General features: G+C 44.8%; 100 protein-coding genes, 1 tRNA gene, 1 pseudogene and 1 riboswitch (1 of these 103 cut by a window edge). Of the genes and pseudogenes, 34 read left to right on the forward strand and 68 right to left on the reverse strand.

Annotated features, from left to right (window positions below; genetic code table 11):
• The 3 genes in view from C2747_RS10030 to C2747_RS10040 are tightly spaced (at most 23 nt apart) and all read right to left on the reverse strand, a layout consistent with a single transcriptional unit that may run on beyond the window.
• Nucleotides 1-527 carry the beginning of a tRNA nucleotidyltransferase/poly(A) polymerase-related protein gene (locus C2747_RS10030; RefSeq protein ID WP_215331656.1) on the reverse strand. It extends 613 nt beyond the left edge of the window, so the window shows 527 of its 1,140 coding nt (coding positions 1-527); its start codon is at nucleotides 525-527; the stop codon falls past the left edge of the window.
• Between the two features lie 4 nt (nucleotides 528-531).
• On the reverse strand, nucleotides 532-1,440 hold the full coding sequence (locus tag C2747_RS10035) for a complex I NDUFA9 subunit family protein (protein WP_215331657.1): 909 nt from the start codon (nucleotides 1,438-1,440) through the stop codon (nucleotides 532-534).
• A 23-nt stretch (nucleotides 1,441-1,463) separates the two neighbouring features.
• Nucleotides 1,464-3,383 carry a lytic transglycosylase domain-containing protein gene (locus tag C2747_RS10040; RefSeq protein ID WP_433915521.1) on the reverse strand — a complete coding sequence of 640 codons (1,920 nt, stop codon included), beginning with the start codon at nucleotides 3,381-3,383 and terminating at the stop codon, nucleotides 1,464-1,466.
• A 94-nt stretch (nucleotides 3,384-3,477) separates the two neighbouring features.
• Here C2747_RS10040 and C2747_RS10045 point away from each other — a divergent pair, with 94 nt between their 5' ends.
• Complete coding sequence (locus tag C2747_RS10045; RefSeq protein ID WP_251374759.1) at nucleotides 3,478-4,101, forward strand: 5-formyltetrahydrofolate cyclo-ligase; 624 nt, start codon at nucleotides 3,478-3,480, stop codon at nucleotides 4,099-4,101.
• Here the strand turns inward: C2747_RS10045 and metF are convergent.
• The 3 genes from metF to metK all read right to left on the reverse strand — a co-directional run bounded on the left by metF (nucleotide 4,091) and on the right by metK (nucleotide 7,840).
• Nucleotides 4,091-4,921 (reverse strand): methylenetetrahydrofolate reductase [NAD(P)H], encoded by an 831-nt coding sequence (gene metF, locus C2747_RS10050; protein ID WP_215331660.1) that lies wholly within the window; start codon nucleotides 4,919-4,921, stop codon nucleotides 4,091-4,093. The genes C2747_RS10045 and metF overlap by 11 nt on opposite strands.
• 55 nt (nucleotides 4,922-4,976) lie before the next feature.
• Nucleotides 4,977-6,422, reverse strand: coding sequence for an adenosylhomocysteinase (gene ahcY, locus C2747_RS10055; protein WP_215331661.1), 1,446 nt, complete (start codon nucleotides 6,420-6,422; stop codon nucleotides 4,977-4,979).
• 61 nt (nucleotides 6,423-6,483) lie between these two features.
• Nucleotides 6,484-6,595: riboswitch (S-adenosyl-L-homocysteine riboswitch) on the reverse strand.
• A 78-nt stretch (nucleotides 6,596-6,673) separates the two neighbouring features.
• Nucleotides 6,674-7,840: a methionine adenosyltransferase gene (gene metK, locus C2747_RS10060; protein WP_215331662.1), complete on the reverse strand. Its 1,167-nt coding sequence runs from the start codon at nucleotides 7,838-7,840 to the stop codon at nucleotides 6,674-6,676.
• A 203-nt stretch (nucleotides 7,841-8,043) separates the two neighbouring features.
• On the opposite strand from metK, the gene C2747_RS10065 reads away from it, so the two are divergent.
• Genes C2747_RS10065 through dapF form a run of 3 tightly spaced genes read left to right on the forward strand, consistent with a single transcriptional unit; the run spans nucleotide 8,044 to nucleotide 10,743 of the window.
• Nucleotides 8,044-8,904, forward strand: a complete 861-nt coding sequence (locus tag C2747_RS10065; protein ID WP_215331663.1) for an LpxL/LpxP family acyltransferase — start codon at nucleotides 8,044-8,046, stop codon at nucleotides 8,902-8,904.
• 24 nt (nucleotides 8,905-8,928) lie between these two features.
• Nucleotides 8,929-9,828: an LpxL/LpxP family acyltransferase gene (locus C2747_RS10070; RefSeq protein WP_215331664.1), complete on the forward strand. Its 900-nt coding sequence runs from the start codon at nucleotides 8,929-8,931 to the stop codon at nucleotides 9,826-9,828.
• A 30-nt stretch (nucleotides 9,829-9,858) separates the two neighbouring features.
• The gene (gene dapF, locus C2747_RS10075) at nucleotides 9,859-10,743 is read left to right on the forward strand and encodes a diaminopimelate epimerase (RefSeq protein WP_251374760.1); all 885 of its coding nucleotides are present in this window, start codon (nucleotides 9,859-9,861) and stop codon (nucleotides 10,741-10,743) included.
• A gap of 21 nt (nucleotides 10,744-10,764) precedes the next feature.
• Here dapF and pyrE read toward each other — a convergent pair whose 3' ends face one another.
• Nucleotides 10,765-11,433 carry an orotate phosphoribosyltransferase gene (gene pyrE, locus C2747_RS10080; RefSeq protein WP_215331665.1) on the reverse strand — a complete coding sequence of 223 codons (669 nt, stop codon included), beginning with the start codon at nucleotides 11,431-11,433 and terminating at the stop codon, nucleotides 10,765-10,767.
• A gap of 8 nt (nucleotides 11,434-11,441) precedes the next feature.
• Here pyrE and C2747_RS10085 point away from each other — a divergent pair, with 8 nt between their 5' ends.
• The gene (locus tag C2747_RS10085) at nucleotides 11,442-12,227 is read left to right on the forward strand and encodes an exodeoxyribonuclease III (protein WP_215331666.1); all 786 of its coding nucleotides are present in this window, start codon (nucleotides 11,442-11,444) and stop codon (nucleotides 12,225-12,227) included.
• Here the strand turns inward: C2747_RS10085 and C2747_RS10090 are convergent.
• The 12 genes from C2747_RS10090 to gatC all read right to left on the reverse strand — a co-directional run bounded on the left by C2747_RS10090 (nucleotide 12,217) and on the right by gatC (nucleotide 23,544).
• Nucleotides 12,217-13,551, reverse strand: a complete 1,335-nt coding sequence (locus C2747_RS10090) for an AmpG family muropeptide MFS transporter (protein ID WP_285896672.1) — start codon at nucleotides 13,549-13,551, stop codon at nucleotides 12,217-12,219. The genes C2747_RS10085 and C2747_RS10090 overlap by 11 nt on opposite strands.
• Entirely contained in the window at nucleotides 13,544-14,125 is a 582-nt protein-coding gene (gene metW, locus C2747_RS10095; RefSeq protein ID WP_215331667.1) for a methionine biosynthesis protein MetW, read from the reverse strand. Before metW ends, C2747_RS10090 begins: the two co-directional genes overlap by 8 nt.
• The gene (gene metX / locus C2747_RS10100) at nucleotides 14,122-15,261 is read right to left on the reverse strand and encodes a homoserine O-succinyltransferase MetX (RefSeq protein WP_215331668.1); all 1,140 of its coding nucleotides are present in this window, start codon (nucleotides 15,259-15,261) and stop codon (nucleotides 14,122-14,124) included. Before metX ends, metW begins: the two co-directional genes overlap by 4 nt.
• Entirely contained in the window at nucleotides 15,258-15,914 is a 657-nt protein-coding gene (gene slmA / locus C2747_RS10105; protein WP_215331669.1) for a nucleoid occlusion factor SlmA, read from the reverse strand. Before slmA ends, metX begins: the two co-directional genes overlap by 4 nt.
• A 22-nt stretch (nucleotides 15,915-15,936) precedes the next feature.
• Nucleotides 15,937-16,839, reverse strand: a complete 903-nt coding sequence (gene argB / locus C2747_RS10110; RefSeq protein ID WP_215331670.1) for an acetylglutamate kinase — start codon at nucleotides 16,837-16,839, stop codon at nucleotides 15,937-15,939.
• Nucleotides 16,840-16,866: 27 nt separating this feature from the next.
• Nucleotides 16,867-17,244, reverse strand: coding sequence for an RNA polymerase-binding protein DksA (gene dksA / locus C2747_RS10115; RefSeq protein ID WP_215310404.1), 378 nt, complete (start codon nucleotides 17,242-17,244; stop codon nucleotides 16,867-16,869).
• Nucleotides 17,245-17,468: 224 nt separating this feature from the next.
• Nucleotides 17,469-18,509 (reverse strand): CobW family GTP-binding protein, encoded by a 1,041-nt coding sequence (locus tag C2747_RS10120; RefSeq protein WP_215331671.1) that lies wholly within the window; start codon nucleotides 18,507-18,509, stop codon nucleotides 17,469-17,471.
• Nucleotides 18,510-18,575: 66 nt separating this feature from the next.
• On the reverse strand, nucleotides 18,576-19,577 hold the full coding sequence (locus tag C2747_RS10125; protein WP_215331672.1) for a tyrosine recombinase XerC: 1,002 nt from the start codon (nucleotides 19,575-19,577) through the stop codon (nucleotides 18,576-18,578).
• Nucleotides 19,558-20,232 (reverse strand): DUF484 family protein, encoded by a 675-nt coding sequence (locus C2747_RS10130; RefSeq protein ID WP_215331673.1) that lies wholly within the window; start codon nucleotides 20,230-20,232, stop codon nucleotides 19,558-19,560. Before C2747_RS10130 ends, C2747_RS10125 begins: the two co-directional genes overlap by 20 nt.
• A gap of 35 nt (nucleotides 20,233-20,267) precedes the next feature.
• Complete coding sequence (gene gatB / locus C2747_RS10135) at nucleotides 20,268-21,740, reverse strand: Asp-tRNA(Asn)/Glu-tRNA(Gln) amidotransferase subunit GatB (protein WP_349814581.1); 1,473 nt, start codon at nucleotides 21,738-21,740, stop codon at nucleotides 20,268-20,270.
• On the reverse strand, nucleotides 21,737-23,254 hold the full coding sequence (gene gatA, locus C2747_RS10140; protein WP_215331674.1) for an Asp-tRNA(Asn)/Glu-tRNA(Gln) amidotransferase subunit GatA: 1,518 nt from the start codon (nucleotides 23,252-23,254) through the stop codon (nucleotides 21,737-21,739). The genes gatB and gatA overlap by 4 nt, the downstream gene beginning before the upstream one ends.
• Nucleotides 23,251-23,544, reverse strand: coding sequence for an Asp-tRNA(Asn)/Glu-tRNA(Gln) amidotransferase subunit GatC (gatC, locus tag C2747_RS10145; RefSeq protein WP_215331675.1), 294 nt, complete (start codon nucleotides 23,542-23,544; stop codon nucleotides 23,251-23,253). The genes gatA and gatC overlap by 4 nt, the downstream gene beginning before the upstream one ends.
• 62 nt (nucleotides 23,545-23,606) lie before the next feature.
• Here gatC and C2747_RS10150 point away from each other — a divergent pair, with 62 nt between their 5' ends.
• From C2747_RS10150 to rodA, 5 genes are read left to right on the forward strand one after another with little or no spacing between them, the layout of a single operon-like run.
• Nucleotides 23,607-24,650: a rod shape-determining protein gene (locus tag C2747_RS10150; protein WP_215331676.1), complete on the forward strand. Its 1,044-nt coding sequence runs from the start codon at nucleotides 23,607-23,609 to the stop codon at nucleotides 24,648-24,650.
• 24 nt (nucleotides 24,651-24,674) lie between these two features.
• The gene (gene mreC, locus C2747_RS10155; RefSeq protein ID WP_215331677.1) at nucleotides 24,675-25,604 is read left to right on the forward strand and encodes a rod shape-determining protein MreC; all 930 of its coding nucleotides are present in this window, start codon (nucleotides 24,675-24,677) and stop codon (nucleotides 25,602-25,604) included.
• Nucleotides 25,601-26,125 carry a rod shape-determining protein MreD gene (gene mreD, locus C2747_RS10160; RefSeq protein ID WP_215331678.1) on the forward strand — a complete coding sequence of 175 codons (525 nt, stop codon included), beginning with the start codon at nucleotides 25,601-25,603 and terminating at the stop codon, nucleotides 26,123-26,125. Before mreC ends, mreD begins: the two co-directional genes overlap by 4 nt.
• Before the next feature lie 8 nt (nucleotides 26,126-26,133).
• Entirely contained in the window at nucleotides 26,134-28,041 is a 1,908-nt protein-coding gene (mrdA, locus tag C2747_RS10165) for a penicillin-binding protein 2 (protein WP_215331679.1), read from the forward strand.
• Nucleotides 28,023-29,174, forward strand: coding sequence for a rod shape-determining protein RodA (gene rodA, locus C2747_RS10170; protein WP_215331680.1), 1,152 nt, complete (start codon nucleotides 28,023-28,025; stop codon nucleotides 29,172-29,174). The genes mrdA and rodA overlap by 19 nt, the downstream gene beginning before the upstream one ends.
• A 62-nt stretch (nucleotides 29,175-29,236) precedes the next feature.
• On the opposite strand, the gene C2747_RS10175 is transcribed toward rodA, so the two are convergent.
• A complete protein-coding gene (locus tag C2747_RS10175; protein WP_046330979.1) occupies nucleotides 29,237-29,521 on the reverse strand; it encodes an HU family DNA-binding protein in 285 nt (94 codons plus the stop codon).
• Between the two features lie 112 nt (nucleotides 29,522-29,633).
• A complete protein-coding gene (locus tag C2747_RS10180; protein ID WP_215331681.1) occupies nucleotides 29,634-29,999 on the reverse strand; it encodes a DUF8785 domain-containing protein in 366 nt (121 codons plus the stop codon).
• A gap of 163 nt (nucleotides 30,000-30,162) precedes the next feature.
• On the opposite strand from C2747_RS10180, the gene C2747_RS10185 reads away from it, so the two are divergent.
• Entirely contained in the window at nucleotides 30,163-31,065 is a 903-nt protein-coding gene (locus tag C2747_RS10185; protein ID WP_215331682.1) for an aspartyl/asparaginyl beta-hydroxylase domain-containing protein, read from the forward strand.
• Nucleotides 31,066-31,068: 3 nt separating this feature from the next.
• Here the strand turns inward: C2747_RS10185 and C2747_RS10190 are convergent, their stop codons facing one another.
• Nucleotides 31,069-31,365 (reverse strand): DUF167 domain-containing protein, encoded by a 297-nt coding sequence (locus C2747_RS10190; RefSeq protein WP_215331683.1) that lies wholly within the window; start codon nucleotides 31,363-31,365, stop codon nucleotides 31,069-31,071.
• A 22-nt stretch (nucleotides 31,366-31,387) separates the two neighbouring features.
• Between C2747_RS10190 and can the strand changes: the two genes are divergently transcribed.
• On the forward strand, nucleotides 31,388-32,053 hold the full coding sequence (can, locus tag C2747_RS10195; RefSeq protein ID WP_215331684.1) for a carbonate dehydratase: 666 nt from the start codon (nucleotides 31,388-31,390) through the stop codon (nucleotides 32,051-32,053).
• An 8-nt stretch (nucleotides 32,054-32,061) separates the two neighbouring features.
• Complete coding sequence (locus tag C2747_RS10200; protein ID WP_215331685.1) at nucleotides 32,062-32,949, forward strand: LpxL/LpxP family acyltransferase; 888 nt, start codon at nucleotides 32,062-32,064, stop codon at nucleotides 32,947-32,949.
• Between the two features lie 15 nt (nucleotides 32,950-32,964).
• Here C2747_RS10200 and C2747_RS10205 read toward each other — a convergent pair whose 3' ends face one another.
• Entirely contained in the window at nucleotides 32,965-34,062 is a 1,098-nt protein-coding gene (locus C2747_RS10205) for an amidohydrolase family protein (RefSeq protein WP_215331686.1), read from the reverse strand.
• 143 nt (nucleotides 34,063-34,205) lie between these two features.
• Between C2747_RS10205 and C2747_RS10210 the strand changes: the two genes are divergently transcribed.
• Entirely contained in the window at nucleotides 34,206-34,943 is a 738-nt protein-coding gene (locus C2747_RS10210; RefSeq protein ID WP_215331687.1) for a pseudouridine synthase, read from the forward strand.
• A gap of 51 nt (nucleotides 34,944-34,994) precedes the next feature.
• Nucleotides 34,995-36,623 carry a peptide chain release factor 3 gene (locus C2747_RS10215; protein ID WP_215333169.1) on the forward strand — a complete coding sequence of 543 codons (1,629 nt, stop codon included), beginning with the start codon at nucleotides 34,995-34,997 and terminating at the stop codon, nucleotides 36,621-36,623.
• A gap of 2 nt (nucleotides 36,624-36,625) precedes the next feature.
• On the opposite strand, the gene C2747_RS10220 is transcribed toward C2747_RS10215, so the two are convergent.
• Nucleotides 36,626-36,874 (reverse strand): hypothetical protein, encoded by a 249-nt coding sequence (locus tag C2747_RS10220; protein WP_215331688.1) that lies wholly within the window; start codon nucleotides 36,872-36,874, stop codon nucleotides 36,626-36,628.
• Nucleotides 36,871-37,095, reverse strand: a complete 225-nt coding sequence (locus C2747_RS10225; protein ID WP_251374761.1) for a DUF2798 domain-containing protein — start codon at nucleotides 37,093-37,095, stop codon at nucleotides 36,871-36,873. The genes C2747_RS10220 and C2747_RS10225 overlap by 4 nt, the downstream gene beginning before the upstream one ends.
• Before the next feature lie 129 nt (nucleotides 37,096-37,224).
• Between C2747_RS10225 and C2747_RS10230 the strand changes: the two genes are divergently transcribed.
• The 4 genes from C2747_RS10230 to C2747_RS10245 are packed head-to-tail and all read left to right on the forward strand — an operon-like array spanning nucleotide 37,225 to nucleotide 39,056.
• A complete protein-coding gene (locus tag C2747_RS10230) occupies nucleotides 37,225-37,431 on the forward strand; it encodes a hypothetical protein (protein ID WP_215331689.1) in 207 nt (68 codons plus the stop codon).
• Nucleotides 37,432-37,490: 59 nt separating this feature from the next.
• The gene (locus tag C2747_RS10235; RefSeq protein ID WP_251374762.1) at nucleotides 37,491-37,997 is read left to right on the forward strand and encodes an MOSC domain-containing protein; all 507 of its coding nucleotides are present in this window, start codon (nucleotides 37,491-37,493) and stop codon (nucleotides 37,995-37,997) included.
• Nucleotides 37,994-38,389: a GNAT family N-acetyltransferase gene (locus C2747_RS10240; protein WP_215331690.1), complete on the forward strand. Its 396-nt coding sequence runs from the start codon at nucleotides 37,994-37,996 to the stop codon at nucleotides 38,387-38,389. Before C2747_RS10235 ends, C2747_RS10240 begins: the two co-directional genes overlap by 4 nt.
• Nucleotides 38,390-38,408: 19 nt before the next feature.
• Nucleotides 38,409-39,056 carry a histidine phosphatase family protein gene (locus C2747_RS10245; RefSeq protein WP_215331691.1) on the forward strand — a complete coding sequence of 216 codons (648 nt, stop codon included), beginning with the start codon at nucleotides 38,409-38,411 and terminating at the stop codon, nucleotides 39,054-39,056.
• 45 nt (nucleotides 39,057-39,101) lie between these two features.
• On the opposite strand, the gene C2747_RS10250 is transcribed toward C2747_RS10245, so the two are convergent.
• From C2747_RS10250 to C2747_RS10330, 17 genes are all read right to left on the reverse strand, one after another.
• The gene (locus C2747_RS10250; protein WP_215308617.1) at nucleotides 39,102-39,341 is read right to left on the reverse strand and encodes a hypothetical protein; all 240 of its coding nucleotides are present in this window, start codon (nucleotides 39,339-39,341) and stop codon (nucleotides 39,102-39,104) included.
• 73 nt (nucleotides 39,342-39,414) lie between these two features.
• On the reverse strand, nucleotides 39,415-40,167 hold the full coding sequence (locus tag C2747_RS10255; protein WP_215331692.1) for a transporter substrate-binding domain-containing protein: 753 nt from the start codon (nucleotides 40,165-40,167) through the stop codon (nucleotides 39,415-39,417).
• A 168-nt stretch (nucleotides 40,168-40,335) separates the two neighbouring features.
• On the reverse strand, nucleotides 40,336-40,893 hold the full coding sequence (locus C2747_RS10260) for a phasin family protein (RefSeq protein ID WP_215331693.1): 558 nt from the start codon (nucleotides 40,891-40,893) through the stop codon (nucleotides 40,336-40,338).
• Nucleotides 40,894-41,089: 196 nt separating this feature from the next.
• Nucleotides 41,090-41,650 (reverse strand): peroxiredoxin, encoded by a 561-nt coding sequence (locus tag C2747_RS10265; RefSeq protein WP_215331694.1) that lies wholly within the window; start codon nucleotides 41,648-41,650, stop codon nucleotides 41,090-41,092.
• Between the two features lie 30 nt (nucleotides 41,651-41,680).
• Nucleotides 41,681-42,247: an SRPBCC family protein gene (locus C2747_RS10270; RefSeq protein WP_215331695.1), complete on the reverse strand. Its 567-nt coding sequence runs from the start codon at nucleotides 42,245-42,247 to the stop codon at nucleotides 41,681-41,683.
• Between the two features lie 28 nt (nucleotides 42,248-42,275).
• The gene (locus C2747_RS10275; protein WP_215331696.1) at nucleotides 42,276-42,794 is read right to left on the reverse strand and encodes a DUF1003 domain-containing protein; all 519 of its coding nucleotides are present in this window, start codon (nucleotides 42,792-42,794) and stop codon (nucleotides 42,276-42,278) included.
• 104 nt (nucleotides 42,795-42,898) lie between these two features.
• A complete protein-coding gene (locus tag C2747_RS10280) occupies nucleotides 42,899-43,582 on the reverse strand; it encodes a haloacid dehalogenase type II (RefSeq protein ID WP_215331697.1) in 684 nt (227 codons plus the stop codon).
• A gap of 138 nt (nucleotides 43,583-43,720) precedes the next feature.
• Nucleotides 43,721-44,245 carry a superoxide dismutase family protein gene (locus C2747_RS10285; protein ID WP_215331698.1) on the reverse strand — a complete coding sequence of 175 codons (525 nt, stop codon included), beginning with the start codon at nucleotides 44,243-44,245 and terminating at the stop codon, nucleotides 43,721-43,723.
• A gap of 111 nt (nucleotides 44,246-44,356) precedes the next feature.
• Complete coding sequence (locus C2747_RS10290; RefSeq protein WP_215331699.1) at nucleotides 44,357-44,752, reverse strand: COG4315 family predicted lipoprotein; 396 nt, start codon at nucleotides 44,750-44,752, stop codon at nucleotides 44,357-44,359.
• 109 nt (nucleotides 44,753-44,861) lie between these two features.
• Entirely contained in the window at nucleotides 44,862-45,464 is a 603-nt protein-coding gene (locus C2747_RS10295; protein ID WP_215331700.1) for a nitroreductase family protein, read from the reverse strand.
• Between the two features lie 580 nt (nucleotides 45,465-46,044).
• Nucleotides 46,045-46,608: a Crp/Fnr family transcriptional regulator gene (locus C2747_RS10300; protein WP_215331701.1), complete on the reverse strand. Its 564-nt coding sequence runs from the start codon at nucleotides 46,606-46,608 to the stop codon at nucleotides 46,045-46,047.
• Between the two features lie 67 nt (nucleotides 46,609-46,675).
• Entirely contained in the window at nucleotides 46,676-48,313 is a 1,638-nt protein-coding gene (locus C2747_RS10305; RefSeq protein WP_215331702.1) for an OFA family MFS transporter, read from the reverse strand.
• Nucleotides 48,314-48,746: 433 nt separating this feature from the next.
• The gene (locus C2747_RS10645; RefSeq protein WP_215331703.1) at nucleotides 48,747-48,920 is read right to left on the reverse strand and encodes a C1orf53 family protein; all 174 of its coding nucleotides are present in this window, start codon (nucleotides 48,918-48,920) and stop codon (nucleotides 48,747-48,749) included.
• A gap of 225 nt (nucleotides 48,921-49,145) precedes the next feature.
• Complete coding sequence (locus tag C2747_RS10315; RefSeq protein ID WP_215331704.1) at nucleotides 49,146-49,583, reverse strand: CBS domain-containing protein; 438 nt, start codon at nucleotides 49,581-49,583, stop codon at nucleotides 49,146-49,148.
• A gap of 306 nt (nucleotides 49,584-49,889) precedes the next feature.
• Nucleotides 49,890-50,033 (reverse strand): MAPEG family protein, encoded by a 144-nt coding sequence (locus tag C2747_RS10650; protein ID WP_215331705.1) that lies wholly within the window; start codon nucleotides 50,031-50,033, stop codon nucleotides 49,890-49,892.
• A 200-nt stretch (nucleotides 50,034-50,233) separates the two neighbouring features.
• Nucleotides 50,234-51,337: a patatin-like phospholipase family protein gene (locus C2747_RS10325; RefSeq protein ID WP_215333172.1), complete on the reverse strand. Its 1,104-nt coding sequence runs from the start codon at nucleotides 51,335-51,337 to the stop codon at nucleotides 50,234-50,236.
• Nucleotides 51,338-51,462: 125 nt separating this feature from the next.
• Entirely contained in the window at nucleotides 51,463-52,029 is a 567-nt protein-coding gene (locus C2747_RS10330; RefSeq protein WP_215331706.1) for an SRPBCC family protein, read from the reverse strand.
• 190 nt (nucleotides 52,030-52,219) lie between these two features.
• On the opposite strand from C2747_RS10330, the gene C2747_RS10335 reads away from it, so the two are divergent.
• The 3 genes from C2747_RS10335 to C2747_RS10345 all read left to right on the forward strand — a co-directional run bounded on the left by C2747_RS10335 (nucleotide 52,220) and on the right by C2747_RS10345 (nucleotide 55,989).
• Nucleotides 52,220-53,343, forward strand: a protein-coding gene (locus C2747_RS10335) for an IS3 family transposase (RefSeq protein WP_215331707.1) whose coding sequence is annotated in 2 segments (ribosomal slippage) — nucleotides 52,220-52,481 and nucleotides 52,481-53,343 — 1,125 coding nt in all. Because the reading frame shifts where the segments join, the coding sequence is not laid out codon by codon here.
• 502 nt (nucleotides 53,344-53,845) lie between these two features.
• Nucleotides 53,846-55,210, forward strand: a complete 1,365-nt coding sequence (locus C2747_RS10340) for a carbohydrate porin (RefSeq protein ID WP_251374763.1) — start codon at nucleotides 53,846-53,848, stop codon at nucleotides 55,208-55,210.
• Nucleotides 55,211-55,293: 83 nt separating this feature from the next.
• Nucleotides 55,294-55,989, forward strand: coding sequence for a hypothetical protein (locus C2747_RS10345; RefSeq protein ID WP_215331708.1), 696 nt, complete (start codon nucleotides 55,294-55,296; stop codon nucleotides 55,987-55,989).
• Between the two features lie 256 nt (nucleotides 55,990-56,245).
• Here the strand turns inward: C2747_RS10345 and C2747_RS10350 are convergent, their stop codons facing one another.
• From C2747_RS10350 to C2747_RS10360, 3 genes are all read right to left on the reverse strand, one after another.
• Nucleotides 56,246-56,647, reverse strand: coding sequence for a CVNH domain-containing protein (locus tag C2747_RS10350; protein ID WP_215331709.1), 402 nt, complete (start codon nucleotides 56,645-56,647; stop codon nucleotides 56,246-56,248).
• A 119-nt stretch (nucleotides 56,648-56,766) separates the two neighbouring features.
• On the reverse strand, nucleotides 56,767-58,008 hold the full coding sequence (locus tag C2747_RS10355; RefSeq protein WP_215331710.1) for a hypothetical protein: 1,242 nt from the start codon (nucleotides 58,006-58,008) through the stop codon (nucleotides 56,767-56,769).
• 626 nt (nucleotides 58,009-58,634) lie between these two features.
• Nucleotides 58,635-59,648, reverse strand: a complete 1,014-nt coding sequence (locus C2747_RS10360) for an HD domain-containing phosphohydrolase (RefSeq protein ID WP_215331711.1) — start codon at nucleotides 59,646-59,648, stop codon at nucleotides 58,635-58,637.
• Between the two features lie 289 nt (nucleotides 59,649-59,937).
• On the opposite strand from C2747_RS10360, the gene C2747_RS10365 reads away from it, so the two are divergent.
• The gene (locus C2747_RS10365; RefSeq protein ID WP_215331712.1) at nucleotides 59,938-60,624 is read left to right on the forward strand and encodes a GGDEF domain-containing protein; all 687 of its coding nucleotides are present in this window, start codon (nucleotides 59,938-59,940) and stop codon (nucleotides 60,622-60,624) included.
• Between the two features lie 12 nt (nucleotides 60,625-60,636).
• Here the strand turns inward: C2747_RS10365 and C2747_RS10370 are convergent, their stop codons facing one another.
• The 3 genes from C2747_RS10370 to C2747_RS10380 all read right to left on the reverse strand — a co-directional run bounded on the left by C2747_RS10370 (nucleotide 60,637) and on the right by C2747_RS10380 (nucleotide 63,228).
• The gene (locus tag C2747_RS10370) at nucleotides 60,637-61,581 is read right to left on the reverse strand and encodes a hypothetical protein (RefSeq protein ID WP_215331713.1); all 945 of its coding nucleotides are present in this window, start codon (nucleotides 61,579-61,581) and stop codon (nucleotides 60,637-60,639) included.
• Nucleotides 61,578-62,822 carry a glycosyltransferase family 2 protein gene (locus C2747_RS10375; protein ID WP_215331714.1) on the reverse strand — a complete coding sequence of 415 codons (1,245 nt, stop codon included), beginning with the start codon at nucleotides 62,820-62,822 and terminating at the stop codon, nucleotides 61,578-61,580. The genes C2747_RS10370 and C2747_RS10375 overlap by 4 nt, the downstream gene beginning before the upstream one ends.
• A gap of 330 nt (nucleotides 62,823-63,152) precedes the next feature.
• Nucleotides 63,153-63,228: transfer RNA gene (locus C2747_RS10380), tRNA-Phe, on the reverse strand.
• A gap of 267 nt (nucleotides 63,229-63,495) precedes the next feature.
• Here C2747_RS10380 and C2747_RS10385 point away from each other — a divergent pair.
• Entirely contained in the window at nucleotides 63,496-64,749 is a 1,254-nt protein-coding gene (locus tag C2747_RS10385) for a tyrosine-type recombinase/integrase (RefSeq protein WP_215331715.1), read from the forward strand.
• Nucleotides 64,750-64,779: 30 nt separating this feature from the next.
• Here the strand turns inward: C2747_RS10385 and C2747_RS10390 are convergent, their stop codons facing one another.
• Genes C2747_RS10390 through C2747_RS10400 form a run of 3 tightly spaced genes read right to left on the reverse strand, consistent with a single transcriptional unit; the run spans nucleotide 64,780 to nucleotide 67,686 of the window.
• Entirely contained in the window at nucleotides 64,780-65,808 is a 1,029-nt protein-coding gene (locus C2747_RS10390; RefSeq protein ID WP_215331716.1) for an HpaII family restriction endonuclease, read from the reverse strand.
• 47 nt (nucleotides 65,809-65,855) lie between these two features.
• A complete protein-coding gene (locus C2747_RS10395) occupies nucleotides 65,856-66,788 on the reverse strand; it encodes a DNA cytosine methyltransferase (protein ID WP_215331717.1) in 933 nt (310 codons plus the stop codon).
• A 58-nt stretch (nucleotides 66,789-66,846) separates the two neighbouring features.
• A complete protein-coding gene (locus C2747_RS10400; protein ID WP_215331718.1) occupies nucleotides 66,847-67,686 on the reverse strand; it encodes a hypothetical protein in 840 nt (279 codons plus the stop codon).
• A gap of 232 nt (nucleotides 67,687-67,918) precedes the next feature.
• Here C2747_RS10400 and C2747_RS10405 point away from each other — a divergent pair, with 232 nt between their 5' ends.
• On the forward strand, nucleotides 67,919-68,731 hold the full coding sequence (locus C2747_RS10405; protein ID WP_215331719.1) for a hypothetical protein: 813 nt from the start codon (nucleotides 67,919-67,921) through the stop codon (nucleotides 68,729-68,731).
• Between the two features lie 69 nt (nucleotides 68,732-68,800).
• A complete protein-coding gene (locus C2747_RS10410) occupies nucleotides 68,801-69,457 on the forward strand; it encodes an AAA family ATPase (protein WP_215331720.1) in 657 nt (218 codons plus the stop codon).
• 63 nt (nucleotides 69,458-69,520) lie between these two features.
• Here the strand turns inward: C2747_RS10410 and C2747_RS10415 are convergent, their stop codons facing one another.
• Nucleotides 69,521-70,087, reverse strand: coding sequence for a tyrosine-type recombinase/integrase (locus C2747_RS10415; RefSeq protein WP_215331721.1), 567 nt, complete (start codon nucleotides 70,085-70,087; stop codon nucleotides 69,521-69,523).
• Between the two features lie 304 nt (nucleotides 70,088-70,391).
• On the opposite strand from C2747_RS10415, the gene C2747_RS10420 reads away from it, so the two are divergent.
• On the forward strand, nucleotides 70,392-70,880 hold the full coding sequence (locus tag C2747_RS10420) for a hypothetical protein (RefSeq protein ID WP_215331722.1): 489 nt from the start codon (nucleotides 70,392-70,394) through the stop codon (nucleotides 70,878-70,880).
• A gap of 106 nt (nucleotides 70,881-70,986) precedes the next feature.
• On the opposite strand, the gene C2747_RS10425 is transcribed toward C2747_RS10420, so the two are convergent.
• The gene (locus C2747_RS10425; protein ID WP_215331723.1) at nucleotides 70,987-71,301 is read right to left on the reverse strand and encodes a hypothetical protein; all 315 of its coding nucleotides are present in this window, start codon (nucleotides 71,299-71,301) and stop codon (nucleotides 70,987-70,989) included.
• Nucleotides 71,302-72,045: 744 nt separating this feature from the next.
• On the opposite strand from C2747_RS10425, the gene C2747_RS10430 reads away from it, so the two are divergent.
• Genes C2747_RS10430 through C2747_RS10440 form a run of 3 tightly spaced genes read left to right on the forward strand, consistent with a single transcriptional unit; the run spans nucleotide 72,046 to nucleotide 72,844 of the window.
• Nucleotides 72,046-72,486: a DUF6641 family protein gene (locus C2747_RS10430; RefSeq protein ID WP_215331724.1), complete on the forward strand. Its 441-nt coding sequence runs from the start codon at nucleotides 72,046-72,048 to the stop codon at nucleotides 72,484-72,486.
• Nucleotides 72,483-72,626, forward strand: coding sequence for a hypothetical protein (locus tag C2747_RS10435; RefSeq protein ID WP_215331725.1), 144 nt, complete (start codon nucleotides 72,483-72,485; stop codon nucleotides 72,624-72,626). The genes C2747_RS10430 and C2747_RS10435 overlap by 4 nt, the downstream gene beginning before the upstream one ends.
• Nucleotides 72,623-72,844, forward strand: coding sequence for a hypothetical protein (locus tag C2747_RS10440; RefSeq protein WP_215331726.1), 222 nt, complete (start codon nucleotides 72,623-72,625; stop codon nucleotides 72,842-72,844). The genes C2747_RS10435 and C2747_RS10440 overlap by 4 nt, the downstream gene beginning before the upstream one ends.
• Before the next feature lie 565 nt (nucleotides 72,845-73,409).
• Here the strand turns inward: C2747_RS10440 and C2747_RS10445 are convergent.
• The gene (locus C2747_RS10445; RefSeq protein WP_215331727.1) at nucleotides 73,410-74,297 is read right to left on the reverse strand and encodes a fumarylacetoacetate hydrolase family protein; all 888 of its coding nucleotides are present in this window, start codon (nucleotides 74,295-74,297) and stop codon (nucleotides 73,410-73,412) included.
• Nucleotides 74,298-74,399: 102 nt separating this feature from the next.
• Between C2747_RS10445 and C2747_RS10450 the strand changes: the two genes are divergently transcribed.
• Both C2747_RS10450 and C2747_RS10455 read left to right on the forward strand, forming a co-directional pair.
• Entirely contained in the window at nucleotides 74,400-75,374 is a 975-nt protein-coding gene (locus C2747_RS10450; protein WP_215331728.1) for a Bug family tripartite tricarboxylate transporter substrate binding protein, read from the forward strand.
• Nucleotides 75,375-75,418: 44 nt separating this feature from the next.
• Nucleotides 75,419-76,183: a class II aldolase/adducin family protein gene (locus C2747_RS10455; protein ID WP_215331729.1), complete on the forward strand. Its 765-nt coding sequence runs from the start codon at nucleotides 75,419-75,421 to the stop codon at nucleotides 76,181-76,183.
• Here the strand turns inward: C2747_RS10455 and C2747_RS10460 are convergent.
• The 7 genes from C2747_RS10460 to def form a co-directional block, all read right to left on the reverse strand.
• Entirely contained in the window at nucleotides 76,180-78,384 is a 2,205-nt protein-coding gene (locus C2747_RS10460) for an OsmC domain/YcaO domain-containing protein (RefSeq protein ID WP_215331730.1), read from the reverse strand. The genes C2747_RS10455 and C2747_RS10460 overlap by 4 nt on opposite strands.
• Before the next feature lie 104 nt (nucleotides 78,385-78,488).
• Nucleotides 78,489-79,169: a response regulator gene (locus tag C2747_RS10465; RefSeq protein ID WP_215331731.1), complete on the reverse strand. Its 681-nt coding sequence runs from the start codon at nucleotides 79,167-79,169 to the stop codon at nucleotides 78,489-78,491.
• Nucleotides 79,170-79,171: 2 nt separating this feature from the next.
• Entirely contained in the window at nucleotides 79,172-81,466 is a 2,295-nt protein-coding gene (locus C2747_RS10470) for a sensor histidine kinase (RefSeq protein ID WP_215331732.1), read from the reverse strand.
• The gene (locus C2747_RS10475; RefSeq protein ID WP_251374764.1) at nucleotides 81,463-82,044 is read right to left on the reverse strand and encodes a DUF4390 domain-containing protein; all 582 of its coding nucleotides are present in this window, start codon (nucleotides 82,042-82,044) and stop codon (nucleotides 81,463-81,465) included. The genes C2747_RS10470 and C2747_RS10475 overlap by 4 nt, the downstream gene beginning before the upstream one ends.
• A complete protein-coding gene (rsmB, locus tag C2747_RS10480; protein ID WP_215331733.1) occupies nucleotides 82,041-83,354 on the reverse strand; it encodes a 16S rRNA (cytosine(967)-C(5))-methyltransferase RsmB in 1,314 nt (437 codons plus the stop codon). Before rsmB ends, C2747_RS10475 begins: the two co-directional genes overlap by 4 nt.
• A 1-nt stretch (nucleotide 83,355) precedes the next feature.
• A complete protein-coding gene (gene fmt, locus C2747_RS10485; protein ID WP_215331734.1) occupies nucleotides 83,356-84,351 on the reverse strand; it encodes a methionyl-tRNA formyltransferase in 996 nt (331 codons plus the stop codon).
• A 7-nt stretch (nucleotides 84,352-84,358) separates the two neighbouring features.
• Complete coding sequence (gene def / locus C2747_RS10490; RefSeq protein WP_215331735.1) at nucleotides 84,359-84,874, reverse strand: peptide deformylase; 516 nt, start codon at nucleotides 84,872-84,874, stop codon at nucleotides 84,359-84,361.
• A 71-nt stretch (nucleotides 84,875-84,945) separates the two neighbouring features.
• On the opposite strand from def, the gene dprA reads away from it, so the two are divergent.
• Both dprA and C2747_RS10500 read left to right on the forward strand, forming a co-directional pair.
• The gene (gene dprA / locus C2747_RS10495; RefSeq protein WP_215331736.1) at nucleotides 84,946-85,644 is read left to right on the forward strand and encodes a DNA-processing protein DprA; all 699 of its coding nucleotides are present in this window, start codon (nucleotides 84,946-84,948) and stop codon (nucleotides 85,642-85,644) included.
• Nucleotides 85,645-85,841: 197 nt separating this feature from the next.
• Nucleotides 85,842-88,520: a DNA topoisomerase III gene (locus C2747_RS10500; RefSeq protein WP_433915497.1), complete on the forward strand. Its 2,679-nt coding sequence runs from the start codon at nucleotides 85,842-85,844 to the stop codon at nucleotides 88,518-88,520.
• Nucleotides 88,521-88,579: 59 nt separating this feature from the next.
• Here C2747_RS10500 and mnmC1 read toward each other — a convergent pair.
• The 7 genes and pseudogenes from mnmC1 to rpmH form a co-directional block, all read right to left on the reverse strand.
• Nucleotides 88,580-89,581, reverse strand: a pseudogene (gene mnmC1, locus C2747_RS10585) (FAD-dependent 5-carboxymethylaminomethyl-2-thiouridine(34) oxidoreductase MnmC1); the annotation flags it as partial.
• A gap of 44 nt (nucleotides 89,582-89,625) precedes the next feature.
• The gene (locus C2747_RS10505; protein WP_215331737.1) at nucleotides 89,626-91,473 is read right to left on the reverse strand and encodes a phosphoenolpyruvate carboxykinase (GTP); all 1,848 of its coding nucleotides are present in this window, start codon (nucleotides 91,471-91,473) and stop codon (nucleotides 89,626-89,628) included.
• A gap of 90 nt (nucleotides 91,474-91,563) precedes the next feature.
• Nucleotides 91,564-92,943, reverse strand: a complete 1,380-nt coding sequence (gene mnmE, locus C2747_RS10510; RefSeq protein ID WP_215333175.1) for a tRNA uridine-5-carboxymethylaminomethyl(34) synthesis GTPase MnmE — start codon at nucleotides 92,941-92,943, stop codon at nucleotides 91,564-91,566.
• Between the two features lie 40 nt (nucleotides 92,944-92,983).
• A complete protein-coding gene (yidC, locus tag C2747_RS10515) occupies nucleotides 92,984-94,660 on the reverse strand; it encodes a membrane protein insertase YidC (protein WP_215331738.1) in 1,677 nt (558 codons plus the stop codon).
• A 10-nt stretch (nucleotides 94,661-94,670) separates the two neighbouring features.
• The gene (yidD, locus tag C2747_RS10520; protein ID WP_215331739.1) at nucleotides 94,671-94,910 is read right to left on the reverse strand and encodes a membrane protein insertion efficiency factor YidD; all 240 of its coding nucleotides are present in this window, start codon (nucleotides 94,908-94,910) and stop codon (nucleotides 94,671-94,673) included.
• Nucleotide 94,911: 1 nt separating this feature from the next.
• Nucleotides 94,912-95,160, reverse strand: a complete 249-nt coding sequence (gene rnpA / locus C2747_RS10525) for a ribonuclease P protein component (protein ID WP_251374765.1) — start codon at nucleotides 95,158-95,160, stop codon at nucleotides 94,912-94,914.
• A 77-nt stretch (nucleotides 95,161-95,237) separates the two neighbouring features.
• A complete protein-coding gene (gene rpmH, locus C2747_RS10530; protein WP_011903922.1) occupies nucleotides 95,238-95,372 on the reverse strand; it encodes a 50S ribosomal protein L34 in 135 nt (44 codons plus the stop codon).
• Nucleotides 95,373-95,594: the final 222 nt, after the last annotated feature.

Consider the following 95,594-nt stretch of genomic DNA (forward strand, 5'->3'; position numbering starts at 1 on the left):
AGTGCTGACAGTTCATTTGATTGAACAATGGCCTGCAAGGCATCCATGGTTTCTGGCGCGACCATGAATTCCGGAAAGCGGGCTGCAAAACGAGCGATACGCAATAGGCGCAAAGGATCTTCTGCAAACGCATCAGATACATGGCGGAAAATTTTTGACGCCAAATCATCCTGACCGTTATAAGGATCCAAAATGGGTCCCGCCCATTTGCCATCAGCCCCCACTTCTTGGGCCATTGCATTAATCGTTAGATCACGACGCTCTAAGTCTTGTTCTAGGGTGACAGTCGGGTCGGCATAAAACAGAAAGCCCTTGTAGCCCTTACCCGTTTTACGCTCTGTACGCGCCAAGGCGTATTCAGCTTGAGTTTCTGGATGCAGGAAAACGGGGAAATCTTTACCCACCGGACGATATCCCTGCGCAATCATCTCTTCTACGCTAGAGCCCACCACCACATAATCAATGTCATGCACTGGCAAACCCATGAGGGTGTCCCGAATGGCGCCACCGACTGCATAGATCTTCATCGACTTATTTCATGCCTTTTAGTGTGCGTCGGCTGATACCAAACACTTTACTCAGGGCATCTACTCTATTGAGAGGCAAGATATTTGGCACTTTCATAGAGGCAATATTGTCGCGCGACATTAAGGTTGGGACAGGCAGAAACTCAAAGGCCAGAGCCTGAAGGTAACCAACAAAATCCGGGACGGAAATGATCGCGCATTTTGTGTCGACTTTACGCGCAGCAAATTCCACAATCTCTTTCATGGTGTAGACCGTAGGCCCCACCAAATCATAAGACTCACGAATCGTCGATGACATTTTTAAGGACTTTGTAAATGCAGTGGCTACATCATCCACACTCACTGGTTGGAACTTTGCGCCTGAATTTGCCAAAGGCATCACCGGAAACAATTTCGTTAACTTGGCAAATAAATTAATAAATTGATCTTGTGCACCAAAAATGACTGAAGGTCTAAAAATAGTCCAGTCGAGATTGCTAGCATTTACTGCGGCCTCTCCATCACCTTTACTGCGCTGATACATCGATGGGCCATGAGAATCCGCGCCCAATGCACTCATATGCAAGTAACGCTTGAGACCATTCATCTGCATGGCGGTGATGATGCTTTTTGGGAGATCAACATGTGCCGCTTGGAATACTTTTCCATAAGGCTCTGCTGGCTTGTCATGCAATACACCCACCAGATTAATGACGGCACCGCTAGGCTGGATTCGTGAGCAAAGCTCTTGCAGAGAATCAAACTCATGTACATCAGCATCTTCTAAATGTATCTTTGGCAACAGGCGTAATTCACGTGCGGATGCTAAGTGCTTAGTGGGCAGTAATACAGAGTAGCCCTCTGCTTGTAATTGGGCAGCCAAGACTCTGCCTACAAAACCGTTACCACCAATTAGCAGAATGTCGTATTTCATAAAAATCCCATCTTATTAAATTACTAAGGCAGCTCAGAGGCGTTTGCTACTTTAGGAGTGATCACCCCTAAACGCTGCTTTAAAGATTGCGTTTGTCCATGTATTACCGATGAATAGTACGTTGAATTAGCCAAAACGTTTTTTACGTAAGTGCGTGTTTCATTGAACGGAATCGTTTCCGCAAAAATGGCACCCTCTGTTGGGCTGGTGAGTTTTTCTCGCCAAGTTTTCGAGCGTGAAGGACCGGCGTTATAGGCCGCTGAGGCTAAAACCCAAGAGCCATCTAAGTCTACTAAGACCATATTCAAGTAATTGCTACCCAAGGTGAGGTTAGTATTGGTATCGGTGAGTTTGTCATTGGTATAAGAGGTCATACCAATCTTCTTTGCTACATACTTTGCTGTATTTGGCATCACCTGCATCAACCCGGAAGCGCCTACCGAAGAGGAGGCATTCATGATGAAGCGTGACTCTTGACGAATCAACCCATAAGTCCAAGCTAAATTCAAATCAATTTGTTTTGCAATCGGCGACAGCTCGTCACGATAGGGTGTTGGATAGCGCAAACTGAAATCATGCTCTTGCTTTGTACGGTCTGCAGTGTTGACAACGCGGTCATATAGACCAATACGCTTGGCGTACTCAGCAGATGCTAGTAGTTGCTTGTCAGTCATATTGCGCAACTCCCAGTTCCACTCGCGATTGCCTTCAAAACGCAAATTCATGGCATAGAAACGCTCGCCCCTGATAAAGCCTTTGCGCTGAGACATCGCTTCTATTTCTGCATCACTCACTTTGGTGCGAGTTGGTGCATGATTGGATTTACCTAAATCTTCGCGCGCAAGCTGCCCATAAAAGCTGTACTGATCAGAAACGAGCTCGAGGTTCTCGCGTGCTTTTTCATTTTGACCATCCACCTTCAATGCACGCGCATACCAGTAGGTCCAGGCAGGATCTTTACTACGTACAGCAGGATTCATACCTTCAATTGCATTCTTTACCAGCATCCAATCCTTAGCGCGCAAGCCTGCACGTACCTTCCACTCCTGGCCTTCAGCAGAGAGTAGCTCGTTATAACCTAGCTCTTGTTGAAAACGATAGGCATCATCTGCATTGGGATCTAATTTCTTTGCAAGGAACTGGCCAATGACACCCCAAGCCACAGCCTGGTTCTCTTTGCTATAGCGTGATGCATTTTGTGAAAAATCTTTAAACGCTTTTGCAGGATCTGCTTTGGCAGCTTTCACAATCTCGGCAATAGGATCTTCGCCACCCAAGCGACGTGACATCGTATCAAAACCCATCTCACTAGCAGCGCGGCCGATTGCCTTTGCTTCGCTCGGTGTCATGCCACTAGTACCAACCAACACAGGCACCAGCTCTTGGCAAGCCTGACCGAAATAACGTGGATCTAATAATATTGCGCGTGCATCAATCGCTACTTTGGTTGGGTTCTCACCTTGGGCTAATTTCGACTGTAATGAATAGCACTTCACCTGCGTGTCATCATCTAAAGCAAACTTGGGATATTCAACATCAAAACGCGACCAGTCTTTACGCTTACCTAAAACGAGTAACCAATCATTACGCATCCGATCGGCCAACGCCGTACCTTGATATTGATTTAGAAAAGCCTGCACCTGCGCATCTGCATTAGTGTCTGACCGAGCGCTGCCAGCACTATCAAATAACTGGGGCTTAATACGAAAATAGGCTACGTAGTCGTCATAGGGGTAATTGGAGAGACTGGCAGCCAGGGTTTGTGTGCGCGCCACATCATTTCGTTTGGCAGCCTCACGCAATTCAATAAAGGTGCGATCGCCTTCAGTAATTTCAAAGGCTGAAATTCTGCTTTCTTTAGTGGAAGTACTTTTCTTGGCTTTTTCCGCAAAAATACTCGGGGAAGAAACTGCAAGGGCTAGAAATAGAATCCCGCCTACAATTTTTTGCCAGCCACCAAAAAGATCAAAACTCTTTTTCACCGTCATACCTTATCGATTTACTATATCTCTCAATTTTCGCCTGATAATGGTCGATATGCACGGCAATTCTCCAAAATCGCTTCGGCAGGACTTGCTAGCCCAAAGGAAACAGTTTGCGGCTAGCGTAAGCTATTCCATCGCTCAAGAAGCCATTTTTGCTGGCCTAGCTAGTTTTTTGGCTGACCATGACACCCAAGTTCAATCCACTGCCTTGTATTGCCCTATACAAGATGAGCTTGACCTAAGGCCTGCTCTATTGGCATGGGCTGACAGCAGGCCAGGCAAAACGCTCGCCCTCCCATTTGCGCGCTCCGATAAACATTTGGATTTTTATATCTGGCAAGAGGGCGATCTGCTCATTCCAAGTCGCCACGGCGTACCAGAGCCCGACCCCAATAACCCCCGCAGACCTCAAATCACTCCAGACTGTATTTTGATTCCCTGTGTAGGCTGGTCACAATCCAAGGTAGGCGATCAAACCCATTATTGGCGACTAGGGTATGGAGGTGGCTACTTTGACCGCACCTTGGCTCAGCTGCGTAAAGCCAAGCCAAACCTACTTTGCGTAGGGATTGGCTTTAATTGGCAAAAGTTAGATGATGCGCAGTGGCAAGCTCAAACACATGATGAGCCCTTAGATGCCATGCTGACTGAGTCAGGCTTAGTAATTACTTATTGAGACTTAAGTTATCTGCAATAGCTAAAACGGCGTCAGCCTGATTCAGCGAATAGAAATGCAGTCCAGGTGCGCCTGCGACTAAAAGCTGGTCGCAAAGATCGGTAACCACCTCTTCACCAAACGCACGAATCGAGGCAGTGTCATCACCATAAGACTGCAAACGCAAACGAATCCAACGGGGGATTTCTGCACCGCAGGCATCTGAGAAGCGTAGCAACTGAGTGCTATTGGTAATCGGCATGATTCCAGCAATCACCGGCTGAGTAACACCCAATTTATATGCCTCATCGACAAAACGGAAATAGGCATCGCTGTTATAGAAATACTGAGTCACTGCGGAGTTTGCTCCAGCCTTCATCTTCTGCACAAAGAAATCCACATCCGTTGCTGGTGACTTGGCCTGAGGATGGCATTCCGGATAGGCAGCGACATCAATGTGAAACCAGTCGCCAGTTTCGGTACGAATAAATTCAACTAATTCATTTGCGTGATGGAACTCACCATACTGACCCATGCCAGATGGTAAGTCGCCACGTAAAGCTACGATACGCTTAATACCTAAAGCTTGATATTGCTTCAACATCTCGCGCACGCTCTCACGTGAGCTACCAACACAAGATAAGTGGGGAGCAACCGCTGCACCAGCAGCGTGAATATCGCTCACCACTTTTAATGTGCCAGATTGAGTAGAGCCACCAGCACCAAAAGTCACAGAATAAAAGGCGGGCTTGAGTGCTTCACTAAAACGCTCACGCACGAGATGTAACTTATTCTCACCTTCAGGTGTTTTTGGAGGGAAGAATTCAACGCTTAATTCCATGATCTTAGGCCTGTGTCTCTATTTCTCTATTGAACAATATCTAGCAAGAGGTGAATTAATAACGGTAGTGAACGGTCTTATAAGGACCTTCCTTCGTCACGCCAATGTAAGAAGCTTGCTGGTCTGACAATACAGTTAACTGTGCATTCAGTGTCTTAAGCTGCAAACGCGCAACCTTCTCATCCAAATGCTTAGGTAGGGTGTAAACACCCACTGGGTATTTATCTGTACCAACTGCATTCCACAGTTCAATCTGCGCAATCACTTGGTTCGCAAATGAAGAGCTCATTACGTATGAAGGATGTCCAGTACCGCAACCGAGGTTAACCAAACGGCCTTTAGCCAAGATGATGATGCGCTTCTCAGGGTTGCCATTGCTTGCTGGGAAAATCACGTGATCAACTTGTGGCTTGATTTCTTCCCACTTGTATTTCTCGATACCAGCAACATCAATCTCATTATCGAAGTGGCCAATGTTACAAACGATGGCTTGGTTCTTCATCTTGATCATATGGTCATGTGTAATCACATGGTAGTTACCAGTTGCTGAAACAAAGATATCCGCTTTATCTGCAGCGTAATCCATTGTCACAACGCGGTAACCTTCCATCGCAGCTTGCAATGCGCAAATTGGATCGACTTCAGTAACCCAAACTTGAGCAGATAAAGCACGTAATGCTTGAGCTGAACCTTTGCCTACGTCGCCATATCCACAAACCACTGCAACCTTACCGGCAACCATCACATCAGTAGCGCGCTTGATCGCATCAACCAAAGACTCGCGGCAACCATAAAGGTTGTCGAACTTACTCTTGGTAACGGAGTCATTGACGTTAATAGCCGGGAACTTTAATTCACCCTTAGCAAACATCTGATAAAGGCGATGTACACCCGTAGTAGTTTCTTCTGTAACGCCTTTAACTTTTTCCAAACGAGTGGAATACCAAGTTGGATCTTGCGCCAATTTCTTTTTAATGGCCGCAAACAAAATCGTTTCTTCTTCGCTCGTTGGATTATTCAAGCAAGCTTGATCTTTTTCAGCGCGTGCGCCGAGGTGCAATAACAAAGTTGCATCACCGCCATCATCCAAAATCATATTGGTGAAACCGCCATCAGCCCACTCAAAAATACGATGGGTGTAGTCCCAGTATTGCTCAAGAGTTTCACCCTTGATCGCAAATACTGGTGTGCCGTTAGCAGCAATCGCTGCAGCAGCATGGTCTTGTGTAGAGAAAATATTGCATGATGCCCATTGCACTTCAGCACCGAGAGCTTCAAGCGTCTCGATCAAGACTGCAGTTTGAATGGTCATGTGCAATGAACCAGTAATGCGCGCACCGCGCAATGGCTGCTGCGCTGCGAACTCATCGCGAATGGCAATCAGACCTGGCATTTCAGTTTCAGCAATGGCGATTTCTTTACGGCCAAAGTCAGCCAAAGAAATATCGGCAATAGCGCAACGGGTTGCTACAAAGTTATTTAAATCGGAAACGGTACTCATGAATGCTCCAGCTAAATACGATCCAATGCTGGAGTAGAAACTCGCTAGCCATTGAATCATGGGTTAGCGAGCGCAGTTGCAATTAGCAAACTCTGGGGTTACCTAGGAGTTCACTCCCTTCAAGCCTGGGGAAACACTGGTTCTCAGTATTCCTTGCAACGCTCCTTGAAGGTATGGCGAAATTGTAATCAATTTCGCCATATTTCGCCTCAATACAAAACAAACTACCAATTTACTGCCTAGAAAGCAGATTACAAGCCAGCAGCCGCACGTAACGCAGGCGCCTTATCGCACTGTTCCCAAGTAAATTCTGGCTCCTCACGACCAAAGTGGCCATAAGCAGCAGTCTTGCGATAAATCGGACGCAAGAGGTTCAACATCTTGACGATGCCTTTTGGACGCAAGTCAAAGTGCTCAGATACCAATTGCGCAATCTTCTCGTCAGAGATCTTGCCAGTACCAAAGGTACTCACCATCACTGAAGTTGGTTTAGCTACACCAATCGCGTAAGAGATCTGAATCAAGCACTTGCTTGCCAAACCAGCAGCAACTACGTTCTTAGCTACATAACGACCAGCATAAGCAGCGGAACGGTCAACCTTGGATGGATCCTTACCAGAGAACGCGCCACCACCATGAGGGGCTGCACCGCCGTAGGTGTCCACAATGATCTTGCGACCTGTCAGACCGCAATCGCCTTGAGGGCCGCCAATAACAAATCGACCTGTTGGGTTTACCAAGAAGTTAATCGCACCTTTGATCAAATGCTTTGGCAACACTGGTTTGATGATTTCTTCGATCACCGCTTCACGCAACTTCTCGAGAGAAATTTCTTCATCATGCTGTGTCGAGAGAACTACGGTATCAATTGAGTCAGGCTTACCATCGACGTAACGCAAGGTCACCTGAGACTTTGCATCTGGACGTAACCAGTTCAAACGGCCATCACGGCGCAATTGAGATTGACGCTCTACCAAGCGGTGTGACAAATGAATCGGCAAAGGCATGAGCTCTGTAGTTTCATCACAAGCGTAACCAAACATCAAGCCTTGGTCGCCAGCACCTTGATCTAAGCCGTCGTCATGCGCCTTATCAACGCCTTGAGCAATATCTGGGCTCTGCTTGTCATAGGCAACCAAAACCGCGCAACCTTTGTAGTCAATGCCGTAGTCAGTGTTGTCGTAACCAATTTCACGCAAAGTGTTGCGAGCCACTTGGATATAGTCCACATTGGCGTTCGTTGTGATCTCACCAGCCAACACTACGAGGCCGGTGTTACACAAAGTTTCTGCAGCAACGCGCGCAGTTGGGTCCTGAGCCAGGATCGAATCCAAGATGGCATCAGAGATTTGGTCTGCTACTTTATCGGGGTGGCCTTCAGAAACCGATTCTGAGGTAAAAAAGTAATCATTTGCCATTGCATATTCCTTTAAAAATTAACACGATCTATGGGACAACTCGACGTGCCAGGAATTTCAACGGCGACGCTTTAGCAGAATTTATGAATCGCCCTGCAAGTTGCCTTAACTCAGCGATGTGTGAATTCTATCCGAAAAACGCCTTATTCATCAAGCATTAACGGAAATTTGGCCCTAGTGCCAGCATTGAATATCATTAGAGGGTGCGCAAACTCCTTCTCAAGCTAATCCTCGCTGCAATAGCAGTATTGCCCTTATTCCTAGTTCAGGTCATTGGAGCTGCCTTAGGGATATTGGCCTATGTAGGATCCAAGCAATATCGCTCTCTTTTTCGCCCTCAATATGAGGCGGTTGTTAAAAGCCATCATCTCCCATTTCAAATTTGGAGTGCAGCAGCGGCTTCAGGACAACTCTTCTCAGACAGCCTGTGGATTTGGTCCAACCCTTTAGCAGCACTAGCTAAGGCTGAGATACAAAATTGGGACGTCGTTGAAGCTGCAATGGCAGAAGGCCATGGAATGATTCTCTTGTGTCCTCATTTAGGGGGCTTTGAAATCATTCCCCGTATTCTTGCAGAGCATTTTCCAGCAACAATCATGTATCGCCCTTCTCGCCAAAGTTGGCTCAATGAGATTGTAGAGAAGGGACGCGCATACCCCAATATGCACTTCGTACCAACAAATATTCATGGGGTTCGCCACATGACCCGCGCCCTTTCAAAAGGGGAGGCAATCGCAATTCTTCCAGATCAAGTCCCAAGCGGCGGTGATGGAATTTGGTCTAATTTTTTTGGTCGTATGGCTTATACGACCACCCTTCCTATTCGCCTTTCAAAACGCCACTCCACTCCAGCGGTGATGTTTACTGCAAAACGTAAATCGATCGGATCTGGCTGGGTAGTTAATGCTAAACGTTTAGAGCCATTTTCAGAAGATCCCAATGTTGCTGCGCAAGAATTAAATGTTGCGATTGAAAATGCAGTACTTACTGCTCCTGAACAATTCATCTGGGCCTATAACCGCTACAAACATCCGAGCGGAGCAGAATTACCACCAAGCAATTAGTTAATAAATTGATGATTTTTTGACATGATCTCATTACAAAACCTTTTCAATTTTCTAGCGCTAAGCCTGCTGCGCCTGTTTGCATTTTTACCCTATGGCCTCACCATTCAGACCGGCTATGGTCTTGGCTGGTTAGCAGCGCACATACCCAATGAGCGTGCCAAGGTTGTTAAAACGAATTTACGCCTGTGCTTTCCCAATCTGAGTGAAGATGCAATTGATTCACTTGCGCTAGAGCACTGGAAATTATTTGGTCGTAGCGTGATTGAGAGAAGTCGCATCTGGCTTGGCAGTGGAAAGCAGATTACCGATATCGTCACCATCAACTCTGCCATTACTTTGGGTGATCGTAAGCCACGCCTCCTAATCAACCCTCACTTTGTTGGACTTGAAGGTGGCTTCATGGCCCTCTCTGTTTTAGCAAGTGAGCATGACTGGCCACGTGGTGCTGGCCTCTACCAAAACATGAAGAACCCATTCTTTAATCAAAAGATGATTGAATGGAGAAATCGATTCGGGGGGAAATCGATTGAGAGGCAAAGTCGCTTGCGTGATTTGATTCGAGAAATTCAAACGGGTAACTTTATTTTTATTGCGCCCGATATTGACCTCGGTCCACGCGACTCTGTTTTTGTACCCTTCTTTGGCATTCAGACAAATACGATCACCTCGGTATCGCGTTTAGCCAGGCTTAGCGGTGCAGAAGTCTGCCTCATGACCACCACTTTGAATCCCAATCGCAAAGCCTACACCTGCAATATCAGCGCACCACTTCCCAACTTCCCAACAGATAATGTGGAAGCAGATACTGCACGCCTGAACCAATATATTGAAGACCTTGTTCGCGAAAGGCCGGCAGAGTACTATTGGGTACATAAACGCTTTAAACATCGGCCGCCCGGCGAGCCAAACCTTTACAACTAATTAGAATTTTTTTTGAGCACGAATTTAAATATGTCCGCACGCACATTACGCTTCACCAAAATGCATGGTGCTGGCAATGATTTCATTGTGCTCAATGGGATTGATCAAGATTTCAGCAATGTCACGCGCGAGCAATGGCAAAAATTAGCCCACCGTCAATTTGGTATTGGTGCCGATCAAATTCTGCTGGTTGAAAAAGCCACGCGCCCTGATGCTGACTTTCGTTATCGTATTTTTAATTCGGATGGTGGTGAAGTTGAGCAATGTGGCAATGGCTCACGTTGCTTTGTACGCTATGTGCTCGACCAAGGCCTATCCACAAAGAATCCTTTGCGCGTAGAAGTAGCGCATGCCGTTCTCACCTTGAGAGCTCATGATGATGGCCAGGTGGAGGTGGACATGGGTGCGCCGATTTTTGAGCACAGCCAAATTCCTTTCAATGCGAGCGGCTTAGCAAGCAAGCAAGAGTTTCATGAAATGCTCTACGCGCTACCTATTAAAACCCCTGCCGCACATGACAGTTGGATCGGCGTAGTCTCGATGGGCAATCCTCATGCAGTGCAAGTGGTGGGCGATGTCGATAGCGCACCCGTTCTTGAAGAAGGCCCATCAATCGAAAAGGATGCGGCATTCCCGAAAAGAGTCAATGCAGGCTATATGCAAATTCTGAATCGTAAAGAAATCAAGCTGCGTGTTTTTGAGCGTGGTGCCGGCGAGACTCTTGCTTGTGGCACTGGCGCATGTGCTGCAGTCGTCTCCGGTATTCGTCGTGGCTTGCTCGACTCACCCGTCAAAGTACATACCCGTGGTGGCGATTTACAAATTGCCTGGGGTGGCATGATCAATGAAGTGGCTCAGCCTGTCATCATGACTGGCCCAGCGATTACCGTGTTCGAGGGTGAAACTACAATCTAAAGAGCGGAGCTGCTCTTGAGATTAAATACCGTATTTCTCGCGATAGGCTTTCACTGCTGGCAGATAGTTTGTTAATTCGGTATTGCTAGAGCTTGCCAGGAAAGTCATCAAGTCTGCCAAGTTCGCAATTGTAACAACTGGCAAGCCAAACTCTTGTTCAACAGCTTGCACTGCTGACTTGTCACCAACCTCTGTAGCGGTCCCTGACTTTTCCATACGGTCCAAGGCAATTAATACCGCTACAGGCTCAGCACCCGCATCACGAATGAGTTTCACAGACTCTCTGACAGACGTCCCAGCAGAAATTACATCATCAATGATGACTACCTTACCTTTGACTAGGGCGCCCACCAATGAACCGCCCTCGCCATGATCTTTGGCTTCTTTACGGTTATAGGCATAGGGCACATTACGACCAGCATCAGCCAATGCGATTGCTGTTGCTGCAGCCAATGTAATACCTTTATAAGCCGGTCCATAGAGCATGTCGTACTGGAGGCCAGACTCTTGTAAAGCATTGGCGTAATAGTTGCCCAGCGCCCTTAAACGGGTGCCGTCATTAAAATCACCCACATTAAAGAAATAAGGGGAAAGGCGTCCAGCTTTAGTTTTAAACTCCCCAAACGACAAAACATTTGCCTCTAGGGCAAATTGAATAAAGTTATCTTGATTAGAATTTTTTGAGCTCATAGGCCTATATGTTACGCATCATTTCTGCCAACCTCAACGGTATCCGCTCGGCGGTCAAAAAAGGCTTCTTGCCTTGGGTTGTAAAGCAAAAAGCGGACTTTGTCTGCATGCAGGAGCTCAAGGCTCAGCAGGGTGATCTGGAGGATGCCATCCTCAATCCAAATGGCCTGCATGGCTTCTTCCATCATGCTGAGAAAAAGGGCTACAGCGGTTGCGGCATCTATACCCCACACAAGCCCGATGAGGTGCTCTATGGCTATGGCAATGAGGAGTTTGATGCTGAGGGGCGTTATGTCGAAGCTCGGTTCAAAAAGCTTTCAGTGATCTCGGTATACATGCCCTCAGGCTCCAGCTCGCCAGAAAGACAGGAGGCTAAGTATCGGTATCTGGAGTCTTTCTTGCCACACCTAGTTGAGCTCAAAAAGTCAGGGCGCGAGATTGTGCTGTGTGGAGATGTGAATATTGCCCACAATGAGATTGACCTCAAGAACTGGAAAGGCAATCTCAAGAACTCAGGATTTTTGCCTGAAGAGCGCGCTTGGCTAACAAACCTGTTTGGCAAAGTCGGCTATGTAGATGTCTATAGAAAGCTAGAGCCCGAAGCGACTGAGGCCTGCTACACCTGGTGGAGCAATCGTGGTCAAGCGTATGCAAAGAACGTAGGTTGGCGTATCGACTATCACATCACCACCCCAGGGATTGCAGCAAGCGCCAAGAATACTGCTGTGTATAAAGATGAGCGCTTCTCAGATCACGCACCACTGACAGTTGATTACGACTGGTCTATTTGGTGACCTGAGAGTCATGCTTTTTAAATTCAACCACCTTGAAATGAATAGTGAGCCAAATCAGAATTAAAACTGGCGCACCAATAATCGCAGTACTGATAAAAAAGCTTGAGTAACCAAAATTATCTACAAAGACGCCAGAGAAACCAGCCAACCACTTTGGCAATAAGAGCATCATTGAACTAAACAAGGCGTACTGCGTTGCGGAGTACTGAATATTCGTCAATGCCGATAAGAATGCAATGAATGCAGCCGTTGCAATACCAGAACTCAAGTTATCGGCAGAAATTACCCAGATCAAGCCATGTAAGTCATGGCCCTGCGTTGCAAGCCAAGCAAATAACAAATTGCTGACGGCCGATAAAATCGCACCCAGAAACAAAATCCGCATCACTCCAAAACGCAAGGTGAGAACACCCCCAACGAAGGCGCCAACTAGTGTCATCACTACACCAAAGACCTTGCTCACTGCTGCCACCTCATCTTTGGTATAGCCCATGTCAACATAAAACGGGTTGGCCATAATGCCCATCACCACATCACTAATCCGGTAGATGGCAATTAAAGACAAAATCAAAATAGCGTGCCAACCGTAGCGCTTAATAAAGTCGGCAAATGGCTCAATCAAAGTTTGATGTAGCCATGCTTTTGCATTGCGTGCTTTTGCAAGTTCAATGCGAACGGGCTCTTTACTAAACAAGGTAGTGACTACACCCACACCGATAGAGAGTGCCATGCAAAGATAGGCAAATTGCCAGGCAGCTGGATCATAAGCAGCGACACCAGATTCTACGCGAGCAGCTAACCAGAGAACACCGGCACCAGACCAAATTAACGCAAGTCGATACCCTGTTTGATAAGTAGCTGCCAAGGCGGCCTGATGGTCACTATCAGCTGACTCAATTCGAAAGGCATCTAAAGCAATATCTTGAGTGGCGGAACCAAAGGCAACCAGGAGTGCACACCACACAATCGGCGTCAGTTGAACTTTGGGATCAATGCTAGCCATACCGACTAGGCCAACAATAATGAGCAGTTGAGCAAAAAGTAGCCAGCTACGCCTTCTGCCAAATAATCTTGACAACAAGGGGATAGGCAATCGATCAACCAAAGGCGCCCACACCCACTTAAAGGCATAGATTAAGCCAACCCAAGTCAGGTAACCAATCGTGCTGCGATCAATGCCGGCCTCTCTTAACCAAAAGCTCAGCGTTCCCAAAATAAGCAGTAGGGGTAAACCGGCGGAGAACCCCAAGAAGAGCATTCGAAGGCAAGGCCATTCGAGATAAACCCGAAAATCTTTTAGCCAGGACTGAGCGCTACTAAGCACGTCGAACGCGGAACAGCGCTAGGCTTCCAAAAAGATTGGGCATCAAGGTCACTTGCCGCCCCTCATGCAAGATGCATTGATCCAAAATCTGCAAGCCTAAGCTCGAGGCTAATTTTTCAAAATCAGCAACGGTAAGAACACGCACATTGGGTGTGTTGTACCACTGGTGAGGCAAGCTTTTAGAAACTGGCATACGGCCAAAGCCAACAGCGAGGCGGTGAGACCAGTGACCAAAGTTCGGGAAAGAAACAACCGACTCTTTGCCAACCCGAACTACTTCACGCAAGATCTTTTCAGTTTCGTGAATGGTTTGTAAGGTCTGGGAAAGCACAACCGTATCAAAACTATTGTTCTCAAAGAGTGCTAAGCCCCCTTCAAGATTTTGCTGAATCACGTTCAAACCTTTTTGCACACAAGACAGCACGCGCGCATCATCAATTTCAACCCCATATGCATGCACGGGTTTTTGTTTTTGCAAATACTCTAAGAAGCTGCCATCACCGCAACCGAGATCAAGTACCTCGCTATTCGGTGCAATCCAATTCGCTATTGCAGCAAAGTCTGCGCGCTTCATGCCTTCACCTCGAGCATTTGTTCAAAATAAGCACGAATCAGATTGTGATAACGCGGGTCATCCAACAAGAAAGCATCGTGCCCATGTGGCGCATCAATCTCCGCATAACTGACTTCACTCTTATTGCTGAGCAAAGATTCCACAATCTCGCGACTGCGATTAGGTGGGAAGCGCCAATCTGTAGAGAAGCTCACCACTAAGAACTTAGCTTGTACTTCCGCTAGAGCACGATTCAAACTGCCTTCATAACGACGAGAAGGATCAAAGTAATCTAGCGCTCTAGTAATCAACAAATAAGTATTGGCATCAAAGTAAGTGGAGAACTTGTCGCCTTGATGGCGTAAATAGCTTTCAACCTCAAACTCCACATCAAAGCTAAAGCGATAGTCTTGAGATTCGCCACTAGGCCTTTGTAGCTCGCGCCCAAATTTTTCTGCCATGTCATCATCAGATAAATAGGTGATATGTCCGACCATGCGAGCCAACTTGAGGCCGCGCTTTGGTACTACGCCATGCTCGTAGTAATTGCCACCATGAAAATCTGGGTCAGACAAAATCGCATTACGAGCCACTTCATTAAATGCAATATTCTGCGCACTGAGTTTCGGTGTTGATGCAATGACTAAGCAGTGTGCAAGGCGTTTTGGAAACTGGATTGACCAGGCCAATGCCTGCATGCCACCTAAGCTCCCCCCCATTACTGCCGCAAAACGACGGATGCCCAACTTATCGGCCAAGCGCGCCTGGGTATTTACCCAATCTTCCACTGTAATTACCGGAAAATCAGCGCCATAAGGCTTGCTAGTAGCAGGATTGATGCTCATGGGTCCTGTGGACCCAAAGCAAGAGCCTAAATTATTAACGCCAATCACAAAGAAGTGATTTGTATCTACTGGCTTGCCTGGCCCAATCATGTTGTCCCACCAGCCGATATCTTTTGCATCATCCGGATTGGGTCCGGCCACATGGTGTGATGCATTTAATGCGTGACAAACCAGCACAGCATTACTTTTATCAGCATTCAGCTTGCCGTAAGTTTCAATTACTAAATCGTAGCCAGATAAGATGGCGCCACTTTGCAAAGGCAAGGGCTCGGCAAAGTGAATAGTATTTCTAGAGAGGTGTAGCTCGCTCATTCGGACAGAAGAATGCGAAGGCTAATATCAGATGCTTCGGTTGGAAGCTTCTTAAAGCCACTGCGGGCAAAACGGTGCCAGCGACCCAAAACATAACTCATCAACATTGTCGCGCGAATACTAACTTCATCTTGAGGGACATTTGCCCAAGGGCCATCCTGAGTTAAGGCGATGCGCAGTGCCTGCTTTAAAGACGCCTCAACACGATCAAGCACTTGTGTAATGCGCTCTTGTAGGCGATCATCTTCTTGCAATAGGGCATCGCCCAAGAGCACACGAGTCATGCCAGGATTCTTTTCTGCAAAGAATAAAAGCATCTGCAAAATACCACGGGCTTGGGCAAGCCCAGACTCTTCTTTTTGATTGATCTGATTAATCAGACCAAAAACCGTTTGCTCAATAAATGCAATCAGGCCCTCAAACATCTGCGCCTTACTAGCGAAATGTCGATAAAGCGCTGCTTCTGAAACTTGAATTTTTGCAGCCAATGCCGCAGTCGTGACACGCTCACCTTTGGGGTTTTGCAACATCTCTGCCAACACTTGCAAAATCTGGAGGCGGCGCTCCCCCGGGCGTGGGCGCTTGCGTGTCTTGCCCTCTTCGGCAGCCGTCACTTCGATCTCTGATGCAGTAGGGTCAAAAGAATCACGCATATTTATATCTCTTGTTCAGCTATTAGCGGGAGCGAATCATCGTTCCGAATGCTTGCTCTGTCAGAATCTCCAACAATAAGGAGTGCTCAATTCGTCCATCAATGATGTGCACTGAATTGACGCCACTCTTTGCTGCATCTAATGCAGAGGAAATCTTTGGCAACATGCCGCCAGAAATAGTACCGTCAGCAAATAGGCCATCAATTTCACGTGCAGTCAGGTCGGTCAAAAGATTGCCGCTTTTATCCATTACCCCAGGAATGTTAGTCATCATGACTAATTTCTCTGCATGTAAAATTTCTGCCATCTTGCCAGCTACTAAGTCAGCATTAATATTGTAGGCCTGACCCTCTTCACTAAATCCAATGGGAGAGATCACTGGAATAAAGGCATCGTCCTGCAGTGCTTTTACAACTGCAGGATTAATCGCCTCAATCTCACCAACAAAACCTAAATCAATAGTTCCGCCAGGCTTCTTTTCGTCGGCAACCAGCATCTTTTTTGCACGAATCAAGCCACCGTCTTTGCCAGTCAAACCAACTGCTTGACCGCCAAAGTGATTAATCAACATCACAATATCTTGCTGCACTTCGCCACCAAGAACCCACTCAACCACTTCCATGGTCTCTTCATCGGTCACGCGCATACCTTGAATAAAGGTGCCGGTCTTACCAATTTTCTTCAGGGCTTCGTCAATTTGTGGGCCGCCGCCATGCACCACCACAGGGTTCATGCCAACTAGCTTAAGCAAAATGACATCGCGTGCAAAGCTTTCCTTCAGACGCTCTTCAACCATTGCATTTCCACCGTACTTAATCACAATAGTCTTACCGTGATAAGCACGAATGTAAGGCAAGGCCTCGGCCAGAATCTCCGCCTTTAGTAAAGGGGAGATGTCGCTAATAGATGGGGATTGCGTTGTCATTGCTGCTTTTATATTCGGTCTAGTCAATTAATCGCCAAACAACTTTTGACGTAGTTCGCGGCGCTCTTGCGCCTCTAAAGAGAGATTAGCCGTTGGACGTGCAATTAGACGGTTCAAGCCAATCGGCTCCCCGGTCTCTTCACACCAACCGTAATCACCAGACTCAATACGGGCTAAAGCCTGCTCTACTTTTTTCAATAGCTTGCGCTCACGATCGCGCGTACGCAACTCAAGAGCATGCTCTTCTTCAATCGTTGCACGGTCCGCAGGATCAGGAACCAAAATGTTTTCACGCAAATGCTCTGTTGTTTCCGAAGCATTTTTCAGAATGTCGCTCTTTAAGGTCAATAACTTCTGACGGAAAAAATCTAACTGGCCGGCATTCATATAGTCCTTTTCGGACATCTTGAGTAATTCAGCTTCTGTTAAAGGGGCACCTTTAGCAACTTTTGCGCTTGCTGCTTTACTAGGGGCTTTTGCTGCAGCCGTAGATTTTGTTGGTGTTTTTACCGTCATTTCATTCTTTCCATGGATCTAAATCATTATTGCTTCATTCTGCCAAAGTTTTATTACCCTTTAGCCAATATTTATCAATATTGGCCGTGGCGGCGGATTGTACTTTAAATTTCCTAGACCAAACAGCCCTCAAGCCCAGCCAGCAGGGTGTCTTTGGGCAAATCTATCCCAATAAAGACCATGCGGGTTTGCTTGGGTTCTGCACCCCATAAACCAGCCATATCACTGCCCATCATCTGATGGACGCCCTGGAACACGACTTTTCGGTTACTCCCCTTCACGTAGAGGACGCCTTTGTAGCGCAACATCTTCTCCCCGAAGACCTCCAAAATACCCCCTAGGAAGTCCTCTAATTTTTTATGATCAAAGGGTTTATCACTACGAAAAACGAAGGATTGGATGCGGTCTGTATGGCCCGCATGATCATGGTGATCGTGACTATGGTCGTGATGGTCATGGCTGTGGTCATGGCCACAAGTAGCGTGATCATGATCGTCTTGCCCTAAAAAGTGAGGATCAATATCGAGCTTCGCATTCAAGTTAAAGCCCTTGAGATCCAAAACGGCATCCAAAGGAACAACCCCTTTTGAAATACCCTGAATTGGGGCACGGGGGTTCATATGCATTAAACGATTGCGCAAGGCATCTACTTGAGCAGGCGTTACTAAATCCGTCTTAGTAATAAAGATTTGATCAGCAAAGCCCACTTGGCGCTGCGCCTCTTCATGTTCGGTCAGTTGTTGGGGGCCATGCTTGGCATCCACCAAAGTAACTACGGCATCCAGAACATAGTGGTCCGCTACGTCATCATCCATAAAGAAGGTTTGAGCTACTGGGCCTGGATTAGCAACTCCAGTGGTTTCAATCACCACGCGCTCAAAGCTAATTTTCTTATCGCGACGTTGCTCCCAAAGCGCATTCAGGGCTTCAACCAGATCTCCACGAATGGTGCAGCAAATACAGCCATTACTCATTTGCACAATGTTCTCTTGATTGTCTTGAACCAAGATGTCGTTGTCGATGTTCTCTTCGCCAAACTCGTTCTCAATCACGGCAATTTTTTTGCCGTGCTGCTCAGTCAGGATGTGTTTGAGCAAAGTGGTTTTGCCGCTACCTAAAAAGCCCGTGAGAATTGTTACCGGAATTAACGCCATCTGTGATCCTATCAAAATCTATAAATACATTCCCCAAGTGGGAAACCTTCTATCTTACCGAGTTCTTCAAGCTTTGCCAGCTTTCGCACGGGGGTGCGCTTTGTCATATGCCCGTGCTAAGTGCTGGAAGTCTAAAGAGGTGTAAATCTGGGTGCTGGCGATGCTGGCGTGCCCCAACATCTCCTGCACCGCCCTCAAATCCTGAGAAGACTGCAATACATGGCTAGCAAAGCTATGGCGCATCATATGCGGGTGCACGTGGGTGGGAAGGCCTGCCCGCATGGCTAAGGTGCGTAAGCGCGCCTGAACAGTGCGGGGAGATAAACGCACGCCCGTAGCGGAGATAAATAAAGCCATCGATATATCTGCCTGCTCAAGCAGATCTCGAGCAGCACGCCAGACTTTGAGTGATTGCATTGCTGGTCCACCTATAGGGACTGAACGACGTTTGCCGCCCTTACCCAAAACTGTCACCTCTGCAGCATCCCAATCTAGCCAGCCAGCAGACTCATGCTGACGATCCTTGCTTTGCATCACATCAATGCCTAACAGCTCTGATAAACGTAGACCTGAGGAATACAACAAATCAATGATCGCGGCATCACGCACCGTCTCTAGATCCTTTTTTTCTGCAGCTTCTTTGACGGCCTGATTTACCAAAGAGAGTGCCTGCTCGACTGAAAGGGCTTTTGGTAAAGACTTCAAACGCTTAGGCGCTTTTACATCATCAACTGGATTGGCAACTAGATTTGCAGTAATCCTACCTGCCTGCGCATCACGTCGTGCATCTTTCTCAGTTAGCCAGTCATACCAGCCACGCCAAGCAGAAAGGGCTCTTGCAATCGTGCGAGATGACTTTCCTTTTGAATGTAAGCGACCGGCCCAGCGTCGTACGTGAGCATTGGTAACCTTTAACAACTCGACGGCATCATCTGTTGCCAATGCCTGTAACTCACCAAGATCCATGCGGTACGCTTTAAGCGTATGCGGTGAGAGCTGCCTTAATATATGCAGCTCGTGCAAGTACTCCTGCACTAAGGGGTGCAGATCAGCTAGTGCTTGGCTCATAAGCCTGGATACGATCCAAAGCTGCAGCAGTAAGTTCAGCAATCTGACGCAAATAGAACGCGCCCATATCAGCAGTAAAACGGGACTCGTCTTTGCTTGCTAATAAAAGTACTGCTGGCGATTGCGCTACGCCAATGCTTTTACCTAATGGCAGACCAATAGCCACCATGCTTTGCCACTCAGAATCGATAGTCACTTGAGTTGCCAACAAATCTACACTCGCTGCAGCTAGCTCTTTGGCAGAGCCGCATAGTGGCGTATCAATCCATGGGCCAAATGCTGCATTGGGTGACAAGAGTTGTGCCGACTCGACCTCAAACACTTCCGCCAAACCTGCAGTCACTGCAGACTCCACATCTGCCTTGGTGTTAGCGCGCATTAAACGTAATAACCAAGCCACTAAGCTTTGCTGGGTTTTGTCATTACGACTACCAAAGTGCAGCATCTCACTTAGGCGACGATTGAGCTCTTGATTCTGTGTACGCAGCAACGTCATCTGGCGCTCCTGTAAGGAGATCGCACGATCCTCGTGGGGATGCTTTAAACGAATTTCATTTAAAAGATTGGCGTAACGCTCAAAGAAACCCGGGGTGGCACGCAACCACTCTGCTACCAATTCTTCTTGTTCGGCCTGCTTAGGATCGATTGCGCTCATCTATCTTTTTCTCACTTATTTTCTGATTTATTTTTTTAGCTCAGCTTTTTACGCAGAAGCTCATTTATTTGACCTGGATTCGCTTTACCTTGCGAAGCTTTCATGATCTGGCCTACCAAAGCATTAAATGCTTTTTCTTTACCGGAGCGGAACTCTTCAACCGACTTCTCATTGGCCGCTAACACTGTATCGATCATGGCCTCAAGTTCACCACTATCGCTAATCTGCCTCAAACCTTTAGCATCAATGACTTGATCAACAGTACTAATGGCCTTGCCTGCGATAGCCTCTTCCCACAAAATTGCGAAGATATCTTTTGCAATCTTGTTGGAGATCGTACCGTCTGCTACGCGAGTTAATAGTGGCGCCAAATGTTCAGCTTTTAATGGCGCATCTGCAGCAGCAATTCCAGCGCGATTAAGTGATGAAGCAAACTCACCTGCAATCAGGTTCGCTGCAGCTTTTGCCAAAGACTGACCAACAATCGCAAGCAGCCCTTCAAATATCTTGGCAGTGTCGCGATCTTGCGTGAGTAGTTGTGTATCGTAGGCGCTTAAGCCAAATTCACTTTGCCACTGTTCACGAAGCTGTGCCGGTAAAGCTGGCATCTTGCTGCGCACATCGGCAATCCAGGCGTCATCAATCACTACTGGCAATAAATCTGGATCCGGGAAATAGCGATAGTCATTGGCATCTTCTTTACTGCGCATACTGCGAGTCTCTTGACGATCGGGATCGTATAGGCGGGTTTCTTGCACAACTTTGCCACCATCTTCAATCAATTCAATTTGGCGACGTACCTCGTATTGAATTGCCTCTTCCAAAAAGCGGAAGGAATTTAAGTTCTTAATTTCGCAACGGGTACCAAATTCTTTTTGGCCTACAGGTCGAACAGATACGTTGGCATCGCAACGGAAAGAGCCTTCTTGCATATTGCCGTCACATACCCCAAGCCAAACAACCAGCGTATGAAGTGCTTTTGCATAGGCAACTGCTTCCGCAGCACTGCGCATCACTGGTTCAGTCACAATTTCTAGCAATGGTGTGCCAGCACGATTTAAGTCAATACCACTAGATGCTTCACCGTGCGGACCTAAGAAGCCCTCTTCATGAACCGACTTACCGGCATCTTCTTCCATATGGGCGCGCGTGAGCTCCACTACTTTGACTTGATCGCCAACCAATATTTCCAGATGGCCGCCAACTACTACAGGAAGATCCATCTGGCTAATCTGATAACCCTTTGGCAAGTCCGGATAGAAATAATTCTTGCGCGCGAAAATACTTGCTGGTGAAATCTTGGCATTGACAGCTAAACCAAAACGAATGGCATGTTCAACGGCTTGACGATTTAATACTGGCAATACCCCAGGTAAAGCTAGGTCAACAGCACAGGCTTGAGTATTCGGGCTTGCACCAAAACGTGTACTCGCCCCGCTGAAAATTTTAGATTGTGTTTGTAGCTGCGCATGGGTCTCTAGACCAATCACGATTTCCCATTGCATCATGCCACCTCGCTTGCTTGACGCAAATGCCAATCACTATTTTGCTGATATTGATGCGCCACTTGAAGTAAGCGCGCCTCAGAAAAATAGTTTCCAATTAACTGCATGCCAATCGGCAAATTACTTGTATTGAAGCCGCAAGGCACGCTCATCGCCGGCAGCCCTGCTAAGTTGGTTGAGAGCGTGTAAATATCCTCTAGATACATTTGCACGGGATCTTTTGATTTTTCACCTAAGCGCCATGCAACATCAGGGGCTACAGGTCCCAAAATGACATCGCATTTCTCAAACGCCGCCTGAAAGTCAGCTGCAATAATGCGGCGAATTTTTTGTGCCTGTAAATAATAAGCATCGTAATAACCATGACAAAGTACATAAGTACCTACCAAGATGCGACGCTTTACTTCCGCACCAAAACCTTCGGTGCGTGATTTCTTATACATATCAGATAAGTCGCGATATTCATTTGCGCGGTGTCCGTAACGCACGCCATCAAATCGACTCAAATTACTGGAGGCTTCAGCTGGAGCTAAAACGTAATAGACCGGAATAGATAACTTAGTTTTAGGCAGGCTAACCTCTAACAGCTTCGCACCTAAGTCTTGCAAAGCTTTTGCTGCAGCATTGACTGCATTGGCTACTTCTGGAGCAAGACCATCTGCAAAGAATTCTTTTGGCAGGCCAACTCGTAATCCCTCAAGTGGTTTTGCTGGATTAGAGCTGCCTTCTTTCCAAGACTGGGTGAGGTAGCGACCGTAGTCCTCTCCAGAATCCGCCAGTGAAGTGGAGTCACGTGAATCATGTGACGACATGGCCGTGAGCAATAAAGCACAGTCTTCTGCAGTCTTGCCCATTGGGCCAGCCTGATCCAGTGATGAGGCGTAGGCAATCATCCCGTAACGAGACACGCGCCCATAACTCGGCTTGATACCGGTTAATCCGCAAAATGCCGCTGGTTGACGAATGGAGCCGCCAGTATCTGTGCCTGTCGCAATTGGAGCCAATCCAGCCGCCACCGCTGCTGCAGAGCCGCCAGAGGATCCACCGGCGACATATTCTGAATTCCAGGGATTAAGGACTGGTCCATAGGCTGAATTTTCATTGGAGGAACCCATGGCGAACTCGTCCATATTCGTTTTGCCTAGGCAAACCATGCCAGCGCCATTGGGATTCAGTTCGTCTGGAATTCCGAGATTAGAAACTACGGTGGCATCAAATGGGCTCAGGTAGCCCTCGAGCATTTTGGATGCGGCGGTGGACTTCCAGCCACGCGTCACAAAGACATCTTTGTGGGCAACCGGGATACCGGTCAGCTTTCCGGCCTTTCCTGAAGAAATGATTTGATCTGCTTTGGATGCTTGCTCTAAACTTAAGTGAGCACTTACATCAAGATAAGCATTCCAATGCTTTCCGGCTTCGATTCGATCCAGAAAGTACTTTGTCAGCTCGGTGCTGGAGACCTCTTTAGCAGCCAATGCTTTGGCCATTAAGGCGATGGGGGTTTGATGCCAACTCATTCGATCACCCGTGGGACTAAGAAGTAGCCATCCTGCATAGCAGGGGCAGATTGCATATTTTCAGCGCGATGGTCAGTCTCTGTAACCGCATCATTACGCAGAGGTTGCGCCAGATCACGCAGAAAGAGGATGGGGTGAGCTAAGGGGGCAAGACCGCTCGTATCGACAGCTTGCATCTCCTCAACCAGGGCAAAAACTGCCTGTAATTGGGGCAATACTGCCTCGGCTTCTGCCTGACTTAACTCAAGGCTGGAAAGGTGCGCAATGCGCTGGACATCATCAAGTTTCATGGGGCGCTAGAGTATCATTCCTATATATATTTTTTAACACTTACTTATTTTCCCACTACATCATGTTTGGTTTTTTTCGCAGCTACTTTTCTAATGACCTGGCCATCGACCTAGGTACCGCCAACACCTTAATTTACATGCGTGAACGGGGTATTGTGCTTGATGAACCGTCAGTTGTGGCAATTCGCACTGAAGGTGGCCCAAATGGCAAAAAAACCATTTTGGCGGTTGGAAAAGAAGCAAAAGCCATGCTGGGGCGTGTTCCTGGAAATATTGAGGCCATTCGCCCGATGAAAGACGGCGTTATTGCCGATTTCACAATTACCGAGCAGATGCTCAAGCAATTCATCAAACTGGTGCATGAGAGCAAGCTATTAAAGCCAAGCCCGCGCATCATTATTTGCGTTCCTTGCGGCTCCACCCAAGTTGAGCGTCGCGCTATTCGCGAATCCGCACTAGGTGCAGGCGCATCACAAGTATTTTTAATTGAAGAACCAATGGCAGCAGCAATTGGCTCAGGACTGCCAGTTTCAGAAGCAGCCGGCTCTATGGTTGTTGATATCGGTGGCGGCACAACTGAAGTTGGAGTGATGTCATTGGGTGGCATGGTTTACAAAGGCTCCGTACGCGTTGGTGGCGACAAGTTTGATGAAGCCATCACAAACTATATTCGTCGTAACTACGGCATGTTAATTGGTGAACAGACTGCTGAGTTGATTAAGAAAACTATTGGATCTGCATTCCCAGGACAAGAAGTGCGCGAGATGGAAGTAAAAGGTCGCAATCTTTCTGAAGGTATTCCACGCAGCTTTACTGTGACCAGTAATGAAGTGCTTGAAGCATTGACGGATCCACTAAATCAAATCGTGACAGCAGTGAAAGCTGCTTTAGAACAAATTCCTCCTGAGCTTGCATCTGACATCGCTGAACGCGGCATGATGCTCACCGGTGGTGGCGCGCTATTGCGCGACCTCGATCGCTTGCTGCTCGAAGAAACTGGCCTTCCTATTCATGTTGCAGAAGACCCACTCACTTGCGTTGCTCGTGGTTGCGGTATAGCTTTAGAGCGCATGGATAAGTTGGGTGGCGTGTTCTCTCAAGAGTAATTGACCTAAGCGTCGATTAGGGACTTGCAACATAGCGCTCCTCCTCTTTTCAGACAAGGCGTTCCGGCTTTAGTCAAACTGATTGTCTGTCTATCGATCAGCATCGCCTTGATGTTGATCGACTTTCGCTTTAAAGCACTTGATCCGATTCGCAATAACGTCAATTGGTTATTGCGCCCACTTGAGTATGTGATGATGATGCCGCGCAATGCGTATGACGCGAGCTCAGAATATTTCATAACACGCGGAACGCTCGACAAAGAAAATCAAGCAATGAAAGCGCGTCAAGCAGCGCTCTCTTTGCTGGCCAATCAGTCAGAATTTCTACTTGTAGAAAATCAAAATCTACGTCAGTTGATGGATTTGCAAAAACAAGTTCCATTCAAAACACTGCCAGTGGAAATATTATTTAATCCACCCAATCCTATTTCTCAGCGCATTGTGATTAATCGTGGAAGTGAAGATGGTCTGAAGTTGGGCAACCCCATTGCAAACGACTCCGGCATCTTAGGGCAAGTAGTGCGCATTTATGATCGCTCTGCAGAAGTGTCATTGTTAGAAGATCGTGACTTCGCAGTTCCAGTACAAATTGCACGTAATGGCTTAAGAGCAGCTGTATTTGGTGCTGGGCGCGGCAACCCGCTTGAGCTTCGTTACCTTCCTGTAGCCAGCGATCTTGAAGTGGGTGATGTACTCATTACCTCTGGTATCGATGGCATTTATCCGCCCGGCTTTGCTGTAGCCGTGATTAGTCGCATTGAACGCAATGCAGATAAGAACTCTTCCAATGTATTTTGCGTGCCAGTTGCACCAGTTAACCGCTATCGCCAGGCCCTTGCCCTGCTGTACGACCCGCAATGGGATGCAAAGGCGTCTACTACTATTGGTAAACCTGGTACGTCGCCGACCAATACCCCTGGTCGCCGTCAAACTCGTACGCGAGGCATGCAATGATCGATCTTCAAAGCGGCTATATTCTGCGTCCGGTAAATCCGGTCTTTATTTATTTCAGCCTGTTTTGTGCACTACTACTCAATCTATTGCCGATTGGTAATTACGGATGGGTTCCGGACTGGCTCATTATTTGTATCGTGTTCTGGAATATCCATCAGCATCGCTATGTCGGTGTCATCATTGCCTTCATTCTGGGCCTCTTGATGGATGTCCATAACTCTGACTTGCTAGGCCTTCATGCATTTAGCTACTCATTGGTGGCTTACCTTGCTATCTCTTGGCATCGTCGCATCATTGCTTTAACAGTTTTAACGCAAGCTCTGCATCTAATACCAATCTTCTTATTAGTCTCTTTATTTCCAGTGCTGGCTCATTGGTTATTGAGTGGCGAGATTTATTGGTGGGCTTTAACTGGTGCCGCTCAGGCTCTCATCGAGGCACTGCTGTGGCCTTTGGCAACACGTATCTTGTTGTCACCTCAACGTCGTCCCATTGACGTTGATCACAATCGCCCAATTTAAAGAGCGGTATGGTTTCATTTAAAAAACCAGATCTCGATTCGTTTCAAGAGCGCATTCATATTGCGACCTTGTTTGTCACCTTCTGCTTCTTATTGCTGATTACGCGATTGGTATGGCTGCAACTGGTAAGTCATGGCAAATATGCCTTATTGGCAGAAAACAACCGGATCGCTCTCGTACCTGCTCCAGCCAATCGGGGCCTGCTCATAGACCGAAATGGCATCGTGATTGGCAGAAACTATTCGGCATTGACCCTAGATGTGAATGCAGCAGAGCTTAAGGGAAACGTAGATGAGCTCATCGATGAACTCTCTCAAATTGTGCTGATTTCCCCAAGAGATCGTCGAAATTTCAAGCGCTCCTTTGAGGATTCCCGAAAAATGGGCACTTTTCCACTTAGATCGATGCTTACCGAGGCTGAAACAGCGCGATTTATGGCCAATCGCTACCGATTTCCGGGGGTTGAGATTCGTGCTCGCAGTTTCCGAGAGTACCCCTACAACGAGTTGGCCTCTCATTTAATTGGCTATATCGGACGCGTTTCTCAAAGAGACAAAGAGAAAATGCAGGCAGAAATTGAGAACTCTAAAGCGGATGATCCTGATGCACTTCAGACTTCTTTTTTGCCGGGCATTCAGTACGTCGGCAAGATTGGCTTAGAGCAAAGTTATGAAAACGTTTTACGTGGAGTGCCAGGATACGATCAAGTAGAAATTACCGCGGGCGGCAAGCCAGTGCGCACACTCTCTAGCTCGCCATCTGTGCCCGGAAAAAATGTGGTGCTGTCCGTTGATATCAAACTGCAGTACTTGGTAGAGCAACTCTACGGAAATTTCCGCGGTGCATTTGTAGCGATTGAGCCTGAGACTGGAGACATCCTAGCCTTTGTCTCTAAGCCAAACTTCAATCCCAATGACTTTGTTGAGGGCATTGATTCAGTAACTTGGAAAGAGTTAAACGACTCGCCACAGAAGCCACTCTATAACCGCCCGCTTAAAGGAATTTATCCACCGGGGTCAACCTATAAACCATTTATGGCACTCGCAGCTTTAGAAACCAAAAAGCGTACACCATCACAAACCATTTCAGATCCGGGTTATTTTGATTTTGGTAATCACACTTTCCGCGACGATAAAAAGGGTGGGCACGGTATTGTTGATATGCAGAAGTCGATTGTGGAATCTTGCGATACCTACTACTACTTGTTAGCACGTGACATGGGTGTCAACATGATGCATGACTTCATGAAGCCTTTTGGCTTTGGTCAAATTACTGGCATCGACTTACAGGGCGAATCCAAAGGCATACTTCCATCCACTGAGTGGAAGAAAAATACTTTTAAAAAGCCAGAGCAGCAAAAATGGTATGAAGGCGAAACAATTTCCCTTGGCATTGGTCAGGGCTATAACGCATTTACTATTTTGCAGTTAGCGCATGGCATGGCCAATTTAGCTAATAACGGTATTGTGATGAAGCCGCATTTAGTAAAGGCAATCGAAGATCCCTTTACAAGAAATCGTACTCTAACTACACCTAAAGAAAGTTATCGAATCGATCTCGTACCCGAGAATATTGAGGTGATTAAAAAAGCGATGGTTGAGGTAAATAATTCCGGAACCTCTGCATCTGTTTTTAAAGGTACCGGATACCAAGTTGGCGGCAAGACTGGAACAGCGCAGGTATTTAGCTTGAATTCGAAAGAATACAAGCACGGGTCTACTGCAGAATTTTTACGTGACCATGCTTTGTATATTGCTTTTGCCCCCGCAGAAAAACCGACAATCGTCATTGCGATGGTTGTAGAGAATGCAGGATTTGGCGCGCAATACGCTGCGCCGATTGCACGTAAAGCACTTGATTTTTATCTTGAAGGTAAATGGCCAAAGGAGATTCCTGAATGGAAAAGAGCGCCATAAACAAAGCAAAGAAAATATTTCTCAGTATTTTTAGTGGGCTCGATCGCCAGCTAGGCCTTATTCTACTTGGCTTAGCAGGCATTGGATTTATTACTTTCTTATCCGCAAGTCAAAATACGCCCGTTCGTTTTGAGGATGAGCTGCGTAACTTGGCACTTTCTTTTGCGGTCATGTGGATTGTTTCTCGCGTTCCACCAAAGTGGTTGGAGACGACTGCAGTATGGATTTATGGAGTCGGACTTGCGCTGCTGATCGCAGTCGCTATATTTGGATTGATTAAAAAAGGTGCAAGACGCTGGCTCAATATTGGTTTTGTGATTCAACCATCTGAGCTCATGAAAATTGCCATGCCACTCATGCTGGCTTGGTACTTCCAAAAACGGGAGGGCATTCAAAAGTCTTGGGACTATGGCGTCGCAGCAATCATTCTTGGTATTCCAGTGCTACTCATTGCGCGTCAACCTGACTTGGGTACCGCGCTCTTAGTGTTTGCTGCAGGCATGTATGTAATTATTCTTGCTGGATTGCCGTGGAAGTGGATCTTGCCGTTTGTTGGCCTTGGCGCTTTTGGAATCATTCTCATCATTATTTTTGGCAGCACCATTTGTGCCCAGGATGTTGTATGGCCGCTAGTTCATAACTACCAAAAACATCGGGTGTGCACCTTGCTCGACCCGAGCAGCGACCCACTTGGAAAAGGCTTTCACACCATTCAGTCGATGATTGCAATCGGCTCAGGTGGATTTTTTGGTAAAGGCTGGTTCCAGGGCACGCAAGCCCATCTCGAATTTATTCCCGAAAAACATACCGACTTTGTCTTTGCTGTTTTCTCGGAAGAGTTTGGCCTACTGGGTAATTTAGTGATGTTGGCACTTTTCTTCGCCTTGATTAAACGAGGCTTAGCCATCTCAGCTAGCGCACCCAATCTATTCACTCGTCTACTAGGCGCATCTGTCACGCTGATTTTCTTTACCTACGCCTTTGTCAACATCGGCATGGTGAGTGGTTTATTACCCGTGGTTGGAGTTCCACTACCGTTCATCAGTTATGGAGGAACTGCCTTAGTGACTCTGGGGTTTGGAGCCGGAATTTTGATGAGTATTCATCGGCATCGACGCTTAGTGCAAAGCTGAGATTTGAGCTTGGGCATGTGTACTAATTTTTTGCATTTCCCCTAGAAACAAAAAAGCAAGAATTACTTCTTACGCTTGTTAACTGAATCTTTAAATGCTTTACCAGCAGAAAACTTAACAGTTTTAGCAGCAGCAATTTTGAGTGGCTCACCAGTTTTTGGATTACGGCCCATACGTGCAGCACGCTTACCAGAAGAAAAAGTACCGAAACCGATCAGTTGTACTGAGTCGCCTTTAGTAACAGCTTTAATGATTTGCTCAATAGCAGAATTCAATGCAAATTCAGCTTTGGCTTTTGAGATCTCAGCGTCGTCAGCAATCGCTGCGATTAGTTCTGCTTTGTTCAAGTGAAGCTCCTTATAGATATTGATGTCAGCGCACCTTGCGCTTACATGATTTTAACCACAAAAAATTACAAAAATAAAGCTGCGTCACAGCAATTTTTTTCTTACCCATTTTTTACTCTTCTATAACTGTCACATCAGATACAAAATACTCAGTATCGCCAAAACAGCTTGTAGGCAATCCGATATGCTGATCATATTTAAGGGCAACTTTTTTACCTAGATTAGCGTTAATTTTTTGTGCCACAGCATCATCACGCACTGTAAAGAGGAATTTTTCTGACATGGTTCCCGGCATGGACACCATAGCTAGCTCACCTTCCCAGGTTTTACATACATAGCCTCGGTTGGAAAACTTTTGCACATAGCCAGCACGCTCACCGCTGCCATAGCTCCAATTGAACATAATCCAGGTATAAGCCGCCAAACCAGCCAGGCCAATCAATATGAGGCTTAAAAGCCATTTTACGAATCTATTCATGTGGATTTCCTTAACGAATCATCATTGCAGCGCTGATTAGGCGCATTCTTGGTGGCCTACTATGGCCCCAATTAACATTGGAGCATATTCATTATGAAAATAGGGGTGAAATGGTGCTCCATACAAATTAAAATGTTGGTATTAACGCTAATTGGTACATTCAATGGAACTTCGTCACGTCATTTTTCTAATTTTTGTTGTATCGGCTATCTATGTTTACTTTAGAGGGAAGGTGCGATTTGGCTTAGTTCGCTCTCTAACAGACTACCAAGTACTTTTAGCGCCAATCAACAGTCTGCTCTACTTGTTTTCAAAAACCAAGGCTGGGGCATTTATTCCAGTTGCAGACTTTCCCGAAATGAAGCCCCTGCAAGATCATTGGCAGACCATCCGTGATGAGGCACTAGCTTTGAATGCGGATGGCGCCATAGCAGCCGCTACGGGATACAACGATATTGGATTTAATTCCTTTTTTCGGACAGGCTGGAAGCGCTTTCACCTCTATTGGTATGGCAAAGAAATGCCATCAGCGCAGCTCCAATGCCCTAAAACTGTTGCCATCCTCAAATCAATCCCCTCGATCAAGGCGGCGATGTTTGCCTCATTGCCACCCGGGGCAACGCTAGTAAGGCACCGAGACCCCTATGCGGGCTCGCTACGCTATCACATTGGCCTAGTCACCCCAAATGATCCCAAGTGCTTTATTAATGTGGATGGAGAGCAGTATTACTGGAAAGATGGTGAGCCAGTGATGTTTGATGAGACTTACATCCACTATGCGGCCAACGAAACAGATCACCAACGCATTGTCTTATTTTGTGATGTAGAGCGGCCGGTTCACACTAAATTGGTGCAATTATTAAATCGCTGGTTTGGGCGTTACGTCATGAGCGCAGCCTCTTCCCAAAATGTTGAAGGGGAGAAGGTCGGCTTTGTAAATGTTCTCTTTAAGTATTTTTATCACCTTAGGGCGCAGGCCAAAAAGCTCAAAGCAAAACATCGCAGCGTGTATTACATCGGGAAATGGGTTTTAATTTTAGGAATTCTGTACGCCATATTTTGGTAAACCTTAGGGGCTTAAGGCCTCTGTAATCTGCTCTGGGGTGATTGAGCCCCAGATTTCCACTCTCTTGACGCGGCTACTTTGTCCCGACAAAAGCTGAATTTGTTTTTGTGGCACTCTCAATTGCTTAGAGAGCCAAGACAGCAGCATTTCATTTGCCTTGTTTTCCAGGGCGGAGGCCTGGAGAGATATCTTGAGACAGCCATCATGCAGGCCAACCACCTTGGTCAGCTTTGCGCCTGGCTGGCAATGCAAATGAAGAACAATGCCAGTGGGGGTTTGCTTTAACCAAATAGGCATCATTAAAGTACTTTAAACTCAAACCATGATTATGAAGAACTCCAACGCCTTAGACCAGCTATTTGCCAATAATCGCGAATGGGCAGAATCCATGGTTGCTAAAGATGCCAATTTCTTTAAGCGCTTAGTTTCACAGCAGGCTCCAGAATACTTATGGATTGGCTGTTCAGACAGTCGCGTACCCGCAAACGATATTGTGAACCTGCTTCCTGGCGAACTTTTTGTACATCGTAATGTTGCCAACGTGGTGGTCCATACCGATCTGAACTGCTTATCTGTAATTCAGTTTGCTATCGACCTATTGAAGGTCAAGCATATCTTGGTAGTGGGGCATTACGGCTGCTCAGGCGTGCATGCCGCCCTAACTGATAAACGGGTTGGCCTTGCCGACAATTGGTTGCGTCATGTGAAGGATGTACATCAAAAACATGAGCGCTATCTTGGCGAAGTGATCCCATCTCCAAAACGTCAAGATCGCTTATGCGAGCTCAATGTTATTGAACAAGTAGTCAATGTTTGTGAAACTACCATTGTTCAAGATGCATGGGCTAGAGGGCAAGACCTGACGGTACACGGATGGACTTACCGTCTTGAGACCGGCCTAGTCAATGATTTGGGTATGTCCATTAGCTCTACCGAAGAAATGAATGTGCGCTACGCTAAATCTTTATCTCGCTATGACACTGAATAAATTGAGTTTTGTTTAAAAACTTTTCAAACTATTCTGGGGTAGCACTCCTTAGATTTCTGGTATCGCTTCCCTACAAGACCTTAGTCTCTGTTGGCTATGGCTTAGGCTATCTAGCATCCCACATTCCCAATGATCGCAATCGCGTGGTTCAAAAAAACTTGAAGCTCTGTTTCCCTGAGCTAAGCGAAACAGAAGTTGATCAACTGAGAAAGCAACATTGGCGACTACTAGGCCGCAGCTTAGTTGAAAAAAGTATTATTTGGCTGGGCAGCAAAAAACAGCTTGCCGATATGATTGAAGTTCGCTCGGAGATTGATCTAAATGATAGACAGCCACGCATTTTAGTGAACATGCATTTTATTGGCATTGAAGGTAGCATTATTCTGAGCGCACTTGCCAAGGAAAAAGGTTGGCCTCGTACCTCTGGCTTTTTTCAAAGAATGAAAAGCCCCTTCTTCAACAAGAGGATTGTTGAATGGCGCAATCGCTTCGGTGGAAATTCGATTGACCGCCAAGGAAACACGCTTGAGCTCATTCGAGAAATCCGTAAGGGAAGCTTCATCATTATTGCGCCCGATATTGATTTAGGACTCAAAGACTCTGCTTTCGTTCCCTTTTTTAATATTCAAACTAATACGATCACAGCTGTATCGCGTCTAGCCAAAATCACAGGGGCGCAGGTCTGCATGATGATCACCACTCTCAAGAAAGATGAGGCTGGCTACATTTGCACCATTAGCAAGCCCCTTGAAAACTTCCCAACCGAAAATCCTGAAGCCGACACAGCGCGTCTCAACACCATTTTTGAAAAAGAAATTAGACTCAGGCCAGCTGAATACTACTGGGTTCATAAGCGCTTTAAAAACAGGCCACACAATGAGGCTAGCCCCTATTAACACGTCGGCTGGGGCTTAGATTTTTATCCCCAATAATTTTGCAGCATTGCCTCCTAATATTGCAATACGGTCTGCATTACTAAGGCCAGGAGTATTCATGACATGCTCAACTGGATACTCTTCCCAAGGAATAGGATGATCAGTTCCTATAACAATTTGGCTTGCTCCGACTTGGGCTACTAAATGGCGAAGCGCTTCGGGAGTAAATACTAATGAATCAAAATACAGCTGGTTTAAATATTCAGTAGGTTTTTTCTTCAGAACAATTTCTGGATTACAGTTTTGAGGAGAAACAAAACAACTGTGATCCATGCGGGGCGCATAAGAGCCTAAGAACCCACCGCCATGTGCTGCCAACACTTTCAGTTGTGGATATTTATCTAAAACACCTTCATAAATTAAGTGCTGCAAAGCAATCGTTGTATCAAGTGGATTGCCGATAACATTTGACATCCAACCATTACCCTTAAATCTTTGGGCCAACTGAGGGGTACTTTGTGGATGAATGAAAAGGGTCACATTTAACTCTTGGGCCTTAGCCAGTACAGGATGAAACTTAGGGTCTGAAAAATCTTGGCCTAAGACACTTCCACCAATGGCTGCTCCTCGAAGACCCAATTTCTTTACCGCATCCTCAAGCTGTTGGACGGCTAGGTCGGGGTATTGCATTGTTAAGGATGCAAAGGCGGCAAACTTATCTGGCCGCATTGCGCACAACTCAGCAAGATGCAAGTTATTAAGTCTGCATATTTCTGCAGCAGTATCTCTATCCTTCCTGTACCAATAGGGGTTGATGCTCAAAACCTGCATATCAATGCCCTGCGCCTCCATCGCCTTAATACGCTCATTGATCTGTATGAAGTGCTCTGGCACCCCCTTTGTTGGAGGGGGTACTGACTTTGCATCCTCCCCCATGAGGTCAATTGCATCCTGAAAAAGGCAATGGGCGTGTACGTCTATCGCCTTTACACGTTTGCCATTAATAAAAACTGGGGTAAGGCGTCTAGGCCCCTTGTTTTGGACCTCTGCTGCGTGTAATAAGCCACAACCACAAAATGTGAGGCCACCAAGTGCTTTTGCTGAGGTTTTTAAAAATGATCTTCGACTATTCATATTGCACTTCCCTAAATATGTAGCATTTCACGATGACTAAACTCATGGTCAAATTAGCAATTAAAAGTATTTCCGTCAAATATAGTTTTATATAAAAATGGCCAGAATGCGTACTTCGTTGCCTTGTAATTCATAATAAGGTCATGGAAGAAAAAATACGCGTATCCAAGCTACTCTCTGAATTGGGTCTTTGCTCCCGACGTGAGGCAGACTCTTATATCGAGCAGGGCTTGGTCACGGTCGATGGTGAAGTGGTCAATGAGCTTGGCTCACGGGCTTTTCGCCATCAGAAGATTGAATTGCAGTCTGGCGCTAAAGCGCAGCAAGCATCCCGAATTACGGTCATTTTGAATAAGCCAGTCGGTTTTATTTCTCACTTTGATGACGAGCAAGAGTACCAACCAGCAGCCTCGCTCATCACTCCCGAGAATTACTTTGCCAGCCCGCTTGATAAGGGCCGCAATCCACGCTTTAATACCCGCGGCTTAGCGCCCGCCGGTCGCCTAGATATTGACTCCACCGGCATGCTGGTCTTAACTCAAGATGGTCGTATCGCAAAACTCCTCATTGGTGAAAACAGCCCCGTCGAGAAAGAGTACTTGGTCCGAGTTGAAGGCGCACTCTCTTTTGAAGATTTAGATCGCCTCAAACATGGCCTGGAATTAGATGGTGTCGTTTTAAAGCCAGCTCAGGTCAGCTGGCAGAACGAGGACCAACTTCGCTTTGTTCTACGCGAGGGCCGCAAGCGCCAAATTCGTCGTATGTGTGAAATCGTTGGTCTCCGGGTTTTAGGTCTCAGGCGTGTGCGTATGGGTAGAATTTCTCTAGGTGCCCTACCACCCGGGAAATGGCGCTTTGTAAGGCCTGAAGAGCAATTCTAAGAAGCACTACCCGTCTATAATTCTGTCACTTAGATTAAACGCAGAATTACCATCGATACCACCACCTCCAGCACTCCCGGCGCAGAAGTTTTAAGACGCCGTAGCTTCGCCATCATCTCTCACCCAGATGCCGGTAAGACCACGCTTACTGAAAAACTCTTGCTATACGCGGGAGCGATTCAGATTGCGGGCAGTGTAAAAGCCCGTAAGGCAAGCAGACATGCGACCTCAGACTGGATGGAAATTGAGAAACAGCGTGGTATTTCTGTAGCCAGCTCAGTCATGCAAATGGAATATCGCGATTGCATTATTAATCTTCTAGATACCCCAGGCCACCAAGACTTTTCCGAAGATACTTATCGCGTATTGACTGCAGTTGATTCTGCATTGATGGTGATTGATGCTGCTAATGGTGTTGAGTCACAGACCTTGCGCTTGCTTGAAGTCTGCCGTGCGCGCAACACACCAATCGTCACCTTCATCAATAAGATGGATCGCGAAGTAAAGCCCCCCATGGAGTTGATGGATGAAATTGAAACTGCACTCGGTATTGAAGTAGTTCCTTTTACATGGCCAGTAGGTATGGGTAAATCCTTCGCCGGTGTGATTGATATTGCCAACTCTCAAATGCGCATGTTCAAAGCGGGTGAAGATCGCGTGACCGAAGATTCTCATGCAATTGTTGATATTAACGATCCCGCCCTAAAAGAGCGCCTCGGTACTGATCTTGAAAATGCGCTCGCTGAAGTAGATTTAATTAAAAATGCGATGCCCGCCTTTGACCGTGAGGCCTTTCTAGCAGGCCGTCAGTCACCAGTATTCTTTGGCTCAGCCATTAATAATTTTGGTGTTCGTGAAATTCTTAACACCTTAGTTGAGCTTGCACCATCACCGGGATCACGCAAAGCATTACAACGCGAAGTGAGCCCAGCAGAGAATAAATTTTCTGCAGTGGTCTTTAAGATTCAAGCAAATATGGATCCAGCCCATCGAGATCGTGTTGCCTTCTTGCGTATTTGCTCGGGACATTTTCAGCGCGGCATGAAACTGAAGATCTGTCGCAACGGCAAAGAAGTGCGCACCAACAATGCACTTTCTTTCTTGTCACAACGACGCGATATCTTAGATGAAGCCTTTCCTGGAGATATTATTGGCTTGCCAAACCATGGCCTACTTCGATTGGGCGATACGCTCACCGAAGGCGAGCAATTGCAATTCACGGGCTTACCATTTTTCGCTCCAGAAATTTTCCGCATGGTCGAGTCCGCAGATCCGTTGCGCTCCAAGCAATTGCGCACAGGCCTAATGCAGCTTGGCGAAGAGGGTGCAATTCAGGTATTTCGTCCCATGACTGGTGGCACTATGTTGCTTGGCGCATTTGGACAGTTGCAGTTTGAAGTGGTGAGCCATCGCTTACAAACTGAATATGGAGCAGAAGTACGTTTGCTACCGGCACGTTACAACTTGGCTCGCTGGGTAAGCTCCGAAGATCCTGTGGCACTTAAAAAATTCATGCTAGAAAATATTCACCGCATGGCAGAGGACGTTGTTGGTGCTTCCGTATTTTTAGCTAGTCACAAATCTGAACTGGATGTTGCTCAACAGCGCTGGGAATCCATTCAGTTCCATGCCCTAAGAGAGCATGCAGGTCTGATCTATCAATCAGACCTCGCTGGCTAACTCTAGCGTGGGCTTGATTGCGGCCAATTGCAATCAAATACCGCAGGTAACTGAGTATCGTTTTTTCTAAACGATGCAGTCTTGCCATATTGTGCGCAATACGCATTGGCTTTTGGTGTAAGTGAGGCAATAGATTCGCTATCACTGTTCAAAAAGGTCACATGATTCGAATCTGATGCATCGGTATAAACCGCAGCGCAAGCACTCAAACCAACCATGCTCAGCAATAAAATATATTTGGGATGAATCATTGCTCCAGTTTCTTTACTAAACTTGCAGTGAGCTTGCTAATAAATGGGCGATAGATCAAAGTACAAATAATCGCCACTGGGTAGGCAACCGCCCAAACCTCTAGCCACTCCCAAAAAAAATCCTGTACAAAACCTACGCGCACCAAAGTGGTGGCCAAAGTAATACTCAATGACATGAGTCCGCCCATGATGGCAGCAAAAATAAGATTAGGAATATTCATCAGGATCTAATCATAGCGCCTTGACTGCTTAACTGTTATTCTGATCTGTGATCACTATTCCGCGCCCTAAATAGGGGAGTCTGCTGAGCAAGCTCAGAGGTTCATCATTCCAAGACTCTAGGAAACTATATGGCTGTTGGCCAAAATCAAAGAAACAGAAAAAATGACCCCATGGTGAGCAAGACTGGCAAAGCTAAATTGGGGCCACTTACCGTGACTCAACTCAGTAAACTGCTCGAATCGAGCACCAAGCCTAAAGAGAAGGCAAAGATACAGAGGGCGCTCAATAAGCGTCCCCCGGTTGCGGCGCCCGCTGCAACAGAAGTCGTAGCCTAATCACTAAGTAATAAGCCCCGAAATTACCGGGGCTTTTTCTTATGTAATATGCTGTCAGCATGAAAGCATCTCCTCAAATTCACTCCATTTATATTGCTGCTCGAGCAGGCGAGCTGATGGCGCAGCTTGCACGAGTTGAGATTATTGCCGGTGAAGGTATTGTGGGCGATCGCTACGCACTAGGTCTTGGCGCATTCTCTAAGGCCAAACCCAAAATACGCCATATTTCCCTCATTGCTCTCTCTGCTATAGAAAATGCTAATGGCCAATTACTTGCTAAACAGCAGGCTCCTTTTGGAGAAGGCGATACCCGAAGAAATCTGGTGATCAAGGGAATTTCTGAGGGGGATCTGAATGATCTCGTTGGACGGATTTTCTATTTAGGAGGCATCGCATTTAAAGGTACTGAATTATGCGAACCTTGTCAGCGACCTGCCAACTTACTAAAAAGGCCCGACTTCATGAATGCTTTTGAAAATAGAGGCGGCCTCAGAGCCGAAGCGCTAGATTCCGGGACCATTAGCAATGGCGATTCGCTCACATACTCATCAGAACAAGAAAAATGATTACCTATACTGAGCATGCAAGCATTAGTCCAGAACAGGCGATCGACCTTTATACCCGCTCTACCCTCGGGGAGCGCCGCCCAATCAATAGTGTTGAAACCTTTGCAGCGATGCTTGTCAATTCAAATCTCACCATTTCCGCATGGGACGGTGCAAAACTCATTGGGATCAGTCGTAGCCTGACAGACTTTGCCTATGTGGCCTATTTAGCCGACCTTGCTGTAGATGAGCATTACCAGCGACAGGGAATAGGAAAGCAACTTATTGAAGAAACTAAAGAGCGCTTAAAGCCTGACTGCATGATTGTGTTACTTGCAGCTCCGAAAGCAAATGCTTACTATGAGCACTTGGGTTTTGAGCACAATCCACGTGCTTGGACCATGAAAAAATAATTCAACTGAATATCGCAATATGTCGACCACAAAACTCTGCCTCATCCGCCATGGTGAAACTACTTGGAATGCTGAAAGACGCCTTCAAGGACATACTGATATTCCCCTGAATGCTAAAGGCGTCCAGCAGGCTCGCCAAATGGCGCAGGCTATTAAAAATACAAAGCTCTCATTCGATGCTTTATATACTAGCGACCTTAAAAGAGCGGCCGACACTGCAAATGCGATTGTTGAATTGTTTGGCGTAGAGGCAAGAGTGGATGGCGCCTTACGAGAGCGCCATTTTGGCGCACTTCAAGGACTCACGATTCAAGAGGCGCCATTACTACAGCCTGCAATTTGGCAAGCTCATATTGCTCGTGACTTAGAGCATGAGCTCGGAGGCGGTGAAAGTATTCGGCAATTTGCAATACGCGTTCAAACTGTTTTAGACAAGATACAAGAGCAACATACAGGGAAAACGATTTTGCTTGTGAGTCATGGTGGTACGCTCGACATGGTGTATCGAATTGCTAGCAAGCAAGCCTTAAAGGCTGAGCGGGTTGCCTCAGTGCCAAATGCTTCATTCAATTGGACTACCCATCAGGAAGGTAAGGGCTGGTCTGTCGAGCAATGGGCTGACACTCGTCATCTCGAAGATTCTGCCTTAGAGGGCGTAGACCTCTAAGCAAAAAATCACCCTTAGGTGACTTTTTGCTTTTCTAGGAAAGGTTTACTTTCTGATGTGAGCGTGACGGGCGGCATCTTGTGACATGCCCTCACCCTTAGGCTTGCCTTCTAGCGCTTCTTTTTCAGCGGTAATTTCTTTACGGCGCTCTTTGCAAGAGCCAGCAATCTCTTGCAAAGCTTTACGAGCTCTCGCTGCAGAAGCTTTGACTCCTTTTCCGTGGAACTTTTCATTCTCTGATTGGTACACCTCAAATGCAGCCATTAGCTTGTCATGATGGGACATATTTTTCCTTATAAATTATTGAAATAATCGGCTTAAGAAACACTCTAACCTAATATATTGAAATTACTTTAATTTATTGTGTCCAGCGATCAATAATGGCCTTTAATTTCCCTGGTCCGAGCTCAGCAAGATACAGGTTAAAGTCATCGCGCAGCTTAGAGTCTTTTTTGAAAGCAAACCCGAGATTATCAAACCCAACAACTTGGTAGCTACTGCTAACTGGGAGATTTAAGGTTTTTTGATAATTAACCAGCATCACGTTATCAACAAATACCAAATCTACATTACCATTTTGCAATGCAAGCAAGGCTTCGGTTGGCGAGGGATATAGCTTTACCTGCTCAACTGAGTAATAGCCTTTTGGCTGCAATACATTTTTCACATAATCATCAAACACGCTTCCTGTCGGATAGGCAATTGTGTATTTACTGAGCTGTGATAAATCCGTTATTTTGATATTGCGGTTTTTTAAACCTATCAACTGCCAGGTGCTAGTGAAGTATGGATTAGAAAAATCCATCACCTCTTTGCGCTTGTCTGTAATAGAAATTCCAGAGAATGCCACATCAGCTTGGCCACTAGTTACAGCGCCTAGCATGCCAAGCCAATCGTAAGCTGTTACTTTAAATGTGCAGCCTCGTGACTTACAGTAGCCCTCAAATATCTCTAAGTCTATACCTGAGTATTTCCCATCTTTTTCAAACAGCATTGGTGGAATCGCGGGCGATATGGCAACCTTAATGAGCTTCGATGGTTCTTCTTTAGAGCATCCACCCAGAAGAAATAAGCCAACTAATAATGCAGTAATGCTGCGTTTAAGTCTCATAGTATTTTCAAGTTTTATTTGATTGAACGATCTTATCAAGAATTGAATCTAACAATACCATCAGAGCATTACTTTATAACCCTGCATCCTTTTCGCATCTCGATTAGCGAAAAACCCAATAAAAAAACCCCGCATACACGGGGCTTTTTATCTGAAGCAATCTACCGATTACTTGGTGCGACTTTTTGCTGCCTTAGGAGCCTGACCAAATTGACCCTGCGCGCTCTTGATTGCAGTTTCTACACTTTTCTCAAAGTTTGCAAAAGCATCTTGGGTGCTTGAACGTACTTGGTCAAAGTTTTGCATTGCCGTATTGAATGCGGAGGTAAAGGAGCTGACATACGCCTCTGACCCTGCAGGCGCTTTTGATGTAGCAGCAGCCACAAAACTCTTCAGATCATCCTGTGATTGATTGATAGCAGCTTCTACAGCCTCAACCAGTTCTTGGTTGCCACGGCGCAGTACTGCAGCAACTTTTTTCTGATACTCGGCAACTTCAGCGACGGCCTCTTGTACTTCTGGGCTTTGCAGAAGGTCTAAGGCTGCTTTTGCATCTTTGCCCTTCATTAATTCAGCTGCTTTAGCTTGTGCATTTGCAACAGCTTGTTGTGCAGCTTGGTAATTGATTTCTGCTAACTCTTGAGCGTTTTCAAGGGCAGTTTGGCCTAGTGCACGTGCACTTTCTGCGGATTTAGTTTGGTTTTCTGTAAATTGGTTTTTGAACATGATTTTTCCCATGAATTGGTTATTTGTTGCACTGCACCATATTAATAGCTTATTTTGGCCTTAGCAAGAGAATTTTGCTGCAAAGCAACATTTTCCTTCCTAGGGCGCTTCCTATGGCTTCAATTAACCATCAAAGTCTGGGCATTCAGATCGTATCTGCGCCTAGCGGGCAAAATACACCCGCCCCCAATAACAATTAAGCAGTTCTATTTTTTAAATAATCAATCACCCAAGCCGGATCACTGTCGCTTGGAAAGATGGGGTAGTGAACGGCCTCGATCACACCATCATTTGCGATCAGGGTGATGCGCTTTAATAGCGTCATTCCAGCAGCAATAAAGGTAGGCAAGCGTAAGGCTTGCTGAAATCGATGATCTTCATCACTGAGCACTGGAAATGGCAAATGCAAACGATTCGCCATCTCTTGTTGATATTCCGTGGATTGAACGCTTAGACCCACAACATCCGCACCAAGCGAGCGAAGCTCTTGATAGTGATCCCTAAATGAGCAACTTTGTGGGGTACATCCCCTTGCTCCCGGGATTTGATCCCACCCATCCGGTAATGGAACATTGGGCTGACCTGTCATTGGGTAGCAGTAAATCACTAAACGACCCTTAATCTCGCCGAGATTCAGCAGGCCTTGAGCCGTTGTTACCAGGGAGATAGCTGGCAAGCTCATACCCACCAAGTGATCGGCGGCTCCATCATCTTGGGGGATGGGTAAGTCACCAGGTAATTGATTGAGATTTGTCATAAATGTAATCTTAGCTTACTAAGCCATAGCCTATCTACAAGTCTTTGGAGGCGTTGATTTCTTCAGTGATGCGACTTCGGCCATTGACTCAAACTGTCGACGCAAAATATTTTTAATGAAGTATTCGATTACTGCTGATGGCACTAAAGAATTCGGCTCAATGTGGGCATCGTACTTAAAGGTAGTGAAATCCTTCTCGGAAAATAGCCGCCAACTTCCCTTGTAATACTTTGTGTCACCGCTGAATTGCTCAAAAAGTAATATTTTGTTGGGGAATTCTACGTACTCCAACTCAGAACGTATTTCAAGTGGGATGAATAGAATTCTTTCCTCAAGCAAGCGAGCGACCTTCACTTTATTGCCTGACCTAGAGAGCACTTTTGAGTCGACCACTCCAGGTAGATTTTTAGCGCCCCCATAGTCAGTAATGAATGTAGAGGCTTCACATAGAGTGATCGGCACCTCATAGCTTGCACTCACCTGGAAGCGATCACCGACTCTCGTTACGGCGACTTTTAAGTCATATGCACTAGATGACTCTTGCGCCAAGGAAATACTGCACGAGGCAATCAGAAACAAGTAAAGGAGCTGCTTCATGCTGGTAGTTTAGCGATATTAAAGTGAGCTACTTATGCATACCATCTAGCTTTTCACTTAAAGCCTCAACAGCTTTTGTTAAAGCGAACAGCTCTTTTTCTTTCAACAAATCAATTTTTTGGTGCAGGAGTTCAATCTCTAACTCTGCCTTCACATTAACCTCAAAATCATTGCTAGCCTGTTGACGATCTATTTCTGAAAGTCGATTCTGACTCATCATGATTGCTGGAGCGGTATAGGCAGCCTGAAAAGATAGCATTAAATTTAGCAAAATAAATGGGTAGGGATCCCATGCATTTGTATTATTCATTGAGTTGTAAGCAATCCAAACAAAGATACATGCACTTTGAACTAGGATAAATTTCCATGAGCCTACCGTTTTTGCGACAACATCAGAAATTTTCTGACCAGCCGTTAACCCCGGAGCATAAACCTCAACATGATTTGAGAGTTTGCGAGGAAAGCCTTTGCGATGCTTGCGCCTGTGGTCCCGAAGGGACTCAAGAATTTGTAGCTCTTCAATAGTGGGTGTAGTAGTGATGGTCATAGTCCCTCGCTTTATGTGACTACTTTACGCTCATCGAGGGAACTTTAGATTCAGCATCCTAGAATGCCGAATCTGCACCGCTTACCTCAATTCAAAGCTAAGTCTTAAATTACTTCTAATACCTTGCTTAAGGAGCTGCCCTCATAATTTGGCATCTCACCAATTTCTTCAAAAGGGTGGCCCAGGCGATTAACCCAAAACACATCAAAGCCATACCACTTAGCCGCCAGGGCATCCCAAGCATTACTCGATACAAAGAGAACTTCTTCTCTCTTCACAGGAAATGCTTTTAGTAAAAGTCCATATGCTTGAGGATCTGTTTTGAATAGACGTACATCCTCAATCGTCACTACTTTATCTAGATAGGGCTTTAAGCCGTTGCTATCCACTACAGTAGCGAGCATCTCTCTGCTACCGTTAGACAAGATGGCTGTAGATAAACCTTTTTCTTTAATAGCTTTTAGAACCTTCAGGCTATCCTCAAAACCAGTGAGCTTGGCATATTGATCCATCAGTCGCTTTTCATATTTTGGTGTGAGATTCAAACTCATCCGCTTACAGACATAGCGCAAAGAACGAATGGTCAATTCCCAAAATGGTAGATAGTGCTTACTACCACTAGGATTGGGATCACTCATTGTTACCAGGCGTGTGTATTCGATTTGCCGATCTCGCCACATTAAAGCAAAGGCTTGGCCATGCCCTGGGAATAATTCCTCTGCCAACTGGCCCATAGAGTAGACATCAAACAGTGTTCCATAAGCATCAAAGGCGATTAGCTTGTACATAATTTGTCCTATATTTTTTATTATGAATATCTATTGTCGTTTAAAAGGAGATCTCTGAAGCACAGCATAAAACCTATAAATGAGAAAACCACCCGGAGGTGGTTTTCTCTTTTTACCAGCCTAAGGCTAGAGGCAATGCTATTTAATTAGGCCGCATGCAATTCTTGGGCCTGAGTTGCCTGCTGGCTGTGATTTGTAATCATCTGGATCACGATGCACAACAACAGATTTTCCTAAAATACCAGTTGGCCCATTATTAACAGCAAAGCCACTTAGCTTTGCAGAGTAAGTAGCATTACCATTGGCATCTGATTTGATGTTTGGCATATCTCCAGCATGATTGGTACCACTTCCGGGCATTCCATGTGATTTTGTGTCTGGATTGAAGTGGCCACCTGCGCTAGTAGCATCAGGGGCAGAGCAATCTCCTTTTTCATGCACATGAAACCCTTGCTCAGCATTTGGCTTTAATCCAGAAAAGTTTCCAGTAACCAAAACATCATGCCCTTGCCATACAAAATTTACCGTACCTTTTGTATTTGAGCCTGAGCGTGAATCTAAGCTAGCGGACGCTTTTTGACCGGCACCTTGCTCCATTGACTGACAAGCTGTCAGCAATAGAATTGACACGGCGCCTACTGATAGAGAAATTTTTTTAATCATGAATTGCCTCTTTTTGTTTATATAAACTCAGGATAGATCCTGTGCTGACACTCTTCAAGCAAAAAATTATACTGCCATTGGTCTTGTTGACTTACTGTAATAAAACTATTTTTACATCTTAATGATGCGCCAAGCACCGTCTGAGAGGCCATCGCCAATCTTATCGCCCGGCTTGATATCTTTGGCATAGAAATACAAAGGCATGCCATTAAACGCTATCTGCTTTTTGCCATCATCGCGAGTAATGACTGAATAATCACCGGACACAGCTGGGCTGCCCTCAACCAAGAGTGGTGGCCAATTGCTTGCGCACATACCATTACAAACTGACTTACCAGAACCAACGACATCCTTGCTATAGGTGTATAGGGTCATGCTATTGCTGCCAGCCAATACACCATCGTTAGCCTTAGTAAATGGCGCCAATGCTACTCCTGTCATTGATGCGCAGGCTGCCAAAGTAGCTGTAGCCACCAATGCTATTAATGCACTTTTTATACGGTTCATATTCACTCCTTTTTGGTTGATAAGCCACTTTAATCCTAATTTTGGTCTCTCGCTTTGAATCGTATTGACTAGCGATTACATAGATAAAAAAGGTTAAAGATGCTTATATTTAGAAATGGTTCTCGATAATCATTTCTGTCTTAGGAATAAATCCTGGTTTTGGCCAGGCCGGCTTTATACCTTTACCGATGACTAGCATGGCGGCAATAGCATAATCTTTCGGCAAATGAATCAACTCTGCAACCTTGTCAAAATCAAAACCTACCATTGGACAAGAGTCATAACCCATTGCTTTAGCAGAAAGCATCATTGTTTGAAGCATGATCCCCGCCGAACGCATTGCCTCATCTCTCTGTAATTGCTCTTTACCAGAGTAGAAAGGATGAATCCAAGGCACTAATATATCTTGAGCTTCCTTGGGTGCATTTACCCAGTATCTCGCAGGATCCTTTTCCCAAGCCTTGATATCGACAGTCACTACAAACAGCAAAGATGCTTCGGTGACTTGAGCTTGATCGTGAGCAGCCTCTCTTAACTGTGCTCTCAGGGCTTTATCAGTAACATTAACCAAACGCCAGTGCTGGATATTAAAAGATGATGGGGCCTGCATAGCTAACTCGAGCAGCTGCTCTGTCTCTTGCTGAGTCAATTGATGATTGGGGTCGAAAGACTTTACGGCTCTACGCTCGCGAATTGCTTCAAATGTATTCATAGTTTCCTTTATTGGTTTAACCGAAGTTACAGAGATTCTAGACGCACCTCTTTAGTATTTTACGAATTATTATTGCCCCAGGAGATCATGTATCGCTTAATGGGGATATGAGGGACTGATGGCGCCTGACTCTGCCAAGCCTGAAAAGAAAAATAGCCTAACAAGCAAGCCATTGAGATTCTTGGTGGCCCGGGACGGAATCGATTGGGGCCCAGGATGCTCAATGCTATCTTGTTAAGACCAAAATGCCTTCATCATTGGAGCATCCGCAATTCCTCTGTCCCATCCTAATATCAAATGGGCGCCAATCCATTTAGGGTCTCAGAGAGTTCACCCCCACCATAGACAAACTTTGTGCGCAAAATTTATACGGGGTTTTGCAAGAGGTTGAATTGATTGGGTTATTTTGACCCATATAAGGATGGTGCGTGAATTTAGTGGCGTGATGGGGATGTGACTGACACAAGGATGGCGACTCCTTGTCGTGATCGGGCTACCCCACGCATGAGGCATCCTTTTAATGGACAGTACAGAAGGCGTCTATTTAATCGACGCTCACAATATCTGAGGGCTCGAATACCTAAATGATCTTTGGAAGAGTCTGACTTAGCAACCTGCTAATAGTTTCAGGGGCCACGCCAATATAAGCACCTATCTCTTTTTTTGTTAACTCCCATTTCAGTTTTGGAAAATCTTTTATCGCGGTATGGTATCGCTCTTCGCTACTGATTGATAGTAGCTGCGTAATTAATCTATTTTCAATTTTTTGATGTTTTGCAAAAAGATAGGCTATGAACTTCTCTCTTAATTGAGGATGCTTAGATAAAATTTGCTCCCAATCGGCAAGAGAAATGCTAATTACTAAAGTGTCATTACTAATTGAAGCTAAATTGGTGCTACTAGATACCTTAGATAGCCATTCTATGTAGAAACAATCTAGGCTATCAGGATATGAAATTTCGAAGATATGCTCTCTCGTTTTAGATTTCTTTAAGACCCTTTTAATGCCTCCAGAAATAATAAAGTGGACATCTTTTGGTGTGGAGTGAGCAGATTCAATAATCTGATTTTTTTTAAATTCATTTACTCTGTAAAGATCTCTTAGCTCCTCGAGGTGTTCATCGCTAAATTTATCAAAAACCATATTCCTTTTTAGCAAGGAAGTATGGTTTTCGTTGGACAAATTCTTCAAAGGTAAAGCCTCTATTGACTTATGAAAATAATTTCAAAGCACTAAGAAGTGTTTTATATACACCCCATCCCAGAGGGATTGCAACAGCTGCCCAGGCCAACATTACTGTAGCGCTCGATGTATGCTTGTGACCCGCCTCACCCTTAATCACTGAATCTAGTGACTTTTCATGTGCCAACTTCTTCTCTTCAGCTAACTCAGCATCGGTCATAAACCATTTATCAGCCACAGGACGAATCATGAGATTACAAATCAAACCAATAACTAACATTCCAGTCAAGATATACATGGTTTGGTTATAAACCTGTGCGCGAGGTAAACCTAGGCTCAATTGATAGTCACGCATATAGTTAACAACTACAGGGCCCAAGATTCCAGCAGTAGCCCAAGCAGTTAATAGTCGGCCATGAATAGCGCCAACCATCTGCGTACCAAATAAATCTGCAAGGTACGCTGGAACAGTGGCAAAGCCGCCGCCATACATACTTAAGATGATACAAAAAGCACCCACAAATAAAGCGAGGCTGCCTGCCTGTGCGCTACTTGGTACGCTGTAATACATTGCAGCGCCAAGGATAAAGAATACTGAGTAGGTCATCTTGCGACCAAACTTGTCTGACAAGCTTGCCCAAAAGAAACGTCCACCAATATTGAAAAGGCTTAATAAGGCAGTAAAGCCAGCTGCAATACCAGCAATCGCAGTCAGTTGTGTTTTATCTAATTCCGTAAATGTTTGTTGAACACCAATTAAGCTACCAGCAAAGACTTCTTGTAGCATAGGTGATGCCATACCAATTACACCAATACCAGCAGATACGTTCATACAGAGAACCATCCACACCAACCAAAATTGTGGAATACCCCAAACCTTTTTCACATTCACGCTACGCTTAGTAATCATGGCGTTATTTGTTTGAGCAACCGGTGTAGTCCAGCCAGCAGGCTTCCAATCACTGGCAGGAATCCGATAGCCAAACGCACCGGCCATCATGTAAATAAAATATCCTAAAGCCATGACGATAAAAGTTTGTGCAACGCCAACGCTCGTAGGGCTAGAGAAATTTTTCATGAGCATTGCAGCTAATGGTGAGCCAATCATGGCGCCTCCACCAAAGCCCATAATAGCCATACCGGTAGCCATACCACGGCGATCTGGAAACCATTTGATCAAGGTTGAAACTGGCGAGATGTAACCCAAGCCCAAACCAATCCCTCCAATAACACCTGAGCCAAGAATCATCATCCAAAATTGATGGAGGTATATACCCAAGGCGGAGATAAGCATACCGCCGCACCAGCAGAATGCCGCAACTACACCTGCTTTACGTGGGCCTGCACGTTCTAACCAGCCACCCCAAATAGCAGCAGCAGCACCCAGAAATACAAAAAATAATGTGTACATCCAGCCTAAGGTAGAGATTTGCCAATCACATGTTGTAGTAAATAGCTGGGCAAAAAAGCCAACGTCAGCTGCACATTTAATTGCCTCAGTACCGCCAAGTGATACACCTAGAGCTTTCGATAATGGCAACCAAAATACTGAGAAGCCATATGCCATTCCAATGCATAAATGAATTGCGAGTGCAGCCGGCGGCACAAGCCAACGATTAAAGCCTGGACCTGCGATCGTTTTTTCTTTATCCAATAAATGGAACATAGCATCTCCTAGTTATTTTGTTTCTTTGATATTTTTTATACGCAAGCACTACATATTTTTTGCAGCAATGAAGCACAAGTGCGTTTAATTGCATCGAGGTCCTTATGAGACCTTTAGATAAACTACTTAATGATTTATTAGATCCAATATAGAAGTTTTGGATAATTTACGTCTGAGAGGTAATTTATAGCCCTACTTTAGTTATGGTATTAGGACTGACGTTTTCACAATTATGCAAGCAAGAAATAAAGTTTTGACAAAATGGCTATCAACAACATTGAAGGGTATTAAGGGTAACTACTTAATGTATTAGTAAAAATCTTGGGTAGTGTCGGCCCGATTGTTTTTGTTTGCTCAGCTATTAATAAATTATTTGTTGTTTTAAACGACATTTCAAGAACTACTCCTAGATGAGTGTCGATTAAATCGACGCTCATTTGGGAACATTGATGTATTTAAAAGGACAATGCCTACATACATTTCCACAACAAGTGCCCCGTTTTAAGTGCGCTTGACTGGTGAGCACTTGATAGCCTGTAGCAGGATCAACATAGGTATCCTCACCCCTCTCGCAGGCTTGTTGATGAAGCTCCTCTATGCTCGGCATAACCAGTATTTTATATATGACCAGTGCAAGGATGACAAATCCCCTCGTTAATAACTGTCCTTATAAAGGACGCCTCTAGTCAAGAGGGAAGTTGGAGGGCCTAGAGAAATGGTGCCTAACCGAGGCCAATACTAGAGATTCAATGGGCCACTTTTCGTGTTGTGAGAATTCTTGGTGGCCAGAGGCGGAATAAACCAAGGCTCGAGGATTTCTCCCTTCTGAATACTAAACACCATGGCCATTGATATAAGTTTCTAAGAACTTGATTTGACTGCCTTGAAGTTCAATGATGCTTTTGACTAGATCTCCAACAGAAATAACTCCAATTACTTTATTTTTTTCCACCACAGGAAGATGTCTAATATGCTTGTGAACCATTATTGCCATACATTCTTCTAGTGAGTTAGATGGCATCACAGTTAGCGGGTTTGCGGTCATTATTTTTGAAACGGCCATTTGTTTTGGATTGTTGTGCGGCAACAATACCTTTATAGCGCAATCGCCCTGTGAAACAATCCCCACTAAAGCTCCATCATCTACGACCAAAATAGCTCTCACTCGATGATCGCGCATCAGCGTCAAGACATTTTCTACAGTGTCAGATGATCGTACAGAAAAAATGGTATTCGCTTTTTGCTCAATAACTTGCTTTACTGTTGTCATAAAAATTTACCCATTAAATTGAAATTTAAACGTAGTCGCTGATACTTAATCATTTTTTACTTAAGTGAAATAATTATATTCTCAGACGTCATCCTATCCAAGACAGGACCGTTGAATTTCTTCGCTGCACAGAGCCGAATTTACTAGAGCCTAGAATAGCTGATCCTAAGTAATGCACTTATACAAAACCTATCCCAGATTTAAAAAAACTAATGTTATTAGCGTATAGAAAGTAAATTTCATTCCAAGAACCCGCTTACTGAAATCAGGAGACGGGATATTCAAGCCCGAGATGGTTACCAACCACTAAGGCGCTCCATTTGGCTCAAGACACGTAATTAAGATAATTCCAAAAGGAACATATTCAGCAAAGTTACCCTGAGCTCGAATAGCTCTTTCTAGATCATCATTGCCACCGCTTCCTATGCCGAACTTATTCTTTCGTCTCAATCCAATGACGGCAAAAGAGGCTTTATAAAGATGATGGTTAAGGCGGCAGCAATAATAGAGGCGATCAACAGTATTTACAGCTTCCGAGAAGTTTTTAGATATTAATCGGGTATAAAAACAGCCGCCAAAAGGCGACTGTTTGGTTTCTTGGTTGCCCGGGGCGAAATCGACTAGGGCTGAGGATGGTTAATCCTATCCATTTAAGACCAAAACGCTTTCATCATTGCCGTATCTGTAATACCTCTATCATGACCGAACTTAAAATATGGCGCAATCCACTTAGGATCAATCAGGTTTTCTACTTTACTAATACCGGGAGGGAGTCCAACAACAATGTGTTTTGTTTTCGTTCCGCCAGCCTCTAAATCTTTGATTTCCTGATTAAGGGTATTAGGTAGAGAAGAAATTCGTAAACCTTGTTTTTGCTCATTAATAGAGCCATCTCCAAGCGAGATAACAACAGCACGTTTCACACCAGCAATTACATCGCTATGAGTGCTACTTTGATAAATGCCACCATCCATACATAAACGCTCCTTCAAAAATGTTGGCCCCAACTGACCGGGCACCGAAGAGCTCGCGGCGCAAGCAACATCTATGGGGAGATTGTTTTGCCGAGAAACTACTAAGCGCTCTCCCGTAAAGCAATCAATTGCCGTAGTAAATACACCATCAGAAGGCCAGGTAGTAGTGGTTAACAACCTTTTGGCAACCTTGTAATAATTAGCCGCTCCATCAGGATTCAAAGAAGCCATAGCCGCCTTCCCAATACGTTGAATCGTGGCAGGAGCCGCATCGTGAGAAGTGAGTTGCGCATGTTGCGCCCTCAATTGAGAGACATTGAATTGAACTGCCGGCATCATCTGCGCCAGAATTTTTGGAAATTCCGCAAATAAATCAATCTCGCTCTCAAGTCGCCATAAGTGTCCTGCTTTGAGCATCGCGGCACAAAAAGAACCGGCCGATGTGCCGACCATCACATCGGCAATGCTCAGATCAACGCCATTCTTTTTAAGTGAGGTAAGGTACCCAGCATACCAAGCAATCAATGGGAAGCCGCCGCCGCCTAGAGCTAAACCTCGCTCCTTGCCCTGAGCAAATGGGTTCTTAAATGGGATAGGATGAACCAAGCCATCATTCCAGCCTGCTGTTGACTGAATATCATCCTTGGCAACCAAGGCCTCTACTTCGGCAATAGTCTTTTTAGATGGACTTGGGCTTTGAGCAAAAGTTTGCGCACTAGAAGCAAGAGCAACACCAACAGCAGAGGTTTTTAAGAAATTACGGCGGGAAGATTGAGTCATACTAGCTCCATTGATAGATAACTAATTTATAGCAGATCCCCAAACATCAAAACCACTCGGAGGTGATTTTGGTATTTCTTAATGGTCCACGGCGAAATCGACCAGGAGCCTTGGATTGGTTTACGTTATTTACAGGCTATTGCCATAGATGCTCTACTTTCTCTGGCCTTTTGAGCCATGAATTCAAAACGCTCCCTAAGGTTGTTTTTCATAAAGTACTCAATGATGCTCGAGGGAATAAGGGTATGAGGCTCAACTAAAGCCTCATACCTAAAGATAGTTGAATCTTTGTCTGGGAGAAGTTTCCAGCTACCTTTGTAGTACTTGGTATCGCCGCTAATTTGCTCAAAAGCCACCAAACGATTTGGTACCTCGGTGTATTCAATAGTAGATTTGAGCTCAATTAGAAAAAATAGAATTTGTTCTTCGATGACTCTATACACCCTCACCTTATTACCAAACCTAGAGATCACTTTTGATTCCAGTATTCCGGGTATATTTTTTGCGCCCTCATAAGCAGTAATGAAAGCAAAAGCGCTACAGATATTTATTGGCACAGTGTAGGAAGCATCTATCTGAATGCGGCCATCAATTGCCCTAGTGCTCACGTGAACATCATAGGGATTTGAGTTTTCTTGTGCGTAGACCTGGGAAAGGAGCAAAACTAGGGCTACAGGAAAAATCCATTTCATTTATGAATTTTAAAAGTATATTGAATTTGTCGTTTTAAACGACATTACCAGCACAAGGATGAATAATTGAAGTGTCCTTTTAAAGGACGGTCCATGATGGGGATATCTGAGACTAATGACCTCCTCCCAATAAATTGGACACCCTAAATTAGAAAAAATCGGCGATATTATCCCTAAGGAGGGGTGCGCCATGAAGAGGTCAAAGTTCACAGAAGAGCAGATTAGTTTTGCATTGCATCAAGTCGATACCGGTACTTCGGTTGATGAGGTCTGTCGTAAGATCGGTATCGGCCAAGCTACTTTCTACAACTGGAAGAAAAAATATAGTGGCCTGGGTATTTCTGAGCTCAGACGCTTAAAGCAACTCGAAGAAGAGAACCGCAAGCTCAAGCAGTTGGTGGCTGATCTGAGTCTGGATAAAGCCATGCTGCAGGATGTTCTGCGAAAAAAGCTTTAAGGCCGGCGCAGCGTAAGCTGCTGGTCGGCCATCTCATTAAGCAATACCGAGTGAGTGTGCAGCGCGCTTGCGCAGTATGCCAGCAAGCACGCTCAACCTGGTATCACAAACCCAAAGGCAAGCCATTCGATGTTCCTCTGAAGGCAAGGTTGCAAGAGATTGCCCGAACCCGTATTCGATATGGATTTAGGCGGATGTACATTCTAATTCGTAGGGATGGTTGGGTGGTCAATCACAAGCGGCTGTATCGCCTATATCGTGAAGAAGGCTTGAACCTTCGGTGCAAGCGGCCTAGGCGTCGCAAGGCAGCAGCCAGTCGTATGGAGAGGCCCATTCTGACAGGTCCTAATCAAGCATGGAGTATGGACTTCGTATCGGACGCCTTATTTAACGGCAATAAGTTTCGAGCCTTAACTTTGATAGATAACCACACCCGTGAGTGCTTGGCGATCTATCCCGCGCAAAATATTCGAGGTGATGATGTCGCATATTTACTAGGGCATATTGTTTTGCAAAGAGGTAAACCTTTGTGGATTCAAGCAGACAATGGGCCGGAATTTATTTCCATTGCACTCGATCGCTGGGCTTATGACAACCAAGTCATCTTAGATTTTTCAAGGCCAGGAAAACCCACTGACAATGCCTTTATTGAATCCTTCAACGGTAGCTTACGAGACGAATGCCTGAACGTTCATTGGTTTATGTCGCTGGAAGACGCACAGGAAAAGCTTGAAAACTGGAGACAGGATTACAATTGTTTTAGACCGCATTCATCACTAGGGGATCTCCCGCCAGCGATGTTTGCAAAGTCCTTTTGTAGTTCAACCACATCGCCTGATTTTCTAGCTCAGAGCTGACCGATTTGAGGGTGGAGGTCACTAAGGGGTCCAACCCAAAAGAAAATAGCCCAACAAGTGGGCTATAGGTGTACGACCCGTGGTTCTTGGTGGCCCGGGGCGGAATCGAACCACCGACACAAGGATTTTCAAATATCCTCCGATAGACCGCTTTCGCTTTAATTTCAAAGGCTTGAGTGACCAGTCTCGACTTGTCTAAAAATTGTGCGTCCTTGTGCCGGTCAAATTTGGCAATGAAATCAGAATCTTGCGAGGGACTATTTTTCCGTGTGTACAGATTGTGTCGCCATACCCTACCAGTCAATCACCATAGTGTCTATGAATGTCGTTTTAAACGACATAGAATCCCAATCTCTCCAATTGAGATTCATTCTCAATTATATGCTAAGATGAGAACAATTCTCATTAAGCATATTTGGCATTTAAGATGTTTTTCTCATTTAGCACCAACCACACAGCCTTTTTCAGCCTAGTTAGCTCCCTTTGCTTGGTTGGGCTATCTTTGCCTGTCTATGCCGAGTCCCCCGTAAGCGATACCCCAATCGTTTTAGCTGAGTCACCCGTCAGTAGCGCTCCCACCATCGACAGTCCAGTCGCTCTCGAAAGTGCATCAGAGCAATGGAGTGTTCATGGGCAAGCAACCTACATCAATCAATTTAAAAATAACTTTAATTCTCCCTATTACGGATCTAAGAGTCTTTTAAATAAATCTGATGGCGATATCTCTAAAAGCTATACCTTCTCAGCCACAGCATTTTTAGGAACGAGGCTATGGGAGGGTGCTGAAGCCTATATCAACCCTGAGATGTTTGAAGGCATTCCCTTTTCCGGTCTCAGCGGATTGGGTGGTTTTAGTAATGGTGAGCTACAAAAAGGAACGGCAATTCCACCAATCTATTACATGGCAAGAATGTTTTTACGCCAGACCTTTGGCTTTGGTGGCGGACAAGAGCATATCGAAGGTGTTGCTAATCAGTTAGCAGGTAATGTAGATAAACGTCGCCTTGTAGTGACATACGGAACATTCTCGGCATTAGATTTCTTTGATGCCAATGCCTATAGCCATGATCCTCGCACACAGTTTTTAAACTGGTCGCTCATGGCCAGCGGTGCTTATGACTATGCCGCCAACTCTCGTGGCTACACCTATGGCTTTGTAGGCGAGTATTACCATGATGAAGAATGGGTGATGCGCCTAGCTCGATTGGCTATGCCCAAGTCACCAAATTCATTAGCCCTAGACTATGACCTCACACAGCAGTACGGCAATACAGCCGAGATAACTCACCTTCATACGATTAATGGACAAGCTGGTAAGGCTCGAGTTCTAGTCTTTCAAAATCGCGGAATCATGTCTACCTATAACAATGCGATGAATTTTGGCCAACAGAGCAATACCACTCCAGACATCTTAAGCACACGATATGGGTATCAAACTAAATGGGGCTACGCATTAAATGGCGAGCAAGCAATTACAGAAAATATTGGCGCCTTTGGAAGGTGGAGTTGGAATAATGGCCAAACTGAAACGCAAGCATTTACAGATATCAGCAATTCATTATCTGGCGGCCTATCCATTAAAGGTGCTGGTTGGGGAAGACCACAAGACACTATTGGAATTGGTGCGGCACTCAATGGAATCTCATCACAACAAATTAGCTACCTACAAAAAGGTGGTGTAACGATGTTCATTGGCGATGGCAGACTCAACTATAAGAAAGAACAAATCTTTGAAACTTTCTACAGCTGGAATGTTTATAAGAGTCTGTCGCTATCTGCCGACTATCAGCGTATCGCAAATCCTGGATACAACACAGATCGTGGGCCAGTCAATTTCTATGGATTAAGAGCCCACATTGAAATGTAATCGCATTGATCCTTTATAGTGCCGACATGTCTCTTTTGCGATGTTCACTTAAGCCCCTCAAGTTAGCGCCTTATTTGCTTTGCTTGAGTAGCATTGTATTTGCGGCACCTTTTGAGATTAAGGTTCACGACGAACTCATTGCAGAATATCAAGAATCTGCTTTTGAAGTAGAAACAAACTTATTTCAAGCTCCGGCGTCCCAAGGCCTAAAGTCAAATGTCTTTCAAACTAGGCTTGAGTATAGCTATGGTATTACTGAAAAAAGTGAGATTGGTGCCAACATCTACTTGAGCAACTACAACGGCGTGAGCTATGTTAACGGTGGCAAGATAAGTCATATGTATATTCCAACTCATGATGAGGAGGGCTTATGGCACTACGGGGTGAAGAATGAGATTAATTACATCAAAGATGTAGGCGGCACAGAAACTACCTTTTATGAATTAACTCCTATCTTGGCACTTCAACTTCAAGACTGGAGATTTACCATCAACCCAAGCGTTGATGTGACATTAAATAAAAATAGCTCAGCTACATTTTCGCCGTCTGCTAAAGTGGCTTATGAGCTAACGCATGCCGTTGATGTTGGTATGGAGTACTACGGAGATAACCTGCCTAATAAAAGTTTATACAACATCTCTCAACAGCCCCATACTGCCTATCTGGTCATGGATGCCAAACATGGCAAGTCATCGTTTAACTTTGGTATTGGTAAAGGTGTCACGGCTAATAGTGACAATTGGGTGATTAAACTCATAGCCTCACTGAGCTTTAATTAGTGATATCGTTTTAAACGACATTACCAGCACAAGGATGAATAATTGAAGCGTCCTTTTAAAGGACGCTTCATGATGGGGATATCCCGCTCTAATGGCGTCTAACCCTGCCAAGACCCAAAAGAAAATAGCCCAACAAGTGGGCTATAGAGATTCTTGGTGGCCCGGGGCGGAATCGAACTAGGGCCGAGGATGCCTGATCCAAGCTCTTTTTAATTTCGTTGTACTCAAATCGAGCTTTTGGATTTACCTTGGAATGTTACTGAGCCCATTGCTCACAAAGTACAGTTGGGTTTCCATAGCCCCGCCCATTTTCCATTCCAGAATTCATGCAATAGTTAAATCTTTCTAAAGCACGCCCAGTTAAGCCTGTGTTGTATACGCCCGCTCCTGACGTTCCTACTGAAGGAGGCGGCCCCCCAGAGCAAACCAATTGACCGTTTTGTGCAGAGATATTCGTACATTGGGTGGCATTTGTAAGTCTTGCCGCTACCCATTGGCCTCGCCCATTCTGACAAGACGCTACCATAGTTGTCCCCTCCATAGCTGATGCTTGACATGAATTAGACCAATTGCCAGGAATCATTCGATATGGCTGAGCATTTGTCTGAAATGCAAGAAGTGTGAAGAAAGTAAAAACCGATACTCTAAGAAATAACATGGCAGTTCCTTTTAATTATTTAAATATCCGTTGGTGATAAGAACAAACTTAATCTCCCTCTCTTTGGAGGCTGTACTTCAGAGTGAAGTCATACTGTCTGGCAAAAAGCATGCTGGACATTAACGCAAGAGAATTCCTGGTGATACTGGGATACTGCCAGGGACTTTATTAAGGCTTAGTAATTGCGAAATAATCTTCAAGACCATTGGCGAATAGCCGTTATCGTTTGCTGGAATACTATGAACATCGTCATCAATATTTTTTACTCTTGCAAAATTTTTATTACTTGAGTCATTTTTTCTGACAATCAATAAGGCATATTGATTTTCTTGGCCGATTTTTCGAGCTTGAGTAGTTGCTGATGGAGGCAATGTAACAATGAAGGGGTTTTCTTGATTCTGGGCGGATACTACCTGTCCAAGATATTCGAAGACTGTATTGGGTGATCGAATGGTTAAGATTAGTTCAGATTTAGAGCTCTTATTTTTAGGGGCGTTTAGACTTGCTTTGCAAAAAATGTCAGAGCTAAATTCTTCTTTAACAAAGTTGGCAAATTTGTTCTCATCAACGCAAATCTTAAATTGAGGTTGCAGTTGCATTTGGCCGTACATTCCACCATAAGCACCGGATGATCCACCATACCCGCCATACCCACCTGGACTTTGATAAGACGATGGCATGTTAGGTTGTGAATAGTTTGCTGTTCTACCTAATGCAGGAGAACTATTTTTCTTTGGCCCCTCTTTGACCTGATCAACAGTCAAGCCGTAACTTAGCAACTTATAAAGCTCGGCTTGGAAGGCGGGATATTCTGGTAAAAGCGGATTGTTTATATACCGAGTAGATTTACCATCAGCTTGCTTAATTTCAATTGAAGCAACTACTAGACTAAACATTACCTCTCTTGGGATGTTATCGGAAATAAAAAACTTGGCAGTTCCAATAGGGATTTGAGATAAAAATCCTTGCAGAAAAGTGGCATTATCAAGTGAGGACTGGGAAAAGTTAAAACTATTACCAAAGGATGGTGCAAGAGTCGGGCTAAGTGAGCTTATGCCAAGAGGGCCGCCCGCAAGTCCTCCAATGAAACCATTCATTGATGGACCTAATCCTGTATTAAAACTTACATTTCCAGATCCATTGATGCTGGGAATATCTAGAAAACTTAAAGGGCGCTCATTGGATGCGCGGATGATATTAATCAGGATGCTATTTAATTGGTACTGCTCCAAAATGATAGCGTAGCGTGCCGACATCTCTGTAAAGTCTGGAGTGACGGGAGTAGTGCAACCCCCAATCAATATTGTTATTGAAATTGAGCTACAAATTGCTTTGATGCCATTAATGATGGTGGAATTCACTGACACCCCAAGAATTGAACTATGTTCGAAATCTAGGTCGGTAGGTTTGGCAAGATGCCAAGTCAGCTCAGAGGTCTGTTGGAATCATACTAACTGATTACAGTTGGTGATGGAGTATATAAAGGGTAAACACTTGAAATATTTGTCGTTTAAAACGACATCGCAAGCACCGGCCCTAGATGACAGTCGCTTAAATAGACGCAGGACCGACACAGGGATGACAAATCCCCAATAAATAAAGCGTCCTTTTAAAGGACAGTTCATGATGGGGGGATGTGAACGGCAACTGTAAACTATGTGGTCGGTACCGGACGTAAAGCATGTGTCCGGTACGGACCCGGTACGGACCGGTATTTCTTGGTGGCCCGGGGCGGAATCGAACCACCGACACAAGGATTTTCAAATATCCTCCGATAGACCGCTTTCGCTTTAATTTCAAGGGCTTGAGTGACCAGTCTCGACTTGTCTAAAAATTGTGCGTCCTTGTGCCGGTCAAATTTGGCAATGAAATCAGAATCTTGCGAGGGACTATTTTTCCGTGTGTACAGATTGTGTCGCCATACCCTACCAGTCAATCACCATAGTGTCTATGAATGTCGTTTAAAACGACATTTCAACTGGCGTTCTTAAATTAGCGGTGGGAATGTATACCCATCAACTTTAAATACTTTTAAGCAAGCGTTAACGACATCAGCATCAAATAGCTTGTCACTACCCATAGCGATTTCTTCTAATGCGGCATCTATACCTTTACCTTTTCTGTAAGGGCGATCAGATGACATTGCCTCTACTGTGTCTGCCACACCCAGAATACGAGCCTCCTCACAGACAATATCGCCTTTAATTGCGTTGGGGTAGCCACTGCCATCCAAACGCTCATGATGCTGAAGAACTGCTTGAGCAATATTCCAAGGAAAGTGAATATGTTTGAGCATGTCATAGCCAGCTTGAACATGATTCCTAAGCATGGCGACCTCAAAGTTGCTTAGGGCGATGGGCTTTGTGAGAATTTCTGCGGAAATAGAAATTTTGCCAATATCGTGAACTAAGGCGGCCATACGAACACCTTCAATGGTATGTATGGGCAAATTCATTTCCGTGGCAATTGCCACAGCCAAATTTGCCACGCGCTTTTGATGTCCGCCCGTATATGGATCGCGAGCAACAATGACATTGGCTAAAGTGTCAACCATTTCGTTCATAGAAATGTTGACTGAGTGCTGATACTCGAGCAACTCCTTTTCTAGCTTTTTTCTATCTGAGATGTCGCGAATATTACATTGAATAACGCGGTCGCCATTAACGCCATAGGCATTGCTGATAAACTCTACATTAATAATCTCTTCATCTTTTCGTTTTAATGGGAGATCTTCATAGCGTATGTAGCCCTTGTCTTTGAGCACGGTAAAGGCTGTTAAAGCCGCGGCTTTATCTACCATCGCGCCAATTTCCCACAACTCTTTACCGATGAGCTCATCTCTTGTAAAGCCCAGTAGGTTAGTAATGAATGGATTAGCGTCTTGAATGACTCCCGTTTGAAAATCAAGTATCAAGATACCATCTTGAGCGGTCTCAAATAATCGCCTATAGCGTAGCTCTGATTGTTTGGCTAACTGTTCTTTGTTTAAATCGTTTGTCATCAATATATTTGGTGAAATCAATAAATCCACCATCCTCTTGATTTCAGTGTATACCCATTAATTCTGATGGTTATAGACTTTTAGTCTATTTAAGAGCTTAATTGAATCAATCTATCTTTTAGATGCGAGGAATATTTTGTACATAGCAATTAGCCTTTACAGCTTGTCTTTACTTTGCCAGGTTGTCGCATCATTAATTAGTCTTTCGTTATTTCGATATTCAGCAAAAGTATATCGTTTTCCTTGGCTTTTACTCGCTATAGGCTTGGCAATGATGATTGGGCGAAGAATGAATCCCATTCTTCATATATTCGAAACCGATCATTATGATTTAATAGACGCCCTCTTATCTCTACCAATTTCTGGTTTTTTATTACTTGGAGTGCTTGGTCTTAGAAAATTACTCCTCAAGTCTGACGATAAACAACTGACACTTGAAACTCTTGCTCAATTTGACCCCCTCACCAACAGCTTAAGTCGCACTGAAATTCTTTATCGAGCCTCTGAAGAAATTGATCGATCACGCAGAAATAAACATTCCTTTGCGCTTTTAGAAATGGACATTGACCATTTTAAAAATGTAAACGATCTGCTTGGTCATCATGTTGGCGATGAAGTCTTAATTAATTTAGTAAGGCACTCCCAAGAAGCCCTTCGCTCTATCGATTCAGTTGGACGAATTGGTGGAGAAGAATTTCTAATTCTTTTGCCAGAAACAGAAGCCGAGGGAGCCGCTCAAATTGCCGAGCGTTTGCGTAAACATATTGCTAACGCGATAAATGATACGAGCGCCCCAATACCAGTAAAAATCACCATTAGTATTGGGGTGACGATTTTTGAGCCAAATGAAAACCATAGAATTGCGCGTGGAATAGTGCTCAATGAACTCATGAATAAAGCTGACTTAGCAATGTATCAAGCTAAAAATGAAGGGCGAAATCGTGTTGCCTTTTGGAGCGCCTCTACCCCCCCTTAAGAGGGCATGATATTAAAAAGGAATGATTAATTCTTCCATCACATAGCGATAAAAGTAATTGGGGCCTAAAAACCCAGCAGACTTTCCATAACCAGCACGAGTCTTAAAGTAATAGTCATTTGATGCTACCGGACTGGTTGCCGCGAACTCATAAAGTTGTGTAGTGGTACTTGGATCTTGATTGACTGTTTGCCGCCCAACACCTGCTGTGCCACTGAGCATCCAACCCGCCATTCTTTTTCTTGCCCCAAACGCAATCATCGTTTCGTTATAGGTTGATGGGTTGAAATAGTTATTAGCAACATTGGTATTGGTATCCCTAAATTGGCGATAACGCAGTTGCGCCGTTAGCCCGTAGTCTGGCACTAGGTCGTAAATGAGCTTTGCCCTCACTATTGGCCTTGTATTAGTGTCAGAGAAATACATATTGGCACCCATCAATATCGCAGTTAAACGCTCAAGAACTTGTTGCTCAATGCTCACTCCGCCAAGCGTGTAATAGATTCCATTGTTTAAGGAGTTTTGCGTCTCCACTCTATCTCGATTAACAATCACTTCAGCTTTTGTAGAGTCTGTTACGCGAAATCCATAATTACTATCAGTTGTAACTAATTGATGGCTATTCTCAGTGTTGTAACCAATATTGAGGTTATAGCCTAGAGCTGTTCGCGGATTAATTGCCTTTGTCATTAACGTATATTGCTCACCTGTTGAGCTCCAGCCGCCTTGCGTAAAGTAATTGTGCTGATAGGTAATGCCTGTATATTTTTCACCATGCTCGTACAAAGGTAGGTAGCCTGCCTTGTATTTGTATGTAGAAAACCCTTCGCTATCGGAGCTGAAATACACATTCGGCACTGAAATAGCCTGCTTTGTTTGCTCTGTCTCTTCTTCGGCATTCGCATGAGAACTAAACAGTATGGAGATCATTAGAAAAATCTGAACTATTCTTTTCATTTCGTTCCCCAAGATTTACGAAGATTTAACAGCTCAGAAAAATATCCATAAACACAAGCGGGCTGAAGCACTAAGCCATAGGCAAAAACATAGGATAAGAAGCCCAACATATTTGCCCGGACCGTTAAATGCTCAGCATTAAACATCGCCTTGCCCTTTAAATACATTTGCCAATTGAGTAAAAAAGCCATCGGCAATAGTGATAGCGTCATGGGGCCTGCTATCCAATAGATGCCAAAACAAGCCAGGATTAGTCCAGGGATAAATCCAAAAGTAAAAGCAATATCCATTAGTGGAAACAATGTATTCCACCAAATGTATAGTGTTGAAAATCTTGGCTTAACAAGAATCGTGGGGTTGTCCTTAAAAGCTTCTATCAATCCCCGTGACCAACGCCTTCTTTGGTGTATGAATTTACTTAAAGTATTGGGGCAATCCGTAAAAGCCAAAGCATCCTCAGCATGTCCCACTCTATAGCCTGCTGACAAAATTCTCCAAGTCAGTACGATATCTTCACCGACCATCTCTGGCCAACCGCCCAATTCCAAAACTGTTTTACGGTCATACAAAGAGAATGCGCCTTGGGCAACTAAAGTACCTTGGAATAAAGACTGAATTCGCTTGATAGTCGCAATACCTAAAAAGTAATCCCACTCCTGCGCCTTGGTAACCCAGTTTTCTCTTGAATTGCGAATGAGAATTTCTCCAGCAACTGCTTTGGTATTGATTGGATCGGAGAGGTATCGACCAACTAAGTGACGGACGCCATCTTTCAATATATAGCTATCAGCATCGATTGAAATAATAATATCCGTCGTACATTTTGCCAAACCATGATTGAGAGCGGACGCTTTGCCACCGTTACGCCCTAAATCAATGAGCTCTAAATTGGGATGAGCCAACTGTAATGCTTTAACAGAATCGACAGTCTTATCACTAGAGCCATCATTAATCACAATGATGCGAATATCTGCTGGGTAATCCTGTAGAAAAATTCCTGACAGAGATGAAGCTATTGATGCCCCCTCGTTATAGGCGGCGATTAATATAGTGACCGGAGGGTAATGCTGATCAAGTATCACTTTTGGGCGGCGATCTAGTAGAAGAGCCATGGCCACAAAAGCATTCATAAAGCCTGGAACAATAGCTACAAATGTAATGACGAAATAAGCGAGGAATGTTCCTATTTCATTGCTCAGGTCTGAATACCAGGGCTGGGAATGCCAAAAAGAAAATCCCATCCAACTTAAGGAAAATAGTAGTGAAACGATAAATTTTCCTTTTACTGAAAAATACAAAGGATTCCACCAAAATTTATAATTGTTCAGAATACTCCCTGATGGGATTGTTTTGTCGTTTTAAACGACATTGACTGACACAGGGATGTTTAATTGACATGTCCTTTAAAAGGACATTTGATGACCCTGATATCCCAGTCTAGAACCAGAGTGGCTGAATCCTGATTGACGGATTAAATCTATGGGATTTGACTAAACATGCTAGGCGCAAGGTCTAAGCACCATTAAGCACTAGAAATAAAAATAGCCCAACAAGTGGGCTATAGAGATTCTTGGTGGCCCGGGGCGGAATCGAACCACCGACACAAGGATTTTCAATCCTCTGCTCTACCGACTGAGCTACCAGGCCAAGACTGCTATTATACGCAAACTGTTCTTAAAGCTGTTAAAAAATCCTCTACTGTGCGTTTCCACCTTGTAGTTATCAGCCTTTCTGCTGTATGCACGCTATACAAAATAGTTTTCACTGTGTCCATTTTGTCCCACTGTAAAAACCCTGCGTTTACTTAAACCACACCCTACAAGCACACAAAACCTACCAAAATATTGCTGTTAGCAGTTGTAGCACACCAAAAATCAGGTTGTCCTTGTACTGTGCTGACACTACGCTATAAAAATGCGTCGTCCGTTTACACAGTTAGTTAAAGCACAAGGTACAAGTAGCAACAGCCTCACCACCTTACAAAATGACAACATTGTGTACTTGCGCGACGGAGAGGTAGTGCTGTACAAGCGTGAAAACAGTAGCGTATGGCAGATGCGCTACAGGCTATATGACAAGGAGTGGCGCAGGGTAAGCACAAAGCATCACAACATAGACTACGCAATACGAACAGCAGGCGACATATATGACGAGGCGAGATTTAGAGAGCGTTTAGGATTGTCGTTCACTCGTCGCAAGTTTGGTGCTATCGCTAAAGTTTGTTTACAAGATATAAGAACAGAAATAGACGCTGGCATAAAGCCAATGACTAACAGCGACTACACAAGAGCAATAAACAAATATCTTATTCCGTTTTTTGAAAACTACTATATAGAAAATATAGACGCAGAAGTAATGCGTCAATATGAAGTGTGGCGCAATGAACTAATGAAACGCATTCCGTTAGCGAGTACATTAGCAACTCACGCAAGCGCATACAGACGAGTGATAGACACAGCAATACAGCGTGGATGGTTGAGCGAAAACTTACCTACAGCACAAATGAGTAGGCGTGGAGAGAAAGGTAAGGCGCGACCAGGCTTCACGCGAGCAGAGATTGATTACTTGTTAGATTTTTTAGATAGCTACAGTAAAGGTGGGCACAGTGCTCGCGCAAAAGAAATGCGCTTGTTGAGTAGAGACTACATAGAGTTATTGATTGGTACAGGTATGCGCTGTGGCAAAGAGAGCCTACACATTAAATGGAAGCACATAGAGTGGTACATAGACAGCAACACAGCAAAACGGTACCTGCGTATATGGGTAAGCGGAAAAACAGGCGCACGCCACCTAATTGCTAAGCACAAAGTACAAGAAGCATTAGAGAGATTAATAAGTAGAGAGCCAATATTTAATGGCAAAACATTGGACATGGTGCTAGCAGAGAAGCATGATGTTTATTTGTTTAAGCTATCTGACGGCGATCGTCCAAAGAGCTTTCACACAACATTTAATTGGCTAATGAAAGCAAGTGGCTTACTTAAAGATGCGGCTACAGGACAGAACAGAACACAATACAGCCTGCGCCATACCTATGCCACCCTAGCACTTACTGATGGCGGCATGGATGTACATACACTAGCAAAGCAAATGGGAACAAGTGTTGGGATGCTTGAAAAACATTACAGCAAGCTAACGGCGACAATGGCGGCGGATAGATTGGCTTAAGCGTAAATTTTTTTTACGCTTGCCACTTAGCTAAAGTCTTATTAACAAGTTAAATTTGAAAAACTTATCATCAAAAACCTTTCCGAAGTCATGCCGTGTTGTGCTTGCCGTATCAAAGAAGCTATGCTCAAAAAGATAGTCATTAAGGTTGGTGTTGGATTGGGTATCGTCTAAATAAAAACTAGCTAATTTGCCATCAGCCTTAACTACGATCATTCCACCGTTCGCCGATAAGGATCCATTCCAAAGATCTCGTGGCACCATACCAAATGCTGTAGCTGTCAAAAATTTAGAAATGATCTTTTGGTAGTCACTTGTATTGGTGAAATTGAAAGGGTTTTTATTCGCCACAATCGCCAATAAATCTTTTATATATTTTTCCCTATTGCTGGCTCCATAGTATTCAACAAGTAAGCGACTAATAAGAATTTCTAAATTTTGATCCACCCTTTGTAAGTTTTGCTTGTATGTTTGATTAACAGAGCCGAGATGCTTCAGTGGCAATGACTTAACAAGTCTGCCTAAATTTTTAGGTGTCGGGTCGGCTATGCTAATTTTAGAGGGTGCTTCATATAAAAAATTAGTGGATTGTGAGGCGTTTAATAAAGAAGTTGCGCCACCTAAATTACTTTTGATGCTAAAGCCTTTTATGGCTTTGGTTTGACTGGCTGAGTCATAGATCTCTAGCTTAATATCACTTTTTTCAGAGCGAGTTGCTTTTATTTGAGGATTAAAAAAGTCATTCCACAGACTATCAAGCTGATTAAAGCTAAAGGTTGTTGATGTGGAAGTTTGGATCTGTTGGAAAAGGCTTGTAGCAATACCTTTTACATCACCAATTGGAATGCTGTTGTTTTGCCCATCATAGTTAGCAATAACAGAATCATTTTGAACAGCTAAGCTAACAAATTTATTGGGAGCATCTGTGGGTATAAGGATTGAATGAACTTTATATTGACTGGTATTTTGGTCGGCTAAAGATTTGTCGGACAAAATAAAATTGGCATTACCAATCAGAGCAAGAAGCGCATACGCCTCACTCCATTCACCACGATTCATTGTTAAGTTTTGTATCCTGCTCATAAAAGGCAGGATACATCAAACTATTAATTTTTAGAACTTTTAATATATTTGATAATTGATTTAGCAACTTCTTGTATCGCATCAACGGCAACACTATTACCAAGCTGTTTCATTGCCTGACCTTTGGCAACAGGAAATTGAAAATCATCAGGGAATCCCATCATCTTCTTCCCTTGTTCAACGCCCAACCTCTTTACTTGTCCATCCACTAAGTAAGCATCCCAATTTCTTCTATCATCTATGCCTGAGCCTTTTCCTCCAACCCGAAGAGTAAAGCCAATCTCCCGAGAACATTCACCACCCCAAACATCAGACATATTAAATTTCAATTCTTTTTTGTCAGGAAATTGAAATGGCTCTTTGTAATCATCTTCTTTGCGGAAACCAATAATAAAAATTCTCGGTCTATGCTGTGGTAGCCCGTAGTCAGAAGCTTTCACGACCTTGTAGTGAATGTCATACTCAAGTTCTACTTGTAGTATTTGCTTAATTACATCAAATGTTCTGCCAGTGTCGTGATTTTGTAGGTGCCTTACATTTTCCAAAAAAAATGCTTTGGGTCTCTTAGTTTTTAATATGTCTCTAATGTGAAAAAACATATTACCCCGTGACTCATGTTCTTCATTAAATCCCTTTTTATGTCCAGCCTGTGAGAAAGGCTGACAAGGAAATCCCGCACAAAGAATGTCATGATCAGGAATATCATCAGGATCAATATTTGTAATGTCGTCATTAAATAAGGGACTATCAAACATATCTTCGCTAAACAAGTTAGGCGAGATGGACTTAAAGTTTTCTTTATAAGTCTTGCGGGCGAAAGGATCTTTCTCAGACGCAAATACGCATTCACTCCCTTCATTATGAAATGCGATGTGGAAGCCGCCAATTCCTGCGAACAGATCAATAAACTTAAGTTTATTTTTGTTTGATTTGGATGGTTTGCGTGTTTTATTCATAGTGATTTATTTTTTAATTATATTGTCTTTTAGCGTAAATATTTTTTACGCTTATTTTTTACTTACTCTTCTTTGTTCCTGTTGGTCGCCCAGCTTTACGCTTATAAGGGGTTGTTATTGCTTCAGTAAAGTTCTTATCGGATGGGAATCTTCCTCTTGCCGCATTCTCAGCAACTAATGACGCACAGCGAATCAATCTGCTTGCGGCAATGCTAAGCAATTCTTTTCTATCTGCTAATTCAGCCTCTAATATGTCGCCCGCCTCTGACTCAATAAATGACTGTGCTGGGATAAGTCTTAGGTGATTGCCAATTTTCCAAAGTGGCACATCCTTCTTATATAAGCGTAATGCGGTTAATCCATTCTGTAATGTATCAATGCGCAATTTACTATTTGACAGTTGGTATAAGGGCGCTACTTGTTTTGGCAGATCTGCTGAAAATCCATAACCCTCTAATTGCTTGCGTAGTTGTTTAAGTGCTTGCGGAAGAGTTAGATTAAGAGGTAATTCAGCCACTACTGAATTAACTCCCGCCCATTCATTTATTAATTGCTTTTTAGTTGAATCTAAAACGCCTACAACATTGACTTTTGGTAATGGCGCACTTATCCCATATAACCGCATGCCTATCTCACCCCACCAGTCTGCTTCCCGCATTTTGTAGATTGGACCAAAGTCACTTACAACTTGCGCTACATCCTTAAAGTCTTTTGGTAATGGGTAGGGTGATTTTTGCTTAGCTAATTTACGCATTACAGCTTCATAGCTGGGACTTGCTTTTAGGTAGTCACAAACCAAGTCATATCGCAAATCAGGTTTAACTGAAATTCCAGTCTGTTCATAGCTTGCCTCCAATGACATAAGGCGTGGGAGAGGTTTTCGTCCTAAATTAGCCATTTAATATTAACAAGTATAGATAAATTATCTCATCATAATAATTCATGTTAATAAATCTTACAATAGATACATAGATTGAACAAAGCAACACAGTTCATCCCTCTTTAACAATTAGCAAATTTTTGTAGTAGCAGTAAGCAAGCGTCAATTTTTTTGACGCTTAGCAGTAGTCAGTGTGTAAGCAATTTAGCAAGCACGCTTTTAATCAACGCCATTTCTTAAGGAGATAAACATGGCTAAATCAGTAAGCAGTAAAACAGCATTGTCCGCACAATCAATCATTGAGAAAGCGGATGCTTTAGTAAAACAGCGTGAAAACTTTGAACAAAATGAATACGCACGCAGTAATCAGCGTTTGTATGAAATTTTGGCGCAAGTGTTAGAAATGTATGAACAAGCAAGTATTAGCAAAACAACTTTGTCTGAAACTGTTAAGCAAATGAAGGCTAAGTTAGAAGCAAGTAAAGTGCGTGTTCAGACTAATACGCTGGCATTAACACTATTTGTGCGCTATGTATTCCGCACTGATAGACAACGCAGTATGAACTACAGCAGAACTTTACAGGCGGCTTTACAGCAAGGCATTAATGCTAAGCAGTTAGCGCAGTTTGTAGAGGACTGTGGCGGTGTAGAGCAATGTAAGAAGCGTTTTACTAAATCAGAGAAGGTTGTGGCAAAGGAAACTGTTATTGCTAACAATCTAGCTTTAGTAGATGACACATTAGCTAGCTTAGCTGAAAACCCATTAGCAACATTTAAGGTTCCTAATAGTGTTGTAGCTACTACCTATGACAAAGAGTTTGTATTTGTAATTGGTAAGGCTGACAAGCAAGGCAACATTAAGGCGCTTGGTGCTGTGCCAGCATATTCAGCGGGCATGGCTAAGTGGGCTAAACAGCAATTAGCCTTGTTTATTAGTAATCAGCAGGCAATTACTAAGAAGCATGCTAATGCTAAGCGCAAGGACACAGCACTTGCTACCGCAAAGTCTGCCGCAAAAAGCAAAACGCCCACTGAAACAGTAGGCGAATTGTTAGCGGCTTAACTTACAAAAGTGTTTTGAAACTTGGGCTGGGTGTTGGCGCACTCAGCCCACAAACAAAGGATAACTGATATGAATAGTAATTTCAAGTATCGCCCTCAGACTATAGATGAGTTTGTTTTTGCTACACCTAAATTGGAGACACAAATCAAACGCTATACGCAGGGTAAGTCATTATTACCATTGGTGCTATATGGAGCATATGGGACTGGCAAGAGTTTATTGGCAGACTTAATTCCAAAGGCATTAGATGGCGCAGATGTAAAAGTTAATTACATCAACGCAGAAGAATTAAACAATGCTAATGATGTGCGTAAAAAGTTTTTTCGCTCTGTTCAATTTGATAAGTTCTTTACAACTAATGGACAAAAACACAACTACACCGTAGTAGAGGAGGTTAATTTTGATCCTAAAGCAAAGGGCGCATTACGAGTGTGCTTGGATGATATGGCTGAGCGAGAACTGTTTATCTTCACAACAAATGAAGTTGATAAGATAGATAAAGGCTTGCTTAGCAGAGCTGAAGTAGTTGAAGTATTGCCTGCGCCACCTGATCGTTTCTTCCCTCGCGCACAGCACATATTACGCAGTGAAGGAGTTGATTTAGAAGACAGTGTCTTGCGTGATGTGTTGGAAACAGTGTATGAGAACGATTATGATAATCGTGCCTACTATCGTGCTTTAGATGAAATTATTGAAGCATGGAATGACAACACACTACAGCAATAATCAAGCGTAGATTTTTTTGACGCTTAACTTTTAAGCCCGCTTATTAACTTAGGCGGGCTTTTTTTATACCAACTCAACAGCCTTACGCATCATATCGTCCGACGCAAAAATATAGATGGAAGTTGTCTGTATGTCCTTATGTCCCATTAAGTGCTGTAGTACCTTAATACCCACACCATTGCTTGCTAAGTTCGTTGCGAAAGTCCTGCGTCCGCTATGTGATGAGGCTTTAATACCTGCTTTGCGATAGAGCCAAAAGAACCATTGTGTCAGCGTGTTAGCAGAAAACCCATTTGACTTTTCTGTAGCAAACAAAGGCAGTGATGTGTCTTTAGGTGAGTAATGCTTTAAGTAAGTAGCTAATTCAGTTCGTAGCTTTTCATTTACAAACACCACCCTTCCTTTGTTGCCCTTCGTTTGACTGGCAGATAAGCGTATCTCGCTTTTAATCGTTCCATCTTCATTTCGCACATCGCATATTCTTAGTGCGGCAATCTCCCCAACTCGCATCCCACTCCAACAGCTTGTCAGTAGCATCGCCCTGTTTCTAATGCTGTATTTCTGTTTTGTGCTGATGTAGCGCAATACCATATCTATTTCTGATTGATTTAATGTTTTTGCTTGTGCCATTTTCTTGCTCCATAAAAGAATTTATTGTTATTAGTATGTTTTCTTATTAGCAAAATTCCTACCGAAAAATGGCAGAAAAAGATCTTCCATAAATCAATGACTTACGCAGTCAAAGTAGCTCGTTATAAGAATTTAGTAATTTTCTTATTACGCCGTAGTCAATAAGCCACACCTATAGCAAGCCCTATACGCTTTTATTTAAGCGTTCTGTAGCTTGGGTATTAACTTAGTCGGAATTTTGCTTTGTAGCGTTGATTTGATGTATTGCTGTGCTACGCTTATAAAACCAACGCTAAAGGACTATATGAGTGATATGTATTTGACAGAAGCTGACTTTAATTTTCAGAGTGATAACGCTGAATTAAGAGAGAAGGCTGAAAATATTGTCAATTTCACAAGCTCAGTCCTTTTAGATTTAAGCGACGAAGATATTGACGCTATCAAGCAGTTAGAGGACATATTTCTATCTTTACAAGATTCCTTATTTTCAAATTCAGACACAATATTAAAAAGTAAGCGTTTGGGTTTTACGGAAGAAGATAAAAAGAAGTTAGATGAACTACAAATAATTCTTTTAGATAAGTGGAAAGAATTTGGATTCACCGAAAGCTTCTTTCATCGGCTATATCAAGTTCAGCGCCAATTGAATGGTTCTGAATTAAACGCCAATCAGAGCGAACGCTTAGATTTGTTATTTCAAATACTTAATGAACAGAAAACCCTTGTAATTGCTTTCAATGTAATGCGTAGTAAGGATCGCCCTGTGATATTGGATGTAGAAGAATATATGTAGATATATGCCACGCAAAATTTCAGGTAGTAGCTGTAAATTTTTGTAGCGCAGTTTTTAAGGGGTGCGTAGATCTTAGCCACTGGTGATTTAATCTAACCACACCCTATTAAGCCGAATCTATTACATCTCCGTTGCCATCTTCTAATTGATAGACATGTTCTGTGGTGCCTTTGCGATCACTGAACCAATCATCATCTTCATAGTTTTCATATTCAATGTGATAAAGCATCTTATAAAGTTCAAACCAAACACTTGGGTCTGATGGTGCTTCGTCAGGATATTCCTCCAAATCTTCACCACTACTTTGTTCTACACGAGATTTAAGTGCTTCCCATTGATCTTGATCTTCTGTATCAAACTCTTCCCAAAATGATTGAATAACAGTTTGATATAGATCTTGTTTCGCTTTGAACTTAGGCATTGTAAATTCCTATTAAGTTGAGAAATCAAATAAGTTATTACATTGATAGGCGAAATACATTCGCCTGTGATTTCGCTTGCGCTCATCACCTTTTCTTCTCTAACTATACTAATAAAATATTAAGCTGAGTTAATGCTTAATGAACTTTTGATAGATTCAACCTACACTGAGCCTTAAGCAACAGGCTCAGTTATAGAAAAGTTCTTTTGATGAGTTCTTTACTACACCACTATAAGCACAACCAATTGGTAAGGGCGGTTTCGCTATCTCCTTTTATGTGCGGCTTAAAACGCAACAATGACAAAAGCAATAAGTGGCTACCTTTATCTTGTTTGAAAGTTGCTGTGTAAGCAGGGCTTTCTCGTGACGCTCACAGCCCTATAGGCTGTCGTCTTTGTGCTGTTCATATACTTGATTCAATTAGTTAGCAAAGCTAATAGCGTCCTGTTAAGGATAGTGAATACAAGTCTCTGCTACCGCACAGAAATTCCATCCCTGTGACTCTTAGTCCAGTTTTAGGGCGACATAACAACTGAGTGTCGCTACTCGTTATCGGTAGTAATTGTTGGCATATAGAGCTTTCTTCTGTTCTATTTGTCTAATTTATTTATACAAGTGATAAGAATAGAAATAAGAATCTGGCTTTTTATTTGGTAAGAATGGGGCTTTGTCCGTAAGCCTCTTGTCCAGTTAAAAACTCTGGCAATAAATTAAGTGTGTTCATTAACTTATAGGAGAAATAGCATGAGCACATTAAGCACTTTGAAGTTGGTAGCAGTAAAAAAGCCAACCCATATACCAGCACTACAGCATCGCCGTAATAAGCTGTCTAACAAGTTATGGGAGCAAATCAATTTGGCGCAAAGTCAAATTGATGGCAAGCCGTTTGTAGTAATGAAGTTTCGCTCGGTTAAAGATATTGAAACGGGCTTACGCAAACAAGTAGAAATTCCCAAACGCATTAAAGCGTGGTGGTTTGTAGCAGACACAGGCAAGGTTTGCTTTTCTGTGAAATACGGCACACGCACTTTGGAGTTGGCGAAAGGCAAACCCAGTGTTCAAGTAGAAAGCGCAGAAGACTTAGTTAAAGCATTAACTGCCATTAAGTCAGCAGTGGAAGCTGGTGAGCTTGATAGTCAAATTGAAGAAGCAAGCAATGCGCTACGCAAAGGATTTGGCAAATGAAGCAATACAGGCTATGGGTACGCATCAATCAAACGCAAACAGCCAATACGATTGTGTTTGCGGACAATGCGTATACGGCAAAGCAATTAGGTGAGGCGCAGTATGGAGCTGGTAATGTGCTGAACTATACGGAAGTATGAGTAGTGCTTTAGTGGGGGCTGGGTTAAATACTTGTATGCGCTTTTATGAATTTGCCCACACCCCCACAATCAAGCCTATCAAGCCAATGAACCCACAGCAATATCGCCTGTATAGCCTAAAGCGCAACAAAGAAAATGCTAAGAAGGCTTATAAGGCTGAGAAGGATAGGCAGACTGTAGCTAAAGCACAGCAACAGATTTTCAAAGCTACTCACTAAAAATCTGTAGCGCAGTTTTCAAACGCCACGCAGAACCTAACCCCCACCAGTTTTAATCTAATACCCCCCAATAACTATTAAATGTGAAATATGTGTTTTGACGCAAAAAGCGTGGGTTTTTGGCAGTTTTTATATGTATTTTTATTTTGGTATGAGTGGGGACGAGAGGCTATGCTGAAATGGGCGTAAATTATTTTTACGCTACTCAACATACTTTCTGCCAGCACCATAAAACACTTTTTCAACACACCAAGCAATATTTTTTTCTGCGCTGTATCAATAGAAAACGCTTGTAAATATTTTTACTGTGTAAGTTTTTTAGTGTCACTGTGTCACACAGCGTGTCACGCACCACTTTGCTATCGCCCTGCGAAGCATATAAACATTGGGCTTTTGACTACCGTAGGAGTATTTTCAATCCTCTGCTCTACCGACTGAGCTACCAGGCCAAGAGCTGGAATTATAAATGAAACTGTGCTTCTGCCTGAAAAACATGCTGGCTGAGGTGGGTTGTGTCGATTTGATGGCTTTAGGATTCCCCGGGTCAGCCAAAATATATCGGCGCCTATTCTGCAATAAAGGTATTTTCCAGCCTGCCAATACCACCCATTTCTACCACCACCACATCGCCATTCACTAGATATTTTGGCGGCTTAAATCCGATTCCAACACCTACGGGAGTGCCGGTGGCGATGATATCGCCGGGATAAAGAGTAATGCCAGCGGAAACTGTTGCAATCATGTTGGGGATATCAAAGATCAGATCCTTCGTGTTGGAGTTCTGGCGTAACTCACCATTCACCCAGCATTTCACTGAAATATCCTCTGCATTAACTTGATCAGCAGTAACGACCCAAGGACCCATAGGGCAGAAAGTGTCAAAGCTCTTACCAAGAAACCATTGCTTATGACGCTGCTGCCAATCTCTAGCAGTCACATCATTGATGGCAGTGTAGCCCCATACATGCTTCATTGCGTCAGCCTCACTAATACCTTTTCCACCCTTGCCAATAATGATGGTTAATTCAGCCTCGTAATCAATTGCTGTTGAAACTGCAGTGGGAATGATGACATTCGTATTAGGCCCCGTAACAGATTCAGGAGGCTTCGTAAAAAAGATGGCATGTGACGGAATATCTTCACCAGGCTTAGCGCTACCGTCAAATCCACTATTAGAAAATTCTTTTGCATGCTCATGATAATTTTTTCCTACACAAAAGATATTTCTTCTGGGTCTTGGGACTGGAGCTAACAAGCGAATGGCGGAAAATGCATGGGTTGCCACTGGCTTAGATAACTTTCCCGCTAAATCTGCGCGCAATATTGCCACTACGCCATCCTCGCTGACATCTACACCCAAATCCAACTCTTCAACAGATTTACCATCCTCAGAGATTGAGCCAATCCGGGTTTTACTGGGGTCATTGAGCAGAGAAAATGTAGCGTATTTCATGGTTTTGTCTCCATTTGGGATTTTGTCTTAAAAACCCTAGGTTTTAATGCTCAAGATTGTAGTAGAGTAAAAAGGAAATCAAATAATAACCAAGTAAATACTATGAGACAAAAAATTGTTTCCGGCTTAATGCTTGCCAGCTTAGCCTTATTTTCTCCCCATGGCTTTTCTCAGGAAGCATGGCCAACCCGGCCAGTCACCATGGTCGTCCCATTCCCACCTGGGGGCGTAGCAGACGCTGTAGGCAGACCTGTTGCTGAAGCTATGTCACGCATTCTGGGGCAGTCGGTTATTGTTGAGAACAAGAGCGGTGCTGGTGGTGGTATTGGCATGGCATCTGTCGCTAAATCTAAGCCTGATGGCTATACAATTTTGATGGCGCTCTCTTCGATCTCCATTATTCCTGAAGCAGATAAGGTGGTTGGTCGAGAGCAGTCTTTTCAATTGAACCAGTTAAAACCAATTGCGCGCTTTACTGCCGACCCAACAGTATTGGTTGTCAGGACAGACAGCCCATGGAAGGACTATAAATCGTTTGTAGCGGCGATGCGCGCAAATCCAGGCAAATACAATTTTGGCTCCTCCGGAAATTATGGGACGATGCATGCACCAATGGAAATGCTGAAGTCATCCGAAAAGTTTTTTATGGTTCATGTTCCTTATACCGGGGCCGGCCCAGCCATTATTGGTTTATTAGGTGGCCAGGTAGATGCTTTGGCTACCGGGCCATCGTCCATCGTTCAACAAATTAAAGCCGGCAAGGTTCGAGCTCTCGCGCATTGGGGCGATGGACGACTAGCAAGCATGCCTGAAGTACCTAGCTTCAAGGAGATGGGCGTAAAGATCGAGTTTGCTCAATGGGCGGGCTTATTTGTTCCTAGCGCAACTCCCGATGTAATCACGAGCAAGCTACGCGAAGTAGCCAAACTTGCAGCAAATGATGATCGTGTCCGATCGGTAATTAATGGTGCTGGTAGTCCAATTCAATATCTAGATGCACCAGAATTTAAGGTGTATTGGGATAAGGAATCAGCTCAAATGATTGATGTTGTAAAAAAAATTGGTAAGGTTGAATAATGAATTGTCATCGCTTATTTAAATTCCTATGTCTTGCATCTTTTATGGTGCCTCTACTTGCACAAGCAGCTAATGTTCAGGAGCAAATGGCAGAATCGCCAGCAGTGAAAGCTGCGGTGGAGGAGCTTGTACTTGCAAACCATATTTTGTATGACCAGAATGCAGTAGATGGATATGGTCATATTAGTATTCGAAATCCAAACAATCCCACCACTTTCTTCCTGGCCAGAAGCGTTGCCCCTTCAGTTGTGACTGTTGCGGACATTATGGAATTTGATATGAATGGCAAAGCCTTGCATGGTGATACTCGAACAGCCTACGGCGAGCGATTTATTCACAGCGGCATATTGCGCAATCGCCCTGATATTAATTCCGTAATTCATGGACATGCCGCTCCAATACTGCCATATGGCATGACTGGATCTACCTTAAAGCCTGTCTACCATATGAGTGCATTTTTGGGCGAGGGTGCGCCAATATTTGAGATCCGAAATTTTGCAAAGCCTAATATTGATACAGATATGTTTGTTAGCAATAATGATCTGGGAGATGCTCTATCAAAAACCATGGGACTACAGTACTTTGTGCTAATGCGTGGCCACGGTTATGCAGCGGGTGCTGACTCCATTAAAAAAGCTGTGTTCAGATCTGTTTATGCCATTCAGAATGCCAGCATTCAGTCCGAAGCAATGAAAATGGGCACAGTGCAATACCTCACACCTGGCGAGGCAACAGCATCTCAAGAGACTATTGAAAAGACTATTGGACGTCCTTGGCAGCTTTGGAGCGAGCGGGTTAAAAAACCTTAGTCAGTAGGCGCCATGGTTTTAGCTCGCGCAGTATGTAATTTTCTATAGCTATCAATCAAGCGGTGATGCCTATCGAGGCCCTCCAGCTTCATGCTGGTGGGGGTCAAACCATAGAAGCGAGTAGCTCCATCTACGGACCCCACTACAGCATCCATTCTCTCGTTACCAAACATTCTTCGTAAATTGACTATGTAGTTATTAAGCTCCAAGTCATCAGCTAGCGCTATCTCTAAAACTGCATTTAAGGCCTGATAAAACAATTTGCGCTCGACTGTATTGTCGTTGTACTGAAGAAAAGCGCCAACGAGCTCATGGGCCTCATCAAGTTGCCTTAAGGCAAGATGAATGAGTAGCTTTAGCTCCAATACTGTTAGCTGGCCCCAAGGGGTATTTTCATCAAACTCGATGCCGATTAGTGTGGCGATATCGCCGTACTCGTCCAGCTCATTATTTTCTAAGCGCTCAAGTAGTGCGCCTAAGCTTGCATCATCTAAAGTCGATATATTCAAAATATCGGCACGGAACAACAATGCTTTATTCGTATTGTCCCAAACTAAATCTTCAATTGGATAAACTTCAGAATAGCCTGGTACCAAGATTCGACATGCAATTGCCCCTAGCTGGTCATAGACTGCAACGTAAGATTCTTTGCCAATAGATTTAAGAATGCCGAACAAGGTTGCCGCCTCTTCTTCATTCGAGTTTTCACCTTTGCCAGAAAAATCCCACTCAACAAAATCGTAATCTGATCTTGCACTAAAGAAGCGCCAAGAGACGATGCCGCTCGAATCAATAAAGTGTTCAACAAAGTTATTTGGCTCAGTGACCGCTTCACTTGCAAAAGTGGGTGTGGGCAAATCGTTGAGACCCTCAAAGCTGCGCCCCTGCAGTAGCTCAGTCAAACTCCGCTCCAACGCCACCTCTAAACTGGGGTGTGCACCGAATGAAGCAAATACTCCACCTGTTCTTGGGTTCATCAAGGTAACGCACATGACTGGATATACACCACCTAGTGAAGCATCCTTGACCAGCACTGGAAAGCCCTGCTCCTCAAGGCCCTGAATGCCTGCCAAGATACTGGGGTACTTTGCAAGCACCTCCTGCGGAACATCTGGCAAGGAAATTTCACGTTCAAGGATTTCACGTTTAACTGCTCGCTCAAATATCTCAGATAAGCATTGCACTTGGGCTTCGGCCAGTGTATTGCCAGCGCTCATGCCATTGCTGACATAGAGGTTTTCAATCAGATTCGATGGAAAATATACAGTCTCACCATCGGACTGGCGCACATATGGCAAGGAACAAATCCCGCGCTCGCCATTACCAGAATTGGTGTCAATTAAATGCGAGCTACGTAGCTCGCCATCAGCGTTAAAAATACCCAGGCAATACTCATCCAGTATTTCCTTAGGTAAGCCATCTTTAGAGCCTGGCTTAAACCAACGCTCATTTGGGTAATGGACAAAAACGCCATTGGCGATCTCTTCACCCCAGAATGCGCCCGCGTAGAAATGGTTATTGCTCAGTCGCTCGATATACTCACCCAAAGCTGAAGCAAGGGCGCTTTCTTTTGTAGACCCTTTGCCATTGGTAAAACACATTGGTGAGTGGGCATCGCGAATATGTAAAGACCATACATTCGGAATTAAATTACGCCATGAGGCAATCTCAATCTTAATCCCCAGATTAGCCAATACGCCAGACATATTGGCAATAGTTTGTTCTAGCGGTAAATCCTTGCCAGCAATGTAAGTGCTCGAGTTTGAGTCTGGCTTTAAAGCCAATAAAGTTTGAGCATCTGCATCTAGGTTTTTAACCACCTCAATGACAAACTCTGGGCCTGCTTGCACGACCTTCTTCACGGAACAGCGCTCGATGGAACGCACAATGCCCTGACGATCGTTGGCAGAAATGTCTTCCGGCAGTTCAACTTGAATTTTGAAAATCTGCTGGTAACGGTTTTCTGGATCGACAATATTATTTTGAGATAGGCGAATGTGCTCGGTTGAGATATTGCGCGTATCGCAATATAGCTTCACAAAATAGGCCGCACACAGGGCTGACGACGCTAAGAAATAATCAAAAGGTCCCGGGGCTGAACCGTCACCTTTGTAACGGATGGGCTGATCAGCAATCACCGTGAAGTCATCAAACTTGGCTTCAAGGCGCAGCTTGTCGAGAAAATTAACCTTTATTTCCATGGGAATAATTCCGAAATGATATGGGCGCTATTATCCGTCGCAACGGTGATGCCATGTACTACATCAACAGCCTCTAGATCATTCGCGGCAATGATGGGAAGGCCTTATTGTTCAGCTTTATTGCGCGAGGTATCGATTCCTAGAGCTTTTAGCTTGCGATATAGATGAGTCCGCTCGAGACCAGTGTATTCAGAAATTTTGGTCATGCTGCCACCCATGATGATCATTTGATGTTCGAAGTACGCTTTTTCGAATAAGTCCCTAGCCTCACGAAGCGGCAAATCAAAATAGGTTTTTGCAATTCCACTGATGTACTCACTACTCTGAACTTGAGAGGCTTGTTCACTGACCACTGCTTTTGTACTTGGGCTTGATGAAGGCGTCACTGACACTTTTTCTTCGGCGGACTCAACATACTTGGGGGAGCTTTCCAGGGCCTTACTCACCGTCTTGAGTAACTTTTGGAGTGCAATTGGCTTTTCTAAGAAATTGAGTGCGCCTATACGCGTAGCTTCAACAGCTGTGTCAATCGTGGCATGTCCTGACATCATCACCACAGGCATGGTGAGTTGCCCAGTTTTAGACCACTCCTTCAATAAACTAATTCCATCGACATCTGGCATCCAAATATCCAGCAAGACAAGATCTGGGCGCATTTGTTCACGAATTGTACGGGCCTGCATAGCACTCTCAGCCGCATACACGGTATGGCCCTCATCCGTCAGAATCTCATTGAGAAGCTCACGAATACCCATCTCATCGTCGACCACCAGAATACTTGCCATTCTTATGCTGCCTCTTTTGCCAGATTCATAAACAATATTGATACTTTTGCACCGATTACCTCATCCGCCTGCATGCGGTTCCGGATTTCGATTTTGGCACCGTGATCATCTACGATCTTCTTCACCACCGCCAATCCCAATCCAGTGCCCTTACTCTTCGTTGTTACATAGGGCTCAAAGGCTCTTGCCATTATCTTAGCTGGAAAACCTGAACCGCTATCACTTATTGTTAAACGCACCGCATTTTGTGGCACGCCATTCAATTCGCCATAAGGCACTAATTCTGTTTTTACTTCAACCGGCTCTGATTGATGAACGCCCTCAAGAGTAGCATCTTGGGCATTTTGCAAAAGATTGTGAATAATTTGTCTGAGTTGCGTAGGGTCGCCCATAATATTTGGGACGCGTGGGTCCAGATGGGTCTTTATGGGGCTTCCTTCATACAAGCCCAGAATCTCTTGCGTCAAAGTATTGATCGAGACAGGTCTCAATTGCGGGCTTGGCGTCTTAGCAAAGTCTCTGAAGTCATTCACCATCTGCTTCATAGCCTGTACCTGCCCAATGATGGTTTCCGTACTGCGATTCATCATCTCTTCCTGCTCAGGACTCAGCTTACCAGCCAGCTTATGCTGCAGCCTCTCTGCTGAAAGCTGTATTGGGGTGAGTGGGTTCTTAATCTCGTGTGCTAGACGTCTAGCCACCTCACTCCAAGCAATCGAGCGCTGCGCACTCACTACGTCGGTGATGTCATCAAACACCACCATGCGCAAATCTGCCGTCAATTCAGTTCCACGGATAAACAAAGTAACGCCAGGCTCGTTTTCAAACTCGTTTGTACTATGAAGCTGAATCTGCTTTTGCCATACTGGTACTGATGTATTTTTATCTTTTGCCGCTTGACCGCCCTCTATGCCAACAGCCAGCTTCATAGTGGCAAAGCCCTCTTTAATCGCATGATCAAACTCGATAAGGCTGGGGCTATCACTTAAAGGACGCCCATCCATTTGCGTTAAATCTTGCCCAAAGATACGATCAGCACCGGCATTACTTGAAACCATATTGAAATTCTTATCGAAGATGCAAACTCCGGCGGTTAAATTGCCTAATACTGTCTCTAAAAATGATTTGGATTCTTGTAGGGAGGTTCTAGTATCAGCAAGCTGACGAGTCATCACATTAAATTGACGCGTCAACATTCCCAGCTCGTCACCCGTATCTAACTCGGGCTTAGGTGATAAATCACCCTGAGCAACAGCCTGCGTTCCTTTTAAAAGCATCAGTAGGGGCCGGGCCAGCTGACGACCCAGAATTAAGGCCAAAGTAACGGCAACAAATAAAGCAAAGAACAAGGTTAAGGTCAGCGTACCCACAAACATTTTTCGTAAGCCTGTCCGTCCCAATGACTTCTCTTGATAGTCGCCATAGGCCGACTCAACCGCAACAATGTTCTTAGCCAATGGCCCAGGGATGAATCGCACCAACTGCAAAATATATTTATCGTCGACATCTTTGCCAGAGGCCTGTTTTTTACGAACAATCGGCACAATCGCTCTTACTCGATAGCCGCGTTTACCACCATCCACTTCAATTTGGTCTATGAAGGTAATGCCTTTCTTTTTAAACGCATCTGCAATTACATCGGGGCTGGGCGCAGGAAAATATTTGTTGGGCCTTGACTCACTTGTCATTATTAGGCTGCGCTGTATGTTAAATAGACTTACCTCTTGAATGCCGAATTGATTACGAACCTTCATCACCATGGTGCCAACCTGATCGGTAGTCGTACCAGGTGGAACGCTGACGATTTGCTCAGCTATATAGTTTCCCTCAGACAGAATTTCTTCTTGAGCAACTCGCAAGGTAACGCGCCCTAATTCAAGGCCTGCATCTAGTGCGGACTCTACCTGAACATCAAACCAGGTTTCAATACTGCGGGATACGAACTGTAGAGAAACTCCGTACAAAATCAATCCCGGGACAACCCCAACTAAAGCAAAAATCATTGCCAACTTTGCCACTAGGCGTGTTCCGAAATATCCCTTTCGCCAACGAATTGCGATGACAATCACTAAGGTCAAAATGACTAAAGTCAAACAAATACCAACCACCACATTAGCTGCATAAAGCCAAATAAAGTAGTTATCAAAAAACTCGGTATTAGATGTTGCAATTGACAAGAGTGCCAACAATAAAAGCGCAAAAGCACCAATCAACACCATCGCCGTGGGCAACGCACGCCTTTTCCAGGCGTCTTTCTCAAACGCATTTGACCCAATGAAGTCTAAAGAGATCTTCATCGTTTAATCAAGTTAGGGCCGTTTGGTGAAAACGGAAAGCGTACCCAGTCGCTTGTGACATTCCAATCGCGATTGTTGAGCGCATTTACCTGAAATGGTTTGGGCAACTTACTTAAGTCCAAGCTCATCTTTAACGCTGCAGTGTAAGACTTGCTCGAATCAATTTGGCCGCCATCAATTACCCGCCAACCCCCAATACTTCCCACGGCCTGCAAAGCCTCAGATATCGTGTTTGCAGAAAAAGTAAAGCCTTCAGAAGCAATACGGTATTGCTGAGTCATTGGCTGATAAGAAAGGCGGGTTGATCGCTGAGCAAGCGCAGGCTTTTCATCAAACCAGTACCAACGTGACCGCGTCACATCAAACTCAGTTTGAAAATATAAAACTACGCCTTTTTGAACGGCATCCTCTAAGCCCGGGGTTAGCTCGATCTTAAATGTGGCATTCAGAAGCCAATCGTTATCCACCCGCTCCAGATCAGCAGTCTTGAGCTTGATTCCCTCTGCACTTGCCGCGACAGAAAATAGGCTCAGGGCCATCAAGACACAAAGGGTGAATTGTTTAATGCCTTGGCTCATGGCCCATTTTTCTTAAACAAAGCATAGTAAAAACCGTCATTTAGCTCAGCAGGCAAAATTTGCCCCGGTGCGCTTAATCGTAATGCATCAGCATGCTCTTCAGCGAACCATGTTGCCTGCTCCTCACCCTCCTCTGGGAACACAGAGCAAGTTACATACAAAAGTGTGCCACCGACCTTCAGGATCTTCCAGGCTTGCTCCAGAATAGCGCGCTGCCTCAGTTGCAAAGCCTTAATATCCGCCTCACGCCGCAAAAATGGAATGTCTGGGTGCCTTGCAACAATGCCCGAGGCAGAGCAAGGTGCGTCCAAAAGAATTTTGTCAAATAACTTGCCATCCCACCATGCTGCCTTTGAGGCATCGCCACGCACAACGCGAACGGCATCAGACTGCAGACGCAAGCGGTCTAAGTTGCCGCCGATTTTTCCGAGACGCTCACCGTCGAGCTCCAAAGCAGTCATATCGCATTGCGCCAACTCTAGTAAGTGGGCAGTTTTTCCGCCAGGTGCAGCACAGGCATCCAATATGCGCTCACCCGGTTTTGGATCGAGCAATACAGCTGCAATTTGTGCCCCTGCATCTTGAACAGAAACTGCGCCACTATAAAAGCCCGGTAAGTCTGAAACTGGCAAGGCCTCGTGTAATAACAAAGCAGACTCTAATGTGACCCCAGCGATACTATCGATCGCTTCGGCTTTGATACCAGCCTCATGCAATAACTCTTGATATTCCTTACGCGTATGTTGTTGAGCATTTACCCGCAAAATCAAAGGTGCCCGCCGGCCTTGCTGAATCAACATTGCTTGCCAAGCCTTTGAATAGTTTCGCTTCAGGCTAGCTCGCCACCAGGGCGGGAAAAACATGGGAACAGGGTCTGGTGGATAAGGCTTTTCGTTCTCAGCCTGCACCGCGAGGCTTACCTTGCGAAGCACTGCATTCACTAGGCCTTTGGCATACATTGTGGGCTCATATTCGCTACAAGCTTTTACAGCTTGGTCAACGATCGTATGCGCTGCATAACCCTTGCCATCAGATCCACTTTGCAAAAATAAAGCAATCGCAACACTTAATAAGTGCTCTACCTCTGGTGGGGGCGTCTTGGGAATAAATTGTTGAATGAATTCGTGTGATCTCACCCACTTGCGTAAGGCATCAAATGTGAGACTTTGAACAATAGGCCGCTCATGGGCGTCCAGCTGATCTAACACTTCGGTAAGTGATCGACCTACCATCACCTCGCCAATTGCTTGCGCAGAAATAGTGATTGCCTCTGATAGCGGAAGACTGCGTGATATTTTTTGATCGGTCAAATTACTCTTTCTTAAACTGCATTATTTTTTCCTGCGTACGATAGCCCTGCAAACAAGCGCCCGCGCTAATTTTTTTTCCGCCAGGCTTTTGCATCTCTAAGATTTCAATCACGCCATCTCCACACTGAACATACGCGCCATCTCTACTAAAGTCTAAGACCTGACCTGGAACGGCGTCTTGATATATTTGCACCTTACTAGGCAAACAAGAGTTCCAAAACTTCATTTGCTCACCATTCAAACTACCGGTGGATCCAGGAAATGGATTGAATGCTCGAATACGGCGATCGATTTCTATAGCACTTAAATCCCAATCAATTTCAGCTTCACTCTTTAATATTTTTTCTGCATAAGTAACTCCTTCTACAGGCTGCGGAGTTCTTGCGATTGCAATACCTGCATTTAAATCATTCAGAGTCTTGACCATCAACTCGGCACCTAAGGCTGCCAAACGATCATGAAGTGATGCACTCGTTTCTTGAGGTGTGATTTTTAGATCGCCCACTAGAACAATGTCGCCAGTATCGAGGCCCGCATCCATTTGCATGATGCTCACACCCGTGAGGGCATCACCACTCTCAATGGCGCGCTGTATTGGTGCTGCACCACGCCACCTTGGCAGCATAGAGGCGTGAATATTAAAACAACCATGCCTCCCGTTCTGAGAAGCGAGATCAAGAATAGCTTGAGGAAGAATTAGTCCGTAAGCAACGACCACCATTGCATCAAAATCAATGCCAGATAAATATTGAAACGCCTCTTGCGCTGCAACTCTTTTCTGCAAGTCTAGATGGTTCTGCTTGAGTGTTTCAGGCTGTAATACCGGAATATTTTTCTCTTGTGCAAACACTTTTACAGGGCTCGCCTGAAGATGCATGCCGCGACCTGCTCGGCGATCTGGCTGCGTTAGCGCTAGCACAATTTGATGGCCCGACTCTTCTATTGCACGCATTGCTTGTGCAGCAAACTCCGGGGTGCCAGCAAAAACAATTTTCATTGGGCGCTTAGCGCTCGCCTACTAATTCTTTTGCGCGCTTTTTCATTTTGAGAGAAATACGAGTGCGCTTCAACATAGAGAGGTACTCAACAAATACCTTGCCTTGTAAGTGATCCATCTCATGCTGCAAACAAACTGATAGCAGGCCATCTGCCTCTACTTCAAATTCTTTACCGTTGATATCGAGCGCCTTAACTCGGACGACCGCTGGGCGATCTACTTCATCATAATATTCAGGCACAGAGAGGCAGCCCTCACGCCAAGATTTTTTTTCTGGGCTTGCCCAAACCAATTCTGGATTAATGAACACCATGAGTTGATCTTGGTTGTCAGAAACATCAATCACCACAATACGCTCATGAACGTCTACCTGAGTAGCAGCCAAACCAACTCCGGGGGCCTCGTACATTGTCTCGGCCATATCGGCCACAATTTTTTTAATGCGTGCATCTACCAGCGCTACGGGTTTGGCAACCTTGTGTAGGCGTGGATCTGGATAACAAAGGACGGTTAATAAAGCCATATCGGAATTATCCAACAGAGTAATCAGACTGTCCCGATAGTTCTCTACAGCCCCAGGCTGAAAATTGCCATATGCGCACACCTAAAAATCCAAACATCATCCAAGTTCATCGAAATACCCCCAACTACCCAGCTCGTCTCTTGGATTTATCTGATCCACCCAATTCACTCTATATATACGGGGATATAAGCCTATTAGATTTACCCATGATTGCCATTGTGGGTTCACGTGCCGCTAGTCCAGAAGGGATCAAGAATGCTTACTATTTTGCGCAAGCCCTATCTGCCGAGGGCTTTCTCGTTATTTCCGGGCTGGCCAGGGGTGTTGATGGGGCGGCCCACCGAGGTGCGCTTGGGCAAAATCAGGGGCATCGAACCATAGCGGTATGCGGTAGTGGGCTAGATATTGTGTATCCACGAGAGCATTTAGGCCTAGCCCAAGCCATTGCCAACAGCGGGCTCTTGGTGTCTGAGCTAGCTCCAGGTCTAGGGCCAAAAGCTTGGCACTTTCCGCGCAGGAACCGCATCATTGCGGCCCTGTCCCTTGGAATACTTGTGATTGAGGCGGCCGAGCGCTCTGGCTCGCTCATTACAGCCAGACTAGGTTGTGAGCTTGGTCGTGAAATTTTTGCAATTCCTGGGTCAATACACAGCCCACTCTCTAAAGGCTGCCATCAACTACTGCAGCAAGGTGCCAAGCTAGTTCAATCACCACAAGACATTCTCGAGGAGTTGCCAAAATGGTCAAAAACCTCATTTAAAGGCATTTAAAGCACTATTTTAAGAAAAATGGGGGTTTTAATAGGGTCTTGCCGAAGCCCCAAAAATGAGGTTTTTGGACTTTTGTCAATTTATCGGTTAATAATAAAAAAGGGGCGTGGAAAAGGTCTGGCCAGGATCTGGTTTAAATTGGTCACCCGTTTTCACCCATAAAAACATCATTTCAAGCTCAAATTTAGGCAAAACGCGTGGCAACTAAAGCATCTACCAAAAAAAGCAGCCCCAAGACTTCAAGCGTTGATCACCCTAAAACCCTGATCATTGCAGAGAAACCTTCCGTTGCGAATGACATTGCCAAGGCCTTGGGTGGCTTCACTAAATATGAGGACTATTTCGAGAGCGATGACTTTGTCATCTCCTCCGCAGTTGGCCATCTATTGGAAATTGCCGCACCTGAAGAATTTGATGTCAAACGTGGCAAATGGTCGTTTGCAAACCTTCCAGTTGTGCCACCCTATTTTGACTTACGCCCGATCGCTAAAACTGAATCGCGACTGAAGGTATTGCAAAAGCTCATTAAACGCAAAGACATCAATGAACTCATCAATGCATGTGACGCAGGGCGCGAAGGTGAGTTGATCTTCCGCTTAATTGCACAGCATGCAAAAGCACCGCAGGCTATTAAACGACTCTGGCTGCAATCCATGACGCCAGCAGCCATTCGAGATGGCTTTGCCTCCCTGCGCAGCGATGCTGATATGCAGCCCCTCGCAGATGCGGCACGCTGCCGCTCTGAAGCAGATTGGCTGGTCGGCATCAATGGCACTCGCGCTATGACAGCATTCAACAGCAAGAGTGGTGGATTCTTTCTAACGACAGTAGGTCGAGTACAGACACCAACACTATCAATCGTAGTTGAGCGCGAAGAACTGATTCGGAAATTTATCTCCAAAGACTATTGGGAGGTGAAAGCGGAATTTATTGCTGCGGCTGGCGTATATGAAGGACGCTGGTTTGATCCTAAATTTAAGAAAGATACTGCGGCTCCTGATGCACGCGAGAATCGTCTCTGGAGTGAAGCTGCCGCACAAAGCATTGTTGCTGCGTGTCGCGATAAAAAAGCGAGCGTTAAAGAAGAAGCCAAACCAGCAACTCAATTAGCGCCTCAACTGTTTGATTTAACGAGCCTGCAACGTGAAGCAAATGCGCGCTTTGGCTTCTCTGCTAAAAATACTTTGGGCTTGGCTCAAGCCCTTTATGAGCGCCATAAGGTGCTGACCTATCCGCGTACTGATGCTAAGGCCTTGCCTGAAGATTATTTAGATACCGTGAAACAGACCATGGAAAACTTGGCTGAAAATTCACAAGAATATCGCTCCTTCGCAAAACAAATCTTACAAGGTGATCCTAAGGACCCAAAAGCCAAGGCAGGATATGGCTGGATCAAACCGAACAAACGTATTTTTGATAATTCAAAAATATCCGACCACTTTGCGATCATTCCTACCCTAGAGTCTCCAAAGACCCTCAGTGAGCCAGAACAAAAACTATATGACTTGGTTGTCCGTCGCTTCTTGGCAGTGTTTTATCCTGCAGCCGAATTCCGCGTCACCACTCGCATCACCGAAGCGTCGGGACATCACTTTAAAACTGAAGGTCGAGTACTGGTCACACCAGGTTGGCTGACGGTATACGGCAGATCTAATCAAGCGGATGATGAATTGGTAGCGGTGCAAGAGGGTGAAACCGTACAAAATGAATCTATTGCGGCGATTCCTTTAAAAACCAAGCCGCCAGCCCGCTACACAGAAGCAACCCTGTTGTCGGCAATGGAAAGTGCTGGTAAGTGGGTAGATGATGATGACATGCGTGAAGCAATGGCCGAAAAAGGCTTGGGCACACCTGCAACCCGTGCTGCCATTATTGAAGGCCTGCTGGCAGAGCGGTATATGGTGCGCGAAGCGCGTGAGCTAATACCAACTGCTAAAGCATTCCAATTGATGACGCTCTTACGTGGCTTAGATGTTGAAGAATTAACCCGGCCCGATCTCACGGGTAGCTGGGAAAATAAACTCTCCCTGATTGAGCGTGGTGAGATGAATCGCGACACCTTCATGCAAGAAATTGCACAGATGACGCAGCGTATCGTCAAGCGCGCTAAAGAATACGACAGCGATACCATTCCTGGTGACTATGCGACCATGTCTACGCCGTGCCCTCACTGCAAAGGTTCAGTTAAAGAAAACTATCGCCGCTTTGCATGCGAGAAGTGTGGATTTACGATTAGCAAAACCCCAGGTGGCCGTGCATTTGAATATCCCGAGGTAGAAGAGCTGTTGCGCGAAAAAACGATTGGACCACTGCAAGGGTTCCGCAGCAAAATAGGTAGGCCATTCGCAGCAATTATTAAGTTGAGTGAAATCCCCGAAGATGATGCTGATTATCCAAACGCGGGCTTTAAGCTTGAATTTGACTTTGGCAACACTCAAGAGGATGAATCTGAGGCAATCGACTTTACTGGCCGACAGGCTTTAGGTGCATGTCCAAAGTGTTCTGGTGCTGTATACGAAGATGGTATGCGCTACCTGTGCGAAAAAAACACCGGCCCAGATAAGTCATGTGATTTCAAGACCGGTAAGGTTGTTTTACAACAAGAAATTTCTGCAGAGCAAGTTCAAAAATTGCTTACCGAAGGCAAAACCGATTTGCTAACCAACTTCAAATCTAACCGTACTGGCCGTGGCTTTAAGGCTTATCTTGCCTTGGGTACGGATGGCAAAATTGGTTTTGAGTTTGAAGCCAAAGCACCCAAAGCGGGGGCTGCAGCTAAAGCTCCAGCAAAGAAGCGGGTAGGTGCAAGCGCTGCCACCAAGTCTGTAGCAAAACCTAAGCGCGCTAGTAAAGCGAAGTCGTCTTCGAGCACTTGAGCTGCAATCAGCTTAGCGGCTAAGGCCGACCAAAGAGCACCTCTCGACCCCAGGGCAGTTGCCAAAAATATTCCTGGGCGTTGAGTTAGCGCGCCAATGATCGGTAAGCGGTCACCCGCAACACAACGAACGCCCACAAAACTTCCCGTCTTTTGAAGTTGCTCAGTATCGCCCTCTGGGTAATTCACCAATCCTTTTGCTTGCCCTCGATTAAAGTCATCACTTGAATTCCAATCTTGAAGATCCGATTCGCCCTCATCAAAACTAGAGCCCACTATCCACTGATAATTTCCGTCGGGCAATTTTTTGGCGGGCAAGCAGTAGCCATCGCCAGATATGGCGGTAAGCGGGAGCTTTGGCGCCCACGAACTATTTTGATCAACGGAAAAAATACTTAGCTGTCCGCGGACCGGCCTCAAAGGAAGTCGTACGTCTATGCTTGCAGCCAATTTTTTAGTTTCTAGTGCTGCTGCAATAATGACTTTTCCAGCGGTCATGATGGGCTTGTCTTGAGAGTTCATTAGCTGCCACCCCGCATCGACTTTCTCTAGTCGAGCCACAGGAGTATTCCAGAAGCATGTCAGCTTTGGGTGGGGCTTTAGCGCCTCCTGTGTCGCCTCAGATAAATTGAGCGACGCGCCCCGTGGAAGCCAAACACCATCTTGATCAATGCCACAGATTTGTAATGCCTGATCCGCATCAAATGCTTGTGCCATGCCCTCATCAAGATCAAGTGATTTTAGGTAGCTGGCAACATCATCACGACTAAACGCCTTGTCTCTCTTGTTTGGTTGAAAGATGCCATGCTGATTCCACGTCTGGCCCCAGCGAGCCTCTGCCATCAAAAATGCAATGCGAGTTAAGCGTAGCAAGCGAGGGGCGCCTCGTCCAATATGAGGGTGAGCAATGGCGTATGCATGACTTGAGCATGCTGATGCAGGGCGGGGGGCAGAATCAACAATGCAAACCTCTTGGCAGCGCTCGAGCAGCTCACTGGCAATACTTGCACCTGCAATGCCAGCCCCAATCACCACAATGTCATGGTGTTGGGGTGAGGTCATTAAATAATAATGTTAAAGAGACTTCTTAAATTTCTAGGGGCGGCCTAGGCGTTTAAGCGCTTCTCAATTTTCGCCCGCATCTCTATGAGCTCTTTCGGCAGACGATCACCTAAGCGATCAAATAATTCAGAGTGTAATTTAAGCTCACTCTTCCATTCATCAACTGAGGCAGCAATGACTTTCTCAAACTTTTCAGCGGAAAAGTCGATACCATCCCAGTGCATATCTGCATGCCCCGGGGAGATTCCAAAGACTGTTTCTGAACCCTTTGCGCCGCCTTCAACGCGAGCCAAGATCCAAGAGAGAACACGCATGTTTTCGCCATATCCCGGCCAAACGAATTTGCCATCCTCATCCTTGCGGAACCAATTAACGCAATAGATTTTTGGCAATACTGCACCTTCAGCCGCAAGCTTTTCACCAATATTTAACCAGTGCTGGAAGTAGTCACTCATGTTGTAGCCAGCAAAAGCAATCATCGCAAAAGGATCGCGACGCACAACGCCAACTTCACCAGTAATCGCTGCAGTAGTTTCAGAGCCCATTGTTGCAGCCATGTAAACACCCTCAACCCAATCACGAGCTTCGCTTACCAATGGAACAGTGGTAGAGCGACGGCCTCCAAATAAGAACGCATCAATTGGAACACCTTCGGGATCATCCCAATGAGGGTCAACTGCTGGGTTATTGGTGGCGGCCATAGTAAATCGTGAGTTGGCATGGGCAGCCTTGCGTCCAGCAGCGCCGTCTGCTGGAGTCCAGTCCTTGCCCTGCCAATCAATCAAATGCGCCGGGGGAACATCGGTTAAACCCTCCCACCAAACATCACCATCATCAGTTAAGCCAACATTGGTGAAGATAACGTCTTGATCAAGGGAGTCTATGCAATTTGGATTAGTTAATCGGTTTGTTCCAGGGGCAACACCGAAATATCCTGATTCAGGGTTAATTGCAAATAAACGAGTCTTTCCGGTAACCGGATCTTTGCGGGGTTTAATCCAAGCAATGTCATCACCAATCGTTGTTACCTTCCAACCCTCAAATCCCTTTGGCGGGATCATCATCGAGAAGTTAGTTTTTCCGCAAGCCGATGGGAATGCTGCAGCAATGTGATATTTCTTACCCTCAGGTGATGTTGCGCCCAAAATCAACATATGCTCTGCGAGCCAACCTTGCTCACGCCCCATGTTAGATGCAATACGTAATGCAAAACATTTTTTACCCAATAGCGCGTTGCCGCCATAGCCGGATCCAAAAGACCAAATTTCGCGCGTTTCTGGGTAGTGAACGATGTATTTGGTCTTGTTGTTAGGCCAAGCCATGTCTTTTTCACCAGCCGCTAAAGGCTTACCAACAGTATGAATGCAGGGGACAAATTCGCCGGTCGCGCCCAGCTGGTCAATAACGGCGCGACCCATACGAGTCATGAGCCGCATGTTGATGGCAACATAAGGACTGTCGGAAAGCTCAACACCAATGTGGGCGATTGGGGAGCCGATTGGACCCATAGAGAATGGCACTACATACATTGTTCTGCCGCGCATGGAGCCATCAAACAGAGGATTAAGAGTGGCGCGCATCTCAATTGGGTCCACCCAGTTATTTGTCGGGCCAGCATCCTCTTTATTTGCAGAGCAGATAAATGTGCGGTCCTCAACGCGAGCTACATCATCAGGGTCGGACAAGGCTAAGAATGAGTTTTTACGCTTAGCAGGATTGAGACGTTTAAACACGCCTACACTTACCAACAATTCACAAAATTCATCATATTCAGATTGGGAGCCATCACACCAGCGGATTTTGTCTGGCTTGGTTAGGGCGGCTACATCTGCAACCCATTGAATCAGCTTTTGGTTTTTTACGTACTCAGGTGCATTGGTGTTGATGGTCATGGGAGTCCTATGAAATGTAATATTTTTGATCGCGTTATTTTAACATTTCGGGCGTCTTTTTTATGGACAAACCTGCCAAGGGCAAGTCCTTCACTTGCCAATACAAAATTGACTAAATATCTTGCCCAAAAGATCGTCTGGGAGTAGCTTCCCAGTAATTTGTCCGAGTTGATCTTGTGCCAAACGGAGCTCTTCTGCAAATAACTCCAGCGATATATTGCCATTAGCGGCAAATTGTTGGGATTGATTTAAGTGGGTAGCGGCCCTATCTAGGCAATCTAAGTGCCGTCTACGCGCCACAATCACGCCCTCCTGAGATCCACCCCAACCTACCAACTCTAAAATTTTCTGTTTTAGAGCCTCGATGCCCTCGCCCGTCTTGGCTGAAATGAACAAGGCTTGCTTTTCGTCCTGGTTGGCAATGGGGCTACCCAATAAATCGGATTTGTTGTTGACCTCCAGCACGGGGCACTTAGGCGGGAGTGCTTTTAATATCTGGACTTTTAGCTCCAAAATTTCGGCGCTATTACTTGTTTCTGTAACGTTTGAATCTTGCAGAAAAATAACTAGGTCCGCCGCCCCAATAGCCTCCCATGATCTTTCGATGCCTTTAGCCTCAACTAGATCGCTAGTTTCACGCAAGCCTGCGGTATCAATGATGTGCATAGGAACGCCGCCGATAGTAATACTCTCCTTGACGCGGTCTCTTGTGGTTCCTGCGATAGGCGTAACAATAGCTACTTCCTCGCCAGCTAGGCGATTCAGAAGAGAGCTTTTCCCAACGTTAGGTGCGCCGGCCAAAACCAGCTGGATGCCGTCACGCAAAATCTTGCCCTGTTTCGCCCCCTCCCTCAGCGCGTACAACTTTTGCATTACAGCGCTTAGGCGTTCACGAGCTTGAGCATTCTCTAAGAACTCAATCTCCTCCTCTGGGAAGTCTAGGGTGGACTCCACCAAAATACGCAATTGGGTAATCTCTTCAATCAGGCTGTTAATGTCATTTGAGAAGGCGCCTTGTAGGGAGCGTGCTGCACCGCGTACCGCTGCTGCACTTTGTGCATCAATTAAATCCGCAATCGCCTCAGCTTGGGCTAAATCAATTTTGTTATTAAGGTAGGCTCGTAGAGAAAATTCGCCGGGCTCAGCAATTACTAGGCCCTGATCTTTTCCCAACTCAAGACATCGCTTTATGACCAACTGTAAAAGTTGTGGCCCACCATGACATTGCAACTCTAAGATATCTTCACCCGTAAAAGAGGCGGGGGCTGCAAAGTAAATAGCAAGGAGTTGATCAATTGACTCACCCTGCGCATCTCGAAGTGTGAGTAAGCTTGCCTGCCTGGGTGTTAGCGCCTTATTAAATAAGGCTATGGCCATAGGTAAAAGCTGAGGCCCGCTAATGCGAATGACGCCGACACCGGCTTTGCCAGGTGCGGTGGCAAGCGCAATGATGGGCAGCTTTCTCGTCATCATTGCGGGCACTCCTTGTATATTTTTAACGGCTAAAAATTTATTTAGCCGGCTTCTTTCCAAACATTTGATTGATCTGCCATTGCTGAGCAATCGATAGCAGGTTGTTCACCACCCAATACAAAACCAAGCCCGCAGGGAAGAAGAAGAACATGACTGAGAATACTAAAGGCATGTACATCATTACCTTCGCCTGAATTGGATCAGGCGGCGTTGGATTAAGTTTGGTTTGCACAAACATGGAGGCCGCCATGATGATTGGCAAAATGTAGTACGGGTCAGGAACTGATAGATCGTGAATCCAACCAATCCAAGGGGCATTGCGCATTTCCACCGAAGACAGCAAAACCCAATACAAAGAAATAAATACAGGAATCTGAATCACTACGGGCAAACAACCGCCCAATGGGTTAATTTTTTCCTTACGATACATCTCCATCATGGCTTGGTTGAGTTTTTGTGGCTCACCCTTGTATTGCTCTTTCATTACCAATAAACGTGGCTGTACTTCTTTCATCCGTGCCATCGACTTGTAGCTTGCTGCAGAAAGAGGGAAGAAAACCAGCTTAATCAGAACGGTCAAAAGGATGATTGACCAACCCCAGTTGCCAACATAGACATGGATATTTTCTAGCAGCCAAAAAATAGGTTTGGCAATAATAGTGAGGTAGCCATAATCTTTTAATAAAGCAAATCCAGGGGCAATTGTTTCCAGGACGCTTTCCTCTTGTGGCCCTACAAATAATTTTGCCTTCTCAACAACTGTTGTGCCTGGTGACACCACGCCCAAGGGTGTTTGCATACCAATGCGGTAAAGATTGTTGTCAATTTTCCCCGCATAAATATCACGCGCTACTTTGTCAGCAGGAATCCAGGCGCTAGCAAAGTAATGTTGAACCATGGCGATCCAAGCTGGATCACCAGCGGGGACTTGGGTAGGAATGGTAATTTTGTTTTTATCAATCGCCGTGAATTCAAGTTTATTGAATTTTTCTTTTTCGGTATACGCGGCAGGACCAGTAAAAGTACTCGCTGAAAATGCTCCGCCGAAAGGTCCAATTTTTTGCTCTTGGGAAGGATCTCGAACAATCTCTGTATACAAAACTAACGGTGTTGTGCTCAAGCCGCCTTGTGTTACACGATGTCCAACATCGACAATATAGCTACCTGGGTTGAGAACAAACGTCTTTTCTAGTTTTACTCCGTTGCGCTCGCTAGCCAAAATAATAAAAGGCTTTCCAGATTCATCTTTACCAGACTTCACCAACTTAAATGTTGTGGTGTGATTTGGTAGATCTAAATTGCCCAAGGCAATTAAACCTGAGCGTGCAAAATATTTATGGTTTGGTGTGTACTGAAATAGCTCAACTGAGGTTTTTTCAGCGGTTAGTTGTTTGGGTAGCTTCGCGCTAATAATATTGCCGCCGCTGGCGCTAATTTCTAAAACCAGCACATCATTTTGCAAAACAAATTTCTCTGATGTTTCGATTGTTCCCGCAACTGTCGCAGTTGTTTGATTTGGCGCTAATGTGTCAACATTTTGTGTTGGTAACGGAATATCCAACTTGGTGGTGGGAGCTTTTTCCACCACGGGCGTGGTGCCCACAATACCTTCACCAAACATCGATGGCTTGCCCTCATGAACCTGCCAGTTGTTGTACAACAACAGGCCCGACATGGAGAAGACCGCCCAAAGAATTGTTTTTTTAAAGTCCATTTGCATTCACTTAATGATGATGAGGTGTTGGTTTTACTGCAGGGTCATGTCCGCCTTGTGACCATGGATTACAACGCAAGATGCGCCACAGCATCAGTCCAAAGCTTTTTAAAAATCCGTGACTAGCAAAACAGTCGCAGGCATATTGTGAGCATGAAGGGGTAAATTTACAGTGCATGCCAATAAATGAGCTGAGGGTTATTTGATAGAGCCTCACAACCTGAATGGCCAACTTGTTAAATAGGCGCACGTTAAATTAGCCCCACAATTTGGGCTCGCAGGCCCTCTTTTTCTTTATTTCGGAGCCTGCCATGGGTTTCTCGACCGATTGGTTTTTTTAGCTTCACCACAACATCGCTATTGAGGTTTGTTGTTTGAGCGCTTCTGACTAACTCACGAATCATGCGCTTTAGTTGGTTGCGATCTACCGCACGCTTAGCTAATTTTTTAGCTACCGCAATACCTAAATCTGGTTTTTCACCCTGATTCGGAGAAGCCAAATACAAACCCCAACACAAACTTGTCTTGGGGCGTGTTTTTAGTAACTCAGAAATCCTGGCGCTATTCAACTGCTAAATTAAACGGCGAGGCGTTTGCGACCTTTAGCACGACGGGCATTTAATACCGCGCGTCCACTCTTAGTTTTCATACGAATACGGAATCCGTGAGTGCGTTTACGACGTGTTACTGAGGGTTGGTATGTTCTTTTCATGATTCATCCTGCAAAACCAAGTATTTTCCTTGTTGGCCAGCAAAAGGTCAACCTGTATAGAAGAATATATAGGTATTTTTCTCTATTTATTTGGCGGAAGTTTAATAAATCATTAATTTATATGGATTTTTTTGTGTTATTCACAAGTTATCCACAGGTTTTCCACGTTTTTCTGGCTTGTGGATAACTTTAGGGGGTCGCTACAATGAATCCTCTAAAAAT

This window comes from Polynucleobacter corsicus (assembly GCF_018688255.1).
Lineage (GTDB): Bacteria > Pseudomonadota > Gammaproteobacteria > Burkholderiales > Burkholderiaceae > Polynucleobacter > Polynucleobacter corsicus.

Excerpts from the sequence above, each read along its gene's own strand:
- C2747_RS10035 (WP_215331657.1), bottom strand. The coding sequence starts at position 1,440 with ATGAAATACGACATTCTGCTAATTGGTGGTAACGGTTTTGTAGGCAGA.
- C2747_RS10045 (WP_251374759.1), top strand. The coding sequence starts at position 3,478 with ATGCACGGCAATTCTCCAAAATCGCTTCGGCAGGACTTGCTAGCCCAA.
- metF (WP_215331660.1), bottom strand. The coding sequence starts at position 4,921 with ATGGAATTAAGCGTTGAATTCTTCCCTCCAAAAACACCTGAAGGTGAG.
- ahcY (WP_215331661.1), bottom strand. The coding sequence starts at position 6,422 with ATGAGTACCGTTTCCGATTTAAATAACTTTGTAGCAACCCGTTGCGCT.
- metK (WP_215331662.1), bottom strand. The coding sequence starts at position 7,840 with ATGGCAAATGATTACTTTTTTACCTCAGAATCGGTTTCTGAAGGCCAC.
- C2747_RS10070 (WP_215331664.1), top strand. The coding sequence starts at position 8,929 with ATGATCTCATTACAAAACCTTTTCAATTTTCTAGCGCTAAGCCTGCTG.
- dapF (WP_251374760.1), top strand. The coding sequence starts at position 9,859 with ATGTCCGCACGCACATTACGCTTCACCAAAATGCATGGTGCTGGCAAT.
- pyrE (WP_215331665.1), bottom strand. The coding sequence starts at position 11,433 with ATGAGCTCAAAAAATTCTAATCAAGATAACTTTATTCAATTTGCCCTA.
- C2747_RS10085 (WP_215331666.1), top strand. The coding sequence starts at position 11,442 with ATGTTACGCATCATTTCTGCCAACCTCAACGGTATCCGCTCGGCGGTC.
- metW (WP_215331667.1), bottom strand. The coding sequence starts at position 14,125 with ATGAAGCGCGCAGACTTTGCTGCAATAGCGAATTGGATTGCACCGAAT.
- metX (WP_215331668.1), bottom strand. The coding sequence starts at position 15,261 with ATGAGCGAGCTACACCTCTCTAGAAATACTATTCACTTTGCCGAGCCC.
- slmA (WP_215331669.1), bottom strand. The coding sequence starts at position 15,914 with ATGCGTGATTCTTTTGACCCTACTGCATCAGAGATCGAAGTGACGGCT.
- argB (WP_215331670.1), bottom strand. The coding sequence starts at position 16,839 with ATGACAACGCAATCCCCATCTATTAGCGACATCTCCCCTTTACTAAAG.
- dksA (WP_215310404.1), bottom strand. The coding sequence starts at position 17,244 with ATGTCCGAAAAGGACTATATGAATGCCGGCCAGTTAGATTTTTTCCGT.
- C2747_RS10120 (WP_215331671.1), bottom strand. The coding sequence starts at position 18,509 with ATGGCGTTAATTCCGGTAACAATTCTCACGGGCTTTTTAGGTAGCGGC.
- C2747_RS10125 (WP_215331672.1), bottom strand. The coding sequence starts at position 19,577 with ATGAGCCAAGCACTAGCTGATCTGCACCCCTTAGTGCAGGAGTACTTG.
- C2747_RS10130 (WP_215331673.1), bottom strand. The coding sequence starts at position 20,232 with ATGAGCGCAATCGATCCTAAGCAGGCCGAACAAGAAGAATTGGTAGCA.
- gatB (WP_349814581.1), bottom strand. The coding sequence starts at position 21,740 with ATGATGCAATGGGAAATCGTGATTGGTCTAGAGACCCATGCGCAGCTA.
- gatA (WP_215331674.1), bottom strand. The coding sequence starts at position 23,254 with ATGAGTTGGCATCAAACCCCCATCGCCTTAATGGCCAAAGCATTGGCT.
- gatC (WP_215331675.1), bottom strand. The coding sequence starts at position 23,544 with ATGAAACTTGATGATGTCCAGCGCATTGCGCACCTTTCCAGCCTTGAG.
- C2747_RS10150 (WP_215331676.1), top strand. The coding sequence starts at position 23,607 with ATGTTTGGTTTTTTTCGCAGCTACTTTTCTAATGACCTGGCCATCGAC.
- mreD (WP_215331678.1), top strand. The coding sequence starts at position 25,601 with ATGATCGATCTTCAAAGCGGCTATATTCTGCGTCCGGTAAATCCGGTC.
- mrdA (WP_215331679.1), top strand. The coding sequence starts at position 26,134 with ATGGTTTCATTTAAAAAACCAGATCTCGATTCGTTTCAAGAGCGCATT.
- rodA (WP_215331680.1), top strand. The coding sequence starts at position 28,023 with ATGGAAAAGAGCGCCATAAACAAAGCAAAGAAAATATTTCTCAGTATT.
- C2747_RS10180 (WP_215331681.1), bottom strand. The coding sequence starts at position 29,999 with ATGAATAGATTCGTAAAATGGCTTTTAAGCCTCATATTGATTGGCCTG.
- C2747_RS10185 (WP_215331682.1), top strand. The coding sequence starts at position 30,163 with ATGGAACTTCGTCACGTCATTTTTCTAATTTTTGTTGTATCGGCTATC.
- C2747_RS10190 (WP_215331683.1), bottom strand. The coding sequence starts at position 31,365 with ATGATGCCTATTTGGTTAAAGCAAACCCCCACTGGCATTGTTCTTCAT.
- can (WP_215331684.1), top strand. The coding sequence starts at position 31,388 with ATGATTATGAAGAACTCCAACGCCTTAGACCAGCTATTTGCCAATAAT.
- C2747_RS10205 (WP_215331686.1), bottom strand. The coding sequence starts at position 34,062 with ATGAATAGTCGAAGATCATTTTTAAAAACCTCAGCAAAAGCACTTGGT.
- C2747_RS10210 (WP_215331687.1), top strand. The coding sequence starts at position 34,206 with ATGGAAGAAAAAATACGCGTATCCAAGCTACTCTCTGAATTGGGTCTT.
- C2747_RS10220 (WP_215331688.1), bottom strand. The coding sequence starts at position 36,874 with ATGATTCATCCCAAATATATTTTATTGCTGAGCATGGTTGGTTTGAGT.
- C2747_RS10225 (WP_251374761.1), bottom strand. The coding sequence starts at position 37,095 with ATGAATATTCCTAATCTTATTTTTGCTGCCATCATGGGCGGACTCATG.
- C2747_RS10230 (WP_215331689.1), top strand. The coding sequence starts at position 37,225 with ATGGCTGTTGGCCAAAATCAAAGAAACAGAAAAAATGACCCCATGGTG.
- C2747_RS10235 (WP_251374762.1), top strand. The coding sequence starts at position 37,491 with ATGAAAGCATCTCCTCAAATTCACTCCATTTATATTGCTGCTCGAGCA.
- C2747_RS10240 (WP_215331690.1), top strand. The coding sequence starts at position 37,994 with ATGATTACCTATACTGAGCATGCAAGCATTAGTCCAGAACAGGCGATC.
- C2747_RS10245 (WP_215331691.1), top strand. The coding sequence starts at position 38,409 with ATGTCGACCACAAAACTCTGCCTCATCCGCCATGGTGAAACTACTTGG.
- C2747_RS10250 (WP_215308617.1), bottom strand. The coding sequence starts at position 39,341 with ATGTCCCATCATGACAAGCTAATGGCTGCATTTGAGGTGTACCAATCA.
- C2747_RS10255 (WP_215331692.1), bottom strand. The coding sequence starts at position 40,167 with ATGAGACTTAAACGCAGCATTACTGCATTATTAGTTGGCTTATTTCTT.
- C2747_RS10260 (WP_215331693.1), bottom strand. The coding sequence starts at position 40,893 with ATGTTCAAAAACCAATTTACAGAAAACCAAACTAAATCCGCAGAAAGT.
- C2747_RS10265 (WP_215331694.1), bottom strand. The coding sequence starts at position 41,650 with ATGACAAATCTCAATCAATTACCTGGTGACTTACCCATCCCCCAAGAT.
- C2747_RS10270 (WP_215331695.1), bottom strand. The coding sequence starts at position 42,247 with ATGAAGCAGCTCCTTTACTTGTTTCTGATTGCCTCGTGCAGTATTTCC.
- C2747_RS10275 (WP_215331696.1), bottom strand. The coding sequence starts at position 42,794 with ATGACCATCACTACTACACCCACTATTGAAGAGCTACAAATTCTTGAG.
- C2747_RS10280 (WP_215331697.1), bottom strand. The coding sequence starts at position 43,582 with ATGTACAAGCTAATCGCCTTTGATGCTTATGGAACACTGTTTGATGTC.
- C2747_RS10285 (WP_215331698.1), bottom strand. The coding sequence starts at position 44,245 with ATGATTAAAAAAATTTCTCTATCAGTAGGCGCCGTGTCAATTCTATTG.
- C2747_RS10290 (WP_215331699.1), bottom strand. The coding sequence starts at position 44,752 with ATGAACCGTATAAAAAGTGCATTAATAGCATTGGTGGCTACAGCTACT.
- C2747_RS10295 (WP_215331700.1), bottom strand. The coding sequence starts at position 45,464 with ATGAATACATTTGAAGCAATTCGCGAGCGTAGAGCCGTAAAGTCTTTC.
- C2747_RS10300 (WP_215331701.1), bottom strand. The coding sequence starts at position 46,608 with ATGGTTTTTGATAAATTTAGCGATGAACACCTCGAGGAGCTAAGAGAT.
- C2747_RS10305 (WP_215331702.1), bottom strand. The coding sequence starts at position 48,313 with ATGTTCCATTTATTGGATAAAGAAAAAACGATCGCAGGTCCAGGCTTT.
- C2747_RS10645 (WP_215331703.1), bottom strand. The coding sequence starts at position 48,920 with ATGCCGAGCATAGAGGAGCTTCATCAACAAGCCTGCGAGAGGGGTGAG.
- C2747_RS10315 (WP_215331704.1), bottom strand. The coding sequence starts at position 49,583 with ATGACAACAGTAAAGCAAGTTATTGAGCAAAAAGCGAATACCATTTTT.
- C2747_RS10325 (WP_215333172.1), bottom strand. The coding sequence starts at position 51,337 with ATGACTCAATCTTCCCGCCGTAATTTCTTAAAAACCTCTGCTGTTGGT.
- C2747_RS10330 (WP_215331706.1), bottom strand. The coding sequence starts at position 52,029 with ATGAAATGGATTTTTCCTGTAGCCCTAGTTTTGCTCCTTTCCCAGGTC.
- C2747_RS10350 (WP_215331709.1), bottom strand. The coding sequence starts at position 56,647 with ATGTTATTTCTTAGAGTATCGGTTTTTACTTTCTTCACACTTCTTGCA.
- C2747_RS10360 (WP_215331711.1), bottom strand. The coding sequence starts at position 59,648 with ATGACAAACGATTTAAACAAAGAACAGTTAGCCAAACAATCAGAGCTA.
- C2747_RS10365 (WP_215331712.1), top strand. The coding sequence starts at position 59,938 with ATGAATCCCATTCTTCATATATTCGAAACCGATCATTATGATTTAATA.
- C2747_RS10370 (WP_215331713.1), bottom strand. The coding sequence starts at position 61,581 with ATGAAAAGAATAGTTCAGATTTTTCTAATGATCTCCATACTGTTTAGT.
- C2747_RS10375 (WP_215331714.1), bottom strand. The coding sequence starts at position 62,822 with ATGGGATTTTCTTTTTGGCATTCCCAGCCCTGGTATTCAGACCTGAGC.
- C2747_RS10385 (WP_215331715.1), top strand. The coding sequence starts at position 63,496 with ATGCGTCGTCCGTTTACACAGTTAGTTAAAGCACAAGGTACAAGTAGC.
- C2747_RS10390 (WP_215331716.1), bottom strand. The coding sequence starts at position 65,808 with ATGAATCGTGGTGAATGGAGTGAGGCGTATGCGCTTCTTGCTCTGATT.
- C2747_RS10395 (WP_215331717.1), bottom strand. The coding sequence starts at position 66,788 with ATGAATAAAACACGCAAACCATCCAAATCAAACAAAAATAAACTTAAG.
- C2747_RS10400 (WP_215331718.1), bottom strand. The coding sequence starts at position 67,686 with ATGGCTAATTTAGGACGAAAACCTCTCCCACGCCTTATGTCATTGGAG.
- C2747_RS10405 (WP_215331719.1), top strand. The coding sequence starts at position 67,919 with ATGGCTAAATCAGTAAGCAGTAAAACAGCATTGTCCGCACAATCAATC.
- C2747_RS10410 (WP_215331720.1), top strand. The coding sequence starts at position 68,801 with ATGAATAGTAATTTCAAGTATCGCCCTCAGACTATAGATGAGTTTGTT.
- C2747_RS10415 (WP_215331721.1), bottom strand. The coding sequence starts at position 70,087 with ATGGCACAAGCAAAAACATTAAATCAATCAGAAATAGATATGGTATTG.
- C2747_RS10420 (WP_215331722.1), top strand. The coding sequence starts at position 70,392 with ATGAGTGATATGTATTTGACAGAAGCTGACTTTAATTTTCAGAGTGAT.
- C2747_RS10425 (WP_215331723.1), bottom strand. The coding sequence starts at position 71,301 with ATGCCTAAGTTCAAAGCGAAACAAGATCTATATCAAACTGTTATTCAA.
- C2747_RS10430 (WP_215331724.1), top strand. The coding sequence starts at position 72,046 with ATGAGCACATTAAGCACTTTGAAGTTGGTAGCAGTAAAAAAGCCAACC.
- C2747_RS10435 (WP_215331725.1), top strand. The coding sequence starts at position 72,483 with ATGAAGCAATACAGGCTATGGGTACGCATCAATCAAACGCAAACAGCC.
- C2747_RS10440 (WP_215331726.1), top strand. The coding sequence starts at position 72,623 with ATGAGTAGTGCTTTAGTGGGGGCTGGGTTAAATACTTGTATGCGCTTT.
- C2747_RS10445 (WP_215331727.1), bottom strand. The coding sequence starts at position 74,297 with ATGAAATACGCTACATTTTCTCTGCTCAATGACCCCAGTAAAACCCGG.
- C2747_RS10450 (WP_215331728.1), top strand. The coding sequence starts at position 74,400 with ATGAGACAAAAAATTGTTTCCGGCTTAATGCTTGCCAGCTTAGCCTTA.
- C2747_RS10455 (WP_215331729.1), top strand. The coding sequence starts at position 75,419 with ATGGTGCCTCTACTTGCACAAGCAGCTAATGTTCAGGAGCAAATGGCA.
- C2747_RS10460 (WP_215331730.1), bottom strand. The coding sequence starts at position 78,384 with ATGGAAATAAAGGTTAATTTTCTCGACAAGCTGCGCCTTGAAGCCAAG.
- C2747_RS10465 (WP_215331731.1), bottom strand. The coding sequence starts at position 79,169 with ATGGCAAGTATTCTGGTGGTCGACGATGAGATGGGTATTCGTGAGCTT.
- C2747_RS10470 (WP_215331732.1), bottom strand. The coding sequence starts at position 81,466 with ATGAAGATCTCTTTAGACTTCATTGGGTCAAATGCGTTTGAGAAAGAC.
- C2747_RS10475 (WP_251374764.1), bottom strand. The coding sequence starts at position 82,044 with ATGAGCCAAGGCATTAAACAATTCACCCTTTGTGTCTTGATGGCCCTG.
- fmt (WP_215331734.1), bottom strand. The coding sequence starts at position 84,351 with ATGAAAATTGTTTTTGCTGGCACCCCGGAGTTTGCTGCACAAGCAATG.
- def (WP_215331735.1), bottom strand. The coding sequence starts at position 84,874 with ATGGCTTTATTAACCGTCCTTTGTTATCCAGATCCACGCCTACACAAG.
- dprA (WP_215331736.1), top strand. The coding sequence starts at position 84,946 with ATGCGCACACCTAAAAATCCAAACATCATCCAAGTTCATCGAAATACC.
- C2747_RS10505 (WP_215331737.1), bottom strand. The coding sequence starts at position 91,473 with ATGACCATCAACACCAATGCACCTGAGTACGTAAAAAACCAAAAGCTG.
- mnmE (WP_215333175.1), bottom strand. The coding sequence starts at position 92,943 with ATGACGAGAAAGCTGCCCATCATTGCGCTTGCCACCGCACCTGGCAAA.
- yidC (WP_215331738.1), bottom strand. The coding sequence starts at position 94,660 with ATGGACTTTAAAAAAACAATTCTTTGGGCGGTCTTCTCCATGTCGGGC.
- rpmH (WP_011903922.1), bottom strand. The coding sequence starts at position 95,372 with ATGAAAAGAACATACCAACCCTCAGTAACACGTCGTAAACGCACTCAC.